The 112311-nt window shown below is 71.0% G+C and carries 104 protein-coding genes and 1 riboswitch (1 of these 105 only partly in view); of the genes, 71 read left to right on the top strand and 33 right to left on the bottom strand.

Annotation, left to right across the window (positions count from 1 at the left end):
* The 3 genes from AC5P1C_RS24735 to rpsD all read left to right on the top strand — a co-directional run.
* Positions 1-417: vitamin K epoxide reductase family protein (locus tag AC5P1C_RS24735; RefSeq protein WP_493868116.1), on the top strand; the 417-nt coding region annotated here is incomplete at its 5' end.
* A 44-nt stretch (positions 418-461) separates the two neighbouring features.
* Complete coding sequence (locus tag AC5P1C_RS24740; RefSeq protein ID WP_493868117.1) at positions 462-1811, top strand: replication-associated recombination protein A; 1350 nt, start codon at positions 462-464, stop codon at positions 1809-1811.
* A 383-nt stretch (positions 1812-2194) separates the two neighbouring features.
* A complete protein-coding gene (gene rpsD, locus AC5P1C_RS24745; protein WP_160503779.1) occupies positions 2195-2809 on the top strand; it encodes a 30S ribosomal protein S4 in 615 nt (204 codons plus the stop codon).
* Here rpsD and AC5P1C_RS24750 read toward each other — a convergent pair.
* A complete protein-coding gene (locus tag AC5P1C_RS24750; RefSeq protein ID WP_493868118.1) occupies positions 2797-4977 on the bottom strand; it encodes an ATP-binding protein in 2181 nt (726 codons plus the stop codon). The two genes, rpsD and AC5P1C_RS24750, sit on opposite strands and share 13 nt — an antisense overlap.
* Before the next feature lie 160 nt (positions 4978-5137).
* On the opposite strand from AC5P1C_RS24750, the gene AC5P1C_RS24755 reads away from it, so the two are divergent.
* From AC5P1C_RS24755 to nusB, 13 genes are all read left to right on the top strand, one after another.
* Complete coding sequence (locus tag AC5P1C_RS24755) at positions 5138-5587, top strand: DUF948 domain-containing protein (protein ID WP_493868119.1); 450 nt, start codon at positions 5138-5140, stop codon at positions 5585-5587.
* A gap of 7 nt (positions 5588-5594) precedes the next feature.
* Complete coding sequence (locus AC5P1C_RS24760) at positions 5595-5969, top strand: DUF6167 family protein (RefSeq protein WP_493868120.1); 375 nt, start codon at positions 5595-5597, stop codon at positions 5967-5969.
* Positions 5969-8638: an alanine--tRNA ligase gene (gene alaS / locus AC5P1C_RS24765; RefSeq protein ID WP_493868121.1), complete on the top strand. Its 2670-nt coding sequence runs from the start codon at positions 5969-5971 to the stop codon at positions 8636-8638. The genes AC5P1C_RS24760 and alaS overlap by 1 nt, the downstream gene beginning before the upstream one ends.
* Before the next feature lie 20 nt (positions 8639-8658).
* Complete coding sequence (ruvX, locus tag AC5P1C_RS24770; protein WP_493868223.1) at positions 8659-9123, top strand: Holliday junction resolvase RuvX; 465 nt, start codon at positions 8659-8661, stop codon at positions 9121-9123.
* A 124-nt stretch (positions 9124-9247) separates the two neighbouring features.
* Positions 9248-10936, top strand: coding sequence for an endolytic transglycosylase MltG (gene mltG / locus AC5P1C_RS24775; RefSeq protein ID WP_493868122.1), 1689 nt, complete (start codon positions 9248-9250; stop codon positions 10934-10936).
* Positions 10926-11759, top strand: coding sequence for a shikimate dehydrogenase (locus tag AC5P1C_RS24780; RefSeq protein WP_493868123.1), 834 nt, complete (start codon positions 10926-10928; stop codon positions 11757-11759). Before mltG ends, AC5P1C_RS24780 begins: the two co-directional genes overlap by 11 nt.
* A 124-nt stretch (positions 11760-11883) precedes the next feature.
* Positions 11884-13068: a chorismate synthase gene (gene aroC / locus AC5P1C_RS24785; protein WP_493868124.1), complete on the top strand. Its 1185-nt coding sequence runs from the start codon at positions 11884-11886 to the stop codon at positions 13066-13068.
* Positions 13065-13580: a shikimate kinase gene (locus AC5P1C_RS24790; protein WP_493868125.1), complete on the top strand. Its 516-nt coding sequence runs from the start codon at positions 13065-13067 to the stop codon at positions 13578-13580. The genes aroC and AC5P1C_RS24790 overlap by 4 nt, the downstream gene beginning before the upstream one ends.
* Before the next feature lie 5 nt (positions 13581-13585).
* Complete coding sequence (gene aroB, locus AC5P1C_RS24795) at positions 13586-14689, top strand: 3-dehydroquinate synthase (protein ID WP_493868224.1); 1104 nt, start codon at positions 13586-13588, stop codon at positions 14687-14689.
* Between the two features lie 161 nt (positions 14690-14850).
* On the top strand, positions 14851-15786 hold the full coding sequence (locus AC5P1C_RS24800) for a Pro-rich N-terminal domain-containing protein (RefSeq protein WP_493868126.1): 936 nt from the start codon (positions 14851-14853) through the stop codon (positions 15784-15786).
* A 60-nt stretch (positions 15787-15846) separates the two neighbouring features.
* Positions 15847-16953: a M24 family metallopeptidase gene (locus AC5P1C_RS24805; RefSeq protein ID WP_493868127.1), complete on the top strand. Its 1107-nt coding sequence runs from the start codon at positions 15847-15849 to the stop codon at positions 16951-16953.
* A 58-nt stretch (positions 16954-17011) separates the two neighbouring features.
* Positions 17012-17578, top strand: a complete 567-nt coding sequence (gene efp / locus AC5P1C_RS24810; RefSeq protein WP_344521662.1) for an elongation factor P — start codon at positions 17012-17014, stop codon at positions 17576-17578.
* Between the two features lie 2 nt (positions 17579-17580).
* Positions 17581-18015, top strand: a complete 435-nt coding sequence (gene nusB, locus AC5P1C_RS24815; RefSeq protein ID WP_493868128.1) for a transcription antitermination factor NusB — start codon at positions 17581-17583, stop codon at positions 18013-18015.
* Between the two features lie 185 nt (positions 18016-18200).
* Here the strand turns inward: nusB and bldD are convergent, their stop codons facing one another.
* Complete coding sequence (gene bldD, locus AC5P1C_RS24820; protein WP_249591133.1) at positions 18201-18701, bottom strand: transcriptional regulator BldD; 501 nt, start codon at positions 18699-18701, stop codon at positions 18201-18203.
* Between the two features lie 198 nt (positions 18702-18899).
* On the opposite strand from bldD, the gene pyrR reads away from it, so the two are divergent.
* The 14 genes from pyrR (at position 18900) to AC5P1C_RS24890 (ending at position 35927) form a co-directional block, all read left to right on the top strand.
* Positions 18900-19472, top strand: a complete 573-nt coding sequence (gene pyrR, locus AC5P1C_RS24825) for a bifunctional pyr operon transcriptional regulator/uracil phosphoribosyltransferase PyrR (RefSeq protein ID WP_493868129.1) — start codon at positions 18900-18902, stop codon at positions 19470-19472.
* 81 nt (positions 19473-19553) lie between these two features.
* On the top strand, positions 19554-20540 hold the full coding sequence (locus tag AC5P1C_RS24830; RefSeq protein WP_493868130.1) for an aspartate carbamoyltransferase catalytic subunit: 987 nt from the start codon (positions 19554-19556) through the stop codon (positions 20538-20540).
* Between the two features lie 4 nt (positions 20541-20544).
* Entirely contained in the window at positions 20545-21831 is a 1287-nt protein-coding gene (locus AC5P1C_RS24835) for a dihydroorotase (RefSeq protein ID WP_493868131.1), read from the top strand.
* Positions 21828-22397, top strand: coding sequence for a PH-like domain-containing protein (locus AC5P1C_RS24840; protein WP_493868132.1), 570 nt, complete (start codon positions 21828-21830; stop codon positions 22395-22397). Before AC5P1C_RS24835 ends, AC5P1C_RS24840 begins: the two co-directional genes overlap by 4 nt.
* A complete protein-coding gene (carA, locus tag AC5P1C_RS24845; RefSeq protein WP_493868133.1) occupies positions 22394-23536 on the top strand; it encodes a glutamine-hydrolyzing carbamoyl-phosphate synthase small subunit in 1143 nt (380 codons plus the stop codon). The genes AC5P1C_RS24840 and carA overlap by 4 nt, the downstream gene beginning before the upstream one ends.
* Positions 23529-26837, top strand: a complete 3309-nt coding sequence (gene carB, locus AC5P1C_RS24850) for a carbamoyl-phosphate synthase large subunit (RefSeq protein WP_493868134.1) — start codon at positions 23529-23531, stop codon at positions 26835-26837. The genes carA and carB overlap by 8 nt, the downstream gene beginning before the upstream one ends.
* Positions 26838-26900: 63 nt before the next feature.
* On the top strand, positions 26901-28007 hold the full coding sequence (locus AC5P1C_RS24855; RefSeq protein ID WP_493868135.1) for a quinone-dependent dihydroorotate dehydrogenase: 1107 nt from the start codon (positions 26901-26903) through the stop codon (positions 28005-28007).
* Positions 28008-28012: 5 nt separating this feature from the next.
* On the top strand, positions 28013-28858 hold the full coding sequence (gene pyrF, locus AC5P1C_RS24860; RefSeq protein WP_493868225.1) for an orotidine-5'-phosphate decarboxylase: 846 nt from the start codon (positions 28013-28015) through the stop codon (positions 28856-28858).
* A gap of 309 nt (positions 28859-29167) precedes the next feature.
* A complete protein-coding gene (locus AC5P1C_RS24865; RefSeq protein ID WP_005319887.1) occupies positions 29168-29491 on the top strand; it encodes an integration host factor in 324 nt (107 codons plus the stop codon).
* A gap of 38 nt (positions 29492-29529) precedes the next feature.
* Positions 29530-30123, top strand: coding sequence for a guanylate kinase (gene gmk, locus AC5P1C_RS24870; protein WP_493868136.1), 594 nt, complete (start codon positions 29530-29532; stop codon positions 30121-30123).
* 72 nt (positions 30124-30195) lie between these two features.
* Positions 30196-30468, top strand: a complete 273-nt coding sequence (gene rpoZ / locus AC5P1C_RS24875; protein ID WP_005319902.1) for a DNA-directed RNA polymerase subunit omega — start codon at positions 30196-30198, stop codon at positions 30466-30468.
* Between the two features lie 126 nt (positions 30469-30594).
* Positions 30595-31806, top strand: coding sequence for a bifunctional phosphopantothenoylcysteine decarboxylase/phosphopantothenate--cysteine ligase CoaBC (gene coaBC / locus AC5P1C_RS24880; RefSeq protein ID WP_493868137.1), 1212 nt, complete (start codon positions 30595-30597; stop codon positions 31804-31806).
* A gap of 315 nt (positions 31807-32121) precedes the next feature.
* Positions 32122-33330, top strand: a complete 1209-nt coding sequence (metK, locus tag AC5P1C_RS24885; RefSeq protein WP_493868138.1) for a methionine adenosyltransferase — start codon at positions 32122-32124, stop codon at positions 33328-33330.
* Between the two features lie 449 nt (positions 33331-33779).
* On the top strand, positions 33780-35927 hold the full coding sequence (locus tag AC5P1C_RS24890) for a primosomal protein N' (protein WP_493868139.1): 2148 nt from the start codon (positions 33780-33782) through the stop codon (positions 35925-35927).
* Between the two features lie 397 nt (positions 35928-36324).
* Here AC5P1C_RS24890 and AC5P1C_RS24895 read toward each other — a convergent pair whose 3' ends face one another.
* Positions 36325-36873 (bottom strand): hypothetical protein, encoded by a 549-nt coding sequence (locus AC5P1C_RS24895; protein ID WP_493868140.1) that lies wholly within the window; start codon positions 36871-36873, stop codon positions 36325-36327.
* Positions 36874-37332: 459 nt separating this feature from the next.
* On the opposite strand from AC5P1C_RS24895, the gene fmt reads away from it, so the two are divergent.
* Complete coding sequence (gene fmt, locus AC5P1C_RS24900) at positions 37333-38277, top strand: methionyl-tRNA formyltransferase (protein ID WP_493868141.1); 945 nt, start codon at positions 37333-37335, stop codon at positions 38275-38277.
* A 33-nt stretch (positions 38278-38310) separates the two neighbouring features.
* The gene (locus AC5P1C_RS24905) at positions 38311-39750 is read left to right on the top strand and encodes an RsmB/NOP family class I SAM-dependent RNA methyltransferase (protein WP_493868142.1); all 1440 of its coding nucleotides are present in this window, start codon (positions 38311-38313) and stop codon (positions 39748-39750) included.
* Here AC5P1C_RS24905 and AC5P1C_RS24910 read toward each other — a convergent pair.
* A complete protein-coding gene (locus tag AC5P1C_RS24910; protein WP_493868143.1) occupies positions 39724-41934 on the bottom strand; it encodes an MMPL family transporter in 2211 nt (736 codons plus the stop codon). The genes AC5P1C_RS24905 and AC5P1C_RS24910 overlap by 27 nt on opposite strands.
* Before the next feature lie 132 nt (positions 41935-42066).
* Here AC5P1C_RS24910 and rpe point away from each other — a divergent pair, with 132 nt between their 5' ends.
* The 5 genes from rpe to AC5P1C_RS24935 all read left to right on the top strand — a co-directional run bounded on the left by rpe (position 42067) and on the right by AC5P1C_RS24935 (position 46494).
* Positions 42067-42753: a ribulose-phosphate 3-epimerase gene (rpe, locus tag AC5P1C_RS24915; protein WP_493868144.1), complete on the top strand. Its 687-nt coding sequence runs from the start codon at positions 42067-42069 to the stop codon at positions 42751-42753.
* A 246-nt stretch (positions 42754-42999) separates the two neighbouring features.
* A complete protein-coding gene (locus AC5P1C_RS24920; protein ID WP_160510130.1) occupies positions 43000-43998 on the top strand; it encodes a sugar-binding transcriptional regulator in 999 nt (332 codons plus the stop codon).
* Between the two features lie 100 nt (positions 43999-44098).
* Positions 44099-44500 (top strand): guanyl-specific ribonuclease, encoded by a 402-nt coding sequence (locus AC5P1C_RS24925; protein WP_493868145.1) that lies wholly within the window; start codon positions 44099-44101, stop codon positions 44498-44500.
* The gene (locus AC5P1C_RS24930) at positions 44497-44874 is read left to right on the top strand and encodes a barstar family protein (protein WP_493868146.1); all 378 of its coding nucleotides are present in this window, start codon (positions 44497-44499) and stop codon (positions 44872-44874) included. The genes AC5P1C_RS24925 and AC5P1C_RS24930 overlap by 4 nt, the downstream gene beginning before the upstream one ends.
* Positions 44875-45048: 174 nt before the next feature.
* On the top strand, positions 45049-46494 hold the full coding sequence (locus tag AC5P1C_RS24935) for a GuaB1 family IMP dehydrogenase-related protein (protein WP_493868147.1): 1446 nt from the start codon (positions 45049-45051) through the stop codon (positions 46492-46494).
* Between the two features lie 82 nt (positions 46495-46576).
* On the opposite strand, the gene AC5P1C_RS24940 is transcribed toward AC5P1C_RS24935, so the two are convergent.
* Genes AC5P1C_RS24940 through AC5P1C_RS24950 form a run of 3 tightly spaced genes read right to left on the bottom strand, consistent with a single transcriptional unit; the run spans position 46577 to position 49430 of the window.
* Complete coding sequence (locus tag AC5P1C_RS24940; RefSeq protein WP_493868148.1) at positions 46577-47512, bottom strand: GDSL-type esterase/lipase family protein; 936 nt, start codon at positions 47510-47512, stop codon at positions 46577-46579.
* Positions 47509-48318, bottom strand: coding sequence for an SDR family NAD(P)-dependent oxidoreductase (locus tag AC5P1C_RS24945; RefSeq protein WP_493868149.1), 810 nt, complete (start codon positions 48316-48318; stop codon positions 47509-47511). Before AC5P1C_RS24945 ends, AC5P1C_RS24940 begins: the two co-directional genes overlap by 4 nt.
* The gene (locus tag AC5P1C_RS24950) at positions 48315-49430 is read right to left on the bottom strand and encodes an LLM class flavin-dependent oxidoreductase (RefSeq protein ID WP_493868150.1); all 1116 of its coding nucleotides are present in this window, start codon (positions 49428-49430) and stop codon (positions 48315-48317) included. The genes AC5P1C_RS24945 and AC5P1C_RS24950 overlap by 4 nt, the downstream gene beginning before the upstream one ends.
* Before the next feature lie 307 nt (positions 49431-49737).
* On the opposite strand from AC5P1C_RS24950, the gene AC5P1C_RS24955 reads away from it, so the two are divergent.
* Positions 49738-51207, top strand: a complete 1470-nt coding sequence (locus tag AC5P1C_RS24955) for an amino acid permease (protein ID WP_493868151.1) — start codon at positions 49738-49740, stop codon at positions 51205-51207.
* 10 nt (positions 51208-51217) lie between these two features.
* Positions 51218-51673, top strand: coding sequence for an Lrp/AsnC family transcriptional regulator (locus AC5P1C_RS24960; RefSeq protein ID WP_351168714.1), 456 nt, complete (start codon positions 51218-51220; stop codon positions 51671-51673).
* A gap of 87 nt (positions 51674-51760) precedes the next feature.
* Here AC5P1C_RS24960 and AC5P1C_RS24965 read toward each other — a convergent pair whose 3' ends face one another.
* Entirely contained in the window at positions 51761-52378 is a 618-nt protein-coding gene (locus AC5P1C_RS24965; protein WP_493868152.1) for a Repetin, read from the bottom strand.
* 342 nt (positions 52379-52720) lie between these two features.
* Between AC5P1C_RS24965 and AC5P1C_RS24970 the strand changes: the two genes are divergently transcribed.
* On the top strand, positions 52721-53509 hold the full coding sequence (locus tag AC5P1C_RS24970) for a carbon-nitrogen hydrolase family protein (RefSeq protein WP_493868226.1): 789 nt from the start codon (positions 52721-52723) through the stop codon (positions 53507-53509).
* 89 nt (positions 53510-53598) lie between these two features.
* Complete coding sequence (locus AC5P1C_RS24975) at positions 53599-55293, top strand: flavin monoamine oxidase family protein (protein ID WP_493868153.1); 1695 nt, start codon at positions 53599-53601, stop codon at positions 55291-55293.
* Positions 55294-55418: 125 nt separating this feature from the next.
* On the opposite strand, the gene AC5P1C_RS24980 is transcribed toward AC5P1C_RS24975, so the two are convergent.
* Both AC5P1C_RS24980 and AC5P1C_RS24985 read right to left on the bottom strand, forming a co-directional pair.
* On the bottom strand, positions 55419-56351 hold the full coding sequence (locus tag AC5P1C_RS24980; protein WP_493868154.1) for an LLM class F420-dependent oxidoreductase: 933 nt from the start codon (positions 56349-56351) through the stop codon (positions 55419-55421).
* 88 nt (positions 56352-56439) lie between these two features.
* Positions 56440-57144, bottom strand: a complete 705-nt coding sequence (locus AC5P1C_RS24985) for a DUF5995 family protein (protein WP_493868155.1) — start codon at positions 57142-57144, stop codon at positions 56440-56442.
* 229 nt (positions 57145-57373) lie between these two features.
* Here AC5P1C_RS24985 and AC5P1C_RS24990 point away from each other — a divergent pair, with 229 nt between their 5' ends.
* Positions 57374-58486, top strand: coding sequence for a glycoside hydrolase family 6 protein (locus tag AC5P1C_RS24990; protein ID WP_493868156.1), 1113 nt, complete (start codon positions 57374-57376; stop codon positions 58484-58486).
* Here AC5P1C_RS24990 and AC5P1C_RS24995 read toward each other — a convergent pair.
* Positions 58465-59880 carry a uracil-xanthine permease family protein gene (locus AC5P1C_RS24995; RefSeq protein WP_493868157.1) on the bottom strand — a complete coding sequence of 472 codons (1416 nt, stop codon included), beginning with the start codon at positions 59878-59880 and terminating at the stop codon, positions 58465-58467. The genes AC5P1C_RS24990 and AC5P1C_RS24995 overlap by 22 nt on opposite strands.
* An 87-nt stretch (positions 59881-59967) precedes the next feature.
* Entirely contained in the window at positions 59968-61173 is a 1206-nt protein-coding gene (locus AC5P1C_RS25000; protein ID WP_493868158.1) for an MFS transporter, read from the bottom strand.
* Between the two features lie 98 nt (positions 61174-61271).
* Here AC5P1C_RS25000 and AC5P1C_RS25005 point away from each other — a divergent pair, with 98 nt between their 5' ends.
* Positions 61272-62432: an ROK family transcriptional regulator gene (locus AC5P1C_RS25005; protein ID WP_493868159.1), complete on the top strand. Its 1161-nt coding sequence runs from the start codon at positions 61272-61274 to the stop codon at positions 62430-62432.
* Positions 62433-62555: 123 nt separating this feature from the next.
* Here AC5P1C_RS25005 and AC5P1C_RS25010 read toward each other — a convergent pair whose 3' ends face one another.
* Positions 62556-63305 carry an SDR family oxidoreductase gene (locus AC5P1C_RS25010; protein WP_493868160.1) on the bottom strand — a complete coding sequence of 250 codons (750 nt, stop codon included), beginning with the start codon at positions 63303-63305 and terminating at the stop codon, positions 62556-62558.
* A gap of 260 nt (positions 63306-63565) precedes the next feature.
* Positions 63566-63696: riboswitch (FMN riboswitch) on the top strand.
* Positions 63697-63847: 151 nt separating this feature from the next.
* On the opposite strand from AC5P1C_RS25010, the gene ribD reads away from it, so the two are divergent.
* The 10 genes from ribD (at position 63848) to AC5P1C_RS25060 (ending at position 72393) form a co-directional block, all read left to right on the top strand.
* Positions 63848-64972 (top strand): bifunctional diaminohydroxyphosphoribosylaminopyrimidine deaminase/5-amino-6-(5-phosphoribosylamino)uracil reductase RibD, encoded by a 1125-nt coding sequence (gene ribD, locus AC5P1C_RS25015; protein WP_493868161.1) that lies wholly within the window; start codon positions 63848-63850, stop codon positions 64970-64972.
* Position 64973: 1 nt separating this feature from the next.
* Positions 64974-65609 (top strand): riboflavin synthase, encoded by a 636-nt coding sequence (locus AC5P1C_RS25020; protein ID WP_493868162.1) that lies wholly within the window; start codon positions 64974-64976, stop codon positions 65607-65609.
* Positions 65610-65665: 56 nt separating this feature from the next.
* Positions 65666-66262 (top strand): nicotinamide mononucleotide transporter family protein, encoded by a 597-nt coding sequence (locus tag AC5P1C_RS25025; RefSeq protein WP_493868227.1) that lies wholly within the window; start codon positions 65666-65668, stop codon positions 66260-66262.
* Positions 66259-67557 (top strand): bifunctional 3,4-dihydroxy-2-butanone-4-phosphate synthase/GTP cyclohydrolase II, encoded by a 1299-nt coding sequence (locus AC5P1C_RS25030; RefSeq protein ID WP_493868163.1) that lies wholly within the window; start codon positions 66259-66261, stop codon positions 67555-67557. Before AC5P1C_RS25025 ends, AC5P1C_RS25030 begins: the two co-directional genes overlap by 4 nt.
* Positions 67558-67604: 47 nt before the next feature.
* Positions 67605-68090, top strand: coding sequence for a 6,7-dimethyl-8-ribityllumazine synthase (gene ribH, locus AC5P1C_RS25035; RefSeq protein ID WP_160503731.1), 486 nt, complete (start codon positions 67605-67607; stop codon positions 68088-68090).
* Positions 68091-68125: 35 nt separating this feature from the next.
* A complete protein-coding gene (locus tag AC5P1C_RS25040) occupies positions 68126-68398 on the top strand; it encodes a phosphoribosyl-ATP diphosphatase (RefSeq protein ID WP_135330016.1) in 273 nt (90 codons plus the stop codon).
* 52 nt (positions 68399-68450) lie between these two features.
* Positions 68451-69299 (top strand): ATP phosphoribosyltransferase, encoded by an 849-nt coding sequence (hisG, locus tag AC5P1C_RS25045; protein ID WP_493868164.1) that lies wholly within the window; start codon positions 68451-68453, stop codon positions 69297-69299.
* Positions 69300-69322: 23 nt separating this feature from the next.
* Positions 69323-69769 carry a PH domain-containing protein gene (locus AC5P1C_RS25050; protein WP_493868165.1) on the top strand — a complete coding sequence of 149 codons (447 nt, stop codon included), beginning with the start codon at positions 69323-69325 and terminating at the stop codon, positions 69767-69769.
* A 198-nt stretch (positions 69770-69967) separates the two neighbouring features.
* Positions 69968-71320: a hemolysin family protein gene (locus AC5P1C_RS25055; RefSeq protein ID WP_493868166.1), complete on the top strand. Its 1353-nt coding sequence runs from the start codon at positions 69968-69970 to the stop codon at positions 71318-71320.
* The gene (locus AC5P1C_RS25060) at positions 71317-72393 is read left to right on the top strand and encodes a hemolysin family protein (protein ID WP_493868167.1); all 1077 of its coding nucleotides are present in this window, start codon (positions 71317-71319) and stop codon (positions 72391-72393) included. The genes AC5P1C_RS25055 and AC5P1C_RS25060 overlap by 4 nt, the downstream gene beginning before the upstream one ends.
* An 18-nt stretch (positions 72394-72411) precedes the next feature.
* Here AC5P1C_RS25060 and AC5P1C_RS25065 read toward each other — a convergent pair whose 3' ends face one another.
* Together AC5P1C_RS25065 and AC5P1C_RS25070 are read right to left on the bottom strand one after the other, a co-directional pair.
* Positions 72412-74283: an AAA family ATPase gene (locus AC5P1C_RS25065; RefSeq protein WP_493868168.1), complete on the bottom strand. Its 1872-nt coding sequence runs from the start codon at positions 74281-74283 to the stop codon at positions 72412-72414.
* Between the two features lie 434 nt (positions 74284-74717).
* Entirely contained in the window at positions 74718-75374 is a 657-nt protein-coding gene (locus AC5P1C_RS25070) for a uridine kinase family protein (RefSeq protein WP_493868169.1), read from the bottom strand.
* A gap of 205 nt (positions 75375-75579) precedes the next feature.
* On the opposite strand from AC5P1C_RS25070, the gene AC5P1C_RS25075 reads away from it, so the two are divergent.
* Positions 75580-76944: a C39 family peptidase gene (locus AC5P1C_RS25075; protein ID WP_493868170.1), complete on the top strand. Its 1365-nt coding sequence runs from the start codon at positions 75580-75582 to the stop codon at positions 76942-76944.
* A gap of 55 nt (positions 76945-76999) precedes the next feature.
* Here AC5P1C_RS25075 and AC5P1C_RS25080 read toward each other — a convergent pair whose 3' ends face one another.
* Complete coding sequence (locus AC5P1C_RS25080) at positions 77000-77173, bottom strand: hypothetical protein (RefSeq protein WP_493868171.1); 174 nt, start codon at positions 77171-77173, stop codon at positions 77000-77002.
* Positions 77174-77332: 159 nt separating this feature from the next.
* A complete protein-coding gene (locus AC5P1C_RS25085) occupies positions 77333-78814 on the bottom strand; it encodes a M1 family metallopeptidase (RefSeq protein ID WP_493868172.1) in 1482 nt (493 codons plus the stop codon).
* Between the two features lie 241 nt (positions 78815-79055).
* On the opposite strand from AC5P1C_RS25085, the gene AC5P1C_RS25090 reads away from it, so the two are divergent.
* The gene (locus AC5P1C_RS25090) at positions 79056-79211 is read left to right on the top strand and encodes an SCO1431 family membrane protein (RefSeq protein WP_493868173.1); all 156 of its coding nucleotides are present in this window, start codon (positions 79056-79058) and stop codon (positions 79209-79211) included.
* On the opposite strand, the gene AC5P1C_RS25095 is transcribed toward AC5P1C_RS25090, so the two are convergent.
* From AC5P1C_RS25095 to AC5P1C_RS25105, 3 genes are read right to left on the bottom strand one after another with little or no spacing between them, the layout of a single operon-like run.
* Positions 79189-80103, bottom strand: coding sequence for a hypothetical protein (locus AC5P1C_RS25095; RefSeq protein WP_493868174.1), 915 nt, complete (start codon positions 80101-80103; stop codon positions 79189-79191). The two genes, AC5P1C_RS25090 and AC5P1C_RS25095, sit on opposite strands and share 23 nt — an antisense overlap.
* Positions 80100-81080 carry a DUF6114 domain-containing protein gene (locus AC5P1C_RS25100; protein WP_493868175.1) on the bottom strand — a complete coding sequence of 327 codons (981 nt, stop codon included), beginning with the start codon at positions 81078-81080 and terminating at the stop codon, positions 80100-80102. Before AC5P1C_RS25100 ends, AC5P1C_RS25095 begins: the two co-directional genes overlap by 4 nt.
* Positions 81071-81685, bottom strand: a complete 615-nt coding sequence (locus AC5P1C_RS25105) for a DUF6230 family protein (protein WP_493868176.1) — start codon at positions 81683-81685, stop codon at positions 81071-81073. Before AC5P1C_RS25105 ends, AC5P1C_RS25100 begins: the two co-directional genes overlap by 10 nt.
* A gap of 134 nt (positions 81686-81819) precedes the next feature.
* On the opposite strand from AC5P1C_RS25105, the gene AC5P1C_RS25110 reads away from it, so the two are divergent.
* Positions 81820-82497 (top strand): TetR/AcrR family transcriptional regulator, encoded by a 678-nt coding sequence (locus AC5P1C_RS25110; protein WP_493868177.1) that lies wholly within the window; start codon positions 81820-81822, stop codon positions 82495-82497.
* Between the two features lie 97 nt (positions 82498-82594).
* On the opposite strand, the gene AC5P1C_RS25115 is transcribed toward AC5P1C_RS25110, so the two are convergent.
* Positions 82595-83851, bottom strand: coding sequence for a glycoside hydrolase family 18 protein (locus AC5P1C_RS25115; protein WP_493868178.1), 1257 nt, complete (start codon positions 83849-83851; stop codon positions 82595-82597).
* Between the two features lie 376 nt (positions 83852-84227).
* On the opposite strand from AC5P1C_RS25115, the gene AC5P1C_RS25120 reads away from it, so the two are divergent.
* From AC5P1C_RS25120 to AC5P1C_RS25130, 3 genes are all read left to right on the top strand, one after another.
* The gene (locus tag AC5P1C_RS25120) at positions 84228-85403 is read left to right on the top strand and encodes an acyl-CoA dehydrogenase family protein (protein ID WP_493868179.1); all 1176 of its coding nucleotides are present in this window, start codon (positions 84228-84230) and stop codon (positions 85401-85403) included.
* Positions 85404-85950: 547 nt separating this feature from the next.
* Positions 85951-87078 carry an Rv3169 family protein gene (locus AC5P1C_RS25125; protein ID WP_493868180.1) on the top strand — a complete coding sequence of 376 codons (1128 nt, stop codon included), beginning with the start codon at positions 85951-85953 and terminating at the stop codon, positions 87076-87078.
* Positions 87079-87090: 12 nt separating this feature from the next.
* Positions 87091-88182 carry a phosphotransferase family protein gene (locus tag AC5P1C_RS25130; protein ID WP_493868181.1) on the top strand — a complete coding sequence of 364 codons (1092 nt, stop codon included), beginning with the start codon at positions 87091-87093 and terminating at the stop codon, positions 88180-88182.
* 3 nt (positions 88183-88185) lie between these two features.
* Here AC5P1C_RS25130 and AC5P1C_RS25135 read toward each other — a convergent pair whose 3' ends face one another.
* Positions 88186-88629: a hypothetical protein gene (locus tag AC5P1C_RS25135; protein ID WP_493868182.1), complete on the bottom strand. Its 444-nt coding sequence runs from the start codon at positions 88627-88629 to the stop codon at positions 88186-88188.
* Positions 88630-88828: 199 nt separating this feature from the next.
* On the opposite strand from AC5P1C_RS25135, the gene AC5P1C_RS25140 reads away from it, so the two are divergent.
* The 4 genes from AC5P1C_RS25140 (at position 88829) to fxsA (ending at position 92957) form a co-directional block, all read left to right on the top strand.
* Positions 88829-89269 carry an Lrp/AsnC family transcriptional regulator gene (locus AC5P1C_RS25140; RefSeq protein ID WP_030789227.1) on the top strand — a complete coding sequence of 147 codons (441 nt, stop codon included), beginning with the start codon at positions 88829-88831 and terminating at the stop codon, positions 89267-89269.
* A 57-nt stretch (positions 89270-89326) separates the two neighbouring features.
* Positions 89327-90970 carry an amidohydrolase gene (locus tag AC5P1C_RS25145; RefSeq protein WP_493868183.1) on the top strand — a complete coding sequence of 548 codons (1644 nt, stop codon included), beginning with the start codon at positions 89327-89329 and terminating at the stop codon, positions 90968-90970.
* A 492-nt stretch (positions 90971-91462) separates the two neighbouring features.
* Positions 91463-92302: a polyprenol monophosphomannose synthase gene (locus tag AC5P1C_RS25150; RefSeq protein WP_493868184.1), complete on the top strand. Its 840-nt coding sequence runs from the start codon at positions 91463-91465 to the stop codon at positions 92300-92302.
* 73 nt (positions 92303-92375) lie between these two features.
* A complete protein-coding gene (fxsA, locus tag AC5P1C_RS25155; protein WP_493868185.1) occupies positions 92376-92957 on the top strand; it encodes an FxsA family membrane protein in 582 nt (193 codons plus the stop codon).
* A gap of 113 nt (positions 92958-93070) precedes the next feature.
* On the opposite strand, the gene AC5P1C_RS25160 is transcribed toward fxsA, so the two are convergent.
* From AC5P1C_RS25160 to yczE, 4 genes are all read right to left on the bottom strand, one after another.
* Positions 93071-93445, bottom strand: coding sequence for an RNA polymerase-binding protein RbpA (locus AC5P1C_RS25160; protein WP_030360404.1), 375 nt, complete (start codon positions 93443-93445; stop codon positions 93071-93073).
* Positions 93446-93701: 256 nt separating this feature from the next.
* Positions 93702-95054 carry an MFS transporter gene (locus tag AC5P1C_RS25165; protein WP_493868186.1) on the bottom strand — a complete coding sequence of 451 codons (1353 nt, stop codon included), beginning with the start codon at positions 95052-95054 and terminating at the stop codon, positions 93702-93704.
* Between the two features lie 49 nt (positions 95055-95103).
* Positions 95104-95871 carry a glycerophosphodiester phosphodiesterase family protein gene (locus AC5P1C_RS25170; RefSeq protein ID WP_493868187.1) on the bottom strand — a complete coding sequence of 256 codons (768 nt, stop codon included), beginning with the start codon at positions 95869-95871 and terminating at the stop codon, positions 95104-95106.
* Entirely contained in the window at positions 95868-96524 is a 657-nt protein-coding gene (gene yczE / locus AC5P1C_RS25175) for a membrane protein YczE (RefSeq protein ID WP_493868188.1), read from the bottom strand. The genes AC5P1C_RS25170 and yczE overlap by 4 nt, the downstream gene beginning before the upstream one ends.
* Before the next feature lie 101 nt (positions 96525-96625).
* On the opposite strand from yczE, the gene AC5P1C_RS25180 reads away from it, so the two are divergent.
* On the top strand, positions 96626-98125 hold the full coding sequence (locus AC5P1C_RS25180; RefSeq protein ID WP_493868189.1) for an SCO1417 family PLP biosynthesis transcription factor: 1500 nt from the start codon (positions 96626-96628) through the stop codon (positions 98123-98125).
* A gap of 19 nt (positions 98126-98144) precedes the next feature.
* Here AC5P1C_RS25180 and AC5P1C_RS25185 read toward each other — a convergent pair whose 3' ends face one another.
* Positions 98145-99755: an ATP-binding protein gene (locus AC5P1C_RS25185; protein ID WP_493868190.1), complete on the bottom strand. Its 1611-nt coding sequence runs from the start codon at positions 99753-99755 to the stop codon at positions 98145-98147.
* A 48-nt stretch (positions 99756-99803) separates the two neighbouring features.
* Positions 99804-99998, bottom strand: a complete 195-nt coding sequence (locus AC5P1C_RS25190) for a hypothetical protein (protein ID WP_160503705.1) — start codon at positions 99996-99998, stop codon at positions 99804-99806.
* A gap of 296 nt (positions 99999-100294) precedes the next feature.
* Between AC5P1C_RS25190 and AC5P1C_RS25195 the strand changes: the two genes are divergently transcribed.
* From AC5P1C_RS25195 to AC5P1C_RS25215, 5 genes are all read left to right on the top strand, one after another.
* Positions 100295-100687, top strand: a complete 393-nt coding sequence (locus tag AC5P1C_RS25195) for an ankyrin repeat domain-containing protein (protein ID WP_493868191.1) — start codon at positions 100295-100297, stop codon at positions 100685-100687.
* A gap of 302 nt (positions 100688-100989) precedes the next feature.
* Positions 100990-102408, top strand: coding sequence for a HEAT repeat domain-containing protein (locus AC5P1C_RS25200; protein WP_493868192.1), 1419 nt, complete (start codon positions 100990-100992; stop codon positions 102406-102408).
* 155 nt (positions 102409-102563) lie between these two features.
* Positions 102564-103694, top strand: a complete 1131-nt coding sequence (locus AC5P1C_RS25205) for a glycosyltransferase family 4 protein (RefSeq protein WP_493868193.1) — start codon at positions 102564-102566, stop codon at positions 103692-103694.
* Positions 103691-104941 (top strand): glycosyltransferase, encoded by a 1251-nt coding sequence (locus tag AC5P1C_RS25210; protein ID WP_493868194.1) that lies wholly within the window; start codon positions 103691-103693, stop codon positions 104939-104941. The genes AC5P1C_RS25205 and AC5P1C_RS25210 overlap by 4 nt, the downstream gene beginning before the upstream one ends.
* Positions 104938-105792 carry an SGNH/GDSL hydrolase family protein gene (locus tag AC5P1C_RS25215; protein WP_493868195.1) on the top strand — a complete coding sequence of 285 codons (855 nt, stop codon included), beginning with the start codon at positions 104938-104940 and terminating at the stop codon, positions 105790-105792. The genes AC5P1C_RS25210 and AC5P1C_RS25215 overlap by 4 nt, the downstream gene beginning before the upstream one ends.
* A 15-nt stretch (positions 105793-105807) precedes the next feature.
* Here AC5P1C_RS25215 and AC5P1C_RS25220 read toward each other — a convergent pair whose 3' ends face one another.
* The 5 genes from AC5P1C_RS25220 to AC5P1C_RS25240 are packed head-to-tail and all read right to left on the bottom strand — an operon-like array spanning position 105808 to position 110195.
* On the bottom strand, positions 105808-106677 hold the full coding sequence (locus AC5P1C_RS25220; protein ID WP_493868196.1) for a 5-oxoprolinase subunit C family protein: 870 nt from the start codon (positions 106675-106677) through the stop codon (positions 105808-105810).
* Positions 106674-107294, bottom strand: coding sequence for a 5-oxoprolinase subunit B family protein (locus AC5P1C_RS25225; protein WP_493868197.1), 621 nt, complete (start codon positions 107292-107294; stop codon positions 106674-106676). The genes AC5P1C_RS25220 and AC5P1C_RS25225 overlap by 4 nt, the downstream gene beginning before the upstream one ends.
* Positions 107291-108055: a LamB/YcsF family protein gene (locus tag AC5P1C_RS25230; protein ID WP_493868198.1), complete on the bottom strand. Its 765-nt coding sequence runs from the start codon at positions 108053-108055 to the stop codon at positions 107291-107293. The genes AC5P1C_RS25225 and AC5P1C_RS25230 overlap by 4 nt, the downstream gene beginning before the upstream one ends.
* A gap of 50 nt (positions 108056-108105) precedes the next feature.
* Positions 108106-108897 carry a putative hydro-lyase gene (locus AC5P1C_RS25235; protein WP_493868199.1) on the bottom strand — a complete coding sequence of 264 codons (792 nt, stop codon included), beginning with the start codon at positions 108895-108897 and terminating at the stop codon, positions 108106-108108.
* Entirely contained in the window at positions 108894-110195 is a 1302-nt protein-coding gene (locus tag AC5P1C_RS25240) for an MFS transporter (protein ID WP_493868200.1), read from the bottom strand. Before AC5P1C_RS25240 ends, AC5P1C_RS25235 begins: the two co-directional genes overlap by 4 nt.
* A 151-nt stretch (positions 110196-110346) precedes the next feature.
* Between AC5P1C_RS25240 and AC5P1C_RS25245 the strand changes: the two genes are divergently transcribed.
* Together AC5P1C_RS25245 and AC5P1C_RS25250 are read left to right on the top strand one after the other, a co-directional pair.
* On the top strand, positions 110347-111063 hold the full coding sequence (locus AC5P1C_RS25245) for a GntR family transcriptional regulator (RefSeq protein WP_493868201.1): 717 nt from the start codon (positions 110347-110349) through the stop codon (positions 111061-111063).
* Positions 111064-111174: 111 nt separating this feature from the next.
* A protein-coding gene (locus AC5P1C_RS25250) for a hypothetical protein (RefSeq protein ID WP_493868202.1) crosses the window boundary here: on the top strand, positions 111175-112311 show its 5' portion. 390 nt of this gene lie beyond the right edge of the window; only the first 1137 of its 1527 coding nucleotides appear in the window; the start codon lies at positions 111175-111177; the stop codon falls past the right edge of the window.

A 112311-nucleotide genomic window follows, 5' to 3' on the forward strand; every position in this document is an offset into this window, starting at 1 on the left:
ATCATGAAGAGCGACCAGGCGTCGGTCTTCGGCTTCCCGAACCCGATGCTGGGCATCGCCGCGTACGCCGTCGTGATCTGTGTCGGCATGAGCCTGCTCGGCCGGGCACGCTTCCCGCGCTGGTACTGGCTGACGCTGAACGCGGGCATGCTCTTCGGCGTCGGGTTCTGCACCTGGCTGATGTACCAGTCGCTGTACGAGATCAACTCGCTGTGCCTGTGGTGCTGCCTTGCGTGGGTCGCCACGATCGTCATGTTCTGGTACGTGACGTCGTTCAACATCCGCAAGGGTCTGCTGCCCGCGCCCTCCTGGCTGCGTACGTTCTTCGGCGAGTTCACCTGGGTCTTCCCGGTGCTGCACGTCGGCATCATCGGCATGCTGATCCTCACGCGCTGGTGGGAGTTCTGGACCAGCTGACAGCGCCGAGGGGATTGTCAGTGGGCTGACGTAGGGTTCCCACCGTGGAGCCCGACCTGTTCACCGCAGCTGCCGAGGACCGCCAGGAGAAGGACCCTTCGACGAGTCCCCTGGCCGTCCGGATGCGCCCGCGCACCCTCGAAGAAGTCGTCGGCCAGCAGCATCTGTTGAAGCAGGGCTCGCCCTTGCGCAGGCTGGTCGGCGAGGGCGGGGGAGGACCCGCGGGCCCCTCGTCGGTGTTCCTCTGGGGGCCGCCCGGCATCGGCAAGACGACCCTTGCGTACGTGGTCTCGAAGGCCACGAACAAGCGCTTCGTGGAGCTCTCCGCGATCACCGCGGGCGTGAAGGAGGTCCGCGCCGTCATCGAAGGCGCCCGGCGCGCGATGGGCGGCCACGGCAAGGAGACCGTCCTCTTCCTGGACGAGATCCACCGCTTCAGCAAGGCCCAGCAGGACTCCCTGCTCCCGGCCGTCGAGAACCGCTGGGTGACCCTGATCGCGGCGACGACCGAGAACCCGTACTTCTCGATCATCTCCCCGCTCCTGTCCCGCTCCCTCCTCCTCACGCTCGAACCCCTCACGGACGACGACCTGCGCGGACTGCTGCGCCGGGCGCTCACCGAGGAGCGGGGCCTGGGCGGCGCGGTGGAGCTGCCCGAGGACACCGAGGCGCACCTCCTGCGGATCTCGGGAGGCGACGCACGACGCGCACTGACCGCCCTGGAGGCGGGCGCGGGCTCGGCCCTGGCCAAGGGCGAGAAGGAGATCACCCTCCAGACCCTGGAGGAGTCGGTCGACCGCGCGGCCGTGAAGTACGACAGGGACGGCGACCAGCACTACGACGTCGCGAGCGCCCTGATCAAGTCCATCCGCGGTTCGGACGTGGACGCGGCCCTGCACTATCTCGCCCGGATGATCGAGGCCGGCGAGGACCCCCGCTTCATCGCACGGCGACTGATGATCTCCGCGAGCGAGGACATCGGCCTCGCCGACCCGACAGCGCTGCCCACGGCGGTCGCCGCGGCCCAGGCCGTCGCCATGATCGGATTCCCGGAGGCCGCGCTCACCCTCAGCCACGCGACGATCGCCCTCGCCCTGGCCCCGAAGTCGAACGCCGCGACGATGGCCATCCAGTCCGCCCAGGCTGACGTCCGCGCGGGCCTCGCGGGCCCCGTCCCGCCCCACCTGCGCGACGGGCACTACAAGGGAGCGGCCAAGCTCGGCCACGCCCAGGGCTATGTGTATCCGCACGACGTGCCGGGCGCGATCGCCGCCCAGCAGTACGCACCGGACGCCGTCGCCGCCAAGCGTTACTACCAACCCACGCGCTATGGAGCCGAGGCGCGGTACGCGGACGTGGTCGAGCGCGTGCGCGAGCGCCTCAAGGGCGAGTAGCCGCTCCCCGTCGCGGCCCATCCCGGCCCGCGGCTGAGGCACCCCCTGCCACCCGGTACACTTGCCCGAAGTGCTGCGTCCCGTGTCCGGTCTCGTACCGGACGCCACCAGAACGGGACATCCAGCCGGAGCCCCGGACCTCACCGTCCAGGGATCTCCAGGAGCGTCGCGCACCGTCGAAGGTGTCGCGGGCAGCCCACCACCATCTCGTACTCCGGGAAGCGGTCGGTGGGCCACTCGCGTGCTGCACATAGTGCCCAGACCAGGGAGCGGCTGCCCGCCGGATCCAGCACCACCGGATCCGATGGGTTTCCCAGGCTGCGGATTGCGACCTCCCCTAACCCTGGTGAAGCCGATATCACATTGAACAGAGAGGTTGGTTCATGCCGAACCAGTCCCGCCCCAAGGTCAAGAAGTCGCGTGCCCTCGGCATCGCGCTGACCCCGAAGGCCGTCAAGTACTTCGAGGCCCGTCCCTACCCGCCGGGCGAGCACGGCCGTGGGCGCAAGCAGAACTCGGACTACAAGGTCCGTCTGCTCGAGAAGCAGCGTCTGCGCGCGCAGTACGACATCAGCGAGAAGCAGATGGCCCGTGCCTACGACCGCGCCAAGAAGGCCGAAGGCAAGACCGGCGAGGCCCTGGTCATCGAGCTCGAGCGCCGTCTCGACGCCCTGATCCTGCGTTCGGGCATCGCCCGCACGATCTACCAGGCCCGTCAGATGGTCAGCCACGGCCACATCGAGGTCAACGGCGGCAAGGTCGACAAGCCGTCGTTCCGTGTCCGTCCCGACGACGTCGTGATGGTCCGCGAGCGCAGCCGCGAGAAGCCGCTGTTCCAGGTCTCCCGTGAGGGCGGCTTCGCCCCCGACGGCGAGATCCCGCGTTACCTCCAGGTCAACCTGAAGGCCCTGGCCTTCCGTCTGGACCGTGACCCGAACCGCAAGGAGATCCCCGTGATCTGCGACGAGCAGCTCGTCGTCGAGTACTACGCCCGCTGACCCGGACGTAGCTCTCCCTGCTTCAGCCCGTCGCCCGCCCTCCCTTCGTGGTGGGGCAGGCGGCGGGTTTTTGCGTTGCCCTCGGGGTCCGCGCCCAGGGCCCGGGTCACGGCCGCGTCCGGAGCGAGACGGGTCCCCACCGCCAGACACTCCTCGTACCGCGCGTCGCCCAGCTGTTCGCGGGCCTGCGTCTCGCACAGCTCGTGCGGCCCGCCGAAGCTCCCGGAGCCGAACAGCGGAAGGCCCACCGACGGCCAGATACGGGACGCGGCGCCCTGCAGCACCGCGGCCTCGGCCGGATCGCCCTCCTCCATGGTGAACAGGGCGAGCAACTCGATCGCGAGCACCGTGCCGAGCAGGTCGTGGAAGGTGTGGTCCAGGGCCAGACACCGCATGACCAGGTCACGGGCCATCGCCGTCTCGCCGCGCGTCCAGGCGGCGAAGCCGAGGACATAGAGGGCGTACGCGAGGGTCCAGCGCTCCCCGTGGTCCTCGCAGACCTGGCGTACGTCCTCGCAGAGCTCCACCGCGTCGGCGAGCTCGCCCCGGAAGGCGAGCGCCATCGCCAGCTCGACCTGGCCCATCAGGACGTTGCTGTTGAGCTCGCCGATCTCGCGGTACTGCTCAAGGGCCGAGCGCAGCAGCGACTCGGCGCGCTCCATGTCGTCGGTGAGGAGCGCGAGGCAGCCGATGCGGTGCTCGGCGTACGCGGTCGCGATGGCGCTGCCGGTACGTTCCGCCTCGTCCTTGCACTCCTGCAGCGCGGCGAGCGCGGCGACCGTGTCGCCCTGCAGCACCGCGACATAGCCGAGCACCCACAGCGCCTTGAGACGGGAGTCGTCGTGGCCGCCGTCCAGTTCGAGGGCCCGGTCGAGCCAGTGGCGCCCCTCGGCGAGGCGACCGCAGCCGACCCAGTAGAACCACAGGCTGCCCGCCAGATACTGGCCCAGATGCGTCTCGTCCGGCTCGGTCAGGCAGTACTCCAACGCGCCCCGCAGATTGGGCAGTTCGCAGTCGACCAGCTCGGCGACGCGAGCCTGGCGCGGCGAGAACCAGTCCAGCTCGCACCAGGTGGCGAGCCCCATGTACCAGTCGCGGTGCCTGCGCCGCATCCGCGCGGCGTCACCGGTCGCCTCCAGCCAGTCGGCGCCGTACGCACGGACCGTGTCGAGCATGCGGTAGCGGACGCCCGTCGGCCCCTCCTCGCGGGTGACGACGGACTGCGCGAGCAGCTCACCGAGTACGTCGAGGACGTGATCGGCGTGCAGGCCGTCCCCGCTGCAGATGTACTCGGCCGCCTCCAGGTCGAAGGGGCCGCAGAACACCGAGAGCCGCGACCACAGCAGGCGCTCGCCCGTCGTGCACAGCTCATGGCTCCAGCCGATCGCCGTACGCAGCGTCTGATGCCGCGGCGGCGCGTCGCGCCGGGTCCCGGTGAGCAGCGCGAACCGGTCGTCGAGGCGGGTCAGGAGCTGCGCGGGCGACAGTGCCCGCAGCCGCCCCGCCGCCAGCTCGACGGCGAGCGGGATGCCGTCCAGGCGGCGGCACAGCTCCGCCACGTCGGCTTCGTTCTCCTCGTCCAGGGCGAAGCCGGGAAGCCCGGCCACCGCACGGTCGGCGAAGAGCGCCGCCGCGTCCGGCGTGGGCAGGGGCGCGAGCGGGAAGATCCGCTCGCCCCCGGTGTCCAGCGGCCTGCGCCCCACCGCGAGCACCCGCAGGCCGGTGCAGCGGTGCAGCAGTTCACCCACCAGCGAGGCGCACGCCGCCACCAGGTGCTCGAACCCGTCGATGACGAGGAGGACTTCCCGCTCCGCGAGATGGTCGAGGAGCACGGCGCGCGGCGGGCGGTGGGTGTGATCCGTCAGACGCAGCGCGTCGGCGACCGCGTGCTCCACCAGATCCGGGTCCCGGACCGCAGCGAGCTCCACCAGCCAGGCACCGTCGCGCGGCGCGGCGTCACCGGCGGCACGGACGGCGAGGCGCGACTTCCCGACACCGCCGACGCCGGTCACCGTGACCAGCCGTGTGGTCTCCAACGCGGCGGCGAGACAAGCGAGTTCATCGCTGCGTCCGACGAAGGAGTTGAGCTCCAGAGGGAGGTTGCCGGGTCTCGGCGGGCGGGCGGGGGAGTCGTACCGACGGTTACCCGTGCCCTGATCGCGTCGCATGAGATACGGAGCGTACTCATCCGTAAGCAGTCAGTACAATCAGTTCGGTGAACTCCCTTGCCCGTACACGGTAATGCGGTGCGGAGCCTCGGCCTCGGCGCGATAGGGTCGGAGGACGACTTTTCGATGTTCAGGACCGATGTTCAGGGAGCGGTGCGCAGTGTCGGGTGGAGAGGTGGCCGGGATCCTGGTGGCCGTCTTCTGGGCGATCCTGGTCTCCTTCCTGGCCGTGGTGCTGGTGAGGCTGGCGCAGACGCTCAGGGCGACCACCAAGCTCGTCGCGGACGTGACCGAGCAGGCCGTGCCGCTCCTCGCGGACGCCTCCACCGCGGTGCGCTCGGCGCAGACCCAGATCGAGCGCGTCGACGCCATCGCGTCGGACGTCCAGGAGGTCACGTCGAACGCGTCGGCGCTCTCCACGACGGTGGCCTCCACCTTCGGCGGGCCCCTCGTCAAGGTCGCGGCGTTCGGTTACGGCGTGCGCAGGGCCCTGGGCCGCAAGACCGGACCCGAATCAGACAATGTGCCCCCGGCACCCGCCCGACGTACCGTGATCGTGGGGCGCACCGTCCCCTCCGCGCGGCGGCGGGGCAAGCGGAAGAAGGACTGACGCAGCGATGTTCCGCCGTACGTTCTGGTTCACCGCGGGCGCCGCTGCCGGTGTGTGGGCCACCACCAAGGTCAACCGCAAGATCAAGCAACTGACCCCCGAGAGCCTCGCGGCGCAGGCCGCGAACAAGGCCGTCGAGGCGGGCCACAAGCTCAAGGACTTCGCTCTCGACGTCCGCGACGGCATGGCCCAGCGCGAGGCCGAACTGGGCGAGGCCCTGGGCCTCGAAGCCCCGGTCGACCCCGAACTCCCCGCGCAGCGCGCCGTCGTCGTGGCCATCGAGAACGGCAAGATCAGCAAGTCAAGCAAGACCGACAAGAACAAGCAGGGCAAGTACCTCTCGAAGTCGAAGTACTCGTACAACCGGAATGAGGACCACTGATGGAGTCGGCCGAGATTCGCCGCCGCTGGCTGAGCTTCTTCGAGGAGCGCGGGCACACCGTCGTCCCTTCGGCGTCGCTCATCGCGGACGACCCGACTCTGCTCCTCGTCCCCGCGGGCATGGTGCCCTTCAAGCCCTACTTCCTGGGTGAGGTCAAGCCGCAGTTCTCGCGCGCCACGAGCGTGCAGAAGTGCGTGCGTACGCCGGACATCGAAGAGGTCGGCAAGACCACGCGGCACGGCACGTTCTTCCAGATGTGCGGCAACTTCTCCTTCGGCGACTACTTCAAGGAAGGCGCCATCACGTACGCCTGGGAGCTGCTCACCAGCTCCGTGGCGGACGGTGGCTACGGCCTCGACCCCGAGCGCCTCTGGGTGACGGTCTACCTCGACGACGACGAGGCCGAGACCATCTGGCGCGAGAAGGTGGGCGTCCCCGCCGAGCGCATCCAGCGCCTGGGCAAGAAGGACAACTACTGGTCCATGGGCGTCCCCGGACCCTGCGGCCCCTGCTCCGAGATCAACTACGACCGCGGCCCCGAGTTCGGCGTCGAGGGCGGCCCCGCCGTCAACGACGAGCGTTACGTGGAGATCTGGAACCTGGTCTTCATGCAGTACGAGCGCGGCGAGGGCACCTCGAAGGAGGACTTCGAGATCCTCGGCGAGCTGCCCAGCAAGAACATCGACACCGGCCTCGGTCTCGAGCGCCTCGCCATGATCCTCCAGGGCGTACAGAACATGTACGAGACGGACACCCTGCGCGTCATCATGGACACCGCCACCGAGCTGACCGGCGTGCGGTACGGCGCCGAGCAGGGCTCGGACGTCTCCCTGCGCGTGGTCGCCGACCACATGCGTACGTCCGTGATGCTCATCGGCGACGGCGTCACCCCCGGCAACGAAGGCCGTGGCTACGTCCTGCGCCGCATCATGCGCCGCGCCATCCGCAACATGCGTCTGATGGGCGCCACCGGCCCGGTCGTCCACGAGCTGGTCGACACGGTCATCAAGTCGATGGGCGAGCAGTACCCCGAGCTGCGATCCGACCGCAAGCGCATCGAAACCGTCGCTCTCGCCGAAGAGGCCGCCTTCCTCAAGGCCCTCAAGGGCGGCACGAACATCCTCGACACCGCCGTCACCGAGACCAAGGCCGCCGGCGGCAAGGTCCTCGCCGGCGACAAGGCGTTCCTGCTGCACGACACGTGGGGCTTCCCGATCGACCTCACCCTGGAGATGGCCGCCGAACAGGGCCTGACCGTGGACGAGGACGGCTTCCGGCGCCTGATGAAGGAGCAGCGGGAGCGGGCCAAGGCCGACGCCCAGGCGAAGAAGACCGGCCACGCCGATCTGCACGCCTACCGCGCGATCGCCGACGCCTCCGGCGCCACGGACTTCACCGGCTACACCCTCACCGAGAACGAGGCCGTGATCGTCGGCCTCCTGGTCAACGGCGCCTCGTCCCCGGCCGCCCGCGAGGGCGACGAGGTCGAGGTCGTCCTCGACCGCACCCCCTTCTACGCCGAGGGCGGCGGCCAGATCGCCGACTCCGGCCGGATCCGCCTCGAGAACGGCGCCGCCGTCGAGATCCGTGACGTGCAGAAGCCGGTCCCCGGCGTGCACGTCCACAAGGGCGTCGTCCAGGTCGGCGAGATCACCGTCGGCGACCAGGTCTGGGCCTCGATCGACGTGCACCGCCGCCGTGCCATCGCCCGCGCCCACTCCGCCACGCACCTCACGCACCAGGCGCTGCGCGACGCCCTTGGCCCGACGGCCGCCCAGGCCGGTTCCGAGAACCAGCCGGGCCGCTTCCGCTTCGACTTCGGCTCCCCGTCGGCCGTGCCCACGGCCGTCATGACGGACGTCGAGCAGAAGATCAACGAAGTGCTCGCGCACGAACTCGACGTGCAGGCCGAGGTCATGTCGATCGACGAGGCCAAGAAGCAGGGCGCCATCGCCGAGTTCGGCGAGAAGTACGGCGAGCGTGTGCGCGTGGTCACCATCGGCGACTTCTCCAAGGAGCTGTGCGGCGGCACGCACGTCCACAACACCGCACAGCTCGGCCTGGTGAAGCTGCTCGGCGAGTCGTCCATCGGTTCGGGCGTGCGCCGCATCGAGGCCCTGGTCGGCGTCGACGCGTACAACTTCCTCGCCAAGGAGCACACGGTCGTCGCCCAGCTCCAGGAGCTGGTCAAGGGCCGTTCCGAGGAGCTGCCCGAGAAGGTCTCCGCCATGCTCGGCAAGTTGAAGGACGCCGAGAAGGAGATCGAGAAGTTCCGCGCGGAGAAGGTCCTCCAGGCCGCCGCCGGTCTCGTCGAATCCGCCAAGGACGTACGAGGCGTGGCTCTCGCCACCGGCCAGGTGCCGGACGGCACGGGCGCCGACGACCTGCGCAAGCTGGTCCTCGACGTACGCCACCGCATCCCCGGCGACCGCCCTGCCGTGGTCGCCCTGTTCACGACGGCCAACGGCCGCCCGCTGACGGTCATCGCCACGAACGAAGCAGCCCGCGAGCGCGGCCTCAAGGCCGGCGACCTCGTCCGTACGGCCGCCAAGACCCTCGGCGGCGGTGGCGGCGGCAAGCCGGACGTCGCCCAGGGCGGCGGCCAGAACCCGGCCGCGATCGGCGAGGCCATGGCCGCCGTCGAGCGCCTCGTGGCCGAGACGGCCTGATGTCTGAGTCGACCGGGAGTATGCGCCGGGGCCGGCGGCTGGCCGTCGACGTCGGTGACGCCCGGATCGGGGTCGCCTCGTGCGACCCCGACGGGATCCTCGCCACGCCGGTGGAGACGGTGCCGGGACGCGATGTCCCGGCGGCCCAGCGCCGTTTGAAGCAGCTCGTCGAGGAGTACGAACCGATCGAGATCGTCGTCGGTCTCCCTCGCTCCCTCAAGGGCGGCGAGGGCCCGGCGGCCGTCAAGGTCCGCGCCTTCACGCAGGATTTCGCGCGCTTGGTGGCGCCCATTCCGGTGAGGCTCGTGGACGAGAGGATGACCACAGTGACGGCCAGTCAGGGGCTGCGCGCCTCGGGCGTGAAGTCCAAAAAGGGCAGGTCTGTCATCGATCAGGCGGCGGCCGTCATCATCCTCCAGCAGGCACTGGAGTCCGAACGGGCGTCAGGTAAAGCTCCGGGCGAGGGCGTCGAAGTGGTCATCTGATCGCGATACGGTAACGTTCCGCGCGATGCGGCGGTGTTCGAACAGCTGCCGCACAGCATCAAGAGGCGGAACGGTTGCCCTCCCACTCCGACGGCGGCCCCGCCTCGCGGCATGTAGGGGATCGATGACTGAGTATGGCCGGGGCCCAGGCTCCGAACCGTGGCATCCCGAGGACCCGTTGTACGGGGACGGCGGATGGGGAGGACAGCAGGCCGCGAGCGGCCCGTCCCCCTACGGCGGCCAGGGGCAGTACCACCCTCAGCAGCCGCAGCAGGCGCAGTACGAGGACTGGAGCACGGGCCAGCAGCAGGCCTACGGCCACGGTCAGCTGCAGTACGGTGGGCCCGCCGGGCAGCAGCAGTACAACCCCGGCCCGGACCAGCAGTACAACGGCGGCCCCGAGCACCAGTACAACGGCGGCTGGGACACCGGTCAGCACGGACAGGTGCCGTACGCCGCCGACCCGTCGGACCCGTACGGCAATCAGCCGGGCGGGTACGGCGCGGAGAGCCCGGACTACTACGGCACGCCCGATGCGTATCCCCCGCCGGAGCCGCCGTCCCGCCGCCGCGCCGAACCCGAGCCGCAGCAGGACTGGGACCCGGGCCCGGACCAGGGCGAGCACGCGTTCTTCTCGGGCGCCGACGACGATGACGATGACGAGTACGACGACCCGGGCCGCCGTGGTGGCCGCGGGGACCGACGGGGCGGCCGGGGCGGAAAGAAACCGAAGAAGCGCAGGAGCGGCTGCGCCTGTCTGGTGGTGACGCTGGTCTTCGCCGGCGGCCTCGGCGGAGTCGGCTATTTCGGCTACCAGTTCTATCAGGACCGATTCGGTACGTCGCCGGACTTCGCGGGCGAGGGGGCGGGCCTCGCGACCGTCGACATCCCGAAGGGCGCCGGCGGTTATGTGATCGGCCAGAAGCTGAAAGAGGCTGGGGTCGTCAAGAGCGTGGACGCCTTTGTCTCCGCGCAGGCGCAGAACCCCAAGGGTGACACCATTCAGGACGGCGTTTATGTCCTGAAAAAGGAAATGTCGGCGAAAAGCGCCGTCGAACTGATGCTCAGCCCCAAGAGCCGCAATAACCTCATCATTCCCGAGGGCCGGCGTAATTCTTCGGTCTACAGCCAGATCGACACCCGCCTGGAGCTGGACAAGGGCACGACCGCGGCTATCGCGAAGAAGGAATGGAAGTCCTTGGGGCTTCCGAAGTGGGCGAACACGAACAAGGACATCAAGGACCCGCTCGAGGGCTTCCTCTACCCCTCCAGCTATCCGGTCGCCAAGGGCCAGAAGCCCGAGGCGGTCCTCAAGAAGATGGTGGCCCACGCCAGCCAGAAGTACGACGAGATGGGCCTTGAGTCGAAGGCCGCTGAGCTGCAGTTGAAGGACCCGTTGCAGGTCCTCACCGTGGCCAGCCTCGTCCAGGCCGAGGGCATGACGCACGACGACTTCAAGAAGATGGCGGCTGTCGTCTACAACCGCCTCAAGACGTCCAACACGGTGACCAACCAGAAGCTCGAGTTCGACTCGACGTACAACTACCTCAAGGGCCAGAGCGAGATCGACATCCCGATTGCAGAGATCCGGAACGATCCCGACCCGTACAACACGTACTTCCACAAGGGCCTCCCGCCGGGACCGATCGGAAACCCGGGCGACGAGGCGCTGAGGGCCACTTTGGATCCGGACGACGGCGGATGGATGTTCTTCATCTCCGTCGACCTGAAGAAGACCCAGTTCACCAAGACGCTGGCCGAGCACGAAAAGCTGGTCGCGGAACTCAACGATCGGCGGAAGAGTGGCGACTGAGCGAAGCCGCCGAGCCGCAGTCATCGGCTCCCCCATCGCCCACTCCCTCTCCCCGGTGCTGCACCGCGCCGCATACGGGGAGCTGGGACTGGTCGACTGGACGTACGACCTGTTCGACGTCGACGAGGCGGCCCTGCCCGGCTTCGTCGAGGGGCTCGGGCCCGAGTGGGCCGGGCTGTCCCTGACGATGCCGCTCAAGCGCGCGGTGATTCCGCTGCTGGACGAGATCAGCGGGACCGCCGCCTCCGTCGAGGCGGTCAACACCGTCGTCCTGACCGAGGACGGCCGCCGCGTCGGTGACAACACCGACATCCCCGGCATGGTCGCCGCCCTGCGGGAACGCGGGATCGAGCAGGTCGAGTCCGCCGCGATCCTCGGCGCGGGCGCCACCGCGTCGTCCGCGCTCGCCGCGCTCGCGCGGATCTGCACCGGTGAGGTCGTCGCGTACGTACGCAGCGAGGCGCGCGCCGCCGAGATGCGGCAGTGGGGCGAACGGCTCGACGTCGAGGTGCGCACGGAGGACTGGGCGGACGCCGAACGCGCGCTGAGCGCGCCGCTGGTGATCGCCACGACGCCCGCGGGCGCGACCGACGCGCTGTCGGCCGCCGTGCCCGAGCGGCCCACGACCCTCTTCGATGTGTTGTACGAACCGTGGCCCACCGCTCTGGCGGCCCGCTGGTCGATGTACGGCGGCGCCGTGGTCAGCGGGCTCGACCTCCTCGTGCACCAGGCCGTGCTGCAGGTCGAGCAGATGACCGGGCGCTCGCCCGCGCCGCTCGCCGCCATGCGCAAGGCCGGAGAGCACGCGCTGGCCGCCCGCTGAAGCGTCCGCCTTGTGGACCGGAGGCCAGGTCCCGCCCCCCGACGTGGGAGGATCAGGGGTGGCGGGCCAGGGCCGCGCACCCGGTCGCGCCACGCAGTTCCAGGCGCGAGCATGAGGAGCACCGTTGAGCAGGTTGCGTTGGCTGACCGCGGGAGAGTCCCACGGACCCGCACTTGTCGCGACGCTGGAGGGTCTTCCCGCCGGCGTGCCGATCACCACGGAGATGGTGGCGGACCACCTGGCCCGGCGGCGCCTCGGCTATGGGCGCGGTGCGCGCATGAAGTTCGAGCGTGACGAGGTCACCTTCCTGGGCGGCGTCCGGCACGGCCTGACCATGGGCTCGCCGATCGCGATCATGGTGGGCAACACCGAGTGGCCCAAGTGGGAGCAGGTCATGGCGGCCGACCCGGTCGACCCGGAGATCCTCGCCGATCTGGCCCGCAACGCCCCGCTGACCCGCCCCAGGCCCGGCCACGCCGACCTCGCGGGCATGCAGAAGTACGGCTTCGACGAGGCCCGGCCGATCCTGGAGCGCGCCTCCGCCCGCGAGACCGCGGCCCGCGTCGCGCTCGGCGCGGTCGCCCGCTCGTACCTGAAGGAGACGGCCGGGATCGAGATCGTCAGCCATGTGACCGAGCTGGCGAGCGCCAAGGCGCCCTACGGCGTCTACCCGACCCCCGCCGACGTCGAGAAGCTCGACGCCGACCCGGTGCGCTGCCTCGACGCGGACGCGAGCAAGGCGATGGTCGCCGAGATCGACCAGGCCCACAAGGACGGCGACACCCTGGGGGGTGTGGTCGAGGTCCTCGCGTACGGCGTCCCGGTCGGGCTCGGCTCGCACGTGCACTGGGACCGGCGGCTCGACGCGCGGCTCGCCGCCGCGCTCATGGGCATCCAGGCCATCAAGGGCGTCGAGGTCGGCGACGGCTTCGACCTCGCGCGGGTGCCGGGATCCAAGGCGCACGACGAGATCGTCTCCACCGAGGACGGCATCAGGCGCACCTCAGGCCGCTCGGGCGGCACCGAGGGTGGCCTGACCACCGGTGAACTGCTGCGCGTGCGCGCCGCGATGAAGCCCATCGCGACCGTGCCGCGCGCGCTCGCCACCGTCGACGTCGCCACCGGCGAGGCCACCAAGGCGCACCACCAGCGCTCCGACGTGTGCGCGGTCCCGGCCGCGGGCATCGTCGCCGAGGCGATGGTCGCGCTGACCCTGGCCGACGCGGTCGCCGAGAAGTTCGGCGGCGACAGCGTGCCCGAGACCCGGCGCAACGTGACGTCGTACCTCGACAACCTGCAGATCCGGTGACCGGCCCGCAGATCGTCCTGGTCGGGCCGATGGGCGTGGGCAAGTCGACGGTGGGCGCGCTGCTCGCCGAGCGCCTCGGCACCGTCTACCGGGACACCGACGCCGACATCGTGGCCGCACAGGGCCGGGAGATCGCGGACATCTTCGTGGACGAGGGGGAGCCGCACTTCCGCGACCTCGAGCGGGAGGCCGTGCGTACGGCGCTCGCCGAGCACGAGGGTGTCCTCGCGCTCGGCGGCGGCGCGATCCTCGACGAGACGACCCGCGCGCTCCTGGCCCCGCACCCCGTCGTCTATCTGTCGATGGACGTCGAGGAAGCGGTCAAGCGCACCGGCCTGAACGTCGCGCGCCCGCTGCTCGCGGTCAACCCGCGCAAACAGTGGCGCGAACTGATGGACGCCCGCCGCCAGTTCTACGCCGACGTCGCTCGCGCCGTCGTCGCCACCGACGACCGCACCCCCGAAGAGGTCGCCCAAGCGGTCCTCGACGCACTGGAGTTGAAGGAAGCATGACGGAGATGGCTGAGACGTCGGGGCAGACGCCCACCCGTATCCAGGTCGGCGGTACCGCGGGCACCGAGCCGTACGAGGTGCTCGTCGGCCGGCAGCTCCTCGGTGAGCTGCCCGGTCTGATCGGCGAGCAGGCCAAGCGCGTCGCGATCATCCACCCGGAGGCGCTCGCCGAGACCGGCGACGCGCTGCGCCAGGACCTGGCCGACCAGAACTACGAGGTCGTGGCCATCCAGGTGCCGAACGCCGAGGAGGCCAAGACCGCCGAGGTCGCCGCGTACTGCTGGAAGGCCCTTGGCCAGTCCGGCTTCACCCGCAGCGACATCATCATCGGTGTCGGCGGCGGAGCCACCACGGACCTCGCCGGGTTCGTGGCCGCGACCTGGCTGCGCGGGGTCCGCTGGATCGCCGTGCCGACCACCGTCCTCGGCATGGTGGACGCCGCGGTCGGCGGCAAGACCGGCATCAACACCGCCGAGGGCAAGAACCTCGTGGGCTCCTTCCACCCGCCCACGGGTGTGCTGTGCGACCTGGCCGCGCTCGACTCGCTGCCGGTCAACGACTTCGTGTCCGGCCTCGCGGAGATCATCAAGGCCGGTTTCATCGCCGATCCGGTGATCCTCGAACTGATCGAGGAGGACCCCGAGGCGGCGCGCAGCCCGCAGGGGCCGCACACCGCCGAGCTGATCGAGCGCTCCATCAAGGTCAAGGCCGAGGTCGTCTCCGGCGACCTCAAGGAGTCGGGCCTGCGCGAGATCCTCAACTACGGCCACACCCTCGCCCACGCCATCGAGAAGAACGAGCGCTACAAGTGGCGGCACGGCGCCGCCGTCTCCGTGGGCATGGCCTTCGCGGCCGAACTCGGCCGCCTCGCCGGACGCTTGGACGACGCCACCGCCGACCGGCACCGCGCCGTCCTGGAGTCGGTCGGCCTGCCCCTGAGCTACCGCTACGACCAGTGGCCCAAGCTCCTGGAGACCATGAAGGTCGACAAGAAGTCCCGCGGTGACCTGCTGCGTTTCATCGTCCTCGACGGTCTCGGCAAGCCGACCGTCCTGGAGGGACCCGACCCGGCGGTGCTGCTCGCCGCGTACGGCGAAGTGGCGAAGTAGCGCCACAGGAACACGGAATCGGCCCACCAGAACAAGCCACGGGCACCCTGCGGCCACCCCGGCCGTTCACACAACGTCGGCCGGGGACGGTACCGTTCGGTAACGGGTGGCCCCGGCCGCCGCCCGACCAGCGTCAGTCGCACGAGACGGAGTGGCACCGGATGCAGCACGCAGTGGGGTCTCCGCTGCCGCCGCCCCATCAGCCGGGGCACGGACCGGCCACCGGCTGGTCCCCGGCCGCACACCACCCGAGCGGTCCGCCGCCGGGTGCCGCGCCGGGCGGCCCACCGCCTCCCGCGCCGGGTTTCGTCGGCGCCCCGCACCCCCCGGGCACGGCTCCCCATCCGCAGGGCCCTGCCCCGCACCCGCAGCACGTGGTGCCGGGCGCCCCGCAGCAAGGCGTCGCCCCCCAGCACGGCCACGCCCCCGGCGCCCCCGTGCCCCCGACCCCGGACACGACCGGCCACATCCAGCTCCCGCCCGGCGGCCCCGTCGCCGTGCCGAGCCCGCCGCCCGGCACGGCCCAGGCGGACACCGGCGCCACCACACTGGCCGTCCTCCTGATCGGACCCGCGGGTGCGGGCAAGACGAGCGTCGCCAAGTACTGGGCGGAGCACCGCAGGGTGCCGACCGCGCACATCAGCCTGGACGACGTCCGGGAATGGGTGTGCTCGGGCTTCGCGGACCCCCAGTCCGGGTGGAACGACCACTCCGAGGCGCAGTACCGCCTGGCCCGCCGCACCTGCGGCTTCGCCGCACGGAACTTCCTGGCCAACGGCATCTCGTGCATCCTCGACGACGCGGTCTTCCCCGACCGCCCGGTCGTCGGCCTCGGCGGCTGGAAGCGTCACGTGGGCCCGGGACTGCTGCCGGTGGTCCTGCTGCCGGGCCTGGAGATCGTCCTGGAGCGCAACGCGGAGCGCAGCGGAAACCGTCGCCTCACGGACGAGGAAGTGGCCCGCATCCACGGCCGTATGGCCGGTTGGTACGGCTCGGGGCTTCCCATCATCGACAACTCCCAGCTGGACGTGCCCGCCACGGCCCGCGTCCTGGACGACGTCCTGGCCCGCTCCATCGCGAGCCCGCCGCAGTGGTAGCCCTGCTCGGTCGGGTGCGCTGAACGGGCCGTCCCGCGCCGCCGCTCATAGGCTCGTTACATGTCAGAGGTGTACGCGGCCCGCCGTGAGCGGTTGAGGGAGCGTTGTGCCGCGGGCGGCAGCGCGTCGGCGCTGGTGTCCCGTCCCGCCAACGTGCGGTATCTCGCGGGAGCGGCGCCGCACGGTGCCGTGCTCCTGCTGGGCAGGACCGAGGATCTGCTGCTGTGCGGCGGGCCGCTCGGTGACGACCACGGCGAGGGGCGGCCCGCCGAGGGGCTGCGGGTGCAGCAGCTCGACGCCTCCGGGGGTGACCCCGCCGTGGCGGGCGCCGATCTCGCGGCCGCGCAGGGAGCCGATTCGCTCGCCGTCGAGGAGCACGACCTGACCGTCGCCCGGCATCGCGCCGTCGGCTCCGTCGCGCCCCGGCTGCGCCTTGTGGATCTCGGGGGAGCGGTCGAACAGCTGCGGCTCGTCAAGGACGAGGAAGAGATCTCCTGCCTGCGGATCGGCTCCGAGATCGCCGACCAGGCACTCGGCGAGCTGCTCGAATCCATTCTCGTGGGGCGTACGGAGCGCCATCTCGCCCTTGAGCTGGAGCGCCGCCTCGTCGATCACGGCGCGGACGGACCGGCCTTCCCGACGTCCGTCGGCACCGGCCCGAACTCGGGCAGAGGCGGCCACCGGCCGTCGGACCGGCGGGTGGAGGAAGGAGATTTCCTCTCCGTGTGCCTGGGGGCCAGTTATCGCGGTTATCGTTGTGAGATCGGACGTACGTTCGTCATCGGTACGTCTCCCGCGGACTGGCAGATCGAGCTGTACGACCTCGTCTTCGCCGCTCAGCGGGCGGGCAGGGAGGCTCTCACACCGGGCGCCGCCTACCGTGACATCGACCGCGCGGCACGTCACGTACTGGACTCCGCGGGGTATGCGGACGGTCTCGCTCCGCTGATGGGACATGGGCTGGGGCTCGAAATCGACGAGGACCCGCAGTTGGCGCCCGCGGCCATGGGTAAACTGGACGCCTGCGTGCCGGTCACCGTCGAACCGGGGGTTCACATCCCGGGACGGGGTGGTGTCCGGATCGATGACACGCTCGTCGTGCGCCCCGAGGCGGACGGCGGACCCGAGCTACTCACCATTACGACCAAGGAGCTGCTCGCGCTCTAGCTTCGAGCTGTGCGCGTGCGCCGGGGTCGTCCACGTCAGTCCAGGAGATTCCGCAACCGTGGCTTCCACGAACGACCTCAAGAACGGCCTGGTGCTCAAGCTCGACGGGGGCCAGCTCTGGTCCGTCGTCGAGTTCCAGCACGTCAAGCCCGGCAAGGGCCCTGCCTTTGTGCGCACCAAGCTCAAGAACGTGATGTCGGGCAAGGTGGTCGACAAGACCTTCAACGCCGGCGTCAAGGTCGACACGGCGACGATCGACAAGCGCGACATGCAGTTCTCCTACATGGACGGCGACTACTTCGTCTTCATGGACATGGAGACGTACGACCAACTGCACGTCGACCGCAAGTCCGTCGGTGACGCCGCCAACTTCCTGATCGAGGGCTTCACGGCCTCCGTCGCGCAGCACGAGGGCGAAGTCCTCTTCGTCGAGCTGCCGGCCGCCGTCGAGCTGGTCATCCAGGAGACCGAGCCCGGCGTCCAGGGCGACCGCTCCACCGGCGGCACCAAGCCCGCGACGCTGGAGACCGGCCACCAGATCCAGGTGCCGCTCTTCATCACCACCGGCGAGAAGATCAAGGTCGACACCCGTGACAGCGGCTACCTCGGCCGGGTGAACAGCTAACCGTGGCTGCTCGTAATACGGCCCGCAAGCGCGCCTTCCAGATTCTCTTCGAGGCCGACCAGCGTGGCGCAGACGTAGTGACGGTCCTCGCGGACTGGGTGCGCCACTCGCGGACCGATACCCGGCAGCCGCCGGTGAGCGAGTTCACGATGGAGCTGGTCGAGGGGTACGCGCAGCACGCGCGCCACATCGACGAGCTGATCTCGCAGTACGCCGTCGGGTGGACCCTGGACAGGATGCCGGTCGTGGACCGCAACATCCTGCGGCTCGGTGCCTACGAGCTGATCTGGGTCGACGCGACGCCGGACGCCGTGGTGCTCGACGAGTCCGTGCAGCTCGCCAAGGAGTTCTCCACGGACGACTCGCCGTCCTTCGTGAACGGCCTGCTCGGCCGCTTCAAGGATCTGAAGCCGAGCCTGCGCCGCGACGAGGCGTAAGCCTCCCGTACCGCTCAGAGGGCCCGCAGCGCCATGCTGCGGGCCCTCTGGCGTGTCCGGGGACCCCTGGGCGCTCCTGTGGCTCCTGGGGCCTCACGCGCCTACGCAGAACGCCGGGGTGGCCGGAACCGATCGGTTCCGGCCACCCCGGCGTTACGTTTCTGCTCGGCTCTCGCTTGAGGAAATCAGACGTCGTCGTGGGCGACGGCGCGGCGCGCGTCCGCGTCCAGGACGCCCCAGCTGATCAGCTGCTCGGTGAGGACCGAGGGCGACTGGTCATAGATCACGGCGAGGGTGCGCAGGTCGTCCTGGCGGATCGAGAGCACCTTGCCGTTGTAGTCACCGCGCTGCGACTGGATCGTGGCGGCGTACCGCTGCAGCGGGCCTGCCTTTTCCTGCGGGACATGCGCAAGGCGCTCCAGGTCGAGCACGAGCTTGGGCGGCGGCTCGGCCGCACCGCCGGGAGCGGTGCCGGGCAGCAGCTCCTGGACCGGGACGCCGTAGAAGTCCGCCAGCTCGGCGAGGCGCTGTACGGTCACGGCGCGGTCGCCGCGTTCGTACGAACCGACCACGACCGCCTTCCAGCGTCCCTGGGACTTCTCCTCGACGCCGTGGAGGGAAAGGCCCTGCTGGGTACGGATGGCGCGGAGCTTGGCCCCGAGCTGTTTGGCGTATTCGCTGGACATATAGCTCCCCGGACGAAGAACGGTAACTCACTGTGAGGTTACGCAGCGTTACTTGGGTGCGTCAAGCCGAATGGTCCGTACCGCCCCTTCCGAGGGGGGTCGTGACCGGCGGTGTTGCCGGTGCTGGTAACGTGGATGGCGCAATTTCGACGTCCTTTAAGGTCCGTCCCGTGAGGCGGAGAAGGAGGTCCGTTTCATATGGACTCGCACGACACGAACGAAGCCGATGTCGCCCGGCCCGTGCTCGAAGGCCCGGACATCGCACGGGTGTTGACCCGTATCGCGCACGAGATCGTCGAACGCGCCAAGGGCGCCGAAGACGTGGTGCTGCTCGGCATTCCCACCCGCGGCGTCTTCCTCGCCCGGCGCCTCGCCGAGAAGCTCGAAGAAATCACCGGACGCACGATCCCGGTTGGCTCACTCGACATCACGATGTACCGCGACGATCTGCGCATGCATCCGCCGCGCGCACTCGCCCGCACCGAGATCCCCGGTGACGGCATCGACGGCCGCCTCGTCGTCCTCGTCGACGACGTGCTCTTCTCCGGCCGCACCATCCGCGCCGCCCTCGACGGTCTGAACGACATCGGGCGCCCGCGCGCGGTGCAGCTCGCCGTCCTCGTCGACCGCGGCCACCGCGAACTGCCGATCCGCGCCGATTACGTCGGCAAGAACCTCCCCACGTCGCTGCGGGAGACGGTCAAGGTCCAGCTCGCCGAGGAGGACGGCCGCGACGCCGTGCTGCTCGGCGCCAAGCCCGCTTCCGCGTAGCACCGGCCTTCCTGCGGACCCGGGGGCAGACCCCTGCGCGCCCGCATGCCCGCAAACCTCCCCATCACGGAGTAAACCCAGATGATGCGACACCTCATCTCGGCCGCCGACCTCACCCGCGACGACGCCGTTCTCATCCTCGACACCGCCGAGGAGATGGCCCGGGTCGCCGACCGGCCGATCAAGAAGCTGCCCGCGCTGCGCGGCCGCACGATCTGCAATCTGTTCTTCGAGGACTCCACCCGGACCCGGATCTCCTTCGAGGCCGCCGAGAAGCGCCTCTCCGCCGACGTCATCAACTTCGCCGCCAAGGGCTCCAGCGTCTCCAAGGGCGAGTCCCTCAAGGACACCGCCCAGACCCTGGAGGCGATGGGCGTCGACGCCGTCGTCATCCGGCACGGCGCGTCCGGTGCCCCCTACCGCCTCGCCACCTCCGGCTGGATCGATGCCCCCGTGATCAATGCGGGCGACGGCACCCACCAGCACCCCACCCAGGCGCTGCTCGACGCCTTCACCATGCGCCGCCGCCTCGTCGGCAAGGACGCGGGCCTCGGCAAGGACCTGAGCGGCAAGAACATCACGCTCGTCGGCGACGTCCTGCACAGCCGGGTCGCGCGCTCGAACGTCGACCTCCTGCACACCCTGGGCGCCGAGGTCACTCTGGTCGCGCCGCCCACGCTCGTGCCGGTCGGCGTCGACAGCTGGCCCTGCGACGTGTCGTACGACCTGGACCGCGTGCTCCCGAAGTCCGACGCCGTGATGATGCTGCGCGTGCAGCGCGAGCGCATGAACGCCGCGTTCTTCCCGACCGAGCGCGAGTACTCGCGTCGCTACGGCCTGGACGGCGAGCGCATGGCGAAGATGCCCGAGCACGCCATCGTCATGCACCCCGGTCCGATGGTCCGCGGCATGGAGATCACCGCCGAGGTCGCCGACTCCGAGCGCTGCACGGTCATCGAGCAGGTCGCCAACGGCGTGCACACCCGGATGGCCGTCCTCTACCTGCTCCTTGGCGGCAACGAACCCGCCGTCACCCACACCCGTCCCACCGGTTCCGAGGAGAAGTAAGACCATGAGCAAGACCCTGATCCGTGGTGCGAAGGTCCTCGGCGGCGAGCCCCAGGACGTCCTGATCGACGGCGGGACCATCGTCGAGGTGGGCACCGGCATCGACGCGGGCGACGCGACGATCGTCGAGGCCGAGGGCAAGATCCTGCTGCCCGGCCTCGTCGACCTGCACACCCACCTGCGCGAGCCCGGCCGCGAGGACTCCGAGACCGTCCTGACCGGTACGCGCGCCGCCGCGTCCGGCGGCTACACCGCCGTGTTCGCCATGGCCAACACCTTCCCCGTCGCCGACACCGCCGGCGTCGTCGAGCAGGTCTACCGCCTCGGCCAGGAGGGCGGGTACGCGGACGTCCAGCCGATCGGCGCCGTCACCGTCGGCCTCGAGGGCAAGAAGCTCGCCGAGCTGGGTGCCATGCACGAGTCCGCGGCCGGTGTCACCGTCTTCTCCGACGACGGCAAGTGCGTCGACGACGCCGTGATCATGCGCCGCGCCCTGGAGTACGTGAAGGCGTTCGGCGGAGTCGTCGCCCAGCACGCGCAGGAGCCGCGGCTCACCGAGGGCGCCCAGATGAACGAGGGCATCGTCTCCGCCGAGCTCGGCCTCGGCGGCTGGCCCGCCGTCGCCGAGGAGTCGATCATCGCGCGTGACGTGCTGCTCGCCGAGCACGTCGGCTCGCGGGTGCACATCTGCCACCTGTCGACCGCCGGGTCGGTCGAGATCGTGCGCTGGGCGAAGTCGCGCGGCATCGACGTGACCGCCGAGGTCACCCCGCACCACCTGCTCCTGACCGACGAGATGGTCCGCTCGTACAACCCGGTCTACAAGGTCAACCCGCCGCTGCGCACCGAGCGCGACGTCATGGCGCTGCGCGAGGCCCTGGCCGACGGCACGATCGACATCGTCGCCACCGACCACGCCCCGCACCCGCACGAGGACAAGGACTGCGAGTGGGCCGCTGCCGCCATGGGCATGGTGGGCCTGGAGACCGCGCTCTCCGTCGTCCAGCAGACGATGGTCGAGACGGGCCTGCTCACCTGGGCCGCGGTCGCCGACCGGATGTCCGTCAAGCCCGCCGAGATCGGCCGGGCCACGGGCCACGGCCGCCCCGTCTCGGCTGGTGAGCCCGCGAACCTCACGCTTCTCGATCCGGCTTACCGTGGTGTCGTGGACCCCGCGGGCTTCGCCTCGCGCAGCGGCAACACCCCCTACGAGGGCCGTGAGCTGCCGGGCCGCGTGACGCACACGTGGCTGCGGGGCCGCGCCACGCTCGTCGACGGGAAGCTCGCGTGACATCTCTTCTGGAACTGGCCGCCGAGAAGGAATCGGCGGACGTGACCGACTGGGCCGCCCGCGCGGGCTGGGTCGTCGGACTCCTGCTCTTCATCGCGCTCGTCTACTGGCTGATGCGCGAGGGCTGGAAGTGGCGCGGCACGCTCCAGGGCGACCTGCCCGAGCTGCCCAGCGCGCCGAGCGAGCCGGGCCCGGCCAGACTTGAGCTGACCGGCCGCTACCACGGCTCGACCACGGCAGGGCAGTGGCTCGACCGCATCGTGGCGCACGGCCTCGGTACCCGCAGCCGCGTGGAGCTGACGCTCACGGACGCGGGCCTCGATGTCGTACGCCCAGGGGCAGCCGACTTCTTCATCCCGGCCGCACAGCTGCGCGAGGCCCGCCTCGACAAGGGCATCGCCGGGAAGGTCCTCGCGGAGGGCGGTCTGCTGATCGTCACCTGGGAGCACGGCGAGAAGCGACTCGACTCCGGCTTCCGCTCGGACCACGCGGCCGAGCAGGCGGACTGGGTCGAGGCCATCAACAGCATGATCAACACCAGCACTACGGAAGGCACCGCACGATGACGACCTCCACAAGGGGAGCGGCCAAGACTCCCGCCGTACTCGTCCTGGAGGACGGCCGCATCTTCCGCGGCCGTGCCTACGGGGCGGTGGGGGAGACCTTCGGCGAAGCGGTGTTCTCCACCGGAATGACCGGCTACCAGGAGACCCTCACCGACCCCTCGTACCACCGTCAGGTCGTCGTCATGACGGCCCCGCACGTGGGCAACACGGGCGTGAACGACGAGGACCCCGAGTCGAAGAAGATCTGGGTCTCCGGCTACGTCGTGCGGGACCCCGCACGCGTGCCCTCCAACTGGCGCTCCCAGCGCACGCTCGACGAGGAACTGGTCAACCAGGGCGTCGTCGGCATCAGCGGCATCGACACCCGCGCCCTCACCCGCCACCTGCGTGAGAGCGGCGCCATGCGCGTCGGGATCTTCTCCGGCAACGCGCTCCCCGATGAGGGCGTGATGCTCGCCGAGGTCCGCCAGCAGCCCGAGATGAAGGGCTCGAACCTCGCGGCCGAGGTCGCCACGAAGGAGACGTACCTCGTCCCCGCGATCGGTGAGAAGCGCTTCACCGTCGCCGCCGTCGACCTCGGCATCAAGGGCATGACCCCGCACCGCATGGCCGAGCGCGGCATCGAGGTGCACGTCCTGCCCGCGACCGCGACCGCCGACGACATCTACGCCGTCCAGCCCGACGGCGTGTTCTTCTCCAACGGTCCCGGCGACCCGGCGACCGCGGACGGCCCCGTCGCCGTCATGCGGGCCGTCCTGGAGCGCAAGACCCCGCTCTTCGGCATCTGCTTCGGCAACCAGATCCTCGGCCGTGCCCTCGGGTTCGGCACGTACAAGCTGAAGTACGGCCACCGCGGCATCAACCAGCCCGTGCAGGACCGTACGACCGGCAAGGTCGAGGTCACCGCGCACAACCACGGCTTCGCCGTCGACGCGCCGCTCGACAAGGTCTCCGACACCCCTTACGGGCGCGCCGAGGTCTCCCACGTGTGCCTCAACGACCAGGTGGTGGAGGGGCTCCAGCTCCTCGACCAGCCCGCGTTCAGCGTCCAGTACCACCCCGAGGCGGCGGCCGGTCCGCACGACGCCGCCTACCTGTTCGACCGCTTCGTATCGCTCATGGAGGGCCAGCGTGCCTAAGCGCTCCGATATCCAGTCCGTCCTGGTCATCGGCTCCGGCCCGATCGTCATCGGCCAGGCCGCCGAGTTCGACTACTCCGGCACCCAGGCGTGCCGCGTGCTCAAGGCCGAGGGCCTGCGCGTCATCCTGGTCAACTCCAACCCGGCGACGATCATGACCGACCCGGAGATCGCCGACGCCACGTACGTCGAGCCGATCACCCCGGAGTTCGTCGAGAAGATCATCGCCAAGGAGCGCCCCGACGCGCTCCTGCCCACCCTGGGCGGCCAGACCGCGCTCAACACCGCGATCTCCATGCACGACCAGGGCGTCCTCGAGAAGTACGGCGTCGAGCTCATCGGCGCCAACGTCGAGGCGATCAACAAGGGCGAGGACCGCGACCTCTTCAAGGATGTCGTCGCCGAGGTCAAGAAGAAGATCGGGCACGGCGAGTCCGCCCGCTCGTACATCTGCCACTCCATGGACGACGTCCTCAAGGGCGTCGAGGAACTCGGCGGCTACCCCGTAGTCGTCCGTCCCTCCTTCACCATGGGCGGCGCCGGCTCCGGCTTCGCGCACGACGAGGAGGAGCTGCGCCGCATCGCCGGACAGGGCCTCACGCTCTCGCCGACCACCGAGGTACTCCTGGAGGAGTCCATCCTCGGCTGGAAGGAGTACGAGCTGGAGCTGATGCGCGACAAGAACGACAACGTCGTGGTCGTCTGCTCCATCGAGAACTTCGACCCGATGGGCGTGCACACCGGCGACTCGATCACCGTCGCGCCCGCGATGACGCTGACCGACCGCGAGTACCAGACCCTGCGTGACGTCGGCATCGCGATCATCCGCGAGGTCGGCGTCGACACCGGCGGCTGCAACATCCAGTTCGCCATCGACCCGACGGACGGCCGGGTCATCGTCATCGAGATGAACCCGCGCGTCTCGCGGTCCTCGGCACTCGCGTCGAAGGCCACCGGCTTCCCGATCGCGAAGATCGCCGCGAAGCTGGCCGTCGGCTACACGCTGGACGAGATCCCGAACGACATCACCGAGAAGACCCCGGCCTCCTTCGAGCCGACGCTGGACTACGTGGTGGTCAAGGCCCCGCGGTTCGCCTTCGAGAAGTTCCCCTCGGCGGACTCGACCCTGACGACGACCATGAAGTCGGTCGGCGAGGCCATGGCGATCGGCCGCAACTTCACCGAGGCGCTGCAGAAGGCGCTGCGGTCCCTGGAGAAGAAGGGCTCGCAGTTCACCTTCGTGGGCGAGCCCGGCGACAAGGCTCTTCTTTTGGAAGAGGCCGTCCGGCCGACCGACGGGCGCATCAACTCCGTCATGCAGGCCATCCGCGCCGGCGCCACCCCGGAGGAGGTCTTCGAGTCCACGAAGATCGACCCGTGGTTCGTCGACCAGCTCTTCCTGATCAAGGAGATCGCGGACGAGCTGACCTCCGCCGAGCGCCTGGACGCCGATCTGCTCGCCGAGGCCAAGCGCCACGGCTTCTCCGACCACCAGATCGCCGAGATCCGCGGCCTGCGCGAGGACGTCGTCCGCGAGGTGCGGCACGCACTCGGCGTGCGCCCGGTCTACAAGACGGTCGACACCTGCGCCGCCGAGTTCGCCGCGAAGACGCCGTACTTCTACTCCTCGTACGACGAGGAGAACGAGGTCGCCAAGCGCGAGAAGCCCGCGGTCATCATCCTGGGCTCGGGTCCCAACCGCATCGGCCAGGGCATCGAGTTCGACTACTCCTGCGTCCACGCCTCCTTCGCGCTGAGCGACGCGGGCTACGAGACCGTGATGGTCAACTGCAACCCCGAGACCGTCTCGACGGACTACGACACCTCCGACCGCCTGTACTTCGAGCCGCTGACGCTCGAGGACGTCCTGGAGATCGTCAACGCCGAGGCGCAGGCCGGGCCGATCGCGGGCGTCATCGTCCAGCTCGGCGGCCAGACCCCGCTGGGCCTGGCGCAGGCGCTCAAGGACAACGGCGTGCCGGTCGTGGGCACATCGCCCGAGGCCATCCACGCCGCCGAGGACCGCGGCGCCTTCGGCCGCGTGCTCGCCGAGGCCGGTCTCCCCGCGCCCAAGCACGGCACCGCCACCACCTTCGCCGAGGCCAAGGCCATCGCCGACGAGATCGGCTACCCCGTCCTCGTGCGCCCGTCGTACGTGCTCGGCGGGCGCGGCATGGAGATCGTCTACGACGAGACCCGCCTCTCCGCGTACATCGAGGAGTCGACCGAGATCAGCCCCTCGCGGCCGGTCCTGGTCGACCGCTTCCTGGACGACGCGATCGAGATCGACGTGGACGCGCTCTACGACGGCCACGAGCTCTACCTCGGCGGCGTCATGGAGCACATCGAGGAGGCCGGCATCCACTCCGGCGACTCGGCGTGCGCGCTGCCCCCGATCACGCTCGGCGGCCACGACATCAAGCGGCTGCGCGCCTCCACGGAGGGCATCGCCAAGGGCGTCGGCGTCCGCGGGCTCATCAACATCCAGTTCGCGATGGCGGGCGACATCCTGTACGTCCTCGAGGCCAACCCGCGTGCCTCGCGCACCGTTCCCTTCACCTCCAAGGCGACCGCGGTGCCGCTGGCCAAGGCCGCCGCGCGCATCTCGCTCGGCGCGACCGTCGCCGAACTGCGCGCCGAGGGCATGCTCCCGGCGACCGGCGACGGCGGCACGCTGCCGATGGACGCGCCGATCTCGGTGAAGGAAGCCGTCATGCCGTGGTCGCGCTTCCGCGACATCCACGGGCGCGGCGTCGACACCGTCCTCGGCCCGGAGATGCGCTCCACGGGTGAAGTCATGGGCATCGACTCGGTGTTCGGCACGGCGTACGCCAAGTCGCAGGCGGGCGCGTACGGTCCGCTGCCGACCAAGGGCCGCGCCTTCATCTCCGTCGCCAACCGCGACAAGCGCACGATGATCTTCCCGGCGCGTGAACTGGTCGCCCACGGCTTCGAGTTGCTCGCCACGTCCGGCACGGCCGAGGTGCTCAAGCGCAACGGCATCAACGCCACGGTCGTGCGCAAGCAGAGCGAGGGCGAGGGCCCGAACGGCGAGAAGACGATCGTCCAGCTGATCCACGACGGCGCGGTCGACCTCATCGTCAACACCCCGTACGGCACGGGTGGCCGCCTCGACGGCTACGACATCCGTACGGCGGCCGTGTCCCGCTCCGTGCCCTGCCTGACGACGGTCCAGGCGCTCGCTGCCGCCGTCCAGGGCATCGACGCGCTCAACCACGGGGACGTGGGCGTCCGTTCACTCCAGGAACACGCGGAGCATCTGACCGCGGCCCGCGACTAGCAGCCCACCAGGGGGACACCGATCCGGTGTCCCCCTTCTGGTGAGAACACCGAGGACTCGACCATGTACAAGTTCTTCTTCAACCTCGTCTTCAAGCGCATGGACCCGGAGCGGGCCCACTACATGGCCTTCCGCTGGATCCGGTCCGCGGCCCGCGTCCCCGTGCTGCGCACGTTCATCGCGGCCCTGCTCGCGCCGCGCCACAAGGAGCTGCGCACCGAGGCCCTCGGCCTGCGGATGCACGGCCCCTTCGGACTCGCCGCGGGCTTCGACAAGAACGCCGTCGCGATCGACGGCATGTCGATGCTGGGCTTCGACCACATCGAGATCGGCACCGTCACGGGGGAGCCGCAGCCCGGCAACCCCAAGAAGCGGCTGTTCCGCCTCGTCGGGGACCGGGCGCTGATCAACCGCATGGGCTTCAACAACGAGGGCTCGGCGGCCGTGGCCGAGCGCCTGGGGGCCCGCAAGGCCGTCTTCAGGACGGTCGTGGGCGTCAACATCGGCAAGACCAAGGTCGTCCCCGAGGAGGAGGCCGCCGCCGACTACGTGAAGTCGACCGAGCGGCTCGCCGCCCACGCCGACTACCTCGTGGTGAACGTGTCCTCCCCGAACACCCCCGGCCTGCGCAACCTCCAGGCCACGGAGTCGCTGCGCCCGCTGCTGACCGCCGTACGCGAGGCGGCCGACCGGAGCGTCACGGGGCGGCGCGTGCCGCTTCTCGTGAAGATCGCCCCCGACCTGGCGGACGAGGACATCGACGCGGTCGCCGACCTGGCCGTCGAGCTGGGCCTCGACGGCATCATCGCCACGAACACGACCATCGCCCGCGAGAGCCTCGGTCTGCGATCCGAACCCTCGCTCTACGGAGAGACCGGCGGACTCTCCGGCGCGCCCCTCAAGGAGCGCTCCCTGGAGGTCCTGCGCCGCCTCTACGCGCGCGTGGGCGACCGCATCACGCTCGTGGGCGTCGGCGGCATCGAGAACGCCGAGGACGCCTGGCAGCGCATCCTCGCGGGCGCCACCCTGGTGCAGGGCTACAGCGCGTTCATCTACGAAGGGCCCTTCTGGGGCCGAGCGATCCACAAGGGGCTCGCCGCCCGTCTGAACACCTCCCCGTACGCCACGCTCGCCGAGGCCGTCGGCGCCGACGCAAGGAAGCCCCGATGACCAGCATGAGTGCACTTGACCCCTTCGGTACGCGCCTTCGCCACGCCATGGACGAACGCGGCCCCCTGTGCGTCGGCATCGACCCGCACGCGTCCCTGCTGTCCGCCTGGGGCCTGAACGACGACGTCGCGGGCCTGGAGCGGTTCACCGGGACCGTCGTCGAGGCGCTCGCCGGCACGGTGGCGGTCTTCAAGCCGCAGAGCGCGTTCTTCGAGCGCTTCGGCTCGCGCGGCATCGCCGTACTGGAGAAGGCGGTCCAGGAGCTGCGCGCGGCCGGGGCCCTGGTGGTCATGGACGCCAAGCGCGGCGACATCGGCTCGACCATGGCGGCGTACGCGGAGACCTTCCTGCACAAGGACTCGCCGCTGTTCTCCGACGCCCTCACCGTCTCGCCCTACCTCGGCTACGGCTCGCTGAAGCCGGCCGTCGACCTCGCGCGCGAGAACGGCACCGGCCTCTTCGTGCTCGCCCTCACCTCGAACCCCGAGGGAGCCGAGGTGCAGCACGCGGTGCGTGAGGATGGCCGCACGCTCGGCGCGACGATGCTGGGGCACCTGGCGGCCGAGAACGCCGGAGCGGAGCCCCTGGGGTCCTTCGGCGCCGTCGTCGGGGCGACCCTGGGCGACCTGTCCTCGTACGACCTCGCGATCAACGGTCCGCTGCTCGCTCCCGGCATCGGGGCGCAGGGCGCCACTCCGGCGGATCTGCCGGGTGTCTTCGGAGACGTCGTACGCAATGTCGTGCCGAGCGTCAGCCGGGGTGTGCTGCGGCACGGTCCAGACGTGGCGGGACTGCGCGGCGCGGCGAGCCGCTTCGCGGACGAGATCCGTGAGGCCGTCGCCTCGGCGTGAGGTCGGCGTGAGGTCGGCCGGAGGCTGTCCTGAGGGCGTTTTTCCGTCTTCGAAGGACGTGTCCGGCCACGTCCTTACGTTTCGTTGATGGCTCACCAGACCAAATCCCGGGCGAAATGCCCGATATGTACGCCTCGACAGAGGCTGACCAGGACTTTTCGTCTGTTCTCGCTGACTCCGGCGGCCATGCCCGCTAGTCTCCGACGAGAGCGAACGGGCAAGTGCGTTGCACGTTGCTCACCAGGTGTGGGGCGACTAGGTTCCTCACCGGTCCGTATCCGACAGTTCGACATCCGAGGTGACGTAGGCGTGGCTCTTCCGCCCCTTACCCCTGAACAGCGCGCAGCCGCGCTCGAAAAGGCCGCCGCGGCTCGCCGGGAGCGGGCCGAGGTCAAGAATCGACTCAAGCACTCCGGCGCCTCTCTTCATGAGGTCATCAAGCAGGGACAGGAGAACGATGTCATCGGCAAGATGAAGGTCTCCGCTCTCCTGGAGTCCCTGCCCGGCGTGGGCAAGGTCCGCGCCAAGCAGATCATGGAGCGTCTTGGCATCTCCGAGAGCCGCCGTGTGCGCGGTCTCGGCTCCAACCAGATCGCCTCCTTGGAGCGTGAGTTCGGCGGTGGCGCTGCCTGACGTTCTCAGGCACTCCTGAGAACCTGGATAATCGCTGCATGGCTGCAACATCCCGGGGGACGACCCCCGTGCCCCCGGACGTACGTCCGCGGCTGACCGTGCTCTCCGGCCCCTCTGGGGTCGGCAAGAGCACGGTCGTCGCTCATATGCGCAAGGAACACCCCGAGGTCTGGCTCTCCGTCTCGGCCACGACCCGGAAGCCGCGCCCCGGCGAGAAGCATGGAGTCCACTACTTCTTCGTCTCCGACGAAGAGATGGACAAGCTGATCGCCAACAGCGAGCTGCTCGAATGGGCCGAATTCGCGGGCAACCGCTACGGCACGCCGCGGGGCGCCGTCCTCGAGCGCCTCGAAGCGGGCGAGCCCGTCCTCCTGGAGATCGATCTGCAGGGCGCGCGCCTGGTCCGCGAGTCGATGTCCGAGGCGCAGCTGGTCTTCCTGGCCCCGCCGAGCTGGGAGGAGCTGGTCCGCCGGCTCACCGGCCGGGGGACGGAGGCGCCCGAGGTGATCGAGCGCAGGCTCGCCGCGGCGAAGATCGAACTCGCGGCCGAGGCCGAGTTCGATACGACCCTGGTCAATACCTCCGTCGAGGATGTGGCGCGTGAGCTGCTAGCCTTGATGAAAGTTGTTTGATCTTCATCCTCAGTAACCTCGGTTTGATCTTCAATTCCCATTCGGAGATCAATCCCCATCGGAAGGCAGAGAGTGTCCTCTTCCATCACTGCGCCCGAGGGCATCATCAACCCGCCGATTGATGAGCTCCTCGAAGCGACCGACTCGAAGTACAGCCTCGTGATCTACGCCGCCAAGCGCGCGCGTCAGATCAACGCGTACTACTCGCAGCTCGGTGAGGGCCTGTTGGAGTACGTCGGCCCGCTGGTGGACACGCACGTCCACGAGAAGCCGCTCTCGATCGCGCTCCGCGAGATCAACGCGGGTCTGCTGACGTCCGAGGCCATCGAGGGCCCGGCTCAGTAGTTTTTTACTTGCGGTTCTTTACCTGCAGTTCTTCACCACAGGCCCGGCAGCGCGACTGCCGGGCCTGTGGTGTGTCATGGAGTCGTACGTTCCCGAGTGCGGGGATCACAAGTGCGGGGAGGCACGGTGGGCAAGCCCAAGGTCGTTCTGGGGGTCAGCGGCGGAATCGCCGCGTACAAGGCCTGTGAGCTGCTGCGGCGGCTGACCGAGTCGGGCCATGACGTACGCGTCGTGCCGACCGAGTCGGCGCTGCACTTCGTGGGGGCCGCGACCTGGTCGGCGCTGTCCGGCAACCCCGTCTCGACCGAGGTGTGGGACTCCGTCCACGAGGTGCCGCACGTACGGATCGGGCAGTCCGCGGACGTCGTCATCGTCGCCCCCGCGACCGCCGACATGATGGCCAAGGCGGCCCACGGCCTCGCCGACGACCTCCTGACGAACACGCTCCTCACCGCCCGCTGTCCGGTGATCTTCGCGCCCGCGATGCACACGGAGATGTGGGAGCACCCGGCCACGCAGGAGAACGTCGCCACGCTGCGCCGCCGCGGGGCCCTGGTCATCGAGCCCGCCGTCGGCCGCCTCACCGGCGTGGACACGGGCAAGGGCCGCTTCCCGGATCCCGTGGAGCTCTTCGAGGTCGTACGCCGTGTACTGGCCCGAGGGGACCTGGCCCGCGACCTCACGGGGCGGCACGTCGTCGTCAGCGCGGGCGGGACGCGTGAGCCGCTCGACCCGGTCCGCTTCCTGGGCAACCGTTCCTCCGGCAAGCAGGGATACGCCCTGGCCCGCAGCGCGGCGGCGCGAGGTGCCCGCGTGACGCTCGTGTCGGCGAACGCGGCCCTTCCGGAACCCGCGGGCGTCGACATCGTGCCCGTCGGCACCGCCGTCCAGCTCCGCGAGGCGGTCCTGAAGGCGTCCGCGGACGCCGATGCCGTGGTGATGGCGGCCGCCGTGGCCGATTTCCGCCCGGAGACGTACGCGACCGGAAAGATCAAGAAGAAGGACGGCCAGGAGCAGCCCCCGATCGCCCTGGTCCGCAACCCCGACATCCTCGCTGAGATCGCCGGTGACCGGCCGCGCCCCGGCCAGATCGTCGTCGGTTTCGCCGCCGAGACGGACGACGTGCTCGCCAACGGTCGCGCCAAGCTGGAACGCAAGGGCTGCGACCTGCTCGTCGTCAACGAAGTGGGCGAGCGCAAGACGTTCGGCTCCGAGGAGAACGAGGCGGTCGTGCTCGGCGCGGACGGCAGCGAGACCGCGGTTCCGTACGGTCCGAAGGAAGTACTCGCGGACACGGTCTGGGATCTCGTGGTGGAACGCCTGCCGAAGAATTCCTGAAGAACAATCAGGGGTGACCCTTGGAAGAAACCTGGCTCGAGCCCCGGTGGAACAAGGGTGGAAACCCGGCCCCGCATGTCACAATCGCCCCACTGGACGCCTCAAACCCGGGAAATTCGGGCGTGAGGCCCTCTGGTGGAGACCGATCGTCGTACCGCACAATGCAGTGCCGCAGGTCACAGCGCTCCCAAGTGGCGAGACACGTGGTCCGGCGGCCGAGTGCGACCGATAAACTGGTCTCGGACGACGCCGGGCGCAGCTCCCGGCCCGTCCACCAATGATCAGCCAGCAGCCGCTGCAACCACAGGGAGCGATGTGTCCCGCCGTCTCTTCACCTCGGAGTCTGTGACCGAGGGTCACCCCGACAAGATCGCTGACCAGATCAGCGACACCATTCTCGACGCGCTCCTGCGGGAGGACCCGAAGTCCCGGGTCGCCGTGGAGACGTTGATCACCACCGGCCTCGTGCATGTGGCCGGCGAGGTGACGACCAAGGCGTACGCGCCGATCGCGCAGCTCGTCCGCGAGAAGATCCTCGAGATCGGTTACGACTCATCGAAGAAGGGCTTCGACGGCGCCTCCTGTGGCGTCTCGGTGTCCATCGGCTCGCAGTCCCCCGACATCGCGCAGGGCGTCGACACGGCGTACGAGAAGCGTGTCGAAGGCGATGAGGACGAGCTCGACAAGCAGGGCGCGGGCGACCAGGGCCTGATGTTCGGCTACGCCTGCGACGAGACGCCGGAGCTGATGCCGCTCCCGATCCACCTCGCGCACCGCCTGTCGCGCCGCCTGTCCGAGGTCCGCAAGAACGGGACCATCCCGTACCTGCGCCCCGACGGCAAGACCCAGGTCACCATCGAGTACGACGGCGACAAGGCCGTCCGCCTCGACACGGTCGTCGTCTCCTCGCAGCACGCCTCCGACATCGACCTGGACTCGCTCCTGGCCCCCGACATCCGGGAGTTCGTCGTCGAGGCCGAGCTGAAGGCGCTCCTCGACGACGGCATCAAGCTGGACACGGACGGGTACCGCCTCCTGGTCAACCCGACAGGACGCTTCGAGATCGGCGGCCCCATGGGCGACGCCGGCCTCACCGGCCGCAAGATCATCATCGACACGTACGGCGGCATGGCCCGCCACGGCGGCGGCGCCTTCTCCGGCAAGGACCCGTCCAAGGTCGACCGCAGCGCCGCGTACGCGATGCGCTGGGTCGCCAAGAACGTGGTGGCGGCCGGCCTCGCGGCCCGCTGCGAGGTGCAGGTCGCGTACGCGATCGGCAAGGCCGAGCCGGTGGGCCTGTTCGTGGAGACGTTCGGTACGGCCACGGTCGACACCGACAAGATCGAGGCCGCCATCTCGGAGGTCTTCGACCTCCGCCCGGCCGCGATCATCCGCGACCTGGACCTGCTGCGCCCGATCTACGCCCAGACCGCGGCGTACGGCCACTTCGGCCGGGCGATCCCCGACTTCACGTGGGAGCGGACGGATCGGGTTGAGGCGCTGCGGAAGGCTGCGGGGCTGTAACCGGCAGTTGGCTTTTCGGGGCCCGGCTTTCCCTCTGGGGAGCCGGGCCCCGGCATTTCACGGCGTCGTGACGTCGGTTGCGACGGGGACGCGCCGTCGTCGGATGGGCCGGGTCCTGGTGGGGGAGTGAACCCCGGTGGTGTCCTGTTCTCGGCTTCCGGACCGTTGTCGGCGTACACCGGCGCGGGCGTGGTCACCAAATGCTCGAAGGCGGGTCCGACCCTCCCGTTGTTTGCCGCGGCGGAGAACCGGGCGAGCAAGCCGCTGCGATCGACGGCACCCTCGACCTTCTCGTCATTCCTCGAGAGCCACCACACGACGGTTCCCAGACGTCCTCGTCCTTGCGGAGCGGAGGGAATCCGACCGAGGACGACATGTCGAGAAAGTGATACGAGCCAGACGATCTCCGGCTCGTGGCCGTGTCAGTGGGGTCTGGTAGGAATGCTGCTGTGAGCAGCGAGAACCAGAAGTCCGAGGGGGGCGGCGGGGCCGAGCCTCCCGAGCAGCTTGCGCTCATTCGGGACGCGGTGCGTAAGGCCGAGGTGCCGCGGGCCAAGCCGCGGACCTGGCGGGGGGCCGCCTTGGCGAAGAGTCTGCCCGTGGCTCGGGTGCTTGTTGACAAGGGTGTGCTGCATCTTGATCGGTACTTCGATTACGCCGTGCCCGAGGAGCTCGACGAGCAGGCGCAGCCCGGGGTGCGGGTTCGGGTGCGGTTCGGGGCCGGGGCGCGGAACGTGCGGAGTGGGCGGCGTGAGGGTGGGGGGTTGATCGACGGGTTTCTCGTCGAGCGCGTTGCCGAGACCGATTACTCCGGGCCGCTGGCCGCGCTCGCGCAGGTCGTTTCGCCTGAGCCCGTGCTCGACGGTGAGTTGCTCGGGTTGGCGCGCGCTGTGGCCGATCGGTACGCGGGGAGCCTTGCCGATGTGCTGCAGCTGGCCGTTCCGCCTCGGCATGCTCGGGCCGAGGCGCGGGCGGCCGGGGAGGTTCCGGCGCCTCCGGGCGTGCCTGAGGTGGGGTCCTGGCGGCGGTACGGGCATGGGGCCGAGTTTCTGGCCGCGCTGGCCTCCGGGGGTGCGCCTCGGGCCGTGTGGACCGCCCTTCCCGGGCCGGAGTGGGCCGAAGAGATCGCCAGGGCCGTGCAGGCGACCCTTGCTTCGGGGCGGGGGGCCCTTGTTGTCGTGCCTGCCGGGCGGCCCGCCGCCCGGGTTGATGCGGCGCTGACCCAGCTCATGGGGGCGGGCCAGCATGCTCTGCTCACCGCTGACGTGGGGCAGGAGAAGCGGTATCGCGAGTGGCTTTCCGTGCGGCGCGGTGCCGTACGGGCCGTGGTGGGCACGCGTGCCGCCATGTTCGCGCCCGTGCGGAATCTCGGGCTCGTCGTGATCTGGGATGACGGCGATGCCAGTCACAGTGATGACAATGCTCCCTTCCCGCATGTGCGTGAGGTGCTTGAACTTCGCGCCTCGCGGGACAAGTGCGGCTTTTTGCTGGGGAGTTGGAGCTGCACCGTTGAGGCCGCGCAGCTCGTGGAGAGTGGGTGGGCGGCGCCGCTGGTCGCCGATCGCGAGCAGGTAAGGGGGAGCGCGCCGCTCGTACGGACCGTGGGGGACGGAGACCTCGCCCGGGACGAGGCTGCTCGTGCCGCCCGGCTTCCGACCCTTGCCTGGAACGTGGCGCGGGAAGGCCTGAAGCTCGGCCCCGTGCTGGTGCAGGTGCCTCGTCGGGGGTACGTGCCTCGGCTCGCCTGTGAGAGGTGCCGGGAGCCCGCGCGGTGCCGGCACTGTGCGGGGCCTTTGGAGGCGCGGGACGGTGGCGGGCTGTGGTGTGGGTGGTGCGGGGTGGAGGAGGGTGCCTGGCACTGCGGGGAGTGCGGGGGGTTCCGGCTGCGGGCGCAGGTGGTGGGGGCGCGGCGTACGGCCGAGGAGCTGGGGCGGGCGTTTCCCGCGGTGCCGGTGCGGACGTCGGGGCGTGAGCAGATTCTCGACACCGTTCCGGGGACACCCGCGTTGGTGGTGAGCACTCCGGGGGCGGAGCCGGTCGCCGAGGGTGGTTACGCCGCCGCTCTGTTGCTCGACGGGTGGGCCATGCTGGGGCGGCCCGATCTGCGGGCCGGGGAGGATGCGTTGCGGCGGTGGATCGCGGCCTCTTCGCTGGTACGGCCGCAGGGGGAGGGTGGGACCGTGGTGGTCGTCGCCGAACCGACGCTGCGGCCTGTGCAGGCCCTTGTGCGGTGGGATCCCGTGGGGCACGCGGTGCGGGAGCTTTCCGAGCGGGCCGAGTTGGGGTTTCCGCCCGTGTCGCGGATGGCCTCTGTGGCGGGGACTCCGGAGGCGCTTGCCGGGTTCCTCGCGGCGGCCGAACTGCCGGGGGATGCGGCGGTGTTGGGGCCCGTTCCCGTGCCGGTTGCCGGGCCCGGCCCCACGCGGCGGGCCGGGGCTGCGCCCGCCGGGGAGCGGTGGGAGCGGGTCCTGATCAGGGTGCCGCCGGGGAGCGGCGCCGCGCTTGCCGCTTCGCTGAAGGTGGCGCAGGCCGCGCGGATGGCCCGGGGGGCCGCGGAGCCTGTGCGGATTCGGGTGGACCCGCTGGATATCGGCTAGGCGCGTTGCTGGGGTCCGCTCCCGGGAGCAGGGGCGAGGCGGGGGTGTGCCTCCCCCCGGGGGGGCGGTGGGTGTGTGCCTCGACGGGGGCGCTGCCTGCCGGTGCGGGGGCGTGCGGGGCGCTTGCGCGGGGCCTGGCTGGTGTGTGCGCGGCGCGTGCCGCTTCGTATCTTGGCGGGCCAGGCAGTAGGGGTGGCCCCCTTCCCTCCCTCAAGCTCTCGGCTTCGCTCGCGAGTGGGGGAGACTCTGAGGCCTGGGGGAGGCCTGATCCCCGTACGAAACGTTTGCGTACGGGGGCCGGGAGTTGGGCGGGGACGCCGGTAAGGAGCGTTCGCTCGCGACGACGGCGGCTGCCCGCACCGGGGAAACCGGTAGGGCAGCCGCCGAGTTGTCGTGGTCAGCCGTTGCGGGGGCCCGGGAAAGCGCTGGGTCGGGGGTCTTCGCGGAGGGCGGGGCTGCCTGCCGTGGGCTGGGTCGGCATGGCTCGGGCCGCGGGGACCGATGGGAGGGGGGCGCCGACCGGGACCGGGGGGCGGGCCGCGGTGGCGGCGGGGACCGTCTCCGTGGCGCGCTCCGCCTCCGCGGCAGCTTGGGTCGTGGCCCGGCGGGCGCCGTAACGGCGGTGTACCGCCTGCTTGGTGACCCCGAGGGCCGAGCCCACCGCGTCCCACGAGAAGCCCAGTGAGCGGTCGAAGTCCACCGCGGCGGTCACCAGGGTCTCGACGCTGTCCCGCAGTTCCTGGGCGAGGCGGACTGTCGGGGCGGGGGCGCGCCCGTACACGACGAAGCCCGCGGAGGGGCTGGAGCGGCGCGGGCGGTAGACGTTGCCGAGCTGGGCGGTCAGCGTACGCAGGGCGTCCACCTGCCGGCGGACCCGCTCGATGTCCCGAACCAGGAGGTGCAGGCTGGCCCGTGCCTGGGCGTCGTGGGTTGCGTGGTCGGCCATGAACAAGCCTCTCGAACCGGCGTTGAAAAGGATCGGGCCGCGTCGGCGCGGCCCGTTGTGGTCAACTCTTTCTTGACCAACGCGCTAGTTCGTGTGGGGTCACGGTGCGGGGGCGTATGCGTATATGCACGGGGCGCGCGTCCACACGTACGCCCCCGGACGAGCCGTACCCGACCCGCCCCCGGGATGAGCCGTACCCGACCCGCCCCCCCCCGGACGAGCCGTACCCGGCAGGGTCGTTCTCGTGACGGTCGCTCAAGCGGCGGGCGGTATCCGGAGATGCGACGCGGGGCGGATGGCCTCGCGCTGGGCGGCGTCCCTGTGCGCATCGCCAGGAGCCGCGCCCCCGCGGCAGGCACTCCGCAGCTGGCCGGGCCCCGCGGAGCGCGGCCCGGCAGAGCGGCTCATAGACTGGTGCGCTCCCCGCACGTTCCCGTCCCGAGAGGCCGAAAGGCAACGATGAAGCTCGTCTTCGCAGGCACCCCCGAGGTCGCCGTCCCCGCCCTGGACGCCCTGATCGCCTCCGACCGGCACGAAGTGGCCGCCGTCGTCACCCGGCCCGACGCCCCCGCGGGCCGTGGCCGCAGGCTCGTCGCGAGCCCCGTCGCCCAGCGCGCGGAGGAAGCCGGCATCGAGGTCCTCAAGCCCGCGAAGCCACGCGACGAGGAGTTCCTGGCGCGGCTGCGCGAGATCGCACCCGACTGCTGCCCGGTCGTTGCCTACGGAGCGCTGCTGCCCAAGGCCGCCCTGGAGGTCCCGGCCCGCGGCTGGGTCAATCTGCACTTCTCGTTGCTGCCTGCATGGCGTGGAGCCGCGCCCGTGCAGCACGCTGTCATGGCGGGGGACGAGATCACCGGTGCCTCCACCTTTCTGATCGAGCAGGGGCTCGACTCCGGTCCGGTGTACGGGACCGTCACCGAGGTCGTCCGGCCCACCGACACCAGCGGTGACCTGCTCACCCGCCTCGCCTTCGCGGGCTCCGGGCTGCTCGCCGCCACCATGGACGGCATCGAGGACGGGTCCCTGAAGGCCGTACCGCAGCCCGCCGACGGCATCACCCTCGCCCCGAAGATCACCGTCGAGGACGCCCAGCTTGACTGGGCGACCCCGGCCCTCCGTGTCGACCGGGTCGTGCGCGGTTGCACTCCGGCGCCCGGCGCCTGGTCCGTGTTCCGCGAGGAGCGCCTGAAGATCATCCAGGCCGCGCTCGTCGCCGACCGCACCGACCTCGCGCCCGGCGAGCTCGCGGCCGCCAAGAACAACGTGTACGTCGGCACCGGCTCGCACGCCGTGGAGCTGCTCTGGGTCCAGCCGCAGGGCAAGAAGCCGATGCGCGGCGCCGACTGGGCGCGCGGGGTGCGGATCGCCCCCGGCGAGCGGCTCGGCGCCACCGACGTACGCTGAATGAGTTCGGCCCCATCCAATAGCGGAGCACCTTTGAACGACCAGCCCAGCCGGCGACCCCAGAAGCAGGGCAAGCCCGGCAAGCCCCACCGCCGTCCCAAGAAGGACCCCGTCCGCTTCCTCGCCTTCGAGGCACTGCGGGCCGTGGACGAGCGCGACGCGTACGCGAACCTCGTCCTGCCGCCGCTGCTGCGCAAGGCCCGCGACAAGGGGGACTTCGACGCGCGTGACGCGGCGCTCGCCACCGAGCTGGTGTACGGGACGCTGCGCAGGCAGGGAACGTACGACGCGATCGTGGCCGCCTGCATCGATCGGCCGCTGCGCGAGGTCGATCCGCCGGTCCTCGATGTGCTGAACATGGGTGTGCATCAGCTGCTCGGGACGCGCATCCCGACGCACGCCGCCGTCTCCGCCTCCGTGGAGCTGGCGCGCGTCGTGCTCGGTGACGGGCGGGCCAAGTTCGTGAACGCGGTGCTCCGCAAGGTCGCCGCCGACGATCTCGACGGGTGGGTGGCGAAGGTCGCGCCCTCCTACGACGAGGACGCCGAGGACCACCTCGCCGTCGTCCACTCGCACCCCCGCTGGGTCGTCTCCGCGCTCTGGGACGCGCTCGGCGGCGGCCGTGCGGGCATCGAGGACCTCCTGGAGGCCGACAACGAACGGCCCGAAGTGACCCTCGTGGCCCGGCCGGGACGCACCACCGCCGATGAACTCCTCGACGCGGTCGGTGAGGAGTCGGCGTTGCCGGGGCGCTGGTCGCCGTATGCCGTGCGGCTCAGCGAAGGCGGCGAGCCCGGATCGATCGACGCCGTGCGCGAGGGCCGCGCCGGGGTGCAGGACGAGGGCAGTCAGCTCGTCGCGAACGCACTCGCGAACGCCCCGATCCAGGGGCGCGACGAGAAGTGGCTCGACGGATGTGCGGGACCCGGCGGCAAGGCCGCCATGCTCGCCGGTCTCGCCGCCCAGCGCGGCGCGGCCCTGCTTGCCGCCGAGAAGCAGCCGCACCGGGCCCGCCTCGTGGCGCAGGCCCTGCGCGGTAACCCGGGCCCGTACGAGGTCATCGCCGCCGACGGCACCCGGCCGCCGTGGCTGCCCGGCACCTTCGACCGCGTTCTGATGGACGTGCCCTGCACGGGACTCGGTGCCCTGCGTCGCCGCCCCGAGGCCCGCTGGCGCCGCCGACCGGAGGACCTGGACGGCTTCGCGCCGCTCCAACGGGGGCTGCTGCGCACCGCGTTGGAGTCCGTGCGCGTGGGTGGCGTCGTCGGTTACGCCACCTGTTCACCGCACCTCGCGGAGACGCGTGCCGTCGTCGACGACGTGCTCAAGCAGCACGCGGGCGCCGAACTGATCGACGCGCGCCCGCTGCTGCCCGGCGTCCCGGCGCTTGGCGACGGACCCGACCTCCAGCTGTGGCCGCATCTGCACGGCACGGACGCGATGTACCTAGCGCTGATCCGGCGGACCGCCTGAGCTCACTGCAGGTGCTCGGGCCGCCGGGTCCTTGCTCAGGGAGTGCGGCCACCACACCTTCGGACCCACGTCCAGGAACAACGCGGTGACCAGCACGGACCGTACGACGAAGGTGTCGAGCAGGACGCCGAGCGCGACCGCGAAGCCGATCTCGGCGAACGCCACCATCGGGAGCGTGCCGAGCGCGGCGAAGGTGCCCGCGAGGACCAGGCCCGCCGACGTGATGACCGCGCCGGTCGCCGCGAGGCCCGTCACCACGCCCGCACGGGTGCCCTGTCGGCCCGCTTCCTCACGGATGCGGGTCGACAGGAAGATGTTGTAGTCGATGCCGAGCGCCACCAGGAACACGAAGACGAAGAGCGGGAAGTCCGTGGACTCGCCCGCGTAGTCGAAGAGGTGGCGGAAGGCGAGCGCACTGATGCCCAGCGCGGCGGAGAAGGAGAGAACGACCGTCGCGATCAGGAGCAGCGGCGCGACCAGGGCCCGCAGCAGCACGGCGAGGATCAGCAGGACGACCACCAGGACGAGCGGGATCACCAGCTTGTTGTCGTGGGCCGTCGCACGGTCCATGTCCAGGAGGGCCGCCGTGCCGCCGCCCACCTTCGCGTCCGCGTCGGGAACCGCGTGCACCGCGTCACGCACCCGCTCCACCGTCTGCTTGGCCGCGTCGCTGTCGGAAGGGTCGGTCGGTGTGGCCTCGAACAGGACCCTGCCCCCGGACTCCGGTTTCGAGCCCGGCGGTACGCCGATGCTCGCCGCGTCCACGCCCCGGGTCTGAGCGACCGTACTGCGGACCTCCTCGGCCTGGTCCGCGTCGGCCACGATCACCAGCGGGTCGCCGCTGCCCGCGGGGAAGTACTTGCCCTGGACCTGCTGGCCCACGATCGAGTCCGGCTTGTCCGTGAAGGAGTCGGCGTTGCTGAGCCCTTCGGCGCGCAGCTGCGTCAGGCCGAGCGCCAGGGCCGCGAGCGCCACCGCGGTGATGCTCCAGGTCAGGCGCGGACGGTGGGCGATGCCGCGGCCCATGCGGGCCCAGATGCCGCGCTCGGTGGGCTCGTCCGAGCCGTTGTGCGGGATCAGCGGCCAGAAGAGCCACCGCCCGCAGACCACCAGGAGCGCGGGGAACAGCGACAGCATCGCGAGCAGGGCGACCGCGACACCGATCGCGGCGACGGGGCCGAGGCCCCGCGTCGAGTTCATGTCGGCGGTGAGCAGCACCAGCATGCTGACGACGACCGTGGCGCCCGACGCGATGACCGCGGGGCCCGCTCGGTGCAGGGCCAGCTGCATCGCTTCGTGCCGGTCCTCGTGGCGGCGCAGCTCTTCGCGGTAGCGGGCGACCAGGAGCAGGGCATAGTCCGTCCCCGCTCCGAAGACGAGGACCGTGAGGATGCCCGCGCTCTGGCCGTTGACCGTCAGGCCCGCGTGCTCCGCGAGGAGATAGATCAGTGCCTGCGCGGCGAAGAGCGAGACGATGGCCGCGAGCAGCGGGACGAGCAGGAGGATGGGACTGCGGTAGGTGATCAGGAGGATCACGATGACGACGCCGGCCGCCGAAAGGAGCAGCGTCGAGTCGATGCCCTCGAACGCCTCGGAGAAGTCCGCGGACGTACCGCCGGGCCCGGTGACGTGCACCGCGAGCCCGTCAGCGCTCTCACCCGAGCGCTCCCGGATGGAGTCGACGGCGGGCGAGATCCGCTCCCAGCCCTTCTCGTCCATCGTGATGGGCACGAAGATCTGCGCCGCCTCGGCCGCCCCCGGATCCTTCGTGTCGAAGACCGGGCCACGGGTCTCCGCGCCGCGGATGCCGTGCGCGCGCAGCTCCTTGAGCTCGCCGACGTCCTCGGCGATCCGCGCCCGGTCGTCGGCCGTCAGCCCGCCTTCGCGGGCGTACACGACGATCGCGGGAATCTGCTCGGGCCTGAACTCCTCCGAGATGTCCAGGACTTGGGTCGATTCCGCGGAACCGGGCAGCCAGGACGACGCCTGGTTGTCCTGGGCGTCCGTGAGCTTCTGCGCGAGCGGTGCGGCGACGATGATGACCACCAGCCAGAAGAGCACCACGAGCCACTTCGTGCGCCGCCCGCACACCAGCCAGGCCACGCCGCGGCCCGCCTGGCGCTGTCCGTCCGACCGTCCTTCAGGCCGTGCGTCCGAGCGTGCGTCCGACTGTTCGTCCGGCATGGCTACCCCCGCTGCCCCATGTGGTGCCGGTGGACCGCCCAGCATGGCACGCGGTCCATGGTCAAGGGGGCCGGTCGGCCCACGCTACGGACCGCGGAAGGCAACGAGCGCGGGGCATGGCAGTCTTGGGGCATGGCCGTGCAGATCAACCCCAGCATCCTGTCCGCGGATTTCGCCCGTCTTGCCGAGGAGGCAACGGCGGTCGAAGGTGCCGACTGGCTCCATGTCGACGTCATGGACAACCACTTCGTCCCTAATCTCACCCTCGGGGTTCCGGTCGTAGAGTCCCTGGCCCGAGCGACGGACACCCCGCTGGACTGCCATCTGATGATCGAGGACGTCGATCGCTGGGCTCCGCAGTACGTCGAAGCGGGCGCAGGATCGGTCACCTTCCATGTGGAGGCGGCCGCGGCCCCTGTCCGTCTGGCCCGTGAGATCCGTGCCCAAGGCGCCCGCGCCTCCATGGCGCTGAAGCCCGCGACGCCCATCGAGCCGTACGAGGATCTGCTCTCCGAGCTCGACATGCTGCTGATCATGACCGTCGAGCCGGGGTTCGGCGGCCAGGCGTTCCTCGACATCATGCTCCCGAAGATCCGGCGCACCCGCGAGTTGATCAGCAAGCACGGCCTCGAACTCTGGCTCCAGGTCGACGGCGGTGTCTCGGCCGCGACCATCGAGCGCTGCGCCGAGGCGGGCGCCGACGTCTTCGTCGCGGGTTCCGCGGTGTACGGGGCGAACGACCCGGCAGCGGCGGTACGTGCATTGCGCACCCAAGCGGCCGGGGCGACGTCCACGGCGGCATGGGCATGCGGCCACTGAGCCACGGATACGTGAACGCCGTCCTTCAGGGCTGATCAAGTACGCCGGATCTGCAAGGATGAACGACGAACCCGGGTTGTGCTGCGGCAATGCGCGAGAAGCCGTGGCAATGCGCGCGAAGCCGCACCAAAGCGGGTGAAGCAGCACCAACGCGTGTGAATGCGTGAAGACAGTTGCTCGAAGTTGCTTGAAGTTGCTTGAAATGACAGTGAGGAGATCGTCGTGTCGACGGGCGGCCGGTCAGCCATGCGGATGGGACCCGCGGAGCTGGTGCAGGCGGCGGCCATGGCCCGCCGCTTCTATCTCGAGGGCAAGTCCAAGATCCAGATCGCCGAGGAGTTCGGCGTCAGCCGCTTCAAGGTGGCCCGGGTCCTGGAGACGGCTCTGGAGCGTGATCTCGTGCGGATCGAGATCCGCGTGCCCGCCGAGCTGGACGCGGAGCGCTCGGACGCGCTGCGCGCCCGCTACGGCCTGCGGCACGCGGTCGTCGTCGAGTCGCCGTCCTCCGCCGACGAGGTCGAGGAGTCGCCGGACCCCGAGAACCTCGGCGAGGTCGCGGCGGACCTGCTCGGCGAGCTGGTCACCGAGGGCGATGTCCTCGGCCTCGCGTGGGGACGTTCGACCATCCACATGGCGGCCGCCCTCGACCAGCTGCCGCCGTGCACGGTCGTGCAGCTGACGGGTGTGTACGACGCCGGGACCGCCGAACGCGGTTCGGTCGAGGCCGTGCGGCGTGCCGCGCAGGTCTCCGGCGGCGAGGCCCACCCCATCTACGCGCCGATGCTCCTGCCGGACCCGGCCACGGCCGCCGCGCTGCGGAACCAGACCGGGATCGCGCGGGCGTTTGAGTACTTCGACAAGGTCACCGTCGCCGCCGTCTCCATCGGCTCCTGGGAGCCCGGCATCTCCACCGTCCACGACATGCTCAGCGACGAGGAGCGGGCGCACTACGCCTCGCTGGGCGTGGCCGCCGAGATGTCCGCGCACCTCTTCGACGCCGAGGGGCGTCGGGTCGGGCGCGACCTGGGGGAGCGGTGCATCACGGTCGAGGCCGATCGGCTTCGACGGATTCCTGAGGTCGTCGCGATCGCGGGCGGGCAGCGTAAGGCCGCCGCGATTGACGCGGTGCTGCGTTCGGGGCTCGTGACCAGCCTCGTCACGGACACGGCTGCCGCGGATCAGCTGATGGTCATGGGGCACACGCCGCACCCCGCATTGGACCGGGCGGATCCGGACGGTAGCTGAGCGGCTGCGGGTCCGCTGTGGCTGATCGCGCCCACGCGGCGGAGCCGCAAATGGACGCAGCCCCGTGCCCCTTGCGGGGTGCTGTGGCAGCATCTGTCGCATGCTGACCCGGTTCGTCCCTCGTGCGGTGGGGGCGCTGCTGGTGTGTCTCGCCGTGCTCGTTGCCGGGTGCTCATCGGACGGTGCCGAGCGCGCCTCCACGTCCGCCCCCGCCTGGGCCCACGGCATGCCCACCGTCCGGGCCGACCGGCTGCCCGCCGAGGCGCGGCGGACGTTGCGGCTCATCGATGACGGCGGGCCTTTCCCGTACGAGAAAGACGGTTCCGTCTTCCGGAACTTCGAGCGGGAGCTGCCGGGGCGCGAGCGCGGCTACTACCGCGAATACACCGTCCCCACCCCCGGCGAACGCGACCGGGGCGCACGCCGGATCGTCACCGGGAGCGGCGGCGAGACCTACTACACGGCCGACCACTACGCGTCCTTCAAGGCGGTACTGAGATGACGTCCGAACCGCTGGCACCCGAACCCCTCGCCCCTGTCCTCAAGGCCGTCCGGGCCGCCGGCCTGGCCACCGTCTCGCTCGAACTGAGCGGGGTGAGCGACAAGGCGGCCTTCATGGACCGGTGCGCCCGTGCGCTCGAACTGCCCGACTGGTTCGGGCGCAACTGGGACGCGCTCGCCGACTGCCTCACCGACCTGGGATGGGCGCCCGCGGCACCCGGACGGCTGCTCGTTGTCACCGGTTGGCAGGAGTACGCGGAAGCCGCGCCCCAGGAGTGGATCGTCGCCCAGGAAGTGTTCACCGACGCGGTGGAGTACGCCCGGGAGCGCGGGACGGGCCTTGAGATCGTTCTCGCGCTCGGCACCCGACCCTGAGCGGACGGTGACCGCCGCGGCCCGCGCTTGGAGGATCCGACCAGGGGTTCCGCGACTCGGCTGGGTGATCATCCCAGGCGGTGCACCACCCCGGGCATGGGACACTGAAGTACGTGCTTTTCCCTCGGCCTAACTGTCCGGGGGCCACCTCTGAACGACTGGGATGAGCAGCACGTGCGCTTCCTCAATGACATCCAGCCTGCGTACGACCTGACGTACGACGACGTCTTCATGGTGCCGAGGCGCTCCGCCGTCGGATCGCGTCAGGGCGTGGACCTCTCGTCGCCGGACGGCACCGGCACCACGATCCCGCTGGTCGTCGCGAACATGACCGCGATCGCCGGACGCCGCATGGCTGAGACCGTCGCCCGCCGCGGTGGCCTCGTCGTGATCCCGCAGGACATTCCGATCGAGGTCGTCACCGAGGTCATCTCCTGGGTCAAGACGCGCCACCACGTCCTGGACACCCCGATCGTCCTGGCCCCCACGCAGACCGTCGCCGACGCGCTCGCGCTGCTGTCCAAGCGCGCGCACAACGCGGGCGTCGTCGTGGACGCCGACCAGAAGCCGGTCGGCGTCGTCACCGACACGGACCTGAACGGCGTCGACCGCTTCACCCAGCTCTCCGAGGTCATGTCCAAGGACGACCTCGTGCTGCTCGACGCGGACATCGACCCGATCGAGGCGTTCAACAAGCTGGACCACGCCAACCGCCGCTATGCCCCCGCCGTGGACAAGGACGGCCGCCTCGCCGGCATCCTGACCCGCACGGGCGCCCTGCGCGCGACGCTCTACTCGCCCGCCCTCGACGGCAACGGCAAGCTGCGCATCGCCGCCGCGGTCGGCATCAACGGCGATGTGGCGGCCAAGGCCAAGCAGTTGCTCGACGCGGGCGCGGACACGCTCGTCGTGGACACCGCGCACGGCCACCAGGAGTCGATGATCGCCGCGGTCAAGGCCGTGCGCGCGCTCGACCCGCAGGTGCCGATCGTCGCGGGCAACATCGTGGCCGCCGAGGGCGTACGGGACTTGATCGAGGCTGGTGCCGACATCATCAAGGTCGGCGTGGGCCCCGGCGCCATGTGCACCACGCGCATGATGACCGGCGTCGGCCGCCCGCAGTTCTCCGCGGTGCTCGAATGCGCCGCCGAGGCCAAGAAGTTCGGTAAGCACGTGTGGGCCGACGGCGGTGTCCGTCACCCCCGTGACGTCGCCATGGCGCTGGCCGCCGGTGCGTCGAACGTCATGATCGGCTCGTGGTTCGCCGGGACGTACGAGTCCCCGGGCGACCTGCAGCAGGACGCCAAGGGCCGCCTCTACAAGGAGTCGTTCGGCATGGCGTCGGCGCGTGCGGTCAAGAACCGCACGAGCGAGGAGTCGGCCTACGACCGTGCCCGCAAGGCGCTGTTCGAGGAGGGCATCTCGACCTCCCGGATGTTCCTCGACCCGGAGCGGCCCGGCGTCGAGGACCTGATCGACTCGATCATCGCGGGTGTGCGGTCCTCCTGCACGTACGCCGGTGCCGGCTCGCTCGAGGAGTTCGCTGAGCGGGCCACCGTGGGTGTGCAGAGCGCTGCGGGCTATGCGGAGGGTAAGCCCCTTCACGCCAGCTGGAGCTGAGCGCTAGCCGGGACGGATTGAATCCGCGGGCTCGCCGTGGTTGGTCGCGCAGTTCCCCGCGCCCCTGATGGGCCGCGCCCCCTTACGGGGCGCGGCCCATCACCGCTTCGGCCAGCAACGCGTGGCCCTCGTCGCCCGGGTGTACGCCGTCCACCAGGTGTCCGGCATGCAGCAATCCCTCGCCCGGCAGCAGCTCGGCCCCCGCGTCGAGGGCTGCCCGTTCCACCGCCGCCCGTAAGTCCCGCAGCGTGGCGCCGAGCGCGTTCGGTGCCGTCTCGGCGTCCGGGCGGACCACGGGGGAGACCACCAAGAGGGGCACGTCCGGGTGGCCTTGGCGCACCAGGTCCAGGAACGCCAGCGTCGTCTCGTACAGCAGCCCGGCCGAATGCGGCGTGCGTGACCAGCAGTTCGTGCCGAAGGCGATGGTGATCAAGTCGGCCTGCAGGGAAGCGATGTGCTCGGCGGTGGCCAGCTCTCCGCGTGCCGCTCCCGCGTAGCCGAGGTTCACCGTCTCCACGCCCAGGGCCCGCCCCACCAGCGCGGGCCACGCCAGATGCGGCCGCGAGACCGACCAGCCCTCCACGATCGAGTCGCCGTGGACGAGCCAGCGCGGCCTGCGGGCGGCGGGCGTGAGGGTGCCGTCGACCGCGCGTACGTCATGCAGGGCGGGCCGTAGTGCTTCCGGCAGGTGGAGGGTGAACTCGCCGTCGGGGCGCGGGAGGTGAATGGACGTCACGTGCTCGCCGGGTTTCGCGGGCGTGTCGATGGCCTTCTCGCCGGCCAGCAGCGTGAACACAGTGGGCACGTCACGGTACGAGTCCGTCGGCGAGGGCGGTGACGCGGTGTACGCGACCTCTACCGCGCTCACGCCTCGCGCGGTGAACTCAAGGCGTACCCCGGCCGGGAGACCCGCCCGCTCCCATGTGTCGCCGGGCAGCCGCTCCCGGTCGGCGGGGTCGGCGCGCACCACCCGGCCGTCCTCGGCCCACCAGGGCGCGCCCCGTACGAACTCCCTCACCGCGCATCCCCGATGGTCGGATAGGGGAACTTCACGCCGACGCCGCCGTCCACGACGAGCGTCTGGCCCGTGACGTACGAGGAGAGTGGCGAGGCGAAGAAGAGCAGGGCCGACGCGATGTCCGAGGTCTCGGCCACCCGGCCCAGCGGGGCGTTGCGGGCGTTGGCCTCGTGGCCCTCTGCACCGAGCAGGCCCGCCACGCGTGGCGTCCAGACGACGCCGGGCGCCACCGCGTTCACCCGCACCCCGCGCGCGCCGTACTCCACCGCCGCCGAGCGGACCAGGGAGATCAGGCCCGCCTTGGCCGCGCCGTACGCGGCGTGCAGGGGCGCCCCCGTCAGGCCCGACACCGACGCGACGAAGACCATGGGGCCGCCGCCCGCTTCGGTGAGCGCCCGGCCGCCGTACTGGACCGCGAGCCAGGCGTGCCGCAGGACGAGGGAGAAGTGCCGGTCCCAGGAAGCGTCGTCCAGCTCCTCCAGGGGGGTGTAGCGGGCCATGCCCACGATGTCGACCACGCCGCCGATCTCGCCCAACTCCCGGACCGCGTAAGCGAAGAGCTCCCGCACCTCCCCGCGGCGCGTCACGTCCGCGACGTACGCGATGCCGCCCGTCTCGGCCGCGACCGCCTCGGCGCGGCCCTTGTCGAGGTCCACGCACAGGACTCGCGCGCCCGCCGCCGTGAGCGCGTGCGCGGTCTGGCGGCCGATGCCGTTGCCCGCGCCGAGCAAGACGAAGGCACGGCCGTCCAGGCGGTGCAGCGCGGCGTAGTCGGGGACGGGCGATGTGTCGAGGGGTTCGCTCACCGTGTCGTCCGCCGGGGCTTGTACGCCGCCAGTTCCGGGATGACTTCCTTGCCGAGGATCTCGATCGTGCGCAGGATCTCCTGGTGCTCCAGGTAGCCCCACTGGACGTAGCAGATGAGCTGGTCGATGCCGAGGTCGGCGTAGCGCTTGGCCTTGCGGACGATCGTCTCCGCGTCGCCGATCAGGATCATGTCGCCGTCGTCGAACTCCTCGACGGGGACACTCCCTTCGATGATCGGGGTGAGCAGCGGGAAGGTCCGCTCGCGCTCGTCGGGGGTCAGGTGCGGCAGCTCCCAGTCCAGCGTGAACTGAGCCAGGTTGCGGTACCACCAGGCCACCGAGTCCCAGACCCGCTGCGAGGGCCGGTCCGCCACGTGCACCAGCGTGTACGCGCTGACGCGGTCCGTGGTGACGTCCGTGATGGGGGACGGGGCGCGCGCCGCCGCGCGGTAGGCGGCGACCTGGCGGGCCATCGCGTCCAGCGGCTGCATGATCGAGAAGGAGAGCAGGCCGAGGCCCGCCGCGCCCGCCACCTCCGCCGAGCCGGGGGACGTCGCCGCCATCCAGCACGGCGGATGCGGGTCCTGGAACGGCTTCGGCGTGACCATCCGGCGGGGGAAGCTGAACCGCTCGGACTCGTAGGCGAAGTACTCCTCGCGCCACATGCCTGTCACGATCTCGATCGCCTCGCGCCAGTCGGAACGCGACTGCTCGCGGTCGACGCCAAAGGCCGTCTGTTCCATGGGAGTCGAGCGGCCCGTGCCCCACTCCACGCGGCCCTCCGACAGGACGTCCACCGCCGCCACCTTCTCCGCGATCCGCTGCGGGGGCGTGAAGCCGAAGGGGGTAAGGGTGACGCCGAAGCCGAGGCGTATCCGCTCGGTGAGGCCCGCGAGATGGCCGAGGAGCACCTCCGGCGCCGGACAGTGCGAGCGGCCCTCGCGGAAGTGGTGCTCCACGGCCCACACCGTGCGGAAGCCGACCCGGTCCGCGAGCCGTATCTGCTCCACGGCCTCGCGGTAGGCGCGCTGTTCTGCGGTGCGCTGGCCGTGCGGATGGGGTCCGCTCCAGGGCTTCGGTACGTCGATCTCGTACAGCACATCGAGGTCCATCGCCTGCTGCCTCCCTCTCGACCCGGGTGCACGATGGGGGAGATCTGACGAAGTGTCAATGACCTCCTGGGGGCCTCGGCACGCAACGGACGAAACGGACCGCGCAACGAAGACGCGCAGGAAGGGTATGTACGCAACGATCATGCGGGCTTGCGCAAGGTTGCTGCATTACGTACGTGAAGCGCGCCTCATAGAGTCATCCGCTGTACGTGGTGTGGCGGGGACCGCCTGCTCGGCGGTCCCCATCCATGCGTGGGTGCTGCCGCCGGTTCCGCCGCCCTGACCGGCAGCGATGAAGGAGCCATGCGTGCTCGACCAAGGCGCACCCCCGCAGAACCGACCAAGTAACCCGGGGGTCACCGGGTTCGGTCGCCGCCTGATGCGGCGCAAGCCGGTGGAACTCCTGGTCGCGGAGGGCGGCCAGGGTGAGGGCGGCTCGCTGCGGCGCTCCCTCGGCATGTGGCAGCTGACCATGATCAGCATCGGTGCCACGCTCGGCACCGGCATCTTCGTCGTCCTCGGCGAGAGCGTCCCCAAGGCCGGGCCCGCCGTCACCATCTCCTTCGTGATCGCGGGACTCACCGCCCTCTTCTCCGCGCTCTCGTACGCCGAGCTCGCGGGCTCCATACCGGTCGCCGGGTCCTCGTACTCGTACGCGTACGCAACGATGGGCGAACTTGTCGCCTGGGTCTGCGGCTGGTGCCTGGTCCTGGAGTACGGCGTGTCCGTGGCCGCCGTCGCCGTCGGCTGGGGCGAGTACCTCAACGAGCTGCTCGACGGCACGATCGGCGTCACCATCCCTGACGCCCTCTCGGCGGCGCCCGGCGAGGTCGACGGGGCCATCATCAACCTGCCCGGCCTGATCGTCGTCCTGCTCGCCATGGTGTTCCTGCTCGGTGGCGCCAAGGAGTCCGCGCGCGCCAACACGATCATGGTCATCGTGAAGATCGCCGCGCTCGTGCTCTTCTGCACCATCGGCTTCATGGGCTTCAAGTCCGGCAACTACTCCGACTTCATGCCGCTCGGCACGGCCGGCGTCAGCGCCGCCGCCGCGAGCCTCTTCTTCTCGTACATCGGCTTCGACGCCGCCTCCACCGCCGGTGAAGAGGCGAAGAACCCGCAGCGCGACCTGCCCCGCGCGATCATGCTCTCGCTGATCATCGTCACGGCGCTCTACGTCCTGGTGGCGGCCGTCGCCGTCGGCGCCTGGAACTGGAAGGACTTCGAGGGCTCCGAGGCCGCGCTCGCCGCGATCATGAACGACGTCAGCGGCCAGAGCTTCTGGGGCACGCTGCTCGCCGCGGGCGCGGTCATCTCCATCGCGTCCGTCGTCCTGACCGTCCTCTACGGCCAGACCCGCGTCCTGTTCGCCATGTCCCGCGACGGCCTCGTCCCCAAGGCGTTCGGCAAGGTCAGCAAGAAGACGGGCACGCCCCGTGTGAACACCGTCATCGTGTCGCTGTTCTGCGCCGCGCTCGCCTCGGTCATCCCGCTCGGAAAGCTCGTCGACGCCACGAGCATCGGCACGCTCTTCGCCTTCGGCCTGGTCAACATCGCCGTCATCGTGCTGCGCCGCACCCGCCCGCACATGCCGCGCACCTTCCGGGTGCCGCTCGGCTGGCTCTTCCCCGTGCTCGGCTTCGGCTTCTGCGCGTACAACATGTTCAGCCTCGACACCGTCACCTGGGTCGTCTTCGGTGTCTGGATGGCCGTCGGCCTCGTGTTCTACTTCCTGTACGGCATGAGCCGCTCCCGATTGGCCTCCGCAGAGAAGTGATCCACCCCCAGTGCGACTGAACGATCTCGACGAACGCATCGTGCACGCCCTCGCCGAGGACGCCCGCCGTTCCTACGCCGACATCGGTCAGCTGGTCGGGCTCTCCGCGCCCGCCGTGAAGCGGCGCGTGGACCGGCTCCGGGAGACCGGGGCGATCACCGGATTCACGGTCCGGGTCGACCCGGCGGCCCTGGGGTGGGAGACCGAGGGGTTCATCGAGATCTACTGCCGTCGCAATACCTCGCCCGAGGCCATCCGCCGTGGCCTCGAGCGGTACCCGGAGATCGCGTCCGCGTCCACCGTCACCGGTGATGCGGACGCGGTCGTCCAGGTCTTCGCCGCGGACATGCGGCATTTCGAGCGGGTGCTCGAGCGGATCGCGGGGGAGCACTTCGTGGAGCGGACGAAGTCCGTTCTGGTGCTTTCCCCCTTGATGCGGAGGTTCTCTTCGGGGGCGCCTGCCTAGTGGTTCGGGTGCGGGCCGCCTGTGGCTGGTCGCGCCCACGCGGCGGAGCCGCACATGTCACAGCCCCGCGCCCCTTCGGGGCGCCGGTCAGTTCGTCGGGTACGGCATCTTCCACGGCACGACCTCGAAGTCGCCGGTGCCCTTCTTGACCCTCTCGAAGGGGGCCGCGCTCGTGCATGTGGGGAGCTTCTTGGTTCCGTCGGGGCGGCCCACCGAGGCCCAGCTGTAACCGAGACGGTCGTGCTTGCCCTGGTCGTGGACCGTGAAGCCGACCCGGCCGCCCCTGATGTCCTTCAGGTTGGAGTCGGTGACGATGCCGGTGGCCGTGGCTACCTTGCCGCCCGTGATCAGGCAGTCGATACGGCCCTTCGCCCAGCCGCCCTCGCCGCCCGGCTTGTCCAGGTGGACGAAGTGGAACGTGCCCGTCGCCTTCAACGGGTCTCCGTTGTTCTCGGCGGCCAGATGCGCGTCGAAGGTGAACGTCACGTCCTCGGTCGTCTTGCGGTAGAGCTTCGCGCTGCCGGTGAGCGCGGCGGCTTCGCGGGCCTCGCCGGCCTTCGTCTGCGATGTGGCCTTCTGCCGGCCGCGGTCCTCCGGTCCGTCCGACGCGACGGCCGCTCCCGCGACTCCGGTGCAGACCAGCAGGGCGGTTCCGATGGCGATCACACGGCCGGCGGTGATCCGGGTGCTTGCGTTGCGGCTCACTTGGAGCCTCCGTCCGAAGTGCCGTACACCCGGTCCTTCCGGGCGAGATCACGGTCTCGCGGCAGAGGCCCCCGGCACGTCCGGCCACGGGCGGCAATCCGCCTCCGCCGCACGGCGGGGAAGGCCCCCGAGCCCCCTGCACCCGGCGGTGGACACCGCTACGACCCCGGTTCCACGCCGGCACGCAACGAATCGTCGCTCCGGGGCCCGTACGCGCAACAGATCGACCGGCTGCCCGCAACGCTCGCGCCTTGTCCGGGCAAGCCCGCCGCCCGTACCGTTCAACGGTCCCCACCAGTCCCTGAGTCCCTTCGCATGCCCCGAGGTCCCGCCATGCCCCCGCTGCGCACCGCCCTGCTCCAGAGCTCGGGCCGCCCCGGCTCCGTCGCCGCCAATCTGAAGGCGCTCGACGAGGCAGCCGCCCGTGCGGCCGACGCGGGCGCGGGCCTCCTGGTGGCGCCCGAGATGTACCTCACCGGGTACGCGATCGGCGACGATGTGGCACGCCTGGCCGAGGCCGCCGACGGCCCTTCCGCCACCGCGATCGCCGAGACCGCCGTACGCCATGGCGTCGCGGTCGCCTACGGCTACCCGGAGCGGGATGCCGAGCAGGTCTTCAACTCCGTCCAGCTGATCGGCCCCGACGGTGCGCGGGCGGCGAACTACCGCAAGACCCACCTCTTCGGCTGCTTCGAGCGCGACTCCTTCACCCCCGGCGAACAGGCCGTCGTGCAGGCGGAGTTGGGCGGTCTGCGGATCGGTCTGATGATCTGCTACGACGTGGAGTTCCCGGAGAACGTCCGCGCGCACGCCCTCGCGGGCACCGACCTGCTGCTCGTGCCCACGGCCCAGATGCACCCCTTCCAGTTCGTCGCCGAGTCCGTCGTGCCGGTGCGGGCCTTCGAGAACCAGATGTACGTCGCGTACGTCAACCGGGTCGGCAAGGAAGGGGAGTTCGAGTTCGTCGGGCTCTCCACGCTCGCCGGTCCCGACGGAGTCGCGCGCACCCGCGCCGGACGGGACGAGCAGCTGGTGTTCGCCGACGCGGACCCGGCCTTCCTCGCCGCGTCGCGCGAGGCCAACCCGTATCTGCGCGACCGCCGCCCGGGGCTGTACACGTCCTTGACCTGACCCTGTCGAGGATCCGGTCCACCCGAGGATCCGATCCTTCCGAGCCCCCTGTCTGCTGTTCTGCCGTTCCCGCAAGGAGTCCGTACCCCATGACGTCCACGGTGCCCAACGCCGTCCACCACACCGACGCGCAGCCGCCGATCACCATGTTCGGTCCGGACTTCCCGTACGCGTACGACGATTTCCTCGCGCACCCGGCGGGCCTCGGCCAGATACCCGCGACCGAGCACGGCACGGAGGTCGCGGTCATCGGCGGCGGCCTGTCCGGCATCGTGGCGGCGTACGAACTGATGAAGATGGGCCTCAAGCCCGTCGTCTACGAGGCCGACCAGATCGGCGGGCGCCTGCGCACCGTCGGCTTCGACGGTTGCGACGAGAACCTCACCGCCGAGATGGGCGCGATGCGCTTCCCGCCGTCCTCGACGGCGCTGCAGCACTACATCGACCTGGTGGGCCTCAAGACCCAGCCGTTCCCCAACCCCCTCGCGGAATCGACCCCCTCGACGGTCGTCGACCTCAAGGGTGAGTCCCACTACGCGACGTCCGTCGACGACCTGCCCCAGGTCTACCGCGACGTGATGAACGCCTGGAACTCCTGCCTGGAGGAGGGCGCCGACTTCTCCGACATGAACCGCGCCCTGCGCGAGCGCGACGTACCGAAGATCCGCGAGATCTGGTCCAAGCTCGTCGAGAAGCTCGACAACCAGACCTTCTACGGTTTCCTCTGCGACTCCGAGGCCTTCAAGTCCTTCCGGCACCGCGAGATCTTCGGACAGGTCGGCTTCGGCACGGGCGGCTGGGACACCGACTTCCCGAACTCCATCCTGGAGATCCTGCGCGTCGTCTACACCGAGGCCGACGACCACCACCGCGGCATCGTCGGCGGCAGCCAGCAGCTGCCCCTTCGCATGTGGGACCGCGAGCCGCAGAAGATCGTGCACTGGGCGCTCGGCACGTCCCTGAGCTCGCTGCACGAGGGCGGTGTGCCGAAGCCCGCCGTGACCCGCCTGGACCGCACCGCCGGCAACCGCGTCACCGTCACCGACTCCTCGGGCGACATCCGCACCTACCAGGCGGCGATCTTCACCGCCCAGTCCTGGATGCTGCTCTCCAAGATCGCGTGCGACGACACGCTCTTCCCCATCGACCACTGGACGGCGATGGAGCGGACCCACTACATGGAGTCCTCCAAGCTCTTCGTCCCCGTCGACCGGCCGTTCTGGCTGGACAAGGACGAGGAGACCGGCCGTGACGTCATGTCGATGACGCTCACCGACCGCATGACGCGCGGCACCTACCTGCTCGACGACGGCCCGGACAAGCCCGCCGTCATCTGCCTCTCCTACACGTGGTGCGACGACAGCCTGAAGTGGCTGCCGCTGTCGGCGAACGAGCGCATGGAGGTCATGCTCAAGTCGCTTGGCGAGATCTATCCCAAGGTGGACATCCGCAAGCACATCATCGGCAACCCGGTGACGGTGTCGTGGGAGAACGAGCCGTACTTCATGGGCGCCTTCAAGGCGAACCTGCCGGGTCACTACCGCTACCAGCGGCGCCTGTTCACGCACTTCATGCAGGATCGTCTCCCGGCGGACAAGCGGGGGATCTTCCTCGCCGGGGACGACATCTCCTGGACGGCGGGGTGGGCCGAGGGGGCGGTCACGACCGCCCTGAACGCCGTATGGGGCGTCATGCACCACCTCGGCGGTGGCACGGACGCGACGAACCCCGGGCCCGGGGACGTGTACGACGAGATTGCTCCCGTCGAGCTGCCTGAGGACTGACAGCGCCGTTTCGGGTGGGGGGGCATGGGGCACCGCAGATCAGCTGTGGCTGGTCGCGCCCACGCGGCGGAGCCGCACATGTCACGGCCCCGCGCCCCTTCGGGGCTCGCCCCCCCGGGGGGCTCCTATACCCCCGCCGCCCTCGCCGCCTCGTACACTTCCGCCGCCAGATCCTTCAGCTCCTCCGCGTCCCGTGTGCTGCCCGCCAGTTCGATGAGGATCTCCTCCACAGCGCCCGTCGACGCGTGTGCCTCGATGTCCTCGACGATCTGGGCGACGTTGCCGCGGAACGGGGCGCGCTTCTCGCCCTCGTACGCCTTCGCCGTGTACCGGGCGTTGACCCGCAGGACGCTCTGGACCGGCCGCGTGCGACCCCGCTCGGCGGCCAGTTCCTTCAGGGCCTGAGCCTGCTCGGCCAGCTTGTCGGCGCCCGTGGCCACCGGCATCCAGCCGTCGGCGCGGTCGACGAGCCTGCGCAGGGCGCGCGGGCTGCCCGCGGGCAGCAGGATCGGGATGGGGCGCTCCGGTTTGGGGCCGACCACCGAGGGGGCGATCGTGGTCAGCTCCCCTTCGTACGACACCGGGTCCGGGCCCCACACCGCGTGGCATACGTCGATCAGCTCGTCCAGGACCTTGCCGCGCTTCTCGAAGGGGGCCACCCCCGCGGCCGCGTACTCGTCGTGGGACCAGCCCGTGCCGAGGCCCGCGACGACGCGGCCGCCGCTCGCCGCGTCCAACGTGGCCAGCGAGCGCGCCAGTTGGAACGGCACGTGCAGCGGGGCGACCAGGACGCTGGTGCCCAGGCGGGCCCGCTCGGTGACGGCGGCGGCCAGCGTCAGGGTGACCAGCGGGTCGGCCACCGAGCGGTAGGCGTCGGGCCAGGGCAGGCCATCGATGCCGTACAGGCCCTGCGTGGCGGGCTCGGGGAACAGGACGCGTTCAAAGACCCACAGGCTCTCGTAGCCGATCTCCTCCGCCGCGCGGGCCACGGCCGGGACGTCGCGTCCGATGCTGTACTGCCGGCCCTGCGGGAGGCTGAGCCCGAGTCGTGTGGCCATGCTGGTGCTCCTTCGCATCCGGGGTCACTGCATTCAACGTACAACGATCGCGGGGGAGTTACCCGGCGGCGGGCGCGGATGCGGCGGATCAGTCAGGCAGGGGCGTGAGCAGCATCCGGCCCACCAGGCCGACCGCTCCGTCCAGGCGGACGTGGAACTCGTCGGCGACCGCGGGCAGTTCACGCAGGGCCCACATCGCGACGGCCGTCGCCCACGCGCTGTCCCTGGCCCGCTCCAGGCTCCAGGAGCCCAGCAAGTGGGTCAGTGGGTCGGCGACCTGGAAGAGGTCGGGGCCCGGCATCAGTTCTTCGCGGATGCGCTCCTCCAGCGAGACGAGGATGTCGCCCACGCCGTCGAACTCGTCCTCCAGGTCGGCCGGTTCGCAGCCGAGCGTACGACAGGCGTCCATCACGGCCAGCGGAAGGTCGTGTCCGATGTGCGCATTGATGCCCGCGAGTGCGAACTGCAGGGGACGTACGCCGGGATGGCGCCGGAGCTGGAACAGTGGCCGCCAGCACGCGGGCGGGTTGCGGTCGGCGATCACGGTGTCGACCGCCGTCAGATAGCGCTCGGCGAACAGGACGTCCAGGGTGATCGCGGCTCCGGGGTCCGGGAAGCGGCCGCTGTCGACGTGCCGGGCGACTTCTTCGGTGACCGACAGGTACACCTGGTTGAAGACTCCGACCCCGTCGCCCGCGGGGAAGCCCGCGCGCAGTGCGCGCATTCGCCTCACCACGTCGTCAACCCCGTGTGCCGAGCCTGTGAACTCCGCGAACCGCTCCAACTGCGCCATGGGGGCAGGGTCCCAGCCCTAGGCTGGCCCGAGTGTCACCGCACCGGCCGCTTACCCAGAACGAGGGAACGACGACCGTATGTGCCCCTGGGGAGGGGAGCGGGCACGCCGTGTCAGGGGGACACGGCGGAGGGGGAGGAACAGCACTGTGTCAGGCAACCGCGCACGACATCGCGCCGCAGGGCGGGCCGGACGAAGGGGCGGGCGAGGCGTCGCCCGCCATGGGTTCATGGTCGCGGCGGCTTCGGCCGTGGCCGCCGTCGGCACCGTCGCAGGGATGGTGTCCGCCCTGGACAAGGGCGGCGGCGAGGACCGGGCGCGCCCGAAGGTGACGAAGTCGCCGACGCTCGCACCGCTGCCCGCGGTGCCGACACCCTCGGCTTCGGCGTCCTCGGCGAAGCCGTCCGCCGAGGCGAGACCGAAGCCGAAGCCGAAGGCGACGTCCACGCGCCCGAAGAAGCCGAGCACCGCGGCGCCGGCCGCCAACTCCCTTTACCGGCACGGTGATTCCCAGGTCCTCGACTGGGTCAGGGCGAACCGGAGCGACCCGCGCAGGCCGCTCATCGAGTCACGGATCGCCGACCGGCCCGCGGCCGTCTGGTTCGCGGAGTACGCCCCGGGGACCATCACCTCGCGGGTGCGCGCGGTGACGTCGGCCGCGGGGAGCCGGGTGCCCGTCGTCGTGCCGTACGCGATACCGGACCGCGACTGCGGGGGCGCGTCGCAGGGCGGGGCGCCGGATCTCGCCGCGTACGACGCGTGGATCGAGAAGTTCGCCGCGGGTCTCGGCTCGGGTGAGGTCATCGTGGTCCTCGAACCGGACGCGATCGCGCTCTCCGAGTGCCTGTCGGCGAAGCAGCGCACCGCACGCTATGCCTCGCTCGCCCGCGCGGGCCGCTCACTGAAGGACGCCAATCCCAAGGCGAGGGTCTACTACGACGCGGGGCACTCCGGCTGGAACGCTGCGGCCAAGCAGGCCGGACGGCTGCGCGCGGCGGGCGCCGCTTCTGCCGCGTCGTCCGACGGCGTCTTCACGAACGTGTCGAACTTCCACCGCACCGCCGAAGAGGCCGCCTACGCGCGCAAGGTCCTGTCCGCACTCGGCGGCCCGGCAGGCCTCGGCGCGGTCATCGACACCAGCCGCAACGGCAACGGCGCCCCGCCGGACGGCGAGTGGTGCGACCCGGCGGGCCGGGGGCTCGGGCAGAGCCCGACCCTGAAGACCGGCCAGGACCGCATCGACGCCTATCTGTGGATCAAACTGCCGGGCGAGTCCGACGGCTGCAAAGGCGAGCCCGGGACGTTCACGCCCGGCTACGCCTACGACTTGGCGCGCGGCTGAGCGCTCGCTTCCGGGCCTTCCTCGCCCTCGTCGTACGTGGACGTGCCCGAATCAAGCAGCGGTTCCTGCGTCTTGAGGTGCGGCGGGGCGAAGGCGCGCAGGACGTGGTAGCCGGTGATGACGACGATCGTGCCGAGGGCGATGCCGCTCAGTTCGAAGTTGTCCGTGATCTTCAGCGAGACGCCGCCGACGCCGATGATGATGCCCGCGGCGGCCGGGACGAGGTTCAGCGGATTGCGCAGGTCCACCTTGGCGTTGATCCAGATCTGGGCGCCGAGCAGGCCGATCATGCCGTAGAGGATGACGGTGATGCCGCCGAGTACGCCGCCGGGGATGGCCGCGACGACCGCGCCGAACTTGGGGCAGAGACCGAAGAGCAGGGCGAAGCACGCGGCGGCCCAGTACGCGGCCGTGGAGTAGACGCGGGTCGCCGCCATCACGCCGATGTTCTCGGAGTACGTCGTGTTGGGCGGGCCGCCGACCGCCGTGGAGAGCATGGACGCGGCGCCGTCGGCGGAGATCGCGGTGCCCAGCTTGTCGTCCAGGTTGTCGCCGGTCATCTCGCCGACCGCCTTGACGTGCCCGGCGTTCTCGGCGACCAGCGCGATGACGACGGGCAGGGCGACGAGGATCGCCGACCACTCGAAGCTCGGCGCGTGGAAGGCCGGCAGGCCGATCCAGTCGGCGTTGCCGACGGCGGAGAGGTCGAGGCGCCAGTGGTCGACGACCTTGCCCGAGCCGTCCGCCGAGTGGATCTTGCCGAAGACGAGGTCGAGCGCCCAGGAGAGGGCGTACCCGAAGATCAGCCCCAGGAAGATCGCGACGCGTGACCAGAATCCGCGCAGGCACACCACGGCCAAACCGGTGAACAGCATCACCAGGAGCGCCGTCCACTGGTCCTGCGGCCAGTACGTGGTCGCGGTGACCGGCGCCAGATTGAAGCCGATCAGCATGACGACGGCGCCGGTGACGATCGGCGGCATCGCGGCGTGGATGATCCGCGCCCCGAACTTCTGGACGGCCAGACCCACCAGGAACAGCGCCGCGCCGACCACGAGGACCGCGCCCGTGACGGTCGCCGATGAGCCGCCCTGCGCGCGGATGACCGCGGCCACACCCACGAAGGAGAGCGAACAGCCCAGGTAGCTGGGCACCCGGCCGCGCGTGGCGAGCAGGAAGATGACGGTCGCGACACCGGACATCATGATCGCGAGGTTCGGGTCGAGGCCCATCAGGACGGGCGCCACGAACGACGCGCCGAACATGGCGACCACGTGCTGGGCGCCGAGCCCGAAGGTCCGCGGCCACGAGAGCCGCTCGTCGGGTCGGACGACGGCTCCGGGCGCGGGGGTGCGCCCGTCGCCGTGCAGTCTCCAGCGCACGCCGAGATCCATGTTCTGTTCCGCCTTCTTGTGCGCCCGACTTTGTCAAGACCTGAATGAGTCAGCGCAATGTTAATCGGGCATAAGTGCCCTGGTTCCTCACGGGCGCGGCGTCGTCGCCTTCGCGGCAGGGGCCGGCGTGGCCTCGCGGCTGTCCGTGCGCAGGACCCCGGCGAACACCGCGAGCCCGCAGGCCAGCACCGTCACCAGGCCGAAGGAGACCACCAGGCTGGTCGCGTCGGCGAGCGTGCCGATCGCCGACGGGGCGATCAGGCCCGAGGTGTACGTGATGGTGGCGACGCCCGCGATGGCCTGGCTCGGATTGGGGCCGCTGCGCCCGGCCGCGGCGAACGCCAGGGGCACCACGACCGCGATGCCGAGCCCGAGCATCGCGAAACCGCCCATGGCGACCGCGGGATGCGGCGCCACCACCACGAGCAGACCGCCGAGCGCGGCGACCACGCCGCCCACGCGCACCGTGCGGACCGACCCGAAGCGGTCCACCACCGCGTCGCCCGCCAGACGCGCGATCGCCATGGTGAGCGTGAAGCCGGTGGTGGACGCCGCGGCGACCCCGGCCGACGAGTCGAGGACGTCCCGGAGATAGACTGCCGACCAGTCCAGGCTCGCGCCCTCCGCGAAGACCGCGCAGAAGCCGACCGCGCCGATCAGGAGCGCGGACTTGGGCGGCAGCGAGAAGCGCGGCGGCGCCTCGTCCTCGGGTTCCGCCTGCAGATCGAGCACGCCCTGGCAGGCGAAGAGGCCGATCACGGTGAGGGCCACGGCGGCCAGCGCGTGGTGCAGCCGGGCGTCCGAGCCCAGATGGGCGGCGACGGTGCCTGCCGCGGAGCCGATCAGGGCGCCGACGCTCCACATGCCGTGCAGGCCCGACATGATCGACTTCTTCATGCGGGTCTCGACCTCGACGCCGAGCGCGTTCATCGCCACGTCCGACATGCCCGCCGTCGCGCCGTACACGAACAGGGCGACGCAGAGCGTGAGCAGATTCGGCGCGAGCGAGGGCAGGATCAGCGCCATCGTCCACAGGGCGAGCAGCCCGCGCAGCGCGGTCCGCGCGCCGAACCGGTGGCTGACCCAGCCCGCGAGCGGCATCGCCACGGAGGCGCCGATCGCGGGGAAGGCGAGCGCGAGGCCGAGGAGTCCCGCGCTGAGGCCGGTGTGGTCCTGGATCCAGGGCACGCGGGTCGCGAAGGAGCCGGTCACGGCTCCGTGCACGCAGAAGACGGCGGCCACGGCGTACCGCGCTCGCTTCAACTGCCGTACGTCGAGAACCACTTCACTCATCTATGCTCCGCCCCTCCCGAGGTGCCGCCCCGCTACGGCGACGTAAACTATCAGGAACCCTGCCTGATAAATAGCAGCTTTATGGAAGGATCCCGGGCATGCCCGCATCTCCGAGCACCGCTCGGGCCATCAACGACCGGCTCGCCCTGGGGCTCCTGCAGCGCGAAGGGCCGCTGACGGCCAACCAGTTGAAGCAGCTGACCGGCCTGTCCCGGCCCTCGGTCGCCGACCTGGTCGAGCGCCTCCAGGGCTCCGGCCTGATCGCGGTCGTGGGGGAGGCGGGTGCCCGGCGCCGGGGCCCCAATGCCCGGCTGTACGGGATCGTCGCGGACCGGGCGCATCTCGCCGCCCTCGACGTACGCACCGGGGGTGTCTCGGTGGTCGTCACGGATCTGCTCGGCGCGGTGCTCGCCGAGGCCTCTGCGCCCATCGGCGGCGACACCGGCACCGGGGTCGCGGTCGAGCGCGCGGTCGCCCTCGTGGAGAGCACCGCCAAGGAAGGCGGCGTCGAACGGCTGCACACCGTGGCGATCGGCGCCCCCGGCCTCATCGACCCCGCCACCGGCGAACTGCGCGACACCACCGCGCTCCCGGCCTGGCACCGCCGCCTCGCGGGCGCACTCCAGGAGCGGCTCCCGGCCCGCGTGGTCGTGGAGAACGAGACCAACCTCGCAGCCCGCGCCGAACAGCGTGACGGCGCCGCCCACGACCGCGACACCTTCGTCCTCCTCTGGCTCGGCGAAGGCGTCGGCGCCGCGGTCGTGCTCGACGGAAACCTGCGCCGCGGGGCATCGGGTGGCGCCGGGGAGATCGGCTTCCTTCCGGTGCCCGGCACGGACGTACTGCCCTCCGCCACCGGCTGCGAGGGCGGCTTCCACTCGCTGGCCTGCGCCGCCGCGCTCCGTGACCTCGGCGCCGAGCACGGGATCCTGAAGCCGGGCGCGAGCGCAGCCGACGTGGTCCGGCACGCCGCCGAGACGGGGCACGAGGCCTACCTCGACGCCGCCGCCGACCGGATCGCCGTCGGCGCCGCCGCCATGGCCGCGATCCTCGACCCCGGGTGCGTGGTCCTGGGCGGCGAGGTGGGCCGCGCGGGCGGCGACGCGCTCGCCACTCGTGTGGCCGACCGCGTCGCCGCCATGTCACCGCTGCGCACCGAGGTGCGCGCGAGCGCGCTCGGCGGCTCGGCGGTACTGCGGGGCGCGCTGCTCTCCGCCAGGGACGCGGCGCAGGACGAACTGTTCGGACCTAAAGGCTGAGCCACGGAGAGGGGGCGCGGCTCCTTCGCAGGAGGAGGAGCCGCGGGGCGAACAACTGCCGGCTTCCGGCGGCGAATCAGGTGGCCGTGAGGGTGAGCGCGCCACCGCGCGGCACCCGCCCGCTCATCGCCGCCCGCCGGACCGCGCCGCGAGGAACTCCTCGAACGTGCCCTGGCCCACCGCCCGCCGTGGCGCCAGATGGCCGCCCTCGCGCATGCCGCGGTACGCCTTCCCCGCGAGCCGCACCGGCAGCAGCGGCCGCCGCTTGCCGGTGGCCCGCAGATACGCGCGGGCCAGCTCGGGGAGCGTACGCACCTCCGGTCCGCCCATGTCGTCGACCCGGCGGGCCGGCGGCCCGAGCGCCAACTCCGCGAGGCGGTCGGCGACTTCGGTGACCTCGATCGGCTGGTCGCTGACCCCCGCGGGCAGCAGCATCACCGGGAGCTTGGCCGAGGTGTCCAGGAGCTGCGCGATCAGATCGTGGAACTGGGTGGTCCGCAGCACCGTCCAGCCGAGCCCGGACTCCTCGACCAGCTTCTCGACGGCGAGCTTCGAGCGGTAGTAGCCCAGCGGCACCCGGTCCACGCCGACGATCGAGATGTAGACCAGATGCGGGACCCCGGCGCGCCGGGCCGCGTCGACGAGACGGCCCGCGGCCTGCTCGTCGCCGCCGCGCGGCATGGTCGCGCAGTGCACGACCACGTCCGCGCCCGCCACGGCCGCGTCAAGGTCCGCGCCGCCCTCGCGCAGGTCGACGGCGTACGGCTCGGCGTGGCGGCTCAGGATGCGTACGTCGTGGCCGCCCGCGCGCAGCCGCTCGGCCACCGGGCGGCCCAGGGTTCCGGTGCCGCCGGTCACCAGGATCGTGGTCATTGGAGGGCTCCTTCTCGGATCGGTGCGGGACGCCGGGCAGACGTCCCGCACCCGCTGAGAACCGCAGAGACCTCAGGAATGTGACAGCTGCCCCGCCGCGAAGGCCAGTTCGTCGGGATCGACCATCACCCACACCTCGCCGACCAGGGGAGGCCGTCACCGCCGGTCAGAGCCCTGTCACAGGCTGCTGTGAGGCAGGCCACAGGGGTTCGCCCGTATGGGCGTCGATCAGGCGTGGCACACTGGCTTCGTACCAAAAGCAGCGCACTCCGGGGTCGGTGTAATTCCGAACCGGCGGTTACAGTCCGCGACCCGGCCGCCTCCAGCGGTCGGTTGACCAGGTGAAACTCCTGGACCGACGGTGAAAGTCCGGATGGGAGGCAGTGCGCGGCGGGCGGGCATTCGTGCACGTCGCCGAGTGGCTTGTTCTTGGGGATCCCCGGTTTCCGGGTTCCCGGGGAGAAGTCTCGATCAAGGCGACGCTCCCGGTGTCGCAGTCCGTACATTCTGTCGTCATCGACAGGCCCCGGAGTCCGTGCCCCATGAGGCAGGAGGACCCGGTGGCCACCGCCCCCGCAGCGAATGAGCCCGAGCGCGTAGCCATGCGCCGCGCCGTCGAGCTCGCCGCGCTCGGACTCGGCTCCACCAGCCCCAACCCGGTCGTCGGATGCGTGATCGTCAACGCCTCTGGAGAGCCCGTCGGCGAGGGCTACCACCAGCGCGCCGGCGGCCCGCACGCCGAGGTCCACGCCCTGCGCGCGGCCGGCGAACAGGCCCGCGGCGCCACCGCCCTGGTCACCCTCGAACCCTGCAACCACACCGGACGCACCGGCCCCTGCGCCCAGGCCCTCATCGACGCCGGGATCGCCCGCGTCGTCTACGCGGTCAGCGACCCGAACCCCGACGCGACCGGGGGCGCGCAGCGCCTGCGGACCGCCGGAGTCGACGTGGAGTCGGGCCTGTTGGAGGACGAGGCCGCCGCGGGCAACGCCGCCTGGCTGACCTCCGTGCGCCTCGGCCGCCCGCACATCACCTGGAAGTACGCCGCGACGCTCGACGGCCGCATCGCAGCCGCCGACGGCAGCAGCCGCTGGATCACCTCCGCCGCGGCCCGTGCCGACGTCCACCGGCTGCGCGCCGAGTGCGACGCGGTCGTCGTCGGCTCCGGCACCCAGCGCGCCGACGACCCGCACCTCGCCGTGCGCGGCATCGACGGCGCCGTCCAGCCGCTGCGCGTCGTCGTCGACACGAACGGCACCGCGGTCGCACCCGGCGCCCGCGTCCTGGACGACGCGGCGCCCACGCTCGTCGCGGTCGCCGAGAACGTGACCGCCGAGAGCGAGGCCGAGACGGTGCGCATCCCGCGCGCGGACGGCGGCTTGGACATCCCGGCCCTCCTCGACGAACTCCACGCGCGCGGCGTGCGCTCCGTCCTCCTCGAAGGCGGACCGACGCTCGCCGGAGCCTTCGTCGCCGCGGGCGCCGTCGACCGCGTCGTCGCCTATCTCGCCCCCGTCCTGCTCGGCGCGGGCCCCGCCGCCCTCACCGGCGGCGGAATCACGACCATCAGCGAAGCGTTGCGGCTCGACCTGAGCGAGACCGTCCGCATCGGCCCCGACCTGCGCGTCACCGCGACCCCCGTAGCCCTCGTAGCGAAGGAGCACTGAAGTGTTCACCGGAATCGTCGAAGAGCTGGGCGAGATCACCGCCGTCGAGAACCTGGACGACGCATCCCGCTTCCGCGTCCGTGGCCCCGTCGTCACCGACGGCGCGAAGCACGGCGACTCCATCGCGGTCAACGGCGTCTGTCTGACGGTCGTGGAACACGAGGGCGACGAGTTCACCGCAGACGTGATGGCCGAGACCCTGGACCGTTCCAGCCTGGGCGCGCTCACGGCGGGCTCGCGGGTCAACCTGGAGCGCCCCACCGCCGTGGGCGACCGCCTCGGCGGCCACATCGTGCAGGGACACGTCGACGCTGTCGGCACCGTCGTCGAACGTAAGCCTTCGGAGAACTGGGAGATCGTCAAGGTCTCGCTCCCCGCGGGCCTTTCCCGCTACGTCGTGGAGAAGGGCTCCATCACCGTCGACGGCGTCAGCCTGACGGTGGTCGACGCCGGGCCCGACTACTTCACCATCAGTCTCATCCCCACCACCCTCGCGTTGACCACGCTCGGCATCAAGCAGCCCGGCGACCCGGTCAACCTCGAGGTCGACGTCATCGCGAAGTACGTCGAGCGGATGCTCGGCGACCGCGTCGGCGCCGGAACCGCCGCCGCTCCCGCTCAGGAGGCCACGAAGTGAACTGGCTCAACGCCGAAGCCTTCACGGCCTTCGGGCAGCACGTGATCTGGTCCGACATGGTGGGCAACACCATCGGCCTGATCGCCCTCGCGCTCGGCTGGCGCCGCTCGATATGGACCTGGCCCGCCCAGTTCCTTTCGGGCGTCATCCTCGTCGGCGCGTACGCGTCAGCCCACCTCTCCGGCGGCGTCGGCAAGCAGTTGCTCGTCATCGGCGTGGCCCTGTGGGGCTGGCGCCTGTGGACCAACGGCAAGCAGCAGGCGCAGGACGGCTCCATCGCCGTCCGGTTCGCCACCTGGAAGGAGCGCGGGGTGCTGCTCGGCGGCACGGCCGTCGGCACCCTCGCGGTCGGCGCCCTGTTCTCCGCCGTGCCGGACCTGTCCTGGAACCCCTGGCCCGACGCCTACATCTTCGTCGGCACGCTCGCCGCGATGGTCGCCCAGGCCCGCGGACTGGTCGAGTTCTGGTTCGCCTGGCTCCTCGTCGACATCGTCGGCGTACCGCTCGCGTTCAGCAGTGGCCTGGCCTTCTCCGGCCTCGTGTACGTCATCTACCTCGCGCTCGTCCTGTGGGGCATGCGCGACTGGTGGCTGCGGTCGCGCACTGTGTCCGCGCAGGCCTCGCAGCCCAACATGGAAGGAGCCCCGGCATGACTGCGGCACCTGTTTGGTACAGCACGGGTCACGAAGAAGACGCGTCGGACCTCGCCCTCGACCCCGTAGAGGCGGCCATTCGCGACATCGCCGCCGGGCGGCCCGTCGTGGTCGTCGACGACGAGGACCGCGAGAACGAGGGCGACCTCGTCATCGCGGCCGAGAAGGCGACGCCCGAGATCATCGCCTTCATGATGAGCGAGTGCCGCGGCCTGATCTGCGCACCCATGGAGGGCGACGAGCTCGACCGCCTGCAGCTCCCGCAGATGGTCGAGAACAACACCGAGTCGATGCGGACGGCCTTCACCGTCTCCGTCGACGCGAGCGGCGCGCACGGCGTCACCACCGGCATCTCGGCCGCCGACCGCGCCACCACGCTCCAGATGCTCGCCGCTGGCACCTTCGAGCCCACCGACTTCGTGCGTCCGGGCCACATCTTCCCGCTGCGCGCCAAGTCCGGCGGCGTCCTGGCGCGCAACGGCCACACGGAGGCCGCGGTCGACCTGGCCCGGCTCGCGGGTCTGCGCCCGGCCGGCGCGATCGTCGAGATCGCGGGCGAGGACGGCACGATGCTCCGTCTACCGGAGCTGATCCCGTTCGCCCGCAAGCACGGCCTGACGATCATCTCCATCGAGGACCTGATCGCCTACCGCTCCAGCTCCGAGCCGAAGGTCCGCCGCGAGGCCGAGGTCCGCCTGCCCACCGCCTTCGGCGAGTTCACGGCGTACGGCTACCGCTCCACCGTCGACGGGGTCGAGCACGTCGCCCTCGTCCACGGAGAGGTCGGCGAGGGCGAGGACGTCCTGGTCCGTATCCACTCCGAGTGCCTGACCGGCGACGTCTTCCACTCGCTGCGCTGCGACTGCGGCCCGCAGCTGGAGGCGTCCATGCAGCGCATCACGGACGAGGGCCGCGGCATCGTGGTCTACCTGCGCGGCCACGAGGGGCGCGGCATCGGCCTGCTCTCAAAACTGCGCGCCTACGAGCTCCAGGAGCGCGGCAGCGACACTCTCGACGCCAACCTGGAACTCGGCCTGCCCGCCGACGCCAGGGACTACGGCGCGGGCGCACGGATCCTGGACGACCTCGGCGTCCGCAGCGTGCGCCTGATGACGAACAACCCCGACAAGACCGACGCGGTGATCCGGCACGGCCTGAAGGTCACAGGACGCGAGCCCATGGCGGTCCAGGCGGGCGAACACAACCTCCGGTACCTGCGCACCAAGCGGGACCGGATGGGGCACGACCTGCCCTGGCTGGACACCCCCGAGGTGTCGGCCTGCGGCAATCAGTAAGCAACGTACCGACGTACAAAGAACTTTCGAGCGACCAGGAGAAGCGCGTGAGCGGCAAGGGTGCACCCGAACTGAGCGTGAAGAACTGCGGAGACCTGCGGGTCGCGGTGATCGCCGCCCAGTGGCACGAGAAGGTCATGGACGGCCTCGTCGACGGCGCGCTGCGCGCCCTGCACGAGCTCGGCATCGACGAGCCGACCGTCCTGCGTGTGCCCGGCAGCTTCGAGCTGCCCGTCGTCGCCAAGGTCCTCGCGGGCCGCGGCTACGACGCGATCGTGGCGCTCGGCGTCGTCATCCGCGGCGGAACCCCGCACTTCGAGTACGTGTGCCAGGGCGTCACCCAGGGCCTCACCCAGGTCAGCATCGACACCGGAGTGCCCGTCGGCTTCGGCGTCCTCACCTGCGACACCGAGGAGCAGGCCCTGGACAGGGCGGGCATCGAGGGCTCCCGCGAGGACAAGGGGCACGAAGCGGTCACCGCGGCCGTCGCCACCGCGACCACGCTGCGTACGATCTCCGAACCCTGGCGGTGAGCGGGGGCGAGGAGCCGCGTAAAGTAGGCGACATCATGTCCAAGAAGACTTTCGAAGAGCTCTTCGCCGAGCTCCAGCACAAGGCCGCCAACGGCGACCCCGCCACATCGCGCACCGCCGAGCTGGTGGACAAGGGCGTCCATGCCATCGGCAAGAAGGTCGTCGAGGAGGCCGCCGAAGTCTGGATGGCCGCCGAGCACGAGGGCAAGGAAGCCGCGGCCGAGGAGATCTCGCAGCTGCTCTACCACGTGCAGGTGATGATGGTCGCCCGCGGCATCTCCCTCGACGACGTGTACGCGCACCTCTGAGCCGTACGCCCCGCTGTCTCCAACTCCCTTCAACGCAAAGGAATCCGACCTCATGCTGCGCATCGCCGTCCCCAACAAGGGTTCACTGTCCGGACCTGCGTCGGCGATGCTCCATGAGGCCGGATACCAGCAGCGCAAGGAGTCCAAGGAACTCGTCCTCGTCGACCCGGACAACGAAGTCGAGTTCTTCTACCTCCGGCCCAAGGACATCGCGATCTATGTCTCGGCCGGCAAGCTCGACATCGGCATCACCGGTCAGGACCTCCTGATCGACTCCGGCGCGAACGCCGAGACGATCCTGCCGCTCGGCTTCGCACGCTCGACCTTCCGCTTCGCCGCGAAGCCGGGCACGGCGAGCACCATCGCGGACCTCGCGGGCAAGACCGTGGCGACCTCGTACGAGGGCATCGTCGCCAAGCACCTCGCGGACAGCGGCATCGACGCCTCCGTCGTCCACCTGGACGGCGCCGTCGAGACCGCCATCGAGCTGGGCGTCGCCCAGGTCATCGCGGACGTCGTGGAGACCGGCACCTCGCTGCGCAACGCGGGCCTTGAGGTGTTCGGCGAGCCGATCATGAAGTCCGAGGCGGTCGTCATCCGGCGCACCGGCGCCGAGAACGACGACCCCAAGGTCGAGCAGTTCCTGCGCCGCCTGCAGGGCGTCCTGGTCGCCCGCGCCTACGTGATGATGGACTACGACTGCCGGGCCGAGCACCTGGAGCAGGCCGTCGCCCTCACGCCGGGCCTCGAGTCGCCGACGATCTCGCCCCTGCACAACGAGGGCTGGGTCGCCGTCCGCTCCATGGTCCCGGCCAAGGAGGCCCAGCGGATCATGGACGACCTGTACGCCATCGGAGCGCGGGCCATCCTGACCACGGCCATCCACGCCTGCCGCCTCTGATGACCCGGCAGGAGACCCCGGCCATGACCGACAAGCCCGACACCCCCGCCCTGCCCGTCACCTTCCGGCCCGGCCGGACCAGGGCCGTCCTGATCACCGCGGGCGCCGCCATCTTCGTGGTGCTCACGGTGGTCTCCCTGCTCATCCCGACCCTCAGCTCGGGGGAGCGGCTCAGCTTCATCTTCACCGGCGCGCTGCTCTGGGGCGTGCTCCTGCTCCTGAGCAGGCCCAAGGTCGTCGCCGACGAGTCCGGCGTGACCGTCGTCAACATCGCCACCAGCAGGCGCCTCGCCTGGGCGGAGATCGTCCAGGTCAATCTGCGCCCCGGCGACCCGTGGGTGTTCCTCAACCTCAGCGACGGCACCAGCCTCCCCGTCATGGGCATTCAGCCGGGCATCGCGAAGCAGCGGGCCATCAGCGACGCCCGCGCGCTGCGTGCCCTCGCCGACGCCCGCACCCCGCAGGGCTGACGCTTCGGGCCGGGTCTTGATTAATCTGGTGGCGGGGCACGCATGGTGTGCCGCCCCGCCCCTGTCGGGCCCGCCCGGTCCACAGGGGCTCCTGCTACCCGAGGAGTGACTCCCTCCGGCGATGGACGGTTCGTCCTGTAGTACATGCGCCGCCCCCTCCCGACATACCGGGACAGGTCAGACCAGGGAGGCGGCGGCATGACCGTTTCCCTGCTGCTTCTCGGGGCGGCATTCCTGCTGATTCTGGCCAACGGCTTCTTCGTGGCCGCCGAGTTCGGGCTCGTCACCGTCGAGCGCCCGGACGCCGAGAAGGCCGCCGCCGAAGGCGACCGACGGGCCCGTACGGTCGTCGACGCCCTCAAGGAGCTGTCCTTCCAGCTCTCCGGCACCCAGCTCGGCATCACCATCACCTCACTCGTGGTCGGCATGCTCGCCGAACCCGCCCTCGCGCATCTGCTCGCGGGCCCCTTCACGGCGACCGGTCTTCCGGAAGGCGCCGTACCGGGCGTCTCCGTAGTGGTCGGGATGCTTCTCGCGTCCGCCGTGCAGATGGTGATCGGCGAGCTGGTCCCGAAGAACTGGGCGGTCTCCAGACCGCTCCAGGTCGCGCGGTTCGTCGCGGGCCCCCAGCATGTCTTCGCGCGCCTCTTCAGGCCCGTGATCTCCCTCCTGAACGCCACGGCCAACCGGTTGGTGCGGCTGCTCGGCGTCGAGCCCGCCGACGAGCTCGCCTCGGCCCGTACCCCCGGCGAACTGGTCTCCCTGGCCCGGCACTCGGCGCGGGCCGGCGCCCTCGAACAGGACACCGCGGACCTGTTCGTCCGCGCGCTCTCCCTCGGCGAGCTGACCGCGCAGCACGTCATGACCCCGCGCGTGAAGGTCAGCGCGCTGCAGACGTCGGCGACCGCCGAGGACGTGGTGAACCTGACGCGCGCCACCGGGCTCTCGCGCTTCCCCGTGTACCGCGAGCGCATCGACGAGATCGTCGGCATGGTGCACCTCAAGGACGCCCTCGCGGTCCCGGGTCACGAGCGCCTGAGGGCGCCCGTGAGCCGCATCGCGCAGGCACCGCTCCTGGTCCCCGAGACGCTGCCCGTGCAGCAGCTCCTCGAACAGCTGCGCAGCGAGCAGCCGATAGCAGTCGTCGTGGACGAGTACGGCGGCACGGCCGGCGTGGTCACCTTGGAGGACATCGTCGAGGAGCTCGTCGGTGAGGTCCGTGACGAGCACGACCTCCTGGACCTGCCCCAGCTCGCCGTGGCACCGGCCGAGGACGGCCGCCCCGCGTGGGACGCCGACGGCAGCTGCCGCGTCGACACGCTCCAGCGCATAGGGCTCGACATCCCCGAGGGGCCGTACGAGACCGTGGCCGGACTCGTCGCCGACCTGCTCGGCCGCATCCCCGTCCCCGGCGACCGGGCCGAACTCCCGGGCTGGCGGCTCGCGGTGCGCCAGGTGACCCACTACCGCGCCGAGCGGATCCGGCTCGTACGGACCCCGGAAGCCGCGGACGTGCCCGCAGCGACGAGCGTGGCGGAGGCCGCCCGATGAGCATGCTCCAACTCCTGTTCGCGCTCCTGCTCGTCCTCGCCAACGGCTTCTTCGTGGGGGCCGAGTTCGCGCTCGTCTCCGTGCGCCGCAGCCAGATCGAACCGCTGGACACCAAGCGGGCCCGCCAGGTCCTCTACGGCCTGGAACACCTGCCGCAGATGATGGCCGCCGCCCAGTTCGGCATCACCATCTGCTCGTTGACGCTCGGCGCGGTCGCCGAGCCCACCGTCGCGCATCTCCTGGAGCCCGTCTTCGAGGCGGCGCACCTCCCCGAAGGGGCGATCCATCCGCTCGGATACGCCATCGCGCTCGCCGTGGTGGTCTTCCTCCACCTCGTCGTCGGCGAGATGGTCCCGAAGAACCTCGCGATGGCCGCCCCGGAGAAGACCGCGCTCTGGTTCAGCCCCGGCCTCGTCGCCTTCGCCCGCCTCTGCCGTCCGGTCACGGTGGCGCTCGGGGCGTGCGCGCGGGTCGTACTGAAGCTCTTCGGGGTCGAGCCCAAGGACGAGGTCGAGGCCGTCTTCACCAGCGAGCAGCTCAACCGGCTCGTCGGCGACTCGGGCCAGGCCGGACTGCTTGACCCCGAGGAGCAGGAGCGCCTGGAGGACGCCCTGGAGCTGGGCTCGCGCCCGGTGACGGACGTCCTGCTCGACCGGGCCTCCCTGGTGACCGTCGGCGCCGGGGTCACCCCGTCGCAGGTCATCGAACTCACCGGGCGCACCGGATACTCCCGCTTCCCGGTCTGCGCGGAGAACGGCGCGTTCATGGGCTACCTGCACGTGAAGGACGTACTCGACCTCACCGAGGGCGCGGAGACGGACCGTGCGGTGCCGCAGCAGGTGTGGCGTCCGATGACGACGCTGCGCGCCGAACTCCCCCTGGACGACGCCCTGACGGTGATGCGCCGCGCCGCGACGCATCTGGCGCAGGTCGCCGACGCGTCGGGCAAGGTGCTCGGTCTGGTCGCCCTGGAGGACGTACTGGAACTCCTGGTGGGCGAGGTCCGCGACCCGGCGCACCGGGTCGCGGTGCCGCGCAAGCCGCAGGAGTCCAGGGACGGCGCCCTGGTGTGAGCGGCCGGGGCGGGGGCCTCAGACCCTCGGCGGGTCCTGCGGTCCCCGCCCCGAGAGCACCTCGCCGTACGCCTGCATCAGGTCCGGGAGCCGCAGTGTCGACAAGTCGTCCCGGCTGGGGTCGCCGGGGTAGCCGGTGAGCCGCAGGTCGCGGTAGGCGCAGCTCTTCTCGTAGAGCGTGCGCAGGAAGCGGCCGTTGCCCAACTCGTCGATCCACTCCTGGTCGACGACGTGCCCGCTGATGGAGCGCAGCTCGTCCAGCGCCTCCTCGTCCCACACGTCGCCGTTCTCCGCGGCGAGCACCTCGCCGATGGAGGTGAGTTCCAGGGGGCGGTACGAGGGGAAGTCCACGCGGGTCGTGAAGCGGGACGAGAGCCCGGGGTTGGCGGCCAGGAGACGGTCCATGCCCTCGGGGTAGCCGGCCAGGATCACGACCAGGTGGTCGCGGTTGTCCTCGGCGCGCTTGAGCAGGACCTGGAGGGCCTCGTCGCCGTACGCGTCGCCCTTGCCGTAGCCCGAGTTGGAGAGCGAGTACGCCTCGTCCACGAAGAGGACGCCGCCGATCGCCGAGTCGATCAGTTCGTTGGCCTTCACGGCCGTCTGCCCCAGGTACTCGCCGACCAGGTCCGCGCGCTGCGCCTCCACGAGGTGGTCGCCGCCGAGCAGGCCGAGCGCGTAGAACGCCCGGCCCAGGATGCGGGCCACCGTGGTCTTGCCGGTGCCCGAGGGGCCCGAGAAGACGAAGTGTCGTTTCGGCGGCTGCACGGGCAGTCCCTGCGCGGTCCGCAGGCGCGCCATGTTCAACTGCGCGGAGAGCGCCTTGACCTGCCGCTTGACCGGTTCGAGGCCGACCATCCCCTCCAGTTCGGCGAGCGCGGCCTCCAGGAGCGCGGGGTCGGTGGGGCCGGGCGGCAGCTGCGGCGGCCCCGGCTGGATGGGGATCACGGCCTTCTCGCGCACCGAGTCGGTCCCGGTGGGGCCGCCGGTGGGCGGCAGTTCGGGCTCGGTGACCTTCAGGTCGCGGCCCTCGGAGCCGAAGAGCGGATCGATCCCGTCCGGCGCGTCCATCACGTCCTGCCCGAAGCCGCTCAGGGCGATCGCCGCCAGGTCGGTGACCTCGTCGTACCCATCGCCCTCCGAGATCGCCGCGAGCCGCGCGGAGGTGTCCATGAAGGAGGGGTCCACCCGGTGCACCGCCCGGTAGAGCGGCAGGGCCGCCGCCGAGCGGCCCGTGCCCTCGTGCGCGCGGGCCAGCCAGTAGCGGAGCTCCTTGCGCTGCGGCTGCTCGCTGCGGCACCGCATCAGGGCGGCGGACAGGAGCGGCTCGGCCTGGCCGAACATCTCCAGGCGTACGCGGGCCATGCCGCCGAAGAGACCGGCCTCGATGCCCAGCATCGCGTCGTCGATCAGCGAGTCCGTGTGCCGGACCAACTGCTCCCAGTCCTTGACCAGATAGGACCGGCAGGCGTGCAGGAACCGCACCTGCGGATCCGCGTCGACCGGCGGAAGCCCCGCCAACGCCCGGTCGAGTTCGGGTACATGGCGTCCGTCCAGCCAGTGCGACGCGTGCGCGAGCAGCAGGTCGCGCGTGCTCTCCAGGACGGGCTGCACCCACCAGCCCAGCCAGTACCAGGAGTTGAGGGTGCGCCCGTGCCGGGTGCGCTGTTCCCCGAACCTGTCCCGGTGCTGGTACATCCGCAGCAGTGCCGTCGTCGTGTCGATGCGCAGCGCGTGCAGTCCGAGCCAGCCGTCGGCCATCCCCGCGTCCATCCGCACCGCGGCCCGGAACTCCTCCTCCGCCTGCGGATAGGCGCCCATCGTGTAGGCGTCGACGCCCCTCAGCCAGGCGAGGTCGGCCGGGGCGGGTGAGCCCACCGCGTCGAAGTCCATCACGTCCCCCACAAACCGTGCCCCCGGTTGTGTACCGCCGGACCGGTGTCCGTCGGCAACTTCGCTGAACCGCCGTGCTGCGGACGGACGTTGAAGACCGGTGCGCAGAGCAGCCGTCCGTAAGTCGCACCGAAAGGCATCGTACCTGCGGGGGAGCACTCGGCCGTAGGGTGCCGCAGTGCGGGATCAGGCTGGTGAGAGGGAAAGTCGTCGTCACCGAGGGTGAGCGAAAGGCGGCTCACAGCGCCCGGAATGCGAGGTCGGGGGGCAGAACGAAGCCCCCGATCACGGGGGAACAACCGGGGGCTTCGCGTCTGCGGGCGGCCCGAAAGGCCGCACATTCAGAACGTAAGTCCTGTAAGGGCCCTCGGTCAAGCCGAGTTGAGGCACTCATGGAAACTCATGTGAACTCCTGGAATTCACTTTCCGCGGGTTCAGCGGACCGCCTCTGGTCCCTCACCCTGAGTGACGATCTGGCTCTGCTCAGCCGTCTCATTCGGCCCCTGCAGCACCTCATATCCCTCGCGCCACTGTCGCACCAAAGACTGAGCGAAGGGCCGTGAGGGATCATCCGCGAAGTGCCGACGCTCCGCGGGCTCCCACCCGTCCCAGAAGTCGCTCTGGACCGCTCCGTCCCGACAGCGCCCCCGGCCCCATGCCTCATCGCGCGGCAGCTCCATCCACAGCAGCCACGCCAGGAACGGGCGCAACGCACGGCGGCCCGCGCCGACCCCCTCGACGAGGACCACGGGCGCGGGCGGCAGGGTACGGATCTGGGGGCCGAAGCGGCGCGCGTGCCAGTCGTACGTCTCGTAGTGCGCCGTTTCGCCGCGTGAGAGCGGCGTGATGACCTGCCGCCGCAGCCGGTCCGTCCAACCGAAGAGGGCGTCGTGGCTCGCGATGTCGTCGAGGCGCAGGACGGGCGCACCGCCCAGGGCCTCGGCGAGGCGGTCGGCGAAGGTCGACTTGCCGGAGCCCGCGTGTCCGTCGACGGCGACGAGGCGGACGGGGCCGCAGGAGGGCGGCAGCCGGATCAGGTTGCGGGCGAGGCGGGCGAGAGGAGCGGGCGTGGAGTACGGCTGTGCGGTCATCGCCTACCAGCGTACGGGTGCGGAATGGTGACTTCCGCGCGCCGTCCCAGCTCACGCCAGTGGTCGAGGCCAATATTGGCGGACGCGGTGGTGGTCGAAGCGCTGGCAGAAGTCGGCGTGGAGCAGCCATAGTTGGCCTACCGCCGTGCACTTGACCTGCCCCTTCCGGATCCGTCCGGAACCCACGTCGACTGGGGGTCCCGCCATGGACCGAGCTGATGACATGTCCCGTAGAACCGTCCTCGCCGCTGCCGCCGCCGTGGCCGCGGTGGCAGCCACCGCCGCTCCGGCGCTCGCGTCGAGCGGCCTCAGCCGTGCGCCTCGCGCGGAGCGGCCGGTGAGCAACCGCTTCTGGACCTCGCACGCGGACTGGAGCGCCGGCACCGCGAACGGCACGCGCGCCGTCGCCGGAGCCCGCCCCGCAGTGGAGATCGCCGCGCCCGCGGGCCGCACCGAATACGCCGACCCGCACACGGGCAAGACCGCCACCTGGGAGTACGCCCGGTGGACCTCGCCCGTGCACCGCCCGGCCGTCCCCGCCACGGAGGTCGTCGCCTCCTGGAACGCCCGTACGCCCACCGGGACGTGGCTCCAGGTCGAACTCCAGGGAACGTACTCGGACAAGAAGAAGACTCCCTGGTACGTCCTGGGCCGCTGGACCTCGGGCGACGACAAGGAGAAGGACATCCGACGGACGTCGGTCGACGACCAGAGCGACGGCAAGTCCAGCATCTGGACGGACACGTTCTCCATCGACGACACGACGACGGGGCTGCGCCTCGTCTCGTACCGCCTGCGCCTGACCCTGTACCGCAAGCCGGGCGCGACGGCCACACCCACGGTGTGGCGGCTGGGCGCGATGGCCTCGGCCGTCCCCGACCGTTTCACGGTCCCGGCCTCCGAGCCTGGCCTCACCAAGGAGTTGAAGGTCCCGCGCTATTCGCAGGAGACCCATGTCGGCCAGTATCCGGAGTACGACAACGGCGGCGAGGCCTGGTGCAGCCCGACCTCCTCGCAGATGATCATCGAATTCTGGGGCCGCAGGCCGACCGCCGCCGACCTGGCCTGGGTCGACCCGTCCTACGAGGACCCCCAGGTCTGCCACGCGGCCCGCTACACCTTCGACTACCAGTACGCGGGCTGCGGCAACTGGCCCTTCAACGCGGCCTACGCGTCGACGTACAAGGACTTCCAGGGCGTCGTCACCCGCCTCGCCACCCTCACGGAACTGGAGTCGCTGATCGCCGCGGGTATCCCGGTCATCACGTCCCAGTCGTTCCTCAAGGAGGAACTGACGGGCGCCGGTTACGGCACGGCGGGCCACCTGATGACGGTGATCGGCTTCACGTCGAAGGGCGACGTGATCGCCAACGACCCGGCGTCGCCGAGCAACGAGGCGGTGCGCCGGATCTACAAGCGGCGCGAGTGGGAGAACATCTGGCTGCGCACGAAGAGGAAGAACGCCCAGGGAAAGGTCGTCTCCGGCACGGGAGGCGTCTGCTACCTGTACTTCCCGGCAAAGCTCTCCGCGGAGCAGAAGGCGGCGTTGGCCGAGGTGGGAATCCGCTGACGCCATGGCGGCGGGCCCTCCCGCACGTGCGCGAGGGGCCGCCGCCATGGCCGGGCTACTTCGCCTCGGGCACGCCCCGCGGCATCCTCGCCGCCTTTTCGTCCACCTCGTCCTGGGGCGTGCCGGCCTTGACGACGACTACCGCCTGGGAGCCGTCCGGCAGCGTTGCCTCTCGCATCTCCGTGCCCAGCAGCTCCGGTCGCTTCTGCTCCTGCTCGTGGTCCGACATGAGACCTCCCAGTTCGACGGGGTGCCCAACGTAGACCCGCGTCACCCGCGGATCCCGCCGCACAAGCGTCCGACAGGCCGCTTCACGCGAACGCCGCCGCCAGACGACGGACGACGGACGACGGACAGTGGAGGGTGGCGGACGAGCAGCGGGTGTCGCTCAGCCCTGGACCGGATCCACCACCCAGTCCGGATGCCCCGGCATCGGCGGCGTCTTCGAGCCGTACAGCCACGGTCGCAGGAAGCCCTCCAGGTCCTCGCCCGCGACCTTCGACGCCAGGTCGATGAACTGCTGGGTGCTTGCGGTCTTCCCGCGGTAGGCCGTCACCCACGCCCGCTCCAGCTTCTGGAACGTCGCGTCGCCCACCTGCTCCCGCAGCGCGTACAGGACCAGGGCCGAGCCGTCGTACCGCATGCGCTTGAAGAGGTTCGGCTCGGTCGGCTCGGCCGGGGCGCCGAAGTCGTGGCGCCACTGGTCGTGCGCGGCGTAGGCCGTCTTCATGGCGGCCTCGAAGCTGTCGCCGCCGTGCTCCTCGGAGTACATCCGCTCGTAGAAGCGGGCGTGCCCCTCGCTCACCCACAGGTCGGACCAGCTCGCCAGGGCGACGCTGTCGCCGAACCACTGGTGGGTCAGCTCGTGCACCATGTTCCGTTCGGCGTCGACCTTCGTGCCGAGGAGGTCGGCCTTCGGGATGAGCGAGAGCGTCTGGGTCTCCAGGGCGACGGCCAGATCCGTGTCGCCCACCAGCAGGCCGTAGCGGTTGAAGGGGTAGGGGCCGAGCTTTTCCTGGAGCCATGAGAGGTGGTCGGGGGTGAGCTTCCTGTACTCCGCCGTCGGTGCCACCAGTGCCTCCGGGACCACGTCCCGTAGCGGCAGACCGCCCGGCCCCTTGCCGTCGACCAGCTCGAACCTGCCGACCGCCAGCTGCACCAGCTGTGTGGACAGCGGCTGTTCGGAGTCGTACGTCCAGCGCACCCGTTCACCGGGCCGCTCCGCGCGGTCGACCAGCCTGCCGTTCGCGACCGCCGTCAGATCCTTGGGCGTGGTGATGCGGAAGGTGATCGGTGCGCGCTGGCTGGGGTGGTCGTTCGCCGGGAAGATCAGCCGGGCGCCGTTCGGCTGGGGGTAGACCACCGTGCCGTCGGCGGTGGGTATCCAGCCGTAGTCCTCGATGGCGTCGTCGCGGTGGCGCGTCTGCGTCGGGTCGGCGGTGTACGTGACCTTGGCCGTGAACGTACGGCCCTTCGCGATCGGGGACTTGGGCGTGACCGTCAGCTCGTCCCCGGCGCGCGATGTGCGCGCGGTCGAGCCGTCGACCTTCACGCCGTGCAGGGTGTTGCCCCCGAAGTCCAGGTTGAAGCGGGACAGCGACTGCGTGGCGGTGGCCTTGATCGTCGCCGTCGCCTCGAAGGGCGTCTTCGGGGCCTGCCAGTCGAAGTCCAGGGTGTAGCGGTCGACCCGGTAGCCGCCGTTTCCGTCCAGCGGGAACATCGGATCTCCCAGGCCGGGCGCGCCGGGCGACGGCGTCCCCGATGGGGACGGTGCGGCCTGCGACACCGTGCCGGTGAGGGCCGCCGTCACGGTGACGGCGGCCGCGAGGGCGAGCCGCGCTCCGCGGCGGTGCGTCCGGTGGGTGCTCATCGGAAACCTCTCGGTCGGAAGGCTGCGCGGACGAGTCGGCGGGGGTGCGCCCGGGGGTGGTCCCCACCGCAGGTAGTGAGACGCACGGCACTCGGCCCGAGTTGCACGGGATCGGGCCGGTGAGTGACCAAGCTCTCGCCCGGGACGGCCACATCCGATGGCAAGGTGGTTGGGTCAGTGGGGGGAGTCCGCTGCCGGACGTCGCGTCGAGAGGCGCGGCGCAGACGTATCGAGTGATGCCATGACCGCTGCCACAGCCACCGCCACCGCACAGACCCGGGCCACCACGCGCACCGGCGGCCCCAAGGAAGACGGCCCGAAGGTGCTCGAGCACGTCCTGGGCTGGACGCTCGTCGTCGTCCTGGCGATGCTCGTCACGCAGACCGGTCTGATGTGATCCCCGTCTCGTAGCCCTCCTGGTCCTCGGCGAGGTCCGCCCGCCAGTGCCGGTGCACCACCCCCACCAGGCCGTAGAGCCGGCGCACGGGCGACCTCCGCGACAGCAGCGTGAGCCCCGCGACGACCGCGAACAGCGGCAGGCCGATCCACCCGCCCAGGAGGCGGACGAGGACGCTCGCGAGCAGCGCGCCGACGAACGGCAGGCCGTAGACCCCGGCCGCCGCGATGGCGATCGCCAGGAACCGGTGCACCTTGCGGTCCTCGTCAGCGCCGGGCAGGGACCAGCCCTCCATCAGCCAGCCGATCTCGGTCAGCAGCATCGTGCCGATCACGGCCGCGCCGAAGACCAGCAGCGCGAGGAACGTCCCGGACGTCAGGAAGTCCAGTACGTGGTTGGCGACGCTGTCCTGCCGCCAGCGGGCGAAGTCCCGTGCGCCGGGGGAGAGGAACCGCTCGTACCCCCTGCCGTCCCAGCCGTGGACGAGCGTCGCGAAGAGCAGGAAGTACCCGCCCACGCACTGGAGATACGCCCAGTAGCCCGCCCCCACCAGGACGAGCCCCTGCGCCACCAGGAACCCGAGGATCGCGGCGACGGGGATCGAGCCCGCGTAGAAGAGCACGAACCCCGCCCACACCCCGTCGTGCCCGTCCGCGACGTGCATCGTCGCCCACGCGGGGTTCTGCCAGAGCAGGAACAGGCCGGCCGGCACCATCAGGACCGCCGCGAAGAGCGTCGTGAGCGCCAGATAGGGATTGGCCGCGCGGCTGCGCGTGCGTGGCCCCTCGCCCGCGTTGATCCGCTCCCAGACCTGGAGCTGCCGCCCCGCCGAGAGCGCGAACGTCGCGCCGATCGCGTACGCCCAGAAGAGGGCGGCCTGAATCTGGATCATGGCGATGCCTTCAGGGTGAGTCCGCCGGCGACGATCAAGTCCGATGTGACCAGGGCCTGTTCGGCCTCCACGTCCGTCATGAAGACGAACGGCGGCACAACGGGTGGCACCGGCAGCTTGTCCGGCGTGAAGGTCAGGCAGAGCAGCCCTTCGAGGCAGCCCTTGAACTTGGTCAGGTAGAGCGTGACGGAGCCGCTCAGGTCCAAGGTGTCGGCGCCCAGGGCGAGTTCGTCGCCTCCATCGCGCGTCTCCAGTCGGTAGTCGGTGAGCGAGGCCGCCTTCATCTTCAGCACCATGACCTTCAACGGCCCGTCCGCCGTGGGGATCTCGCGTACGCCGGCCAGGATGAAGCCCTGCGGCGAGAAGAGCGTGGTGGTGATCGTCGGCGGTGTCCTCGCCGCCTCGATCGCGTCAGCGGGGGCCGCCTTCGCCGGAGTTCCGCCCCACAGTGTCGCCCCGACGACGACCACCGGTAGCAGCACGCCGAGCGTCCGGGTGCCCTGGCCGTCCCGCACCTTCGGCCGCTCAGGGTCCTCTGCCGAGTCCTCGGGCACCGGCGTCCACCCGAAGCCCATCGCGCTTCCCGCGATGCCGAGCACCATGCCCACCAGGAATCCGCCGAGATTGGTCGCCGCGAACGAAAGCACCGACAGGATCAGGGCGTTGACGCTCACATAGTGATGGGCGTGCGGCAGCAGCCACAGGAAGATCCCCGCCGCGACCAGGGCGAGCCCGATGCCGATCGCAGCGAGACCGCCGAGCCCCAGGCTGACCAGGACCGTCAGCGGCGAGAGCGGCACGAGGAGCAGCTCCCCGCCGCCGAGGACGAGCAGAAGCCCGCCCCAGAAGGGCCGGGTGCGCCGCCACCTGCGCAGCACCCGGCGGGCCTCCGGCAGCGGCAGGCGTTCGTCGAGCCAGCCGCCGCCGTCTCTGTGCCACCTCTTGACCCCGGCTCTTCGGCCGCCGGTCAGAAGCACTTCTTGCCGCCGATGCTGACATCGACCTTCATGCCCTTGAGCCGGAAGTTCCCGCCGGTCGCCGACCAGGCGTTGGACTTCACGCCGGAGACGGTGATGTCCCCGGCCTGCAGCCCGAACTTCCCCTTCTCGCCCGCGATCCCGGGCACCTCGTCGAGCGTCGACGCGTCCCGGCCGATCTCGGCCGTGCCGAAGCGGGCGTCGCCCTCCAGGTCCTCGCCGTCGATGATGAGGTTGCTCGCGGTGACCTCGCCCGCGGAGCCGCCCGCGGTCAGCTTGAACACCACGTTGCCCACCGGGGTCTTGACCTCGGCGGCCTGGCAGATGTCGGACAGGGTCGCGTCACCGATCCCGAGGAGCGCCACCGGGTGCCCCTTGCCGTCGATGTCGCGGTCGGTCTGTACGTACGAGGACAGGCCCTCGCTGGTGAGCTTGCCGGAAGACACCTGGAAGCTGGTGCCGGAGACGGCGAAGGAGGCGGCGAGCGCCCCCTCGGCCATCACGGAGGCCATCGCGCCGACGGCCAGGACGGCCGGCAGGGCCACGACGGCCGTCTTCTTCCAGGAGGTTCTGCCCTCGCGCAAGGGGGTACGCGCTGCGCTCATAAGTCTTCCTCCCGTACGGCGGTCCATGGGCGTAGGGGGAGTGCGTGAGAGAGCGCCTTCGGGCGCGGAAACGGCAGGTGGCGTGCTTCTGCCATACTGCGGATTCCCGAGGCAGTTGGAGACTAGGGCCGAAATTGAATAATAGTCAACAGCGCGGCACCGACCGTCCCGCGGACGCTCGCCCGCAGGCACGCGGCACCGACCGGTCCGTGGCGCGCCGAGCCGAACTCATCAGCATCGGGCGGAAGTTGTTCGCCGACACGTCCTACGACGCGCTCTCGATGGACGACATCGCCAAGCAGGCCTGCGTCGCCAAGGGGCTGATCTACTACTACTTCAAGTCCAAACGCGGCTACTACCTCGCGATCATCGAGGACTCCGTCGCCGAACTCGTCGAGCGTGCCGGGCGCCACGGCGACCTGCCTCCCGTCGAGCGGGTGCACGGCACCATCGACGGCTATCTGCGCTATGCCGAGCACCATCAAGCGGCGTACCGCGCCATCATCAGCGGTGGTGTCGGCTTCGACGCCGAGGTGCACGCCATACGGGACGGCGTGCGCGAGGCCCTGATCGGGGCGATCGCCGACGGGGCGTACGGCCGTCGCGACATCCCGGAGCTGGCGCGCACGGCGCTGCTCGGCTGGCTGTGCAGCGTCGAGGGCGTCACGCTCGACTGGATCGGGCAGCGGGGTCTGGCGCGCGAGACGGTCTGCGGCCTCCTCGTGCGGACCCTCGGCGACACCCTGCGCGTCATCGAGGACTTCGAGCCGTCGTTCCCCGCCCCCGCCGCGGCCTTGAGGAACCGGCCATGAGGTGCGGGTCATGAGGTGCGGGCCTATGAGGTGCGGGCCTATGGGGTAGGGGCGGGAGCCGCTCGGCCCCCGCCCCCCAACTCCTGCGAAGGACCGATCAGTTGATGGCCTTGATCAGCTCGCCGTCAGCCGTGTCACCGCTGAGCTCCCAGAAGAAGGTGCCGCCGAGACCGGCCTGGTTCTTGTAGTCCATCTTCCCCGCGATGGTGGCCGGGGTGTCGTAGCTCCACCAGTTGTTCCCGCAGTGCGCGTACGCGGTCCCGCCGACCGTGCCGTTGGCCGGGCACTTGGCTTTGAGTTCCTTGTAGTCGTCGATGCCCGCCTCGTACTTGCCCGCGGCGGCCCCGGTCGCGGTGCCGCCGGGCTCCTTCTGCGTGACGCCCGTCCAGCCGCGGCCGTAGAAGCCGATGCCGAGCAGCAGCTTGTCGGACGGGACGCCGAGACCCTGGAGCTTCTTGATCGTGGCGTCGGTGTTCCAGTTCGCCTTGGGCGCACCCTCGTACGTCTTCAGCGGCGAGTGCGGGGCGGTCGGGCCCTTCGCCTCCCAGGCGCCGAAGTAGTCGTACGTCATCGGGTTGTACCAGTCGACGTACTGGGCGGCGCCCGCGTAGTCGGCGGCGTCGATCTTGCCGCCCTCCTCGGCATCGGCCGGGATGGCCGCGGTGACGAGGTTGTCGGAGCCGAACTTCGAACGCACCGCGGACATCAGGTCCTTGTACGCCGCTCGCCCGCTGGTGTCACAGGTCAGACCGCAGGCGTTGGGGTACTCCCAGTCGATGTCGATGCCGTCGAAGACATCGGACCACTTGGAGTTCTCGACCAGGTCGTAGCAGGACTGGGCGAAGGCCGCCGGGTTCTTGGCGGCCTCGGTGAAGCCGCCCGACCAGGTCCAGCCGCCGAAGGACCACAGGACCTTGAGGTCCGGGTGGAGCTTCTTGAGCTTGCGCAGCTGGTTGAAGTTGCCGCGTAGTTCCTGGTCCCAGGTGTCGGCGACGCCGTCGACGGACTGGTCGGCGGTGTAGGCCTTGTCGGTCGCCGCGTAGGCGTCGCCCGTCGTGCACTTGCCGCCCTGGACGTTGCCGAAGGCGTAGTTGATGTGCGTGAGCTTGTCGGCCGAGCCGGACGTCTCGATGTTCTTGACGTGGTAGTTCCGGTCGTAGACACCCCATTCGGTGAAGTACCCGACGACCTTGGAACCGGCCGCGGCCTTGGCGCTCGCGGCCTTGTCGGAACCGGAGTCAGGGCCTGCGGTGGCGGTGCCCGCGCCGGCGAGCAGGCCCCCGCCGAGCACGGCACAACACACGGTGGCGACGAGCGCCCGGAAGGGGGTGCGGGGGAGGTGCGGTCTGAGCATCGTTTCTCCTCGTGGGGGGAGAGGGCGCATGGGGGGACATGGTGCTTTTGACCTGCGAATGCCGGACGAGATCAGTGAATCTTGAATTGGCATGAACGCGGTAAGGCGTTCGGCTGGACTCTAGGAGGACTAGACCAGTGGGGTCAATGGTTCGGACCAATTCCGCGCCCCTCGTGCGGCTGTCGGTTATCTTTTGAGTAAGCGGTCGTTAACTAGTGACTGGCCGCCGCCGATCGGGCATACTCAACGCGCCACAGCCGCTGGTCACAGCCCCTTCCGCGACCCGGAAGGGCGCCACGGGCCGAGGTGTGAGACACGGTGGCGCCGCACTATCCCGCGGGTCCGCCGCAGTGCCGAAAGGGAGGATGCGATCGCCATGCCTGAGCGAACCTTGCAGCAGTCCGTGGACCGTCAGCTGCCCACGGACGAGGCGCGGGATCTGTTCTCGCTCGTCCGTGAACTCGTCCAACGGGAGATAGCTCCCCGCGCGGCCGAAGAGGAGGACGCCGGGCGCTTCCCGCGCGAGGTCTTCAGCCTCCTGTCCGACTCCGGACTGCTCGGACTTCCGTACGCCTCCGAATTCGGCGGCGGCGACCAGCCGTACGAGGTCTATCTCCAGGTCCTTGAGGAGCTCGCCGCCGCCCGGCTCACCGTCGGTCTCGGCGTCAGCGTCCACTCCCTGTCCTGCCACGCCCTCGCGGGATACGGCACCAAGGAGCAGCAGGCCGAACACCTGCCCGCGATGCTGGGCGGCGGACTGCTCGGGGCGTACTGCCTCTCCGAGCCTGCGTCCGGCTCGGACGCGGCCTCCCTGCGGACCAAGGCCGTGCGCGACGGCGACGACTGGGTGATCAGCGGAACGAAGGCGTGGATCACGCACGGCGGAGTCGCCGACTTCTACACCGTGCTCGCCCGCACCGGCGGCGAAGGCGCCCGCGGCATCTCCGCGTTCCTGGTGCCGGGCGACGTCGAGGGCCTGAGTGCGGCGCTGCCCGAGAAGAAGATGGGCATGAAGGGCTCACCCACCGCTCAGATCCACTTCGACGGGGTGCGGGTCTCCGACGCCCGGCGCATCGGCGAGGAAGGCCAGGGCTTCGCGATCGCGCTCTCCGCGCTCGACGGCGGGCGGCTCGGCATCGCGGCGTGTGCGATCGGCGTGGCGCAGGCGGCGCTCGACGAAGCGCTTCGATATGCCACGGAGCGGCAGCAGTTCGGACGGCCGATCGCGGACTTCCAGGGCCTTAGGTTCATGCTCGCGGACATGGCGACGCAGATCGAGGCGGGCCGGGCGCTCTATCTGGCCGCGGCGCGGCTGCGCGACGCGGGCAGGCCGTTCTCCAAGCAGGCGGCCATGGCCAAGCTGCTGTGCACGGACGCCGCGATGAAGGTCACGACGGACGCCGTGCAGGTGCTCGGCGGCTATGGCTACACCGCGGACTTCCCGGTGGAGCGCTTCATGCGCGAGGCCAAGGTGCTGCAGATCGTCGAGGGCACCAATCAGATCCAGCGGATGGTCATCGCCCGTCACCTCGCGGGTCCCGACTCGCGCTGAACTGGCCGCGCCTGACCAGAGGCGCCGCGAGCCGCACCCACTCCGGGTCGTGGCGCCCCGGCAGGGTCTTGCCCCGCTCGGCCCAGTTCCGGATGAGGGCGCGGTAGATGGGCGGATCCGGCAGGTGTGGCGGCTGGGGCTGGGGCTGATGCTGGGGCGGCTGGGGGCGCGGCGGCTGCTGAGGGTGCGGGGGAACCGATTCTGCGGACGGCGCGGTAGCCGTCAGGAGTGTGCGCCTGCGGCGGCCGGTCGACGGATGTGCGACGGGCACCGGCGTGGGGGTGGTCATACGCGGCCAACGCGCCCCGCGGGGGACAGGTCACCCCCGGTCGAATTCGAGCGTGAGTTCGCGGCGTGCCCGTACGGTGGCGCGCAAGCCCCGTACGGCGCCCCGCGGCTCGACGCCTCCCCGTGGCCCAGCCGTCCGCGAACGCGGCCTGACACGTGTCTGGCTCCGTCGCGCCGCCTGACGTACCGTCAACTCCGCGCCGGGGGCCCGATATCCGCCCCGCAGACGCCAACTGCCGTGCGTCCAGGGAGGTTTGCCGTGGCAGAGGACCGTCCTGTTCCGCTCGACGAGTACCCGATCCATCAGGTGCCGCTGTCCATGAAGCAGGTCGCGACGGGCGACCGCAACGCCTACGACCGCTGCATCTTCCACCTCTTCGACCATGAGGGGCGCTCGCTCCTCATCCTCGGGCTCGGCGTCTACCCGAACGTCGGTGTGGTCGACGCGTACGCCACTCTACGCAGAGGAGATACGCTCCACGCCGTACGCGCGTCGGACGCGCTGGGCGACGACCGGATGAACCTCTCCGTCGGTCCGTTGACCATCACCGTCGAGGAACCGCTGCGGCGACTGCGCCTGACATGCGCGGCCGACCCCGACGACCCCGGATCGCTCTCGTACGACATCACGTGGACCGCGGGCTTCCCCGCCCTCTGGGAACCGCACCACATCCAGCGGCGCGGTGACCGGCTCTCCCTCGAAGGGCGCCGCTTCGTCCAGGCGGGCGGCTGCGCCGGGGTGATCCGCGTCGGCGGCGACGAGATACCGGTGACGGCGGGGGAGTGGACCGCGACCCGCGACCGCAGCTGGGGTGTGCGGCCGATACCCGGGGAGGAACGCGGGCGCCTGGAGGAGGAGTTCGGCACCGAGGGCTTCCACTGGATCTGGAGCCCGGTGCGCTTCGACGACCGCTTCCTGATGGTCATCGCCCAGGAGGACGCGGACGGCTACCGCTCCCTCAACGACGCCACGCTCGTACGCCACGGGATGCGCGACCGCCAACTCGGCTGGCCCCAGGCCGACATCACCTACCGCTCCGGCACCCGTCACCCCGAGCGCGCCGTCATCCACCTCGTCGACCCCGAAGACCGGGGGCCCCTGGAGCTCGGCGTCGAGGTCCTGGCCTCGCTGCCGCTCGCGGTGGGCGCCGGCTATCCGCCCGCGGACGACTGGCAGCACGGGACCTGGCAGGGGCGCGGCTGGACCGACCGCCGCGTCTACGACCTCTCGGATCCGGCGGCGCACCCCCGTGCCGCGTACGGCGTCATCGACCACGCCGCGCGCTTCACCCTCAACGGGCAGACGGGGTACGGCATTTTCGAGCACGGCAGCTTCGGCCGCCATGACCCGAGCGGCTTCACCGGCTTCGACTCGGTCGCGCCCTGAAAGGAGTCCGTGATGGCCACAGCACCCCGCCCCCGCACCACCACCCGCGACCCGGAGGAGCTCGCCCGCAGGCTCACGGCCTGGCTCACCACGCGTCTCCCGGGCGCCAAGGCCACCGGCGTGCGGGTCCCGGAGTCCAACGGCATGTCGAGCGAGACCCTCCTCTTCGACATCGAGCACCCCCAACCACCGATGCGGGCCTGCGCGTTGCGCGTGGCGGCGGACCCGGCGGCGTACACGATCTTCCCGGTCTACGACCTGCCGCGCCAGCACCGCACGATGCGCCTCGTCGCCGAGCACACCGACCTGCCGGTGCCGCGCGTGCTGTGGCTGGAGGAGGAGCCGGGGCCGCTCGGTGCGCCCTTCTTCGTCATGGAGCGGGTCGAGGGGCGCGTGCCGCCGGACGTCATGCCCTATACGTACGAGGGGAATTGGCTCTACTCCGCGACGGACGCCGAGCGCGCGCACCTGGAGGAGGCCTCGATCCGCCTGATCGCCCACCTCCACGACCAAGTGCCGGTCGCGGAAGCGGAGTTCCTGTCCCTGCCCGGTGAAGGGAGCCCGCTGCGGCGGCACGTCGATGCCCAACGCGCCTACTACCACTGGGTGGTGGACGGCCTGCCCCGCTCGCCCCTCATCGAGAGCGCCTTCGACCGCCTGGAGGAATGGTGGCCGGCAGACGAGGGCGAGACCGTCCTCAATTGGGGTGACGCCCGCATCGGGAACGTCATCTACGACGGCTTCGAACCCGCGGCCGTACTGGACTGGGAGATGGCGGCGCTCGCACCCCGCGAGGTCGACCTCGGCTGGATGGTCTATCTGCACCGCTTCTTCCAGGACCTGACGGTGAGCTTCGGACAGGAGGGCCTGCCCGGCTTCCTGCGCCGCGAACACATCGAGGAGCGCTACGCCCGGCTCACCGGCCACACACCGCGGTCCATGGACTTCCACACGCTGTACGCGGCGCTGCGGCACGCCATCGTCATGCTGCGCGTCGCCTACCGCCAGGTGCACTTCGGCGAGGCCGCGGTCCCGGATGATCCGGACACGCTGATCCTGCACCACGCCAGCCTGGCGGCCATGGTGCAGGACAGCTACTGGTAGGCGTCAGGCCGCGGAGCGCCTGTCCTGCTCGGCCGCGCGACGCGGGCGCGAGCCCTGGCCGCCGACGTGCGAGAAGGGCTGCGTCCGCCAGTCGAGTCCCTGAGGGAGCGTCAACAGCAGCGCGGTGTGCTGCTCCTGAGCCTCCATCGACTCGTCCGCGGGCTCGGCCTCGGCCGCGGCGCGGCCCGTGCCCGCGCACACCGTGAGCCCGAACGGGTTCCACGGCGTGGCGCACAGCGCGTGCTCGGGCAGTACGTCCTCGTCCGCGAGGAGCGCGATCGGCTGCGCGCAGTCGGGGCACGTCACTCGGTACATCTCGAAGGTGTCGTACGCGTCGAACTCGCTCTCAGCCGGTTCGACGCCCTCCGATACGAGGGCCGACGCGGATTCATCGGAGCGCTGCTGCTTACTGCGGGCAGAGCGACCGGGGCGCTTCAAGTTCTGCATGGGATTCTCCCCCTTGGGTGGGCCGAGAAGGCGCTGCGGCCTCGACCACAGCAAGCACTTCCCGTCCCGTCGTAGAGGTAATCGTGGCATCCCTTTGGACACGGTCACAGGTATGTGGCGTTCGTCACATGCCCGGAGAAGATGACACCGCCGCGCGCACAGGTATCCGAAGGGATCAAGAGCCCTGTAGGTTCAGCCCATGGAGGAGCTGGACCGACAAATCGTGCAGCTGCTCGTCAAGGACGGGCGGATGAGCTACACCGACCTGGGCAAGGCCACGGGCCTGTCCACATCGGCCGTGCACCAGCGGGTGCGCCGCCTCGAGCAGCGCGGAGTCATCCGCGGCTATGCCGCCGTCGTGGACCCGGAGGCCGTCGGCCTGCCGCTCACGGCGTTCATCTCGGTGAAGCCGTTCGACCCCAGCGCACCCGACGACATCGCCGAACGCCTAGCGGGCGTCCCGGAGATCGAGGCGTGCCACAGCGTGGCCGGCGACGAGAACTACATCCTCAAGGTGCGGGTGGCGACTCCTCTCGAACTGGAGCATCTCTTGAGCCGTCTGCGAGCGCTTGCCGGCGTCTCCACGCGGACGACGGTCGTTCTCTCCACGCCGTACGAAGCCAGGCCCCCACAGGTCTGAGCCGCCCCGGGGAGCCCCGTGCGCGGGGCCCGCACCCGCAGGGGCCAGACTGGTCCCATGAGCGAGAGCACCACCCCCCAGAACGGCCCTCAGGGCCACCGCACCGTGCTGCTGCGCGGCGGAGACGTCCACAGCCCCGCCGATCCGTTCGCCACGGCCATGGTCGTCGAACGCGGGCACGTCGCCTGGGTGGGATCGGAGGGCGCCGCCGACGCGTTCGCCGAGGGAGTGGACGAGGTCGTCGACCTCGAAGGGGCGCTCGTCACCCCGGCGTTCACCGATGCGCACGTGCACACCACGTCGACAGGCCTGGCTCTGACGGGACTCGACCTGACGGGTGCCCGCTCCCTGGACGACGCGCTGGCCCTCGTACGCGAACACGCCGCCGCCCGGCCGCACGACCGGGTCCTGCTCGGCCACGGCTGGGACGCCGCGCGCTGGGCGGGCGGCCGTCCGCCCACGCGCGCGGAACTCGACGAGGCAGCAGGCGGCCGTCCCCTCTACCTCTCCCGCATCGACGTCCACTCGGCCGTCGTCAGCACGGCGCTGCTCGACCTCGTCCCCGGCGTCACGGGGCGCACCGGCTTCCACCCGGACGCGCCGCTGACCGCCGACGCCCACCACGGGGTGCGCGCCGCCGCCCTCGGCGCCCTCACCCCGCAGCAGCGCACCGAGGCCCAGCGCGCGGCGCTGCGGCATGCCGCGTCCCTCGGCATCGGTTCCGTGCACGAGTGCGCGGGCCCCGAGATCTCCAGCGAGGACGACTTCACCGGGCTGCTGCGCCTGGCGGCCGACGAGGCAGGGCCGCGGGTCGTCGGCTACTGGGCCGAGCACGGCGAGGAAGGCGTCGCCCGTGCAAAGGAACTGGGGGCCATCGGCGCCGCGGGCGACCTCTTCGTCGACGGGGCCCTCGGCTCGCACACCGCCTGCCTGCACGAGCCGTACGCCGACTCCGGCCACACCGGCACCGCCTATCTGGACGCCGCCGCCGTCGCCGCCCACGTCATCGCCTGCACCGATGCAGGGGTCCAGGCCGGTTTCCACGCCATCGGCGACGCCGCGGTGACCGCCGTCGTGGACGGCATCCGCGCCGCCTCCGAGAAGGTCGGCCTGGCGCGTGTGCGCGCCGCCAGGCACCGCGTCGAGCACGCCGAGATGCTCACCCCGGAGACGATCGCCGCCTTCGCCGAACTGGGCCTCACCGCCTCCGTGCAGCCCGCCTTCGACGCCCTGTGGGGTGGCGACGACGGCATGTACGTCCAGCGCCTGGGCGTCGAACGGGCCCGCACCCTCAACCCGTACGCCGCCCTCCTGCGCACGGGTGTCCCGCTCGCCTTCGGCTCCGACAGCCCCGTCACCCCGCTCGACCCCTGGGGCACCGTCCGTGCCGCCGCGTTCCATCAGACCCTTGAGCACCGCGTGTCGGTGCGTGCCGCGTTCACCGCCCACACCAGGGGCGGCTGGCGGGCCATCGGCCGGGACGACGCCGGCGTCCTGGTGCCGGGGGCGCCGGCTGACTACGCCGTCTGGCGGACCGCGGATCTGGTGGTCCAGGCTCCGGACGACCGGGTCGCGCGCTGGTCGACCGATCCGCGCTCCGGCACGCCCGGTCTTCCCGACCTGACCCCGGGCGCCGAACTCCCCGTCTGCCTGCGCACGGTGGTCTCCGGACAACCGGTCTTCGTACGGCCGGACGAGTGATGTCCCGGCGGTGCGTACCGCCGATCGCGGCCCGTTGGCGCGTCGCACGACCTGCGTATCCTCGGCACTGACCTGGCTGTCTTTGGAATCGGCCCAGGTCAAACGGCTATTGACAGAACGCGGCCGTCGGCCGGTAGGTTCGGCCGGGTCCACCACAGGACGTCCGACCGGAGAAATTCCACGCAGCCGTCGAACGCCGCTGGGCCATGGGTGGTGTGCCGCACCGGCGCACCACCACTGGGAGCCAGGTCCAGCGCCCGCGTCGCGGACGCGAGGGAACGTTCCACCGGGCCGGCAGGTGTGACCCGGGTGGGGCCCGGACGCTCAGTAGACAACGGCTCTCGGTCGACCCGCAGCCAGCGGGCCCCAGGTCGGCCCGAAGGGCGCCGGGCCCCGATCCGCAGTACTCCCCCCATCAACCGCCCGTGCCGCCGTGGCCGTGCGGGAGGCGGCCATTATGGTGGTCCTCTGCGTACGAACGAAGGGGCAGTAGTGAACGACGGCGGTGGGGTCTCCGAAACCGGTGACCAGGGGAGGCAGTTCGGCCCGCTCGGCCTGGCCTTGGTGATCATTCCGACCTACAACGAGGCGGAGAACATCCAGTCCATCGTCGGTCGTGTCCGGCTCGCCGTGCCCGAGGCGCACATCCTCGTCGCCGACGACAACAGCCCCGACGGCACCGGCAAGATCGCCGATGAGCTCGTGGCCGACGACGACCACGTCCACGTACTGCACCGCAAGGGCAAGGAAGGCCTCGGCGCGGCCTATCTCGCGGGCTTCCAGTGGGGCCTGGACAACGGCTACGGAGTGCTCGTCGAGATGGACGCCGACGGCTCCCACCAGCCCGAGGAGCTGCCCCGGCTGCTCACCGCGCTCAAGGGCGCCGACCTCGTCCTCGGCTCGCGCTGGGTGCCGGGCGGACGGATCGTCAACTGGCCCAAGTACCGCGAGATCATCTCGCGCGGCGGCAGCACGTACTCCCGGCTGATGCTCGACGTGCCGATCCGCGACGTCACCGGCGGCTTCCGCGCCTTCCGCCGCGAGACCCTCGAAGGCATCGGCCTCGACGAGGTCGCGTCGCAGGGCTACTGCTTCCAGGTCGACCTGGCACGCCGCGCGATCAAGACCGGCTATCACGTCGTCGAGGTGCCGATCACCTTCGTCGAGCGGGAGCACGGCGACAGCAAGATGAGCCAGGACATCGTCGCCGAGGCGCTGTGGCGCGTCACGGCGTGGGGCGTGGGCGAGCGGGTGGGCCGCGTGGGCCGTGCTCTGGGCCGCAAGGATGCCGGGGGATCGCAGGAGCCCCCGAAGGTGCGCAAGAACCCCTGATATTCCTGCCCGCGCTCGCTCGTCGATCATCACCCTTATGCCGGTCTGAGCCGGATCCAGGCACACTGGAGCCATGACGACTGGCGTACCGCCCACCCGACCCGCCCGGCCCCGGCGCTCCCGCGTCCTCAGGTTCCTGCCTCTCGGCATCGCCGCGTGGCTGGTCCTGGAGATCTGGTTGCTCACGGTGGTGGCGAGCGCCGCGAGCGGGCTCACGGTGTTCCTGCTGCTCGTGGCCGGTGTCGTGCTCGGTGGCGTGGTCATCAAGCACGCCGGGCGCCGCGCCTTCCGCGAGTTGAGCGAGGCGGTGCAACAGCAGCAGAGCGGCCTGGCGCCGCACCCCTCCGAGCGGGGTGGTGGCAACGCACTGACGATGCTGGGCGGCCTGCTGATCATCCTGCCGGGGCTGATCTCCGACGCCCTGGGGCTGCTCCTGCTGGTGCCGCCGGTCCAGAAGGCCGTGAGCCGCAGGGCGGAGAAGACCTTCGAGCGCAAGGTCCGCGAGGCCGCCACACAGGGCGGTCTGGGCGAGGCCTTCCAGCAGGCGCGCATGCACCGCCCGGACGGCAAGGTCGTCCAGGGCGAGGTCATCAGGGACGACGAGCGCCCGGCCCGCGGCCCGCACCCCGACGACCCGCAGCTGCCCCCGCGCTGACCAGCACGAAGGCCGAACAGCACGAAGGCCGAACAGCACGAAGGCCGGGGCCACTGCTGAGCAGTGGCCCCGGCCTTCGTGTGCGGTGTTGTGCGGTGTTCCTCAGTCCGCCCTCAGGCGGACTTGCGGCTGTCCCGCGGATGCACCGCGATGTTCATGGCACCTGAACGGAGAACCGCGAGGCGCTCCTCCAGGACCTCCTCGAGTTCTTCTCGAGTACGGCGCTCCATGAGCATGTCCCAGTGCGTACGCGCAGGCTTCCCCTTCTTCTCCTCAGGTCCATCGCCGTCAACGAGGAGTGCCTGGGCCCCGCAGACCTTGCACTCCCACTCCGGCGGGATTTCCGCCTCTACCGAGAACGGCATCTCAAATCGATGTCCGTTCTGGCATGCGTACTCCACGGCCTGGCGCGGAGCCAAGTCGATGCCGCGGTCGGTCTCGTAGCTGGTCACCACGAGGCGCGTGCCGCGAAGAGCTCGCTCACTCATGAATCGTGCCTCCCGGGCTTGTCGCCCACAGGACAGGTGTCGCTGTCGTCGTCATCCGGTCAACGTCCGGTCGGCGGTAAAGATTCCCGTTCAGGGTCATGCGTCGCCGTCGTATGCCGCCCCTTGTTGTACCCACCAGCGCCCGGTTTGTCACATCTGGCAACAGATGTCACCCAGCGTTTCTGAATCTCCAGCGCGCAGTAACGGTCCGCCTGGTAGGCCAAACGCGTACACTACCGCCCTTTGGCTTCAGTTGCTAAATCCTGTCGGGTACGGGATTTCCCGCGTCGCGGATCGCGCGCCGTACGGGTACCCGCGCGAGCAGCACGAAACCGATCACGAAGAAGGCTACGAGCGAGACGATCGCGTCCCGGTAGCTCCCCGTGAGCTGGTACGTCAGGCCGAAGATCAGCGGCCCGAGCCAGGCCATGCCGCGATCACTGATCTCGTACGCGGAGAAGTACTCGGCCTCCTTGCCCGCGGGCACCAGATGCGAGAACAGGGACCGCGAGAGCGCCTGCGAACCCCCGAGCACCAGACCGATCCCCGCCGCGAGGACGAAGAACCACACCGGCGCACCGGCGGGCAGGAAGAACCCGGCCCCGATCGTCACCGTCCACGCGACGAGCGAGCCGAGGATGGTGCGCTTGGCGCCGTACGTCCGCGCCAGGCGCCCCATGGCGAGCGCCCCCGCCACCGCGAGCACCTGCACGAGCAGGACGGCGACGATCAGCGTGGACTGGTCGAGGCCCAGTTCCTCGGAGCCGTAGACGGACGCCTGGGAGATCACCGTCTGCACGCCGTCGTTGTAGACGAGATAGGCGAGCAGGAAGGACAACGTGTGCGGATGGCGGCGCATGTCGCGCACGGTCGACGCCAGCTGCCGCCAGCCGCGCGCCGACGCCTCCGAAGGCGGCACCCTGCGGTCGCGGAGCCGCCGCAGCGGTACGAGCGTGAAGGCGCCCCACCACACGCCCGCCGACGCCAGGCAGATGCGTACGGCGGTCGACTCGGAGACACCGAAGGTGTCATGGGCCAGGAACAGGACCAGGTTCGCCACCAGGACGAGCGCGCCCGCCGCGTAACCGAACGCCCAGCCGCGCGAGGAGACCGCGTCACGCTCCTCGGGAGGGGCGATCTGTGGCAGGTAGGAGTTGTAGAGCACCATCGAGACGGCGAGCGAGGCGTTGGCGACGATCAGCAGGAAGCCGCCGAGGAGATAGCGGTCGCCGTCCAGAAAGAACATGCCGGCCGTCGCCGCGGCCCCCAGGTAGGCGGCCACTGCGAGCAGCGGCTTCTTGCGGCCCGTACGGTCGGCCGCGGCGCCCGCGAGCGGCATGACCAGGACCGAGACGATCACCGACGCCGACACCGCGTACGCGAAGAAGGACCCGGCGCTGACCGGGATGCCCAGCGGGTGGACGTATCCGTCGCCGTCCGCTGCCGACTTGGCGATCTCCGTCAGGTACGGGCCGAGGAACACGGTCAGGACGCTCGTCGAGTAGACCGAGCACGCCCAGTCGTAGAAGTACCAGCCGCGCTGCTCGCGCCGCCGTTCGGCGGCGCTCCCGTCGGCCGGTGGTGTCGCCCGCACGGTGTCGGTGCCCACCCGTGCCCCCCTTGCTGGTCCCCGTGGTCCGCTGCCGCCGTGGAGGCGGTCAGGCCCAGGCTCCCCGGTCCTTCAGCACGTCGCGCAGCGTCTCGATGTGATCAGAGATGATGCCATCTACACCGAGGTCGAGAAGAGCGGCCATACGATCCGCGTCATTGACCGTCCAGACGTGCACCTGCAGCCCGCGCGCGTGGACCGCGCGTATGAAGCGGCGGTCCACCACCCGGATCCCGGCATGCGTCTCGGGCACCTGCGCGCACCACGCGGAGCTCCGCACTGGGGCGGGGACGCCGTACGAACTCAGCCGCAGTGCCGCCACGCCTCGTGTACCGAACGACGTGGCCAGGCGCGGGCCCGCGAGGCGCTGGGCCCGTGCCACACGGGCCTCGGAGAACGAACCGACGCACACGCGGTCCCAGGCGTCGGTGCGGCGCAGCAGCTCAAGGAGCGGGAGCAGGGCGGGTTCGGCCTTGACGTCCACGTTCCACCGGACCTCGGGGAAGGACTCCAGGAGCTCTTCGAAGAGGGGCACCGGCTCGCTGCCCGCCACGCGCGCGTGGCGCACGTCGCTCCACGGCAGATCGGCGATCTGCCCGGCCGCGTCCGTCACCCGGTCCAGCGTCGCGTCGTGGAAGGCCACGAGGCGGCCGTCCGACGTGGCGTGCACGTCCGTCTCGATGTAGCGGTACCCCAGGCCGACCGCGCGCCGGAACGCGGCGGCGGTGTTCTCCAGGCCGTCCGCCGCCCCGCCGCGGTGGGCGAAGGCGAGCGGGCCGGAGTGGTCGAGATAGGGATGGCGTACGCGCGTGGTCACCGCTGCAGTATCGCCTGCTCCGGTTGACCGCCGGCAGCCGCTACGCCTCGCCCGGATGGAGCGGGGGCGGCGAAGAAGCGCAGGAAGAACTGGGCCAGCGGCCCGATCGCCAGGGCGTACAGGACCGTGCCGATGCCCACCGTGCCGCCGAACGCGAAGCCGGTGGCGACCACCGCCACCTCGACCAGGGTGCGCATCAGCCGGATCGAGCGTCCCGTGCGCTGGTGCAGGCCGGTCATCAGGCCGTCCCGCGGTCCGGGCCCGAACTTCGCCGCGATGTAGAGGCCGGTCGCCAAGCCGTTCAGGACGATCCCCGCCACGAGGAGCGGGACGCGGGCGCCGAGCCCGTGCACGTCCGGCATCAGCGCGAGGGTGCCGTCCATCGCGAGGCCGACGACGAAGACGTTGGAGACCGTGCCGAGCCCGGGACGCTGGCGCAGCGGGATCCACAGGAGCAGCACCGCGGCGCCGACGAAGATCGAGATGACGCCGATGGACATCCCCGTCAGCTCGGCGAGGCCCTGGTGCAGCACGTTCCACGGTTCGAGGCCGAGCCCGGCAACGACCAGGAGCCCGGAGCTCGCGCCGTAGAGCGCCAGGCCGACGTACAGCTGGATCAGCCGGCGTGTGAGATGTGGCTTCGGCGTGGACAAGGTGTGCCCCCCTGCTGGTGGTAGTGGCCTGACGCATGACACTCTGTGGCTCGTAAAGGGATACCAACCATGGCCAATTCCAGGAAGGTGGACTGGGAATCATGGCTCAGTGGACTTCGGCGGTGGGAGCGACCCAGCTCGCCAGGCTGCTCACCTCTCAGCAGACGCGCCCCGCGGGCCCCGGCACGCGCCGCCCGCCCGCCTACCGCGCCCTCGCCGACGGCGTCCGCATGCTCGTCCTCGAAGGCCGCGTCCCGGTCGCCGCCCGCCTGCCCGCCGAGCGGGAACTGGCAGTCTCCCTCGCCGTCAGCCGCACCACGGTAGCCGCCGCGTACGAGGCGCTGCGCACCGAAGGCTTCCTGGAGTCCCGCAGGGGAGCCGGCAGTTGGACGGCCGTCCCCGCCGGGAACCCCCTGCCCGCGCGCGGGCTCGAACCGCTCCCGCCCGAGGCGCTCGGCTCCATGATCGACCTGGGCTGCGCGGCGCTGCCCGCGCCGGAGCCCTGGCTCACCCGCGCCGTGCAGGGCGCCCTGGAGGAACTCCCTCCGTACGCCCACACGCACGGGGACTTCCCGGCCGGTCTGCCCGCACTGCGCCAGATGCTCGCCGAGCGCTACACCGCGCGCGGCATCCCGACGATGCCCGAACAGATCATGGTCACGACCGGGGCGATGGGCGCCATCGACGCGATCTGCCATTTGTTCGCGCCGCGCGGCGAACGCATCGCCGTCGAGTCCCCGTCGTACGCCAACATCCTTCAGCTCATGCGCGAGACGGGCGCCCGTCTCGTCCCCGTCGCCATGTCCGAGGGGCTCGAAGGCTGGGACATGGACCGCTGGCGGCAGGTGCTGCGCGACGCCGCGCCCCGGCTCGCCTACGTGGTCGCGGACTTCCACAACCCGACGGGCGCGCTCGCCGACGAGGACCAGCGGCGCAGGCTCGTCGACGCCGCGCGCTCCGCGGGCACGGTCCTCGTCGTCGACGAGACCATGATCGAGCTGCAGCTCGACGACGACGTGACGATGCCCCGCCCCGTCTGCGGCTTCGACCCGGCGGGCTCGACCGTCATCACCGTCGGCTCGGCCAGCAAGGCCTTCTGGGCCGGCATGCGCATCGGCTGGGTCCGGGCCGCGCCCGACGTGATCCGGAGCCTGGTCTCGGCACGTGCGTACGCCGACATGGGCACCCCGGTCCTGGAACAGCTGGCCGTCAACTGGCTGTTGAGCACCGGCGGCTGGGAGTCGGCCGTGCAGGTGCGCAGGGCCCAGGCCCGCGAGAACCGCGACGCGCTGGTCGACGCCGTCCGCCGCGAGCTGCCCGCATGGGAGTTCTCGGTGCCCAAGGGCGGCCTCACCCTGTGGGCGCGCGCCGGAGGCCTCTCCGGCTCCCGCATCGCCGAGGTGGGCGAGCGGGTGGGGGTCAGGGTCCCGTCAGGGCCGCGCTTCGGAGTGGACGGAGCCTTCGAGGGGTATGTGCGGCTGCCGTTCACCGTGGGAGGCGCGGTGGCGGAGGAGGCGGCGGTGCGCCTCGCGGCGGCGGCGCGTCTGGTGGAGACGGGGGCGGGCGCGGGCGTGGAGGCGCCGCGGGCGTTCGTGGCCTGAGGGCTGGTTCTGCCGGGGGTCAGCTCTCGGCGGGCACGGGCTCCGGTGTCGCGTCGGGTTCCGCCGCCATGGTGTCGGGCTCAGTGGCGATGGTGTCGGGTTCGGTATCGGCGTCGGCAGGGGCGCTCCGTGCGGGCAGCAGCTCCGTCACCGCCTGCCGGTGCGACTCGCTCGTCGCGTCGTCGTACGGATCGGGCGTCGCGGGAACCTGGAGCCGGTGCACCTGACCCGTGCCGAGCCGCGCGTAGCCGCGGCCGGGCGGGACGTCGGACGTGGGCGTCGTGCGCGGCGGTACCCCCAGGATGTCCTCGACCTGGTCGAGCGTCGTGGGGCCGAGGACCACGCGCGCGCGGGTGTGCTGGCGCACGGGATCGCTCAGGGCGTCCAGGCTGTCGAACTGGTCGGCCACCACGACCGTGACGTTGGCGGCCCTGCCGTGCCGCAGCGGCACCTGGAGCAGCGACTGGGGGTCCTTGCGTCCGTCGGCCGCGGCCAGGTGTCCGAGCACGCTGGGGCGGTCCATGAGGATCCACAGGGGGCGCTTGGTGTCCTCCGGGGCGGGGTGGCCCGCCTGCCGGGCGCGGTTGGCGGAGATCAGGCGCCGCTCCGTCTCGTGCGCGGCCCACTCCAGGCTGGCCAGGGCCCCGGCGAGGCCGCACTCGATGGCCAGGACGCCGTCACGTCCGGTCAGGCAGGCGTAGTCGCCGATGCCGCTGCCCTCGACGATCACGACGTCGCCGTGGAGCAGGGCCTGCAGGGCGATGGAGCGCAGCAGCGTCGTGGTGCCGCTGCCGGGCTCGCCGACCACCAGGAGGTGCGGCTCGGTGGAGCGCGGCCCGGTGCGCCAGACGACGGGTGGCACGTCACGCTGTTCGTCGCCGTCCGTCACGGGCAGGGTGCGCTGGACTCCGGTGGGGTCGGTGAAGCCGAGCACGGTCTCGCCGGGAGACGTGACGAACCGCTGGGCGGCGATGTCGGTGGGCAGTGGGGGCAGCACGTTCACCGTGAGCTGGTTGCCTTCCTCGTCCCACTCGAAGTGGTACTCGCGGCCACGGCCCGACTTCGCGTGCAGCAACTGCTCGATCCGCGCGCGGGATTCGGCCTCGCCGTCGGTGAAGTACGCGGGGTAACGCACGATCAGGTGGGAGACCCGTCCGTCGTCGTCGAACTCGTACGACGTGAGGGCCTTGTCCCACTCACCGCCGTGCGCGAACAACGGCGCCGGGTCCTCGGGGACGGAGAAGTACGGGACGAGCGCTTCGTAGAGGGACTGCAGCCGCTGGGTCTGTGCCTCGTCGGGACCGGTGGGCGCCGGAGCCGTGCGTTCCCTGCCGGTCCACGCGGCGGCCGCCATCAGGCAGATGGCGGCGAGCAGCGGACCGTACGGAATGAGGGCCACGACCAGGACGACGGAGGCCACGAGGAACAGCAGCGGTCCGCGCCGGTCCTTGGGGGTGTCGGCCCACTTGCGCCGCCCGGCCGCTGCCAGCCGGCGCAGTCCACGAGTGATCGTGATCAGCGGGTGGAGGACGTCGGTGGCGCTGTCGGCGGCCGACCGGGCGAGCTCCCGGCTCCGGGCGATCGAGGCGGTGCCGTTGCTCAGGATGCGGGGGAGGGGGCGCCGGGCCACGTCAGTCTCCAGGTGGTGCGAACGAAGTACTGCAGGGGGCAGGGGACGTCAGAACTTGATCCCGCCGAGGAGGCTCGCCAGGCTCGCGCTGCCCGCCTTGATGCTCGGGGCGATGGCGGTGCCTGCCATGAAGAAGCCGAAGAGCGCGCAGACCACCGCGTGGGACGCCTTGAGCCCGTCCTTGCGGAAGAACAGGAAGACGATGATTCCGAGCAGCACGACGCCGGAGATGGACAGGATCATGAGGGTTCTCCTGGTTGGTGGGGACAGTCACCATGAGTTGTTCCAGGTTCACAGCATGTATCCATACGATAAAAGGTGCAAATGGGGGAATCTTCGCGAAATTCCCTCGAATGGCGGAGGTCTGCTGGGCTGCCCGAGGGTGGGTCCGGAGGGCGTCCGGGTCCGTTCGTGATCTTTGCCGCGGGCGGGCCCGGTCATGTACCCGGACGGGCAGTACCCTGTCGATTCACTCGTACGGCTGCACTGGGCGCCGTACGACCCCCGAGTCACCCCGCAGTCGAAAGGCGGTCCGGTCCATGAGTGAAGCCCCCGACCCGGAAGTCGTGGAGCTGGCGACCAAGATCTTCGATCTGGCGCGCCAGGGCGACACCGAGGCCCTCGCCGCGTATGTGGACGCAGGTGTTCCGGCCAACCTCACGAACGACAGCGGCGACTCCCTCGTGATGCTCGCCGCCTACCACGGCCACGCGGACGCGGTCCGTGCGCTCCTGGAGCGGGGCGGTGACGCCAACCGTGCCAACGACCGGGGGCAGACGCCGCTCGCGGGGGCCGTCTTCAAGGGCGAGGACGCGGTGATCAGGGCGCTGCTCGACGGGGGCGCGGATCCGGCCGCGGGCACGCCGTCGGCGGTGGACACCGCCAGGATGTTTGCCAAGACGGAGCTGGTCGAGCTGTTCGGGGCCGCCTGAACGGGGTACCTGACCAGCAACAACGGGGGCGCTGGAAATGTGGTCGCGGCGGGCTGAACCGCTGGGTCATCATGACGACGTGATTCACGGACGCGACGGCGGGGCAGAAGGTGCCGCACCGCGCGGGCCGTGAGCGGCCCGCCCCCGGACCTTCCGTCCGGGAACCCTTCGGGTCACCGACGAGAGGCAGAGGAAGATGGTCTACAGCAAGCAAGAGACGGCGGGCGGCCCGACGTGTTGGCGCACGGCCAGGTAATTCACGATTCCCGGTTGCGTCGACGCTTGATGTGAGGCTGTTTCCCATGTTCGATCCGGTCATAGCGCCCAGCGGTACGCTGCTCGGCCTGCTGCAGCGGGGCCGCGGCGACGGCACGCTGCACGCACTCACCGCACCCCGCTCCGAGGCGCTCGCCGCCCTGGAGACCTGCGTGCTCCACGACCCACGCCACGACTGGCAGGTGGAGAACCGCTCCCTGTACTACGCCAGGCTCTACCTCGATCTCCGCGGCGGGATCGAGGCGATCGAGCGGCACCTCTTCGACTCCGAGGACGTCCTGAACACGGACGACTCACGCACCGGCCTCGCGCTCGCGGTCCTGGGGCACCTCGCCTCGTACGGCAGGCACGACGCCCTCGAACTGCTGCGAAGGTACGCGGCGTTCGGCACCAACTGGGCCTGGGCCCTGGACGAACTCGCGCTGCGGGACGACGACGCGGGCCTGCGCGCCCTCGCCGTGCCCGTCCTCGCCAGATTCTCCGCGGACGCGGAGGGCGAGGCCGAACTGTCCGCCGTCGTGCGCGACGCGTACGAACCCCGGCCCTGGCGGCTGTGGGAGGAGGACCCGCGCGAGGGCATCGGCGCCCGCGTCCGTGCCGCGCGGGAGCAGGGCTCCTTCGACCGCTGGCAGCGACAGATGCGGCCATCGGGGCCACGACCGGGCTGGAGCGTCCAGGCCGTCTTCGACTGGGCACAGGAAGGGCTCGAACGCGGAGCCGTCCTGCATGTGCCCGCCGCCCGCTGCCTGAGCGCCGTGGCCGGACCCGACGACCGCGCCGAGATCATCGAGGCCGCCCGCGACGGCTCCGACGGAGCGCGCGGCACGGCCCTGCGCTACCTCGCGGACTCCCACGACCCCGACGTGTTCGACCTGATCGAGTACGCCGTCCAGAGCCCCTCACGGGCCGTCGTGGACGCCGCGACCGAGTCCTTCGAGCGGATGCGCAGCGTCGCCGCCGTACAGCGGGCCCGCCGCTGGGCCCTGCGGCCCGACGAACTCGGCGCCGCCGCGGGACGGGTGCTCGCCTGCAGAGGCGGCGCGCAGGACAGCAAGCTCGTCCTCGCCGCCCTCCGTGAAGCGGTCCGGGGCGAAGGCCCGGACGCACCCACCCTCTGGACGCTCGTCGACGGCGCAGGACGCCTCGGCATCGCCTGCGCGGCCCCCGTCCTGCGCCACGTCTATCGCGAGACCGCCTCGTCCCACCTGCGTGGCCGCGCCGCACGCGCGCTCGCCGCCACCGATCCTTCCTTCGCCGCCGGATTCGCCGTCGAATGCCTGTGGGACTGCGAGGAGTCCACCCGCGAGGTCGCCGCACGCCACGCGGAGACCGGCGACGCCCGCGTGGTCACCCAGCTCAGAAGGCTCGCCGCGGACCCCGCCGAAGAGGACGAGGTACAGACCGCGGTACGGAGCAGGATCGGCCCCGACGCGGCCGAGGTGTAGCCCGGCGCGCCCCCGGTGCGGGGCGCGTACGGAGGACGACGTGGGCGCGTACGGACGGGAACGTGACGCGTGCGGAGCGGAACGCTCACGGGACGTTCCTCGCCAGGAAAGATCCACGTTGACGTGACCACGCCCCGCGCGACGACAACACGGGTATGCGTGTCGTCATCGTCACCGAGTCCTTCCCTCCCGACGTCAACGGCGTGGCGCACTGCGCCCTGCAGACCGCCCGGCAGCTCGCCGCGCGCGGTCACGACCCCCTGGTCATCGCCCCGGCCCCCGCGGCCGGGGCGGACGCCGCAGCCGATGCCACTGCGCCCTGCCCCGTCATCCGTGTCCCCTCCCTGCCCCTCCCCGGATACCCGCAGGTCAGGGTGGCACTGCCCAGCCGGCGCCTGTCGGCGGCGCTGAGCGATCACCGGGCCCAACTCGTCCATCTGGCCAGCCCGTTCGTCCTCGGCGCGCGCGGCATGACGGTCGCCGCGCGCCTGGGCATCCCCGCCGTCGCCGTCTACCAGACGGATCTGGGCGGCTACGCGCGTACGTACATGGGGATGGGGGAGTCCACCGCCTGGCGGCGCATCCGTGCCGTCCACGCCGCGGCCGACCGCACCCTCGCCCCCTCGTCGGCCGCCCTGCGCGATCTCGTGACGCACGGGGTGCCACGGGTGCGGCTGTGGCCACGGGGTGTGGACACCGCCCGGTTCGGGCCCGGCCTCCGGGACGCGGCCGTACGCCGTGAACTCGCGCCGAACGGCGAGCTGATCGTCGGCTACGTGGGGCGCCTCGCTCCCGAGAAGCAGGTCGAACTCCTCGCCGGGGTGTGCTCCCTGGAGGGCGTACGCCTGGTCGTCGTCGGCGACGGTCCCAGCGAGGGTTCCGTGCGGGCGGCGCTGCCCGGCGCGCTCATGCTGGGGCGCCGCACCGGCGACGAACTCGCCCGGATCTTCGCCTCGTTGGACCTCTTCGTGCACACCGGGCCCTACGAGACCTTCTGCCAGACCGTCCAGGAGGCCATGGCCAGCGGCGTGCCGGTGGTCGCGCCCGCCGCGGGCGGGCCTCTGGACCTCGTCGTCCCCGGGCGCACCGGCGCCTTGGTGCCGCCCCAGGACGCCCTCGCGGTGCGTGACGCGGTCTGGGCGCTCGCCGCCGATCCGGGGCTGCGTGCCGCGTACGGAAGGGCCGGGCGCGCGGCCGTCCAGGGACGGACCTGGAATGCGGTGGGCGAGGAACTCGTCGACCACTACCACCAGGTGCTCGCCGCGCGAACGGCGGTGGCGGCATGAGGGCGGCCCTCTACAGGGAGAACGCGGTACGGCCCGCCGGGCCGCGTGCGCCGTCGCTGCGGATCGTGCGGCTCGCCAACTTCATCACCCCCGCGTCGGGTGGGCTGCGCACCGCGCTGTGGGAGCTGGGGCGCGGCTACCGCGAGGCCGGGCACGAGCCCGTGCTGATCGTGCCCGGCGAGCGGGCCGGGATGCGCGACACCGACCAGGGCCGTGTGGTGACGCTCCCGGGCACACCGCTGCCCGGTACCGGCGGCTACCGCGTCCTCACGGACCGCCGACGCGTGGCCCGGCTCCTCGAACGGCTCGCCCCCGACCGCCTTGAGGTCTCCGACCGCACGACACTGCGCTGGACCGGCGCCTGGGCCCGGCACCGGAGGATTCCGGCCGTGATGGTCTCCCACGAGACGACGGACGGCGTCCTCAGGTCCTGGGGCATGCCCCAGGAGGCCGCCCTGCGCGCGGCCGACGCCCTCAACTCCCGTACCGCCCACGCCTACGCGCGGGTCGTGTGCACCACGGAGTGGGCCGAGCGCGAGTTCGTCCGCATCGGGGCGCGCAACGTCGTCCGTGCGCCACTCGGGGTCGACCTCGTGGGCAGCCACCCGGGGCTGCGTGACCCGCGCGTGCGTGAGCGGTACGCGCGCGTGGACGAGGCTCTGCTGGTCCTGTGCTCCCGGCTGTCCGTGGAGAAACGCCCGGCTACGGCACTGGACGCCTTGGAGGCGCTCCGCGGCCGGGGCGTGCCCGCGGTACTCGTGGTGGCGGGGGACGGGCCGCAGCGCGCGCGCCTGGAACTGCGGGCGCGCGAGCGGCGGTTGCCGGTGAGGTTCCTGGGGCACGTCGCGAACCGCGCGGCCCTGGCGGAGCTGCAGTCGGCGGCCGATGCCTGCCTGGCGCCGGGCCCCTGCGAGACGTTCGGGCTCGCGGCCCTGGAGGCGCTCGCGTGCGGTACGCCGGTGGTGGCCAGCGCGTCGTCGGCGCTGCCGGAGATCGTGGGCGAGGCGGGCGCGGTGGCGCGGGACAGCGGCGATGCGTTCGCGACCGCCGTCCAGACGCTTCTGGCTCGCCCCGAGCGGATCCGTAGGCAGGCCGCACGCGCGCGTGCGGAGTGCTTCGGGTGGGAGAGGGCTGTGGCGGCGTTCCTGGGCGCGCATGAAGCGGGGCCCCGAGGTGGTGGCGGCTCCAGTCGTGCCGGCAAGGATTCGCCGGGCGGCGTGGCGCACGGCGAGGGGTGCGCCTCATGAAGCCGCTGAGTTTCGTGGCCCTGGGCGACTCTCTCACCGAAGGCATAGGGGATCGTGTGGCGGACGGCTGGCGGGGATGGGCGGCGCTGCTGGCCCCGGGGTTGGCGTCGCGCGAGGGGGAGGTGCGGTTCCACAACCTCGCTGTCAGCGGCTCCCAGACCTTGGACGTGCTCGCGCGCCAGCTCCCCGCGGCGCTCGAGCTGCGGCCCGACCTGCTCTCGGTGATCGTCGGCGTCAACGACACCCTCCGCTGTACGTTCGACATCCGCGCGGTGGCCACCCGGCTTGACGAGGTCTACGGAGCCGCCGCGGGGCAAGGCGCCCAACTGCTCACCGCCTGCCTACCCGACCCGGGGGCCATGCTCGGCCTCCCGGCCGCGCTGGGCCGTCCGCTGGCCCGGCGACAACGGGCCGTCAACGCCGTCGTACACGCCCTGTCCGAGCGGCACCGCGCCGTCCACCTGCACCTCGCGGAGGACGAGTGGGTCGCCGACCGCGCCCTGTGGAGCGCGGACCGGCTGCACCCCGGCGAGCGTGGCCACCGACTCGTCGCCGCCCGCTTCCACGCGCTGCTCGCGGCACGCGGCCTCGCGACGGGCAGCCCGCCCTCGTGCGAACCCCAACTGCCCTTGCCCACCCGGTCGGCGAGCCTGCTGTGGCTGGCCACAGCGGGGACCGGATGGCTGGCGCGCCGGTGCACCGATCTGCTGCCCCAGCTGCTCACCCTCGCGGCCGACGAGGTGCGCCACCAGGTGCGGGGCAGCAGCGCCCGGCTCGACCTGAGCGCCACGCACGCGGTGACGGCGGCGCTCGCCGCGCTCACCGTGGCCGAGCAGCCGGAGGCGGCTTAAGGGCGCAAGGGTCCCTCAGTACCGTCCTGCCGGAACGAATCGCACAGGGGTGCCCGGCACCGCCTGCGCCGCCCCGGCCAGATCCGCCTCCCTGACCACCGCGATCACCGGATAGCCGCCGGTAGTCGGGTGGTCGGCGAGGAAGACCACGGGACGGCCGTCCGGCGGGACCTGGACGGCTCCGAGGACCATGCCCTCGCTGGGGAGTTCATCGGTGAACGCCCGCTCCAGGGAGGGCCCTTCGGTGCGCAGGCCGATGCGGTTGCTCGCCGATGACACGCGGTACGCGCGCGTGGTCAGCGTGCGGCGGGCCGCCGGAGTGAACCAGTCGGCGCGTGGTCCGTACGTCACCCTCAGGATCAGTTCGTGCGGTGGCGCCGCGTGCGGGACGGTGTCCACGCGCGCGTGGAGCGAGTTGGCCTGCCCCAGGGGGATGACGGTTCCGTCCGCGAGCGGCGGTGGACCGAGCCCGGAGAGCAGGTCCGTGGAGCGGCTGGCGAGCACCGGGTCGACGGCCACTCCGCCGCCGAACGCGATGTAGCAACGTACTCCGGAGACGGCCGCTCCGACGTCGAGCAGCGCACCTGCCGATACCCGCACGGGCGCTCCCCACGCCACCGGACGGCCGTCGACCGTCACCGGGCAGGGCGCGCCCACGACCGCCACCGTCACCGCGCAACGCGGGCGCACGGAGCAGCCGTTGAGGGTGGTCTCCAGGACGGCAGCCTCGTGAGGGTTGCCGACGAGGCGGTTGGCGAGGCGGGCCGCGGCAGGATCGAGCGCTCCGGAGCGGGGCACTCCCAGGTGGGCGTGCCCGGGGCGGCCCTGGTCCTGCACGGTGGTCAGTGCCCCGGCCCGTACGACGGCGAAAGCCCGGTCCGTCATCGTGCCTCCGACATGGGCACGAAGCGCACGCGCACCCCGGGAGTGAGCAGTGCGGCAGGCACGCGCGCGTGGTCCCACAGCACGGCGTCGGTCGTGCCGATCAGCTGCCAGCCGCCGGGCGAGGAGCGGGGATACATCCCCGTGTACGGCCCCGCCAGGGCGACACTGCCCGCCGGGACACGCGTGCGTGGCGTGTCGCGACGAGGCACCTCGTAGCGCCCCGGCAGTCCGGTGAGATAGCCGAACCCGGGCGCGAACCCGCAGAAGGCGACCCGGAACTCGGCCGCCGAGTGGATCCGCGCCACGTCCGTCACCGGCACACCCCAGTGCGCCGCGACATCCGCCAGGTCGGGACCGTCGTAGCGAACCGGGATCTCCCGTACGTCCTCCTCGCGTGCCGACAGCGGCGGGATCTCCAGGGCGGCGAGGTCCGCGCCGACACGATCGGGGTCGTCGAGGCCGTCCAGGAGCACCGTGCGGGCCGCGGGCACGATCTCCCGTACGCGGAGCAGGCCCGCGGCCCTGCGGCGCAGCAGCTCGGCGTGGAGCGCCTGCGCCTCGTCGCCGTCGGCGAGTTCGACGAGCAGCGCCAGGTCGCCGACCGGAAGCACCCTCACGCGAAGGCCTCCACCCGGACGCCCGCGGTCTCGAGGCGCGCCCGGACCTGCCGGGCGAGGGCCACCGCCCCCGGGGTGTCGCCGTGCAGGCACAACGAGCGCGCGCTGACATCGATCCGCCGGCCGTCCTGGGCTGTCACGGTTCCGAACCGGGCCATGCCCACGGAACGTTCGACGACGGCGTCCGGCTCCGCGATGACGGCGCCGTCGCTGCCGCGCGGCACGAGCGTCCCCTTCGGGGTGTACGCGCGGTCCGCGAACGCCTCGGTGACGACAGGAAGTCCGGCCTTGTCGGCCACCTCCAGGAAGAGCGAGGCGGGCAGCCCGAGGACGGGCAGCGTGTCGTCCGCGAGGAGGACCCCCTCGACGACCGCGTGCGCCTGCTCCTGGTCGTGGACGACCCGGTTGTACAGCGCGCCGTGCGGCTTCACGTACGACACGCGCGTGCCGGCAGCCCGTGCGAAGACCTCCAGGGCGCCTATCTGGTACGCCACTTCGGCGGCCAGCTCGTCGGCCGGAACGTCCATGGAGCGGCGCCCGAAGCCCGCCAGGTCGCGATAGGAGACCTGGGCGCCGATCCGCACACCGCGCGCGGCGGCCTGTTCGCACACGCGCCGCATGGTGGCCGCGTCCCCCGCGTGGAAGCCGCAGGCCACGTTCGCGCTGGTGACGACGGAGAGCAGCTCCTCGTCGTCGGTCAGGCGCCAGCGGCCGAAGCCCTCGCCGAGGTCGGCGTTCAGATCGATCACGGCGTCGGTCATCGGGGTAGTTCTCCTGTTTCCACTGTCTCCTGGGCCTGCCGGGTGGCTGCTCAGGCCACCCGGTACTGCTCGTCACGGGCGTCGGTGACAAACATCATGCCCGGCGCGTGCGTGATGGCGAACGGCGGCCGCGAAGCCATCACCGCGGCCTGCGGCGTCACCCCGCACGCCCAGAACACCGGGATGTCACCCGGCTCGGCGGCCACCGGATCACCGAAGTCGGGCCGGGTGAGATCGTCGATGCCGAGCGCCGCCGGGTCGCCGCAGTGCACCGGACTTCCGTGTACCGCGGGCAGCAGGGAGGTCTCCCTGATCGCCGCCGAGAGGTGCTCGGGCGGCACGTGACGCATCGACACGACCATGGGGCCGTGCAGGCGGCCTGCCGGACGGCAGGGTCGTTCGGTCACGTACATGGAGACGTTGCGGCCCTGCTCGACGTGGCGCAGGGGAACGCCGGACGCGGTCAGTGCCCACTCGAAGGTGAAGCTGCAGCCGATGAGGAACGACACCAGGTCGTCCCGCCACCGGTCGACCACGTCCGTCGGCTCGTCGACCAACTCGCCGTCCTGCCACACCCGGTAGCGCGGCAGATCGGTCCGCAGATCGGCGCCGGGCGCCAGGGGCGTGGTCCAGGAGCCCGCGTCCGTGACGTCGAGCACCGGGCACGGCTTCGGGTTGCGCTGGCAGAACAGGAGCATGTCGTACGCCCAGTCGGCGGGCACGGCGATCAGATTGGCCTGGGTGCGCCCTGCCGCCCAGCCCGCCGTCGGCCCGCTCGTGCCCGCTCGGAAAAGCGCGCGGGCCTCCTCGGGGCTGCGCAGGGCCGTGGTCGTGGGGCTCACAGCAGTTCCTTTCCGCGCGTCTCGGGCAGGCCGAACAGGGCGACGACGGCGATGGCGTAGCCCAGCGCGCCGAAGACCAGCGCACCGCCCACGCCCCAGCTGTCGGCCAGGAAGCCGACCATGGTGGGGAACACGGCGCCCACGGCGCGACCGGTGTTGTACGTGAAGCCCTGCCCCGTGCCGCGCACCGCGGCAGGGTAGAGCTCGCTGAGGAACGAACCGAAGCCGCTGAAAATGGCCGACATACAGAAGCCCAGCGGGAAACCGAGCACAAGGAGAAGGCCGTTGGCCCCGTCCGGGATGTTCGTGTACGCCAGGATGCTGGCCGCCGAGAGGAACGCGAACAGCGTGATGTTCCGTTTGCGGCCGAGGACGTCGGTGAGATAGCCGCCGGCCAGATAGCCGATGAAGGCCCCGGAGATCAGGAACGCGAGGTACCCGCCCGTGCCGACCACCGTGAGTCCACGCTCGGTCTTCAGGTACGTGGGCACCCAGGTGGCGAGCGTGTAGTAGCCGCCCTGGACGCCGGTGGACAGCAGGACCGCGAAGAGCGTCGTGCGCAGGAGCCCAGGCTTGAAGATCGCGGTGAAGGACCCCTTGTCGGCACTCTTCTTGCGCTCCTCGGCGGCCTCCGGGGCATCGTGCACATTGCGGCGTACGTAGACGACGAGGAGGGCGGGCAGCGCGCCGGTCCAGAACAGCACGCGCCAGGCGACGTCCGGGTCCAGGAACTGGAACACCACCGTGTAGACGATCACCGCGAGCGCCCAGCCGACCGCCCAGGCGCTCTGGATCGCGCCGAGCGTGCGGCCGCGGTTCTTGGCGGTGGCGTACTCGGCGACCAGGATCGCGCCGACCGCCCACTCGCCGCCGAAGCCGAGGCCCTGGAGGGCGCGGAAGACCAGCAGCGTCTCGTAGTTGGGCGCGAAGCCGCAGGCGACGGTGAAGACGGCGTACGTGACGACCGTGATCATCAGGGCCTTGACGCGGCCGATCCGGTCGGCGACCACGCCGGCGACGGCGCCGCCTATCGCGGAGACGACCAGCGTGACCGTGGTGAGCAGGCCGGTCTGGCCGCTGTCCAGGCCGAAGTACGCGGCGATCGCGACCATGCTCAGCGGCAGCGTGAAGTAGTCGTAGGAGTCGAGGGCGTAGCCGCCGAAGGCGCCCGTGAACGCGCGGCGGCCGCGCGGGCCGAGGGCGCGCAGCCAGCCGAACGCGCCCTTGTCCTCGGCGGGTTCGCCGTCCACGGGACGTGTGTCGGCCGTAAGCGTCTGGGGTGGAGGGGGAGTGCTCATGGGCACCTCGCAAGAGGGGGACGGAGGGTGCGGAGCGGGCAGGGTGCGGGGCACGGGTGGGACTGTGCCGTGTCCGACAACGTAGAGGATCGTTGAACGATCCCTCAATACCCATGTTGTCTCGTTCTTATATCTGCGATTGAATCCGGGGATGGCTGAGGGAATGGCTGAGGCGAGCGGGCTGGTCGACGACCGTGCGCTCCTGGGGCGAACCAGCACCGCGGAGCGGGTCTCGGACATCCTCCGGAGTCGCATCGCGGAGGGCTATTTCCCCCCGGGGGCACGGCTGTCCGAGGACAGCATCGGCGGCGCGCTCGGCGTCTCGCGCAACACGCTGCGCGAAGCCTTCCGCCTCCTCACGCACGAACGTCTGCTGGTCCACCAGCTCAACCGCGGGGTATTTGTCCGAGTTCTCACGATTGAGGACGTGGAGGACATCTACCGCACCCGGCGTCTGGTGGAGTGCGCGGTCGTCCGCGGACTCGGAGATCCGCCCTTCGCCCTCGACGGCCTCGCGAGCGTCGTCGCGGACGGCACGAAGGCGGCGCGCGAGCGGAAGTGGAAGGGCGTCTCCACGGCCAACATCCACTTCCACCGGGAGCTGGTGGCTCTCGCCGGAAGCGCCCGCACCGACGAGGTGATGCGCAGCGTCTTCGCCGAACTGCGCCTGGCCTTCCACGTGGTGGACGACCCCCGCCGACTGCACGAGCCGTACCTCGTCCGCAACCGGCAGATCCTGCGGACACTGGAGGACGGGGACGCCGCGGAGGCCGAGCGGCTGCTCGCGGTCTACCTGGACGACTCGCTGCGCGGCCTCGTCGACGTCTACGGCCGGCGCGTGGCGGAGGGCGAGCGGGCGAGCTCCTGAGCCCGCGCGGGCCGCGGCAGGGCACGGACGGGCCGCGGCAGGCACGGACGGGCCGCTGTCAGATCTGCGCCGTTTCGACCGTTGTCAGACCGAGGATCTAGTCTGTGCACCGTGACTTCGCCTGCCGTTTCGGACACCGCTCCGCCCCAGCTCAGCGCGGGGCCGAGGCCCGCTCTGGGCCCGGCCGCCGACGAGGGCCTGGCGCGGCGGCTCCGCGCGCTCGCCTGCACGGCGCCCCTGCACGACCTGGACGTGCGCAAGGCCAACCTCGCGGGCGAGTACTCGGTGTACGCGATGGCGGAAGTGGCCCTCTCCGCCATCGACCTCGTCACACTGAACATGGACTTCGACACCGGCGCCGACCATGAGCAGATAGTGGCCAGGCTGCTGCCGCGCGTCGGGGCCCAGGCGCCCCGTCGCCCCGTGGCCGAGCACGAGCGCGTGGCCCGCTGGGTCCTGGAGAACCTGATCAACGTCGGCAGCGTCGACCGCGGCTTCCGCGCCGTGTACGGCACGTTCGCGCCCGACGGCACCTATGTGCGCAGGGACTACGACTTCAAGCTCATCGAAGAGGTCCCCGGGTACGGGGGGAGTGTCTATCTCCGTACGACGGACGAGGCGGTCAACGTCCTCGTGGGCGCCCTCGACACCGACGTCACAAGCGCCCAGATCGCCGCCGAGGTGAAGCTCGAGGTGCTCATCAGCCGCGGCCGTCTCGCCGACGCCCAGCTCGCCGCTGAGCAGGCCCGGTACAGGACGGTGCAGTACTCGGAGACCCTCCGCCGGGCCCTGGACGCCACCCGGCGCAACGTCCGCGCGGTGGACTGGCTCCAGGCCGTCCCCGACATGATCGCGGAGGCGCTCGACCACGTGGCCGACCGCTACCGCCACGAGAACGCGATCCTGACGAACATCCGCAAGGCACGCGACGAGTCCGAGGACCCCGAGCACAAGCGCCGCGCCGCCGAGCTGGTCGACATCGTCAAGGACTGCATCCGCCGCCACACACAGCTCCAGTCCCGGCTTCTCGACGCGGGGCCGCTGTTCCGCGCCGAGCAGGACCGCCAGGCCTTCGCGACACCCACCGCGCGGAACGGACTCGATCTGTACGGCCAGCTCGTCGCGCCGCTCCTGCCGCTCCCCGTCGAGCAGGCCAGCCGCGTCACGAACGCCTTCTTCGCCCGCGGGACGGGACTGCGCACGCCCGTCTCCGTCCGCGTCGGTGACCTCGTCGACATACTGCTCACG

Source organism: Streptomyces sp. A18 (genome assembly GCF_059026065.1).

What these genes read in the sequence shown, in the direction of transcription:
- rpsD (WP_160503779.1), top strand. Translation starts at nt 2,195, where the DNA reads ATGCCGAACCAGTCCCGCCCCAAGGTCAAGAAGTCGCGTGCCCTCGGC.
- AC5P1C_RS24750 (WP_493868118.1), bottom strand. Translation starts at nt 4,977, where the DNA reads ATGCGACGCGATCAGGGCACGGGTAACCGTCGGTACGACTCCCCCGCC.
- AC5P1C_RS24760 (WP_493868120.1), top strand. Translation starts at nt 5,595, where the DNA reads ATGTTCCGCCGTACGTTCTGGTTCACCGCGGGCGCCGCTGCCGGTGTG.
- alaS (WP_493868121.1), top strand. Translation starts at nt 5,969, where the DNA reads ATGGAGTCGGCCGAGATTCGCCGCCGCTGGCTGAGCTTCTTCGAGGAG.
- ruvX (WP_493868223.1), top strand. Translation starts at nt 8,659, where the DNA reads ATGCGCCGGGGCCGGCGGCTGGCCGTCGACGTCGGTGACGCCCGGATC.
- mltG (WP_493868122.1), top strand. Translation starts at nt 9,248, where the DNA reads ATGACTGAGTATGGCCGGGGCCCAGGCTCCGAACCGTGGCATCCCGAG.
- aroB (WP_493868224.1), top strand. Translation starts at nt 13,586, where the DNA reads ATGGCTGAGACGTCGGGGCAGACGCCCACCCGTATCCAGGTCGGCGGT.
- AC5P1C_RS24800 (WP_493868126.1), top strand. Translation starts at nt 14,851, where the DNA reads ATGCAGCACGCAGTGGGGTCTCCGCTGCCGCCGCCCCATCAGCCGGGG.
- AC5P1C_RS24805 (WP_493868127.1), top strand. Translation starts at nt 15,847, where the DNA reads ATGTCAGAGGTGTACGCGGCCCGCCGTGAGCGGTTGAGGGAGCGTTGT.
- bldD (WP_249591133.1), bottom strand. Translation starts at nt 18,701, where the DNA reads ATGTCCAGCGAATACGCCAAACAGCTCGGGGCCAAGCTCCGCGCCATC.
- pyrR (WP_493868129.1), top strand. Translation starts at nt 18,900, where the DNA reads ATGGACTCGCACGACACGAACGAAGCCGATGTCGCCCGGCCCGTGCTC.
- AC5P1C_RS24830 (WP_493868130.1), top strand. Translation starts at nt 19,554, where the DNA reads ATGATGCGACACCTCATCTCGGCCGCCGACCTCACCCGCGACGACGCC.
- AC5P1C_RS24835 (WP_493868131.1), top strand. Translation starts at nt 20,545, where the DNA reads ATGAGCAAGACCCTGATCCGTGGTGCGAAGGTCCTCGGCGGCGAGCCC.
- carA (WP_493868133.1), top strand. Translation starts at nt 22,394, where the DNA reads ATGACGACCTCCACAAGGGGAGCGGCCAAGACTCCCGCCGTACTCGTC.
- AC5P1C_RS24855 (WP_493868135.1), top strand. Translation starts at nt 26,901, where the DNA reads ATGTACAAGTTCTTCTTCAACCTCGTCTTCAAGCGCATGGACCCGGAG.
- pyrF (WP_493868225.1), top strand. Translation starts at nt 28,013, where the DNA reads ATGAGTGCACTTGACCCCTTCGGTACGCGCCTTCGCCACGCCATGGAC.
- gmk (WP_493868136.1), top strand. Translation starts at nt 29,530, where the DNA reads ATGGCTGCAACATCCCGGGGGACGACCCCCGTGCCCCCGGACGTACGT.
- AC5P1C_RS24895 (WP_493868140.1), bottom strand. Translation starts at nt 36,873, where the DNA reads ATGGCCGACCACGCAACCCACGACGCCCAGGCACGGGCCAGCCTGCAC.
- fmt (WP_493868141.1), top strand. Translation starts at nt 37,333, where the DNA reads ATGAAGCTCGTCTTCGCAGGCACCCCCGAGGTCGCCGTCCCCGCCCTG.
- AC5P1C_RS24910 (WP_493868143.1), bottom strand. Translation starts at nt 41,934, where the DNA reads ATGCCGGACGAACAGTCGGACGCACGCTCGGACGCACGGCCTGAAGGA.
- rpe (WP_493868144.1), top strand. Translation starts at nt 42,067, where the DNA reads ATGGCCGTGCAGATCAACCCCAGCATCCTGTCCGCGGATTTCGCCCGT.
- AC5P1C_RS24920 (WP_160510130.1), top strand. Translation starts at nt 43,000, where the DNA reads ATGCGGATGGGACCCGCGGAGCTGGTGCAGGCGGCGGCCATGGCCCGC.
- AC5P1C_RS24925 (WP_493868145.1), top strand. Translation starts at nt 44,099, where the DNA reads ATGCTGACCCGGTTCGTCCCTCGTGCGGTGGGGGCGCTGCTGGTGTGT.
- AC5P1C_RS24930 (WP_493868146.1), top strand. Translation starts at nt 44,497, where the DNA reads ATGACGTCCGAACCGCTGGCACCCGAACCCCTCGCCCCTGTCCTCAAG.
- AC5P1C_RS24950 (WP_493868150.1), bottom strand. Translation starts at nt 49,430, where the DNA reads ATGGACCTCGATGTGCTGTACGAGATCGACGTACCGAAGCCCTGGAGC.
- AC5P1C_RS24975 (WP_493868153.1), top strand. Translation starts at nt 53,599, where the DNA reads ATGACGTCCACGGTGCCCAACGCCGTCCACCACACCGACGCGCAGCCG.
- AC5P1C_RS24980 (WP_493868154.1), bottom strand. Translation starts at nt 56,351, where the DNA reads ATGGCCACACGACTCGGGCTCAGCCTCCCGCAGGGCCGGCAGTACAGC.
- AC5P1C_RS24985 (WP_493868155.1), bottom strand. Translation starts at nt 57,144, where the DNA reads ATGGCGCAGTTGGAGCGGTTCGCGGAGTTCACAGGCTCGGCACACGGG.
- AC5P1C_RS24990 (WP_493868156.1), top strand. Translation starts at nt 57,374, where the DNA reads ATGGTCGCGGCGGCTTCGGCCGTGGCCGCCGTCGGCACCGTCGCAGGG.
- AC5P1C_RS24995 (WP_493868157.1), bottom strand. Translation starts at nt 59,880, where the DNA reads ATGGATCTCGGCGTGCGCTGGAGACTGCACGGCGACGGGCGCACCCCC.
- AC5P1C_RS25000 (WP_493868158.1), bottom strand. Translation starts at nt 61,173, where the DNA reads ATGAGTGAAGTGGTTCTCGACGTACGGCAGTTGAAGCGAGCGCGGTAC.
- AC5P1C_RS25005 (WP_493868159.1), top strand. Translation starts at nt 61,272, where the DNA reads ATGCCCGCATCTCCGAGCACCGCTCGGGCCATCAACGACCGGCTCGCC.
- AC5P1C_RS25010 (WP_493868160.1), bottom strand. Translation starts at nt 63,305, where the DNA reads ATGACCACGATCCTGGTGACCGGCGGCACCGGAACCCTGGGCCGCCCG.
- ribD (WP_493868161.1), top strand. Translation starts at nt 63,848, where the DNA reads ATGAGGCAGGAGGACCCGGTGGCCACCGCCCCCGCAGCGAATGAGCCC.
- AC5P1C_RS25025 (WP_493868227.1), top strand. Translation starts at nt 65,666, where the DNA reads ATGGTGGGCAACACCATCGGCCTGATCGCCCTCGCGCTCGGCTGGCGC.
- AC5P1C_RS25030 (WP_493868163.1), top strand. Translation starts at nt 66,259, where the DNA reads ATGACTGCGGCACCTGTTTGGTACAGCACGGGTCACGAAGAAGACGCG.
- AC5P1C_RS25040 (WP_135330016.1), top strand. Translation starts at nt 68,126, where the DNA reads ATGTCCAAGAAGACTTTCGAAGAGCTCTTCGCCGAGCTCCAGCACAAG.
- hisG (WP_493868164.1), top strand. Translation starts at nt 68,451, where the DNA reads ATGCTGCGCATCGCCGTCCCCAACAAGGGTTCACTGTCCGGACCTGCG.
- AC5P1C_RS25050 (WP_493868165.1), top strand. Translation starts at nt 69,323, where the DNA reads ATGACCGACAAGCCCGACACCCCCGCCCTGCCCGTCACCTTCCGGCCC.
- AC5P1C_RS25055 (WP_493868166.1), top strand. Translation starts at nt 69,968, where the DNA reads ATGACCGTTTCCCTGCTGCTTCTCGGGGCGGCATTCCTGCTGATTCTG.
- AC5P1C_RS25060 (WP_493868167.1), top strand. Translation starts at nt 71,317, where the DNA reads ATGAGCATGCTCCAACTCCTGTTCGCGCTCCTGCTCGTCCTCGCCAAC.
- AC5P1C_RS25065 (WP_493868168.1), bottom strand. Translation starts at nt 74,283, where the DNA reads ATGGACTTCGACGCGGTGGGCTCACCCGCCCCGGCCGACCTCGCCTGG.
- AC5P1C_RS25070 (WP_493868169.1), bottom strand. Translation starts at nt 75,374, where the DNA reads ATGACCGCACAGCCGTACTCCACGCCCGCTCCTCTCGCCCGCCTCGCC.
- AC5P1C_RS25075 (WP_493868170.1), top strand. Translation starts at nt 75,580, where the DNA reads ATGGACCGAGCTGATGACATGTCCCGTAGAACCGTCCTCGCCGCTGCC.
- AC5P1C_RS25080 (WP_493868171.1), bottom strand. Translation starts at nt 77,173, where the DNA reads ATGTCGGACCACGAGCAGGAGCAGAAGCGACCGGAGCTGCTGGGCACG.
- AC5P1C_RS25085 (WP_493868172.1), bottom strand. Translation starts at nt 78,814, where the DNA reads ATGAGCACCCACCGGACGCACCGCCGCGGAGCGCGGCTCGCCCTCGCG.
- AC5P1C_RS25090 (WP_493868173.1), top strand. Translation starts at nt 79,056, where the DNA reads ATGACCGCTGCCACAGCCACCGCCACCGCACAGACCCGGGCCACCACG.
- AC5P1C_RS25095 (WP_493868174.1), bottom strand. Translation starts at nt 80,103, where the DNA reads ATGATCCAGATTCAGGCCGCCCTCTTCTGGGCGTACGCGATCGGCGCG.
- AC5P1C_RS25105 (WP_493868176.1), bottom strand. Translation starts at nt 81,685, where the DNA reads ATGAGCGCAGCGCGTACCCCCTTGCGCGAGGGCAGAACCTCCTGGAAG.
- AC5P1C_RS25115 (WP_493868178.1), bottom strand. Translation starts at nt 83,851, where the DNA reads ATGCTCAGACCGCACCTCCCCCGCACCCCCTTCCGGGCGCTCGTCGCC.
- AC5P1C_RS25120 (WP_493868179.1), top strand. Translation starts at nt 84,228, where the DNA reads ATGCCTGAGCGAACCTTGCAGCAGTCCGTGGACCGTCAGCTGCCCACG.
- AC5P1C_RS25130 (WP_493868181.1), top strand. Translation starts at nt 87,091, where the DNA reads ATGGCCACAGCACCCCGCCCCCGCACCACCACCCGCGACCCGGAGGAG.
- AC5P1C_RS25135 (WP_493868182.1), bottom strand. Translation starts at nt 88,629, where the DNA reads ATGCAGAACTTGAAGCGCCCCGGTCGCTCTGCCCGCAGTAAGCAGCAG.
- AC5P1C_RS25140 (WP_030789227.1), top strand. Translation starts at nt 88,829, where the DNA reads ATGGAGGAGCTGGACCGACAAATCGTGCAGCTGCTCGTCAAGGACGGG.
- AC5P1C_RS25145 (WP_493868183.1), top strand. Translation starts at nt 89,327, where the DNA reads ATGAGCGAGAGCACCACCCCCCAGAACGGCCCTCAGGGCCACCGCACC.
- fxsA (WP_493868185.1), top strand. Translation starts at nt 92,376, where the DNA reads ATGACGACTGGCGTACCGCCCACCCGACCCGCCCGGCCCCGGCGCTCC.
- AC5P1C_RS25160 (WP_030360404.1), bottom strand. Translation starts at nt 93,445, where the DNA reads ATGAGTGAGCGAGCTCTTCGCGGCACGCGCCTCGTGGTGACCAGCTAC.
- AC5P1C_RS25180 (WP_493868189.1), top strand. Translation starts at nt 96,626, where the DNA reads ATGGCTCAGTGGACTTCGGCGGTGGGAGCGACCCAGCTCGCCAGGCTG.
- AC5P1C_RS25190 (WP_160503705.1), bottom strand. Translation starts at nt 99,998, where the DNA reads ATGATCCTGTCCATCTCCGGCGTCGTGCTGCTCGGAATCATCGTCTTC.
- AC5P1C_RS25195 (WP_493868191.1), top strand. Translation starts at nt 100,295, where the DNA reads ATGAGTGAAGCCCCCGACCCGGAAGTCGTGGAGCTGGCGACCAAGATC.
- AC5P1C_RS25200 (WP_493868192.1), top strand. Translation starts at nt 100,990, where the DNA reads ATGTTCGATCCGGTCATAGCGCCCAGCGGTACGCTGCTCGGCCTGCTG.
- AC5P1C_RS25205 (WP_493868193.1), top strand. Translation starts at nt 102,564, where the DNA reads ATGCGTGTCGTCATCGTCACCGAGTCCTTCCCTCCCGACGTCAACGGC.
- AC5P1C_RS25210 (WP_493868194.1), top strand. Translation starts at nt 103,691, where the DNA reads ATGAGGGCGGCCCTCTACAGGGAGAACGCGGTACGGCCCGCCGGGCCG.
- AC5P1C_RS25215 (WP_493868195.1), top strand. Translation starts at nt 104,938, where the DNA reads ATGAAGCCGCTGAGTTTCGTGGCCCTGGGCGACTCTCTCACCGAAGGC.
- AC5P1C_RS25220 (WP_493868196.1), bottom strand. Translation starts at nt 106,677, where the DNA reads ATGACGGACCGGGCTTTCGCCGTCGTACGGGCCGGGGCACTGACCACC.
- AC5P1C_RS25230 (WP_493868198.1), bottom strand. Translation starts at nt 108,055, where the DNA reads ATGACCGACGCCGTGATCGATCTGAACGCCGACCTCGGCGAGGGCTTC.
- AC5P1C_RS25240 (WP_493868200.1), bottom strand. Translation starts at nt 110,195, where the DNA reads ATGAGCACTCCCCCTCCACCCCAGACGCTTACGGCCGACACACGTCCC.
- AC5P1C_RS25245 (WP_493868201.1), top strand. Translation starts at nt 110,347, where the DNA reads ATGGCTGAGGGAATGGCTGAGGCGAGCGGGCTGGTCGACGACCGTGCG.